General features: G+C 73.4%; 101 protein-coding genes, 1 pseudogene and 3 riboswitches (1 of these 105 cut by a window edge). Of the genes and pseudogenes, 41 read left to right on the top strand and 61 right to left on the bottom strand.

Going from position 1 to position 113,377, the window contains the following annotated elements:
• From ABD340_RS31895 to ABD340_RS31870, 6 genes are all read left to right on the top strand, one after another.
• On the top strand, positions 1-196 hold the end of the coding sequence (locus ABD340_RS31895; RefSeq protein WP_344594027.1) for a GNAT family N-acetyltransferase. It extends 323 nt beyond the left edge of the window; the window shows 196 of its 519 coding nt (coding positions 324-519); its start codon lies off the left edge, out of view; the stop codon is at positions 194-196.
• Between the two features lie 84 nt (positions 197-280).
• Positions 281-991, top strand: a complete 711-nt coding sequence (locus tag ABD340_RS31890) for a spermine/spermidine synthase domain-containing protein (protein WP_344594026.1) — start codon at positions 281-283, stop codon at positions 989-991.
• A 120-nt stretch (positions 992-1,111) separates the two neighbouring features.
• Complete coding sequence (locus ABD340_RS31885) at positions 1,112-1,705, top strand: biotin transporter BioY (RefSeq protein ID WP_344594024.1); 594 nt, start codon at positions 1,112-1,114, stop codon at positions 1,703-1,705.
• Positions 1,706-1,920: 215 nt separating this feature from the next.
• The gene (locus ABD340_RS31880) at positions 1,921-3,156 is read left to right on the top strand and encodes an isochorismate synthase (RefSeq protein ID WP_344594023.1); all 1,236 of its coding nucleotides are present in this window, start codon (positions 1,921-1,923) and stop codon (positions 3,154-3,156) included.
• A gap of 219 nt (positions 3,157-3,375) precedes the next feature.
• Positions 3,376-3,858 (top strand): cation:proton antiporter regulatory subunit, encoded by a 483-nt coding sequence (locus tag ABD340_RS31875; protein WP_344594022.1) that lies wholly within the window; start codon positions 3,376-3,378, stop codon positions 3,856-3,858.
• 62 nt (positions 3,859-3,920) lie between these two features.
• Complete coding sequence (locus ABD340_RS31870) at positions 3,921-5,156, top strand: cation:proton antiporter (protein WP_344594020.1); 1,236 nt, start codon at positions 3,921-3,923, stop codon at positions 5,154-5,156.
• A gap of 6 nt (positions 5,157-5,162) precedes the next feature.
• Here ABD340_RS31870 and ABD340_RS31865 read toward each other — a convergent pair whose 3' ends face one another.
• Both ABD340_RS31865 and ABD340_RS31860 read right to left on the bottom strand, forming a co-directional pair.
• On the bottom strand, positions 5,163-5,978 hold the full coding sequence (locus tag ABD340_RS31865; protein ID WP_344594019.1) for an Fpg/Nei family DNA glycosylase: 816 nt from the start codon (positions 5,976-5,978) through the stop codon (positions 5,163-5,165).
• A gap of 20 nt (positions 5,979-5,998) precedes the next feature.
• Positions 5,999-7,030, bottom strand: coding sequence for a fatty acid desaturase family protein (locus tag ABD340_RS31860; protein ID WP_344594018.1), 1,032 nt, complete (start codon positions 7,028-7,030; stop codon positions 5,999-6,001).
• 274 nt (positions 7,031-7,304) lie between these two features.
• Between ABD340_RS31860 and ABD340_RS31855 the strand changes: the two genes are divergently transcribed.
• Positions 7,305-8,123: a tyrosine-protein phosphatase gene (locus tag ABD340_RS31855; RefSeq protein WP_344594016.1), complete on the top strand. Its 819-nt coding sequence runs from the start codon at positions 7,305-7,307 to the stop codon at positions 8,121-8,123.
• A gap of 292 nt (positions 8,124-8,415) precedes the next feature.
• Here the strand turns inward: ABD340_RS31855 and ABD340_RS31850 are convergent, their stop codons facing one another.
• Both ABD340_RS31850 and ABD340_RS31845 read right to left on the bottom strand, forming a co-directional pair.
• Positions 8,416-9,153: an SDR family NAD(P)-dependent oxidoreductase gene (locus ABD340_RS31850; RefSeq protein ID WP_344594015.1), complete on the bottom strand. Its 738-nt coding sequence runs from the start codon at positions 9,151-9,153 to the stop codon at positions 8,416-8,418.
• Between the two features lie 47 nt (positions 9,154-9,200).
• Entirely contained in the window at positions 9,201-10,382 is a 1,182-nt protein-coding gene (locus ABD340_RS31845; protein WP_344594013.1) for an MFS transporter, read from the bottom strand.
• Between the two features lie 81 nt (positions 10,383-10,463).
• On the opposite strand from ABD340_RS31845, the gene ABD340_RS31840 reads away from it, so the two are divergent.
• A complete protein-coding gene (locus tag ABD340_RS31840) occupies positions 10,464-10,904 on the top strand; it encodes a MarR family winged helix-turn-helix transcriptional regulator (protein WP_344594011.1) in 441 nt (146 codons plus the stop codon).
• A 7-nt stretch (positions 10,905-10,911) separates the two neighbouring features.
• On the opposite strand, the gene ABD340_RS31835 is transcribed toward ABD340_RS31840, so the two are convergent.
• Complete coding sequence (locus tag ABD340_RS31835; protein ID WP_344594010.1) at positions 10,912-12,255, bottom strand: APC family permease; 1,344 nt, start codon at positions 12,253-12,255, stop codon at positions 10,912-10,914.
• Positions 12,256-12,308: 53 nt separating this feature from the next.
• Between ABD340_RS31835 and ABD340_RS31830 the strand changes: the two genes are divergently transcribed.
• From ABD340_RS31830 to ABD340_RS31805, 5 genes are all read left to right on the top strand, one after another.
• Positions 12,309-13,082 (top strand): arsenate reductase/protein-tyrosine-phosphatase family protein, encoded by a 774-nt coding sequence (locus ABD340_RS31830; RefSeq protein ID WP_344594009.1) that lies wholly within the window; start codon positions 12,309-12,311, stop codon positions 13,080-13,082.
• Positions 13,079-13,477: a VOC family protein gene (locus tag ABD340_RS31825; RefSeq protein ID WP_344594008.1), complete on the top strand. Its 399-nt coding sequence runs from the start codon at positions 13,079-13,081 to the stop codon at positions 13,475-13,477. The genes ABD340_RS31830 and ABD340_RS31825 overlap by 4 nt, the downstream gene beginning before the upstream one ends.
• 210 nt (positions 13,478-13,687) lie before the next feature.
• The gene (locus ABD340_RS31815; RefSeq protein ID WP_344594006.1) at positions 13,688-14,797 is read left to right on the top strand and encodes a TetR/AcrR family transcriptional regulator; all 1,110 of its coding nucleotides are present in this window, start codon (positions 13,688-13,690) and stop codon (positions 14,795-14,797) included.
• Entirely contained in the window at positions 14,794-15,420 is a 627-nt protein-coding gene (locus tag ABD340_RS31810; RefSeq protein WP_344594004.1) for a transcriptional regulator, read from the top strand. The genes ABD340_RS31815 and ABD340_RS31810 overlap by 4 nt, the downstream gene beginning before the upstream one ends.
• A complete protein-coding gene (locus ABD340_RS31805; RefSeq protein WP_344594003.1) occupies positions 15,417-17,048 on the top strand; it encodes a pyruvate, phosphate dikinase in 1,632 nt (543 codons plus the stop codon). Before ABD340_RS31810 ends, ABD340_RS31805 begins: the two co-directional genes overlap by 4 nt.
• Before the next feature lie 313 nt (positions 17,049-17,361).
• On the opposite strand, the gene ABD340_RS31800 is transcribed toward ABD340_RS31805, so the two are convergent.
• Positions 17,362-17,961, bottom strand: a complete 600-nt coding sequence (locus tag ABD340_RS31800; protein ID WP_344594002.1) for an NADPH-dependent FMN reductase — start codon at positions 17,959-17,961, stop codon at positions 17,362-17,364.
• 96 nt (positions 17,962-18,057) lie between these two features.
• On the opposite strand from ABD340_RS31800, the gene ABD340_RS31795 reads away from it, so the two are divergent.
• Positions 18,058-18,732: a TetR/AcrR family transcriptional regulator gene (locus ABD340_RS31795; protein ID WP_344594000.1), complete on the top strand. Its 675-nt coding sequence runs from the start codon at positions 18,058-18,060 to the stop codon at positions 18,730-18,732.
• Positions 18,733-18,756: 24 nt separating this feature from the next.
• Here ABD340_RS31795 and ABD340_RS31790 read toward each other — a convergent pair whose 3' ends face one another.
• The 4 genes from ABD340_RS31790 to ABD340_RS31775 all read right to left on the bottom strand — a co-directional run bounded on the left by ABD340_RS31790 (position 18,757) and on the right by ABD340_RS31775 (position 23,660).
• Entirely contained in the window at positions 18,757-19,629 is an 873-nt protein-coding gene (locus ABD340_RS31790) for a nitroreductase/quinone reductase family protein (RefSeq protein WP_344593999.1), read from the bottom strand.
• 449 nt (positions 19,630-20,078) lie between these two features.
• A complete protein-coding gene (gene menD / locus ABD340_RS31785; protein WP_344593998.1) occupies positions 20,079-21,749 on the bottom strand; it encodes a 2-succinyl-5-enolpyruvyl-6-hydroxy-3-cyclohexene-1-carboxylic-acid synthase in 1,671 nt (556 codons plus the stop codon).
• Positions 21,746-22,702, bottom strand: a complete 957-nt coding sequence (locus ABD340_RS31780; RefSeq protein WP_344593997.1) for an o-succinylbenzoate synthase — start codon at positions 22,700-22,702, stop codon at positions 21,746-21,748. Before ABD340_RS31780 ends, menD begins: the two co-directional genes overlap by 4 nt.
• Positions 22,703-22,760: 58 nt before the next feature.
• On the bottom strand, positions 22,761-23,660 hold the full coding sequence (locus ABD340_RS31775; RefSeq protein ID WP_344593995.1) for a 1,4-dihydroxy-2-naphthoyl-CoA synthase: 900 nt from the start codon (positions 23,658-23,660) through the stop codon (positions 22,761-22,763).
• A 111-nt stretch (positions 23,661-23,771) separates the two neighbouring features.
• Here ABD340_RS31775 and ABD340_RS31770 point away from each other — a divergent pair, with 111 nt between their 5' ends.
• From ABD340_RS31770 to ABD340_RS31755, 4 genes are all read left to right on the top strand, one after another.
• Positions 23,772-24,932: a class I adenylate-forming enzyme family protein gene (locus ABD340_RS31770; RefSeq protein ID WP_344593994.1), complete on the top strand. Its 1,161-nt coding sequence runs from the start codon at positions 23,772-23,774 to the stop codon at positions 24,930-24,932.
• Between the two features lie 37 nt (positions 24,933-24,969).
• Complete coding sequence (locus ABD340_RS31765) at positions 24,970-25,962, top strand: cation diffusion facilitator family transporter (protein ID WP_344593993.1); 993 nt, start codon at positions 24,970-24,972, stop codon at positions 25,960-25,962.
• 189 nt (positions 25,963-26,151) lie between these two features.
• Positions 26,152-27,549 (top strand): RNA polymerase sigma factor, encoded by a 1,398-nt coding sequence (locus ABD340_RS31760; RefSeq protein WP_425547483.1) that lies wholly within the window; start codon positions 26,152-26,154, stop codon positions 27,547-27,549.
• A gap of 856 nt (positions 27,550-28,405) precedes the next feature.
• A complete protein-coding gene (locus ABD340_RS31755) occupies positions 28,406-29,560 on the top strand; it encodes a hypothetical protein (RefSeq protein ID WP_344593991.1) in 1,155 nt (384 codons plus the stop codon).
• A gap of 29 nt (positions 29,561-29,589) precedes the next feature.
• Here ABD340_RS31755 and ABD340_RS31750 read toward each other — a convergent pair whose 3' ends face one another.
• The 7 genes from ABD340_RS31750 to ABD340_RS31720 form a co-directional block, all read right to left on the bottom strand.
• Positions 29,590-30,372 (bottom strand): VOC family protein, encoded by a 783-nt coding sequence (locus tag ABD340_RS31750; protein ID WP_344593989.1) that lies wholly within the window; start codon positions 30,370-30,372, stop codon positions 29,590-29,592.
• A gap of 125 nt (positions 30,373-30,497) precedes the next feature.
• Positions 30,498-31,235, bottom strand: a complete 738-nt coding sequence (locus tag ABD340_RS31745; RefSeq protein WP_344593987.1) for a sirohydrochlorin chelatase — start codon at positions 31,233-31,235, stop codon at positions 30,498-30,500.
• Positions 31,228-32,418, bottom strand: coding sequence for a uroporphyrinogen-III synthase (locus ABD340_RS31740; RefSeq protein ID WP_344593986.1), 1,191 nt, complete (start codon positions 32,416-32,418; stop codon positions 31,228-31,230). Before ABD340_RS31740 ends, ABD340_RS31745 begins: the two co-directional genes overlap by 8 nt.
• Positions 32,402-32,848, bottom strand: a complete 447-nt coding sequence (nirD, locus tag ABD340_RS31735; protein ID WP_344593984.1) for a nitrite reductase small subunit NirD — start codon at positions 32,846-32,848, stop codon at positions 32,402-32,404. Before nirD ends, ABD340_RS31740 begins: the two co-directional genes overlap by 17 nt.
• Positions 32,845-35,394: a nitrite reductase large subunit NirB gene (gene nirB / locus ABD340_RS31730; protein WP_344593983.1), complete on the bottom strand. Its 2,550-nt coding sequence runs from the start codon at positions 35,392-35,394 to the stop codon at positions 32,845-32,847. Before nirB ends, nirD begins: the two co-directional genes overlap by 4 nt.
• Before the next feature lie 209 nt (positions 35,395-35,603).
• Positions 35,604-37,109: an FAD-dependent oxidoreductase gene (locus ABD340_RS31725; RefSeq protein WP_344593982.1), complete on the bottom strand. Its 1,506-nt coding sequence runs from the start codon at positions 37,107-37,109 to the stop codon at positions 35,604-35,606.
• On the bottom strand, positions 37,106-39,232 hold the full coding sequence (locus tag ABD340_RS31720; RefSeq protein ID WP_344593981.1) for a molybdopterin oxidoreductase family protein: 2,127 nt from the start codon (positions 39,230-39,232) through the stop codon (positions 37,106-37,108). The genes ABD340_RS31725 and ABD340_RS31720 overlap by 4 nt, the downstream gene beginning before the upstream one ends.
• A 314-nt stretch (positions 39,233-39,546) precedes the next feature.
• Between ABD340_RS31720 and ABD340_RS31715 the strand changes: the two genes are divergently transcribed.
• The 3 genes from ABD340_RS31715 to ABD340_RS31705 all read left to right on the top strand — a co-directional run bounded on the left by ABD340_RS31715 (position 39,547) and on the right by ABD340_RS31705 (position 41,870).
• Positions 39,547-40,077, top strand: coding sequence for an NUDIX domain-containing protein (locus tag ABD340_RS31715; RefSeq protein ID WP_344593980.1), 531 nt, complete (start codon positions 39,547-39,549; stop codon positions 40,075-40,077).
• A 45-nt stretch (positions 40,078-40,122) separates the two neighbouring features.
• Complete coding sequence (locus ABD340_RS31710; RefSeq protein WP_344593979.1) at positions 40,123-40,365, top strand: hypothetical protein; 243 nt, start codon at positions 40,123-40,125, stop codon at positions 40,363-40,365.
• 122 nt (positions 40,366-40,487) lie between these two features.
• Complete coding sequence (locus ABD340_RS31705; RefSeq protein WP_344593978.1) at positions 40,488-41,870, top strand: nitrate/nitrite transporter; 1,383 nt, start codon at positions 40,488-40,490, stop codon at positions 41,868-41,870.
• Between the two features lie 137 nt (positions 41,871-42,007).
• Here the strand turns inward: ABD340_RS31705 and ABD340_RS31700 are convergent, their stop codons facing one another.
• Together ABD340_RS31700 and ABD340_RS31695 are read right to left on the bottom strand one after the other, a co-directional pair.
• The gene (locus ABD340_RS31700; RefSeq protein WP_344593976.1) at positions 42,008-42,634 is read right to left on the bottom strand and encodes a maleylpyruvate isomerase N-terminal domain-containing protein; all 627 of its coding nucleotides are present in this window, start codon (positions 42,632-42,634) and stop codon (positions 42,008-42,010) included.
• A 173-nt stretch (positions 42,635-42,807) separates the two neighbouring features.
• Positions 42,808-43,224: a plectin gene (locus ABD340_RS31695; protein ID WP_344593975.1), complete on the bottom strand. Its 417-nt coding sequence runs from the start codon at positions 43,222-43,224 to the stop codon at positions 42,808-42,810.
• A gap of 169 nt (positions 43,225-43,393) precedes the next feature.
• Between ABD340_RS31695 and ABD340_RS31690 the strand changes: the two genes are divergently transcribed.
• Positions 43,394-43,999, top strand: a complete 606-nt coding sequence (locus ABD340_RS31690) for a TetR/AcrR family transcriptional regulator (protein ID WP_344593974.1) — start codon at positions 43,394-43,396, stop codon at positions 43,997-43,999.
• Positions 44,000-44,025: 26 nt separating this feature from the next.
• On the opposite strand, the gene ABD340_RS31685 is transcribed toward ABD340_RS31690, so the two are convergent.
• The 3 genes from ABD340_RS31685 to ABD340_RS31675 are packed head-to-tail and all read right to left on the bottom strand — an operon-like array spanning position 44,026 to position 46,900.
• Positions 44,026-44,667 (bottom strand): LutC/YkgG family protein, encoded by a 642-nt coding sequence (locus ABD340_RS31685; protein WP_344593972.1) that lies wholly within the window; start codon positions 44,665-44,667, stop codon positions 44,026-44,028.
• Entirely contained in the window at positions 44,667-46,175 is a 1,509-nt protein-coding gene (locus tag ABD340_RS31680) for a lactate utilization protein B (protein ID WP_344593970.1), read from the bottom strand. The genes ABD340_RS31685 and ABD340_RS31680 overlap by 1 nt, the downstream gene beginning before the upstream one ends.
• Complete coding sequence (locus ABD340_RS31675; RefSeq protein WP_344593969.1) at positions 46,172-46,900, bottom strand: (Fe-S)-binding protein; 729 nt, start codon at positions 46,898-46,900, stop codon at positions 46,172-46,174. Before ABD340_RS31675 ends, ABD340_RS31680 begins: the two co-directional genes overlap by 4 nt.
• A gap of 311 nt (positions 46,901-47,211) precedes the next feature.
• Here ABD340_RS31675 and ABD340_RS31670 point away from each other — a divergent pair, with 311 nt between their 5' ends.
• A complete protein-coding gene (locus ABD340_RS31670) occupies positions 47,212-47,415 on the top strand; it encodes a DUF5999 family protein (RefSeq protein ID WP_344593968.1) in 204 nt (67 codons plus the stop codon).
• 209 nt (positions 47,416-47,624) lie between these two features.
• On the opposite strand, the gene ABD340_RS31665 is transcribed toward ABD340_RS31670, so the two are convergent.
• Positions 47,625-48,245 (bottom strand): alpha/beta hydrolase family protein, encoded by a 621-nt coding sequence (locus tag ABD340_RS31665; protein ID WP_344593967.1) that lies wholly within the window; start codon positions 48,243-48,245, stop codon positions 47,625-47,627.
• A 93-nt stretch (positions 48,246-48,338) separates the two neighbouring features.
• Between ABD340_RS31665 and ABD340_RS31660 the strand changes: the two genes are divergently transcribed.
• The gene (locus tag ABD340_RS31660; protein ID WP_344593966.1) at positions 48,339-48,764 is read left to right on the top strand and encodes a PPOX class F420-dependent oxidoreductase; all 426 of its coding nucleotides are present in this window, start codon (positions 48,339-48,341) and stop codon (positions 48,762-48,764) included.
• A gap of 18 nt (positions 48,765-48,782) precedes the next feature.
• Here ABD340_RS31660 and ABD340_RS31655 read toward each other — a convergent pair whose 3' ends face one another.
• Together ABD340_RS31655 and gcvP are read right to left on the bottom strand one after the other, a co-directional pair.
• Entirely contained in the window at positions 48,783-49,994 is a 1,212-nt protein-coding gene (locus tag ABD340_RS31655) for a tetratricopeptide repeat protein (RefSeq protein WP_344593964.1), read from the bottom strand.
• Positions 49,995-50,120: 126 nt separating this feature from the next.
• Positions 50,121-53,033, bottom strand: coding sequence for an aminomethyl-transferring glycine dehydrogenase (gene gcvP / locus ABD340_RS31650; protein ID WP_344593962.1), 2,913 nt, complete (start codon positions 53,031-53,033; stop codon positions 50,121-50,123).
• Positions 53,034-53,107: 74 nt separating this feature from the next.
• Positions 53,108-53,217: riboswitch (glycine riboswitch) on the bottom strand.
• Positions 53,218-53,313: riboswitch (glycine riboswitch) on the bottom strand.
• A 396-nt stretch (positions 53,314-53,709) separates the two neighbouring features.
• Between gcvP and ABD340_RS31645 the strand changes: the two genes are divergently transcribed.
• On the top strand, positions 53,710-56,196 hold the full coding sequence (locus ABD340_RS31645) for a flippase-like domain-containing protein (protein ID WP_344593961.1): 2,487 nt from the start codon (positions 53,710-53,712) through the stop codon (positions 56,194-56,196).
• Between the two features lie 9 nt (positions 56,197-56,205).
• On the opposite strand, the gene ABD340_RS31640 is transcribed toward ABD340_RS31645, so the two are convergent.
• The 9 genes from ABD340_RS31640 to clsA all read right to left on the bottom strand — a co-directional run bounded on the left by ABD340_RS31640 (position 56,206) and on the right by clsA (position 64,896).
• Entirely contained in the window at positions 56,206-56,814 is a 609-nt protein-coding gene (locus tag ABD340_RS31640) for a MerR family transcriptional regulator (protein WP_344593959.1), read from the bottom strand.
• Between the two features lie 509 nt (positions 56,815-57,323).
• Positions 57,324-57,794 carry a bifunctional nuclease family protein gene (locus tag ABD340_RS31635; RefSeq protein ID WP_344593958.1) on the bottom strand — a complete coding sequence of 157 codons (471 nt, stop codon included), beginning with the start codon at positions 57,792-57,794 and terminating at the stop codon, positions 57,324-57,326.
• A 138-nt stretch (positions 57,795-57,932) separates the two neighbouring features.
• The gene (gene ftsR / locus ABD340_RS31630; protein WP_344593957.1) at positions 57,933-58,697 is read right to left on the bottom strand and encodes a transcriptional regulator FtsR; all 765 of its coding nucleotides are present in this window, start codon (positions 58,695-58,697) and stop codon (positions 57,933-57,935) included.
• A 13-nt stretch (positions 58,698-58,710) separates the two neighbouring features.
• Positions 58,711-59,247, bottom strand: coding sequence for a double zinc ribbon and FHA domain-containing protein (locus ABD340_RS31625; protein WP_344593955.1), 537 nt, complete (start codon positions 59,245-59,247; stop codon positions 58,711-58,713).
• A gap of 370 nt (positions 59,248-59,617) precedes the next feature.
• Complete coding sequence (locus ABD340_RS31620) at positions 59,618-60,349, bottom strand: DUF881 domain-containing protein (RefSeq protein WP_344593954.1); 732 nt, start codon at positions 60,347-60,349, stop codon at positions 59,618-59,620.
• Positions 60,346-60,678 carry a small basic family protein gene (locus ABD340_RS31615; RefSeq protein ID WP_344593953.1) on the bottom strand — a complete coding sequence of 111 codons (333 nt, stop codon included), beginning with the start codon at positions 60,676-60,678 and terminating at the stop codon, positions 60,346-60,348. Before ABD340_RS31615 ends, ABD340_RS31620 begins: the two co-directional genes overlap by 4 nt.
• Before the next feature lie 28 nt (positions 60,679-60,706).
• Positions 60,707-61,630, bottom strand: a complete 924-nt coding sequence (locus ABD340_RS31610; protein ID WP_344593952.1) for a DUF881 domain-containing protein — start codon at positions 61,628-61,630, stop codon at positions 60,707-60,709.
• Positions 61,631-61,738: 108 nt separating this feature from the next.
• Positions 61,739-64,237 (bottom strand): sugar phosphate nucleotidyltransferase, encoded by a 2,499-nt coding sequence (locus tag ABD340_RS31605; protein WP_344593950.1) that lies wholly within the window; start codon positions 64,235-64,237, stop codon positions 61,739-61,741.
• Positions 64,234-64,896, bottom strand: a complete 663-nt coding sequence (gene clsA, locus ABD340_RS31600) for a cardiolipin synthase ClsA (protein ID WP_344594335.1) — start codon at positions 64,894-64,896, stop codon at positions 64,234-64,236. Before clsA ends, ABD340_RS31605 begins: the two co-directional genes overlap by 4 nt.
• Positions 64,897-65,117: 221 nt before the next feature.
• Between clsA and ABD340_RS31595 the strand changes: the two genes are divergently transcribed.
• From ABD340_RS31595 to ABD340_RS31565, 7 genes are all read left to right on the top strand, one after another.
• The gene (locus tag ABD340_RS31595) at positions 65,118-65,639 is read left to right on the top strand and encodes an NUDIX hydrolase (RefSeq protein ID WP_344593949.1); all 522 of its coding nucleotides are present in this window, start codon (positions 65,118-65,120) and stop codon (positions 65,637-65,639) included.
• A 150-nt stretch (positions 65,640-65,789) separates the two neighbouring features.
• A riboswitch (TPP riboswitch) is annotated at positions 65,790-65,901 on the top strand.
• Positions 65,896-67,641, top strand: coding sequence for a phosphomethylpyrimidine synthase ThiC (thiC, locus tag ABD340_RS31590; protein WP_344593947.1), 1,746 nt, complete (start codon positions 65,896-65,898; stop codon positions 67,639-67,641). Its footprint overlaps the riboswitch before it by 6 nt.
• 149 nt (positions 67,642-67,790) lie before the next feature.
• Positions 67,791-68,360 carry an RNA polymerase sigma factor gene (locus ABD340_RS31585; protein WP_344593945.1) on the top strand — a complete coding sequence of 190 codons (570 nt, stop codon included), beginning with the start codon at positions 67,791-67,793 and terminating at the stop codon, positions 68,358-68,360.
• A gap of 58 nt (positions 68,361-68,418) precedes the next feature.
• The gene (locus tag ABD340_RS31580) at positions 68,419-69,417 is read left to right on the top strand and encodes a maleylpyruvate isomerase family mycothiol-dependent enzyme (protein ID WP_344593944.1); all 999 of its coding nucleotides are present in this window, start codon (positions 68,419-68,421) and stop codon (positions 69,415-69,417) included.
• Positions 69,418-69,555: 138 nt separating this feature from the next.
• On the top strand, positions 69,556-71,064 hold the full coding sequence (locus tag ABD340_RS31575) for a DUF4331 family protein (RefSeq protein WP_344593943.1): 1,509 nt from the start codon (positions 69,556-69,558) through the stop codon (positions 71,062-71,064).
• Positions 71,065-71,164: 100 nt separating this feature from the next.
• Positions 71,165-72,517 carry a tetratricopeptide repeat protein gene (locus ABD340_RS31570; RefSeq protein ID WP_344593942.1) on the top strand — a complete coding sequence of 451 codons (1,353 nt, stop codon included), beginning with the start codon at positions 71,165-71,167 and terminating at the stop codon, positions 72,515-72,517.
• Positions 72,514-73,878 (top strand): nickel/cobalt transporter, encoded by a 1,365-nt coding sequence (locus ABD340_RS31565; RefSeq protein WP_344593941.1) that lies wholly within the window; start codon positions 72,514-72,516, stop codon positions 73,876-73,878. The genes ABD340_RS31570 and ABD340_RS31565 overlap by 4 nt, the downstream gene beginning before the upstream one ends.
• Before the next feature lie 40 nt (positions 73,879-73,918).
• On the opposite strand, the gene ABD340_RS31560 is transcribed toward ABD340_RS31565, so the two are convergent.
• A complete protein-coding gene (locus ABD340_RS31560; protein WP_344593940.1) occupies positions 73,919-75,268 on the bottom strand; it encodes a hypothetical protein in 1,350 nt (449 codons plus the stop codon).
• A 353-nt stretch (positions 75,269-75,621) separates the two neighbouring features.
• On the opposite strand from ABD340_RS31560, the gene ABD340_RS31555 reads away from it, so the two are divergent.
• Both ABD340_RS31555 and ABD340_RS31550 read left to right on the top strand, forming a co-directional pair.
• Positions 75,622-75,879, top strand: a complete 258-nt coding sequence (locus ABD340_RS31555) for an EF-hand domain-containing protein (protein ID WP_344593939.1) — start codon at positions 75,622-75,624, stop codon at positions 75,877-75,879.
• Positions 75,880-75,924: 45 nt separating this feature from the next.
• On the top strand, positions 75,925-76,776 hold the full coding sequence (locus tag ABD340_RS31550) for an SAM-dependent methyltransferase (protein WP_344593938.1): 852 nt from the start codon (positions 75,925-75,927) through the stop codon (positions 76,774-76,776).
• A 24-nt stretch (positions 76,777-76,800) separates the two neighbouring features.
• Here ABD340_RS31550 and ABD340_RS31545 read toward each other — a convergent pair whose 3' ends face one another.
• From ABD340_RS31545 to pgi, 12 genes are all read right to left on the bottom strand, one after another.
• Positions 76,801-77,622 carry a carbon-nitrogen hydrolase family protein gene (locus ABD340_RS31545; protein ID WP_344593937.1) on the bottom strand — a complete coding sequence of 274 codons (822 nt, stop codon included), beginning with the start codon at positions 77,620-77,622 and terminating at the stop codon, positions 76,801-76,803.
• Between the two features lie 52 nt (positions 77,623-77,674).
• Positions 77,675-78,682: an LLM class flavin-dependent oxidoreductase gene (locus tag ABD340_RS31540; RefSeq protein ID WP_344593935.1), complete on the bottom strand. Its 1,008-nt coding sequence runs from the start codon at positions 78,680-78,682 to the stop codon at positions 77,675-77,677.
• On the bottom strand, positions 78,679-80,109 hold the full coding sequence (gene hydA, locus ABD340_RS31535) for a dihydropyrimidinase (RefSeq protein WP_344593933.1): 1,431 nt from the start codon (positions 80,107-80,109) through the stop codon (positions 78,679-78,681). Before hydA ends, ABD340_RS31540 begins: the two co-directional genes overlap by 4 nt.
• A 2-nt stretch (positions 80,110-80,111) precedes the next feature.
• Entirely contained in the window at positions 80,112-81,473 is a 1,362-nt protein-coding gene (locus tag ABD340_RS31530) for an aminotransferase class III-fold pyridoxal phosphate-dependent enzyme (RefSeq protein ID WP_344593931.1), read from the bottom strand.
• An 8-nt stretch (positions 81,474-81,481) separates the two neighbouring features.
• Positions 81,482-82,057: an amino acid synthesis family protein gene (locus ABD340_RS31525; protein WP_344593929.1), complete on the bottom strand. Its 576-nt coding sequence runs from the start codon at positions 82,055-82,057 to the stop codon at positions 81,482-81,484.
• Between the two features lie 82 nt (positions 82,058-82,139).
• Complete coding sequence (locus tag ABD340_RS31520) at positions 82,140-82,985, bottom strand: nitrilase-related carbon-nitrogen hydrolase (RefSeq protein ID WP_344593928.1); 846 nt, start codon at positions 82,983-82,985, stop codon at positions 82,140-82,142.
• 37 nt (positions 82,986-83,022) lie between these two features.
• Positions 83,023-83,793: an IclR family transcriptional regulator gene (locus ABD340_RS31515; protein WP_344593927.1), complete on the bottom strand. Its 771-nt coding sequence runs from the start codon at positions 83,791-83,793 to the stop codon at positions 83,023-83,025.
• A 48-nt stretch (positions 83,794-83,841) separates the two neighbouring features.
• Complete coding sequence (locus ABD340_RS31510; protein ID WP_344593925.1) at positions 83,842-84,987, bottom strand: ABC transporter substrate-binding protein; 1,146 nt, start codon at positions 84,985-84,987, stop codon at positions 83,842-83,844.
• Positions 84,988-85,011: 24 nt separating this feature from the next.
• Positions 85,012-85,824, bottom strand: coding sequence for an ABC transporter permease (locus tag ABD340_RS31505; RefSeq protein WP_344593923.1), 813 nt, complete (start codon positions 85,822-85,824; stop codon positions 85,012-85,014).
• A complete protein-coding gene (locus ABD340_RS31500; protein WP_344593921.1) occupies positions 85,821-86,600 on the bottom strand; it encodes an ABC transporter ATP-binding protein in 780 nt (259 codons plus the stop codon). Before ABD340_RS31500 ends, ABD340_RS31505 begins: the two co-directional genes overlap by 4 nt.
• Positions 86,601-86,614: 14 nt before the next feature.
• Positions 86,615-87,529: an ABC transporter permease gene (locus ABD340_RS31495; RefSeq protein ID WP_344593920.1), complete on the bottom strand. Its 915-nt coding sequence runs from the start codon at positions 87,527-87,529 to the stop codon at positions 86,615-86,617.
• A 266-nt stretch (positions 87,530-87,795) separates the two neighbouring features.
• Complete coding sequence (pgi, locus tag ABD340_RS31490) at positions 87,796-89,439, bottom strand: glucose-6-phosphate isomerase (protein WP_344593918.1); 1,644 nt, start codon at positions 89,437-89,439, stop codon at positions 87,796-87,798.
• 149 nt (positions 89,440-89,588) lie between these two features.
• Between pgi and ABD340_RS31485 the strand changes: the two genes are divergently transcribed.
• Positions 89,589-90,965, top strand: a complete 1,377-nt coding sequence (locus tag ABD340_RS31485) for an NADP-dependent succinic semialdehyde dehydrogenase (protein ID WP_344593916.1) — start codon at positions 89,589-89,591, stop codon at positions 90,963-90,965.
• 4 nt (positions 90,966-90,969) lie between these two features.
• Here ABD340_RS31485 and ABD340_RS31480 read toward each other — a convergent pair whose 3' ends face one another.
• Positions 90,970-91,953 (bottom strand): aldo/keto reductase, encoded by a 984-nt coding sequence (locus ABD340_RS31480; RefSeq protein ID WP_344593914.1) that lies wholly within the window; start codon positions 91,951-91,953, stop codon positions 90,970-90,972.
• A 128-nt stretch (positions 91,954-92,081) separates the two neighbouring features.
• Here ABD340_RS31480 and ABD340_RS31475 point away from each other — a divergent pair, with 128 nt between their 5' ends.
• A complete protein-coding gene (locus ABD340_RS31475; protein WP_344593912.1) occupies positions 92,082-92,921 on the top strand; it encodes a helix-turn-helix transcriptional regulator in 840 nt (279 codons plus the stop codon).
• A gap of 37 nt (positions 92,922-92,958) precedes the next feature.
• Here the strand turns inward: ABD340_RS31475 and ABD340_RS31470 are convergent, their stop codons facing one another.
• The 9 genes from ABD340_RS31470 to ABD340_RS31430 all read right to left on the bottom strand — a co-directional run bounded on the left by ABD340_RS31470 (position 92,959) and on the right by ABD340_RS31430 (position 105,438).
• Complete coding sequence (locus tag ABD340_RS31470; protein WP_344593910.1) at positions 92,959-94,377, bottom strand: aldehyde dehydrogenase (NADP(+)); 1,419 nt, start codon at positions 94,375-94,377, stop codon at positions 92,959-92,961.
• A 48-nt stretch (positions 94,378-94,425) separates the two neighbouring features.
• Positions 94,426-95,427: a proline racemase family protein gene (locus ABD340_RS31465; protein ID WP_344593909.1), complete on the bottom strand. Its 1,002-nt coding sequence runs from the start codon at positions 95,425-95,427 to the stop codon at positions 94,426-94,428.
• Positions 95,427-96,353, bottom strand: a complete 927-nt coding sequence (locus tag ABD340_RS31460) for a dihydrodipicolinate synthase family protein (protein ID WP_344593907.1) — start codon at positions 96,351-96,353, stop codon at positions 95,427-95,429. The genes ABD340_RS31465 and ABD340_RS31460 overlap by 1 nt, the downstream gene beginning before the upstream one ends.
• Positions 96,350-97,732 (bottom strand): FAD/NAD(P)-dependent oxidoreductase, encoded by a 1,383-nt coding sequence (locus ABD340_RS31455; RefSeq protein ID WP_344593906.1) that lies wholly within the window; start codon positions 97,730-97,732, stop codon positions 96,350-96,352. Before ABD340_RS31455 ends, ABD340_RS31460 begins: the two co-directional genes overlap by 4 nt.
• Positions 97,729-98,016, bottom strand: a complete 288-nt coding sequence (locus ABD340_RS31450; RefSeq protein WP_344593904.1) for a (2Fe-2S)-binding protein — start codon at positions 98,014-98,016, stop codon at positions 97,729-97,731. Before ABD340_RS31450 ends, ABD340_RS31455 begins: the two co-directional genes overlap by 4 nt.
• A complete protein-coding gene (locus ABD340_RS31445) occupies positions 98,013-99,182 on the bottom strand; it encodes an NAD(P)/FAD-dependent oxidoreductase (RefSeq protein WP_344593903.1) in 1,170 nt (389 codons plus the stop codon). The genes ABD340_RS31450 and ABD340_RS31445 overlap by 4 nt, the downstream gene beginning before the upstream one ends.
• Positions 99,183-101,219, bottom strand: coding sequence for a phenylacetic acid degradation bifunctional protein PaaZ (paaZ, locus tag ABD340_RS31440; RefSeq protein ID WP_344593902.1), 2,037 nt, complete (start codon positions 101,217-101,219; stop codon positions 99,183-99,185).
• A 147-nt stretch (positions 101,220-101,366) separates the two neighbouring features.
• Entirely contained in the window at positions 101,367-104,837 is a 3,471-nt protein-coding gene (locus tag ABD340_RS31435) for a hypothetical protein (protein ID WP_344593901.1), read from the bottom strand.
• 31 nt (positions 104,838-104,868) lie between these two features.
• A complete protein-coding gene (locus tag ABD340_RS31430; RefSeq protein WP_344593900.1) occupies positions 104,869-105,438 on the bottom strand; it encodes a winged helix-turn-helix transcriptional regulator in 570 nt (189 codons plus the stop codon).
• A 92-nt stretch (positions 105,439-105,530) separates the two neighbouring features.
• Here ABD340_RS31430 and ABD340_RS31425 point away from each other — a divergent pair, with 92 nt between their 5' ends.
• From ABD340_RS31425 to ABD340_RS31415, 3 genes are read left to right on the top strand one after another with little or no spacing between them, the layout of a single operon-like run.
• Positions 105,531-106,010: a nuclear transport factor 2 family protein gene (locus ABD340_RS31425; RefSeq protein ID WP_344593899.1), complete on the top strand. Its 480-nt coding sequence runs from the start codon at positions 105,531-105,533 to the stop codon at positions 106,008-106,010.
• Between the two features lie 26 nt (positions 106,011-106,036).
• Positions 106,037-106,480, top strand: a complete 444-nt coding sequence (locus ABD340_RS31420; protein ID WP_344593897.1) for a YbhB/YbcL family Raf kinase inhibitor-like protein — start codon at positions 106,037-106,039, stop codon at positions 106,478-106,480.
• A gap of 15 nt (positions 106,481-106,495) precedes the next feature.
• The gene (locus ABD340_RS31415; RefSeq protein ID WP_344593895.1) at positions 106,496-106,747 is read left to right on the top strand and encodes a DUF6343 family protein; all 252 of its coding nucleotides are present in this window, start codon (positions 106,496-106,498) and stop codon (positions 106,745-106,747) included.
• A 15-nt stretch (positions 106,748-106,762) separates the two neighbouring features.
• Here ABD340_RS31415 and ABD340_RS31410 read toward each other — a convergent pair whose 3' ends face one another.
• Positions 106,763-108,619, bottom strand: coding sequence for a transketolase (locus tag ABD340_RS31410; RefSeq protein WP_344593893.1), 1,857 nt, complete (start codon positions 108,617-108,619; stop codon positions 106,763-106,765).
• 39 nt (positions 108,620-108,658) lie between these two features.
• Complete coding sequence (locus tag ABD340_RS31405) at positions 108,659-109,573, bottom strand: helix-turn-helix transcriptional regulator (RefSeq protein ID WP_344593892.1); 915 nt, start codon at positions 109,571-109,573, stop codon at positions 108,659-108,661.
• 101 nt (positions 109,574-109,674) lie between these two features.
• On the opposite strand from ABD340_RS31405, the gene ABD340_RS31400 reads away from it, so the two are divergent.
• On the top strand, positions 109,675-111,090 hold the full coding sequence (locus ABD340_RS31400) for an MFS transporter (RefSeq protein ID WP_344593890.1): 1,416 nt from the start codon (positions 109,675-109,677) through the stop codon (positions 111,088-111,090).
• 79 nt (positions 111,091-111,169) lie between these two features.
• On the opposite strand, the gene ABD340_RS31395 is transcribed toward ABD340_RS31400, so the two are convergent.
• Complete coding sequence (locus ABD340_RS31395) at positions 111,170-112,012, bottom strand: trypsin-like serine peptidase (RefSeq protein WP_344593888.1); 843 nt, start codon at positions 112,010-112,012, stop codon at positions 111,170-111,172.
• Positions 112,013-112,175: 163 nt separating this feature from the next.
• On the opposite strand from ABD340_RS31395, the gene ABD340_RS31390 reads away from it, so the two are divergent.
• Positions 112,176-113,153 carry a Gfo/Idh/MocA family protein gene (locus tag ABD340_RS31390; RefSeq protein ID WP_344593886.1) on the top strand — a complete coding sequence of 326 codons (978 nt, stop codon included), beginning with the start codon at positions 112,176-112,178 and terminating at the stop codon, positions 113,151-113,153.
• Between the two features lie 7 nt (positions 113,154-113,160).
• On the opposite strand, the pseudogene ABD340_RS31385 reads toward ABD340_RS31390, so the two are convergent.
• Positions 113,161-113,377: pseudogene (locus tag ABD340_RS31385) on the bottom strand (glycerol kinase); the annotation flags it as partial.

Raw genomic sequence — 113,377 nt, 5'->3', positions numbered from 1 at the left:
GGCCCGATACCTGTTCGACCACACCACGGCGCACCGGCTCGAGGCCGACACCGAGACCGGCAACGTGGCCGAGCAGCGGGCGCTGGAGAAGGCGGGGTTCGTCCGGGAGGGGATCATGCGCGGGTGCGCGTGGCGGGACGGGGCGTGGCGGGACGGGGTCATCTACAGCCTGTTGCGCACCGACCCCCGCCCCTGACCCCCGGGATCGGCCCGGAGGTCCGGGCGCGGGGCTCGGCGTTCCGGGCCCGCCGGGCGGGTAGAGATCGTTAGGGTCGGAGGCATGGTGATTCCCGGGCAGGCGTCCCCGCAGCCGGTGGTGCTCGAGCGCGCCGAGGGGCGCGGCGGAGAGCTGGTGCTGCGCCGGGCGCCCGGCGGCCACCACGAGATCATCAGCAACGGGGTGTTCCTGATGGACACCCGCAACGGCGAGTCCGAGCGGCTGCTGGTGCGGGCCGCGGCCGCCGGGCTGGACGGTCCGGTGCGGGTCCTGATCGGCGGCCTGGGCGTGGGCTTCTCGCTGGCCGAGGCGGTGCGGCTGCCGGGCGTGGTCGAGGTGGTCGTGGTGGAGCGCGAACCGGCCGTGATCGCCTGGCATCGCGGCCCGCTGGCGGCGTGGTCGGGCGGTGCGCTGGAGGATCCGCGGGTGCGGGTGGTGTGCGGCGACCTGGTCGACTGGCTGTCCCCCGGCACGACGGCCGTGGAGGGCGGCGGCGCCCGGTTCGACATGGTGTGCCTGGACATCGACAACGGCCCCGAATGGACGGTCACGCCCGGCAACGCCCGCCTGTACGGGCCGGGCGGGTTGGAGTCGCTGCGCACCCGGCTGACCCGGCGCGGCGTCCTGGCGGTGTGGAGCGCGGGCGCCGCACCCGCGTTCGAGACGCTCCTGCGGGAGCGGTTCGCGCACGTGGAGGTCGTGCCGGTACCGGTCCCGCGCGGCGAGCCCGACGTGGTCTTCCTCGCCCGCGACCGGCCCGGGCCGAGCGCGTAGGCGCGAGCACTCCGAAGGGGGCCGACAAAGCCGGAGCCGCCGGTTCTGTAGACCCGCACATGTCCGGGAAACGACCGGTTCGCTAGGTTTCGGCCAGGAACAAACTCCTTGGAGGGACTTGTGGCTACCGTCCACGCAGCCCGGCGGCGCGATACCGTCCTGGGCGACCTGCTGCCCGGATCCCTGGCCCGCGACACCTCGCTGGTGGCGGGCTCGGCCCTGCTCGTGGGCCTGGCCGCCCAGATCGCCGTGCCGCTGCCGGGCACCCCCGTCCCGGTGACCGGGCAGACCTTCGCCGTGCTCCTGGCCGGCGCCGCCCTCGGCTGGGGCCGCGCCGCGCTGGGCATGGCCCTCTACCTGGCGGCCGGGATGGCGGGCGTGCCCTGGTTCGTCGACGGCCAGTCCGGCACCGGCATCCCGACCCTGGGGTATGTGATCGGGTTCGTGGTGGCCGCCGCGGTGGTGGGCCGCCTGGCCGAGCGCGGCGGGGACCGCACCCCGGTCCGCACGGTCGGCACGATGCTGCTGGGCACCGCGATCATGTACGCGGCGGGCGTGCCGTACCTGATGGCCTCGCTGGGCGTCGACCTGGGCAGGGCCCTGGAACTGGGCGTCACACCGTTCCTGGCCGGTGACGCGCTGAAGGTGCTGCTGGCCGCCGGCCTGCTGCCCGCCGCCTGGGCGCTGGTCGGCCGCCGCGCCCGCACCGACTGACCACCCGAAGCCCGCGACGGGCACGGCGGAACGCGGCGCGCGCCGGCAGGGCGCGCGCCGCGCCCTCGCCGCGCCCTCGCCGCGCCCTCGCCGCGCCCTCGCCGCGCCCTCGCCGCGCCGACCACGAGCGGGATGGCCGGATGTGGCACATACCTCACGGGGACCGCCCGGCACGCCTGTTTGAACAGGTTCAACTCTGTCGTAGAGTGGCACCCGTGAACCTGGCCGTGAGCGCACCCGACCGCTTGGTCGTACGCACCGTCCACATCCCCGACCCCGGCGACCTCATCGCCCGCCTCCCCCACCCCGCCGCACTGGCCTGGATCCGGCACGGCGAAGGGATCGTGGGCTGGGGCGAGGCCGCGCGCCTGGAACCGCCCGGCGGCCCCGACCGCTTCGCCGTCGCCGCGCGGTGGCTCCGCGAGGTCTTCGGCACCGCCTCCATCGACGACCCCCTCCGGCTGCCGGGCACCGGCCCCGTCGCCTTCGGCGGCTTCGGATTCGACCCCAAGTCGCCCGACTCGGTCCTCATCGTCCCCCGCTGGATCCTGGGCCGCCGCGACGGCCACGCCTGGCTCACCACCGTCGGCACCGACGGCGACCCCCTCGCACTCCTCCACCCGCCCCACCCCACCACCCGGCTGACCTGGAGCGACGGCGCCCTCACCGCACCCGGCTGGGAACGCGCCGTCGCCGCCGCCGTCGACCGCATCCGGGACGGCCGGCTCGGCAAGGTCGTCCTCGCCCGCGACCTGCACGCGCACGCCGACGAACCCATCGACGCCCGCGTCCTGCTGCGCCGCCTCGCCGCCGCCTACCCCGGCTGCTACACCTTCTCCTGCGCCGGGCTCGTCGGCGCCACCCCCGAACTGCTCATCCGCCGCACCGGCGGCACCCTCGACTCCCTCGTCCTGGCCGGCACCACCGCACGCGGCACCGGCCCCGCCGACGACGCCGCCCGCGCCGCCCGCCTCTTCGCCTCCGCCAAGGACCGCCAGGAACACGCCTACGCCGCCGAGATGGTCCGCGACGCACTCGCCCCGCTGTGCGCCGAACTCACCGTCCCCGACGAACCCGAGCTGCTCACCCTCGCCAACGTCATGCACCTGGCCTCGGCCGTCCACGGCCGCCTCGACACCGACCGCTCCGTCCTGGACGTCCTGGCCGCCCTGCACCCCACCCCCGCCGTCTGCGGCACCCCCACCGACACCGCACTCCAGCTCATCCGCGAACTGGAAGGCATGGACCGCGGCCGCTACGCCGGCCCCGTCGGCTGGGTCGACTCCCGCGGCGACGGCGAATGGGGCATCGCACTGCGCTGCGCCCAGATCGAAGGCACCCGCGCCCGCCTGTTCGCCGGCTGCGGCATCGTCGCCGACTCCGCCCCCGCCGCCGAACTCGCCGAGGCGCAGAGCAAGTTCCGCGTGATGCAGTACGCCCTCGAAGGCTGACCCCGCCCCGCTCGCCTCACACGGACCCCTTTTCCGCCGGAACGTCACCGACCGCCCGAATTGGGAAAGATGCCGCCCATCTGCGATCATGGCCGACGGTGACCACGGGACGGCCCGGCAGCGAACCCGGGGCCACACGCGCACCCGGCCGTCCCACGACGCGGCACCCGCGCGCGACACACCCGCGCGCCAGACGCACGCCAACGAAAGAGAAGGAACGTGGACGTCGAACGGACCGCGCTGCCCGGCATCGGCCTGCAGCATGTCCTCACCACCGGCCGCGGCCGCCAGATCGGGGTCGTCTCCCACCGCACCGGACGCAAGGACCTGGTCATCTACGACAAAGACGACCCCGACAGCTGCGTCGTCACCGTCAAACTCAGCACCGAAGAGGCCAACGCCATCGCCGAACTGCTGGGCACCGGACGCGTCGTGGAACGCCTCGCCGACCTGCACCGCCAGGTCGAAGGCCTCATCACCGAACAGATCCCCATCGCCCCCGGCTCCCCCTACGCCGGACGCCCCCTCGCCGACGCCCGCGTCCGCACCCGCACCGGCGCCTCCATCGTCGCCATCGTCCGCGACGGCCACGTCAAGGCCAGCCCCCGCCCCGACGCCCCCATCGAAGCCGGCGACATCGTCGTCGTCGTAGGCACCGACGAAGGCGTCGCCGCCGTCACCGCCATCTTCGACCAGGGATGACCCCCGGCCCCACCCCCCGGGCCGGGCCGACCGCCGACGACCACGCCGACGGATAGAGAACCATGCACACCGCCGTACAACTGATCGAGCTCGGCGCGATCATCCTCGCCCTCGGACTCCTGGGCGCGATCTCCACCCGCTTCTCGATCTCCCCCATCCCGCTCTACCTCCTGGCCGGACTCGCCTTCGGCTCCGGCGGCATCCTCCCCCTCGGCGCCAGCGAGGACTTCGTCGCCATCGGCGCCGAAGTCGGAGTCATCCTCCTGCTGTTCACCCTCGGCCTGGAGTACACCGCCGGCGAACTCGTCGGCACCCTCCGCACCTCCGCCCCGGTCGGCCTCCTCGACCTGGCCCTCAACGCCGCCCCAGGCGTCATCGCCGCCCTCCTCCTCGGCTGGGGACCCGTCGCCGCCGTCGCGATGGGCGGCATCACCTACGTCACCTCCTCCGGCATCACCGCCAAAGTCATCGGCGACCTCGGCTGGCTCGGCAACCGCGAAACACCCGCGGTCCTGTCCGTACTGGTCTTCGAAGACCTCGCCATGGCCGCCTACCTCCCCATCCTCACCGCCCTCCTCGCCGGCGCCGGACTCATCGGCGGCGCCACCGCCCTCGGCATCTCCGCCGTCACCATCGCGATCATCCTCTACGTCGCACTCCGCCACGGAAACCTCGTCGAACGCTTCGTCGCCAGCCCCAGCGAAGAAGTCCTCCTGCTCAAGGTCCTCGGCCTCACCCTCCTGGTCGCCGGCATCGCCCAGCAACTCCAGGTCTCCGCGGCCGTCGGCGCCTTCCTCGTCGGCATCGCCCTGTCCGGCCCCCTCGCACACACCGCCCAGAAGATCCTCTCCCCTCTGCGCGACCTGTTCGCGGCCGTATTCTTCGTCTTCTTCGGCCTGCACACCGACCCCGGCGACCTGCCCCCCGTCCTGGGCATCGCCGCTCTCCTCGCGCTCGCCGGCATCGCCACCAAACTCGGCACCGGCTGGATGGCCGCACGCCGCGCCGGCGTCGCCCTCACCGGACGACTCCGCGCCGGCGCCGCCCTCACACCCCGCGGCGAATTCAACATCGTCATCGCCGGACTGGCCGTCTCCGCCGGCACCAACGCCCAGCTCGGCCCGCTGGCCGCCGCCTACGTCCTCATCCTCGCCGTCGCCGGCCCTCTCCTGGCCCGCACCGCCGAACCCCTCGCCCACGCCATCCGCGGCAGACGCGCCCCACACCCCCGCCACGACGACGACCCCGACGAGATCCCCGCCCCGGAGGCCGAGGCCAAGGCCGAAGCCAACCGATAGAAACGGCTACACCGCCTGGCACACAGGGCACCAGAACAGGTTCCGCCCCGCCACCACCTCGGTACGCACCTCAGAACCGCACACCAGACACGGCAACCCCGCACGCCGGTACACGTACACCTCACCGCCGTGCTCATCCACCCGCGGCGGACGGCCCATGGCCTCCGGCGTGTGCTCGGGACGCACCGTGTCGATCCGCTCCGCCCGGACCCCGTCGGCCATCAGCACCACCAGGTCGTCCCAGATCGCCGACCACTGCCCACGGCCCAGCGCACTCCCCTGCACCAGCGGGTGAACCCCCTGCCGGAACAGCACCTCGGCCCGGTAGATGTTCCCCGGACCCGCCACCACCGACTGATCCATCAACAACACCGCGACACTCGTCCGCGACCGCGCGATCCGCCGCCAGGCCAGCTCCGGATCGGCATCGGCCCGCAACGGATCGGCCCCCAGCCGATCCCGCAGCACCTTCACCTCGCCGCGATCCAGCACCTCACACGCATTCGGCCCACGCAGGTCCGCGTACCCCGCCGCACCCGTCAACCGCAACCGCACCGCACCCACCGGCGCCGGAGCAGGCCCCGTCCCGAACGTGTACTTGCCATAGATCCCCAGATGCACGTGCAGCACCCGGTCCCCGTCCTCACCGAACCCCACGAGCAGATGCTTCCCATGCGCGTCGGCGTCCCGCAGCATCAGACCGTCCAGCAGACGCGCACCCTCGGCGAACCGCCCCTGCGGACTCGACGCGCACACACGCAGGCCGCCGAACATCCGCAGATGCTCGGCGGCCAGACGGTGAATCGTGTGACCTTCAGGCATGACCGATCAGCATAGGCGCCTCACGACCGCAGCGGCTCCCCAACGTCGTGCATGTGCCGCAGCGCCTGCCCGTAGGAGTCCAGCAGCCCCGTCTCCGCGTACGCCAGCCCCACCCGCTCACAGTGCTCGCGCACCAGCGGCTGCAACTTCCGCAGGTTCGGCCGCGCCACGCTCGGGAACAGGTGATGCTCGATCTGGTAGTTCAACCCGCCAAGCAGGTAGTCGTTCACCGCACCACCGCGCACGTTCCGCGACGTCAGCACCTGCCGCCGCAGATGATCCCACCGCTCGTCCGGCCCCGGCATCGCCATCCCCTTGTGATTGGGCGCGAACGCACTCCCCAGATGCACCCCGAACAGCCCCTGGTGCAGCAGCATCAAAGCCACCGCCTTACCCGGCGACAGCAATGCGAACGCCAGCCCCACATACCCCGCAGTGTGCGCGGCCATCAACGACCCCTCCAGCACCCGGTCACGCACCGGGAGCCGCTTGAGATCCAGCGCACTGCTCACCTTCAGGTTCAGCCCCTCCAGCAGCAGCAACGGAAAGAACAACCACGCCTGCCGGCGCGTCATCCACTCCGCCAGCCCGCTGCGCCGCGCCGCCGCCTGCTCCCGCGTCCACACGAACACGCCCTCGCCCACATCGGGATCCTTATCGACATGGTTGGGATTGGCGTGATGCCGGTTGTGCTTGTCGTTCCACCACCCGTACCCCATGCCCAGCATCAGGTTCCCCAGCAGGTACCCCAGCCACCGGTTCGCCCGATGCGACTTGGCGATCTGCCGATGGCCCGCGTCATGCCCCAAGAACCCGGTCCGCGCCGACAGCACCGCCAGCGGAACCCCCAGCAGCACCACCCACCACGACGCCCCCCACCACCCGACGGCGGCCCACGTCCCCGCCGTGGCCGCCACGTTCGCGCCGATCGCCCACGCGTAGTAACCGCGCCGCCGCTCCAGCAACCCGGCCTCACGCACCTGCCGCGCCAGCGGGCCGAAGTCGCTGGCACCGGAACGACGGCCCGGCCGGGCCTCAAGGCTGACGGTCATGCGGGGCCTCCCTTTCACGGGGGGTCGGCAGGCGGAAGCGCTCGGACGAACGCGACCGAGGGAAACAGCACTCCGAAGGCTAGAGGGCCCAAGATCAGTGGGTCACCCCGCCGCAGAGCCATCTCCACCCTGGCTCGCAGGTCTCATCTCCCACCCGCCCGACTCACGCCGCAAGGGGGGTGCCGTCCACGTTCCCTACGCCACGCGGCGACGTCCCGCCGCCCCACAGACCGGGTGACAATCCCCGCAGACCCGGCATATAGGCTCAGAGGTCATGAACGCGCGCTCACGGTGGATCGATCTGGACGGGGCTGTCAACGTCCGCGACCTCGGCGGACTCCCCACGGCCGACGGCCGGACGACACGGCGCGGCCGGGTGCTGCGCTCCGACAACCTGCAAGGGCTGACCGTCTCCGACCTACGGGTCCTGCTCGACGACTACGAACTCAAGAACGTCATCGACCTGCGCAGCACCGCCGAGGTACGCCTGGAAGGCCCCGGCCCGCTGACCCGGACCCCCTCGATCACCGTGCACCACCTGTCGCTGTTCCCCGAGGGCGGCCGGCACACGGACGTGGCCGCCGACACCCCCGCGTCCGGCAACGGCGAAGTCGACATCGACAAGGTACTGCCTTGGCAGAACCGCAACGAAGACGCCGCCGAGAGCGACCGCTCGATCGGCCACTACCTCGGCTACATCCGCGACCGCGCCGACTCCATCGTCGCGGCGCTGCGCGTGATGACCCGTTCCGACGGCGCGGCCCTGGTGCACTGCGCGGCGGGCAAGGACCGCACGGGCGTGGTCTGCGCGATGGCGCTGGAGATCGCCGGCGTGACCCGGGAGGCGATCGTCGCCGACTACGCCCAGAGCGGCGAACGCATCGAGGCGATCCTGACCCGGCTGCGCGCCAGCGACACCTACGCGGCCGACCTGGACTCCCGTCCCGCCGACAGCCACGTCCCACGCCCGGTGAGCATGGAGAAGTTCCTGGCCAAGGTGGACGAGGAGCACGGCGGCACCCTGACGTGGCTGGCCGACCATGGCTGGTCCCCCGAGGACACCGAATCACTCCGGGGCCGTCTTCTCAATTGAGGTTCGTGGTAGGGGGCTTCGCGAATAAATTCACGAAGCCCCCTACCTTTACGCTGTAAGTTTCAAGCATCCGCACCGTTCGGGTCCCAGTAGGCCTGACCTGCGGAGGCGTTCTTTGCAGCGAGCCAGGGGCGGACGGTGCGGCCAGGTACCGGATAACCGCGCCTCATCCGAGGCCGACGGCCGACCTGACCAGCGCTCATGCCTATTTCGCCCCTGGTGTGGCGATCCTTGACGGCCCTGGTGACACCCTCTCGAGCGCGGGATCGTCAAGACCCCCCACCCTCCGAGATCACGACAGGTAGCCGCCGTCGATGTCGAGGACGGCGCCTGTGATGAAGGAGGCGTTCGGACCGGCCAGGAAGGCGATGCCCGCCGCGATCTCCTCCGGGGTGCCGAAGCGCCCCATCGCGTTGGCGGCGCGCTGGACGTCCGCGAAGGCACCGTTTGCCGGATTCATGTCGGTGGCCACCGAACCGGGTTGGACGACGTTGACGGTGATGCCGCGAGGCCCCAGGTCGCGGGCGGCGCCTTTGCTGTAGCCGACGATGCCGGCTTTGGTGGCGACGTAATCGGCCACGCCCGGGTATCCAGTGCGAGTGGCCTGCATGGAACCGACACTGATGATGCGTCCGCCGTCCTGCAGGACGAGGGCGGCGGCTCGGATGGCGGCGGTGACACCGCCGAGGTTGACGGCCAGTTGCCGGTCGAGCGTGGCCGGGTCGGCCTCGGCGTCGTCGACCTGGCCGGTGGCGAACACCGCGGCGTTGTTGATCAAAATGTCGAGCCGTCCGAATTCGGCGGCCACGCGATTCACCAGTTCGGCGACCTGGCGCGGGTCGCCCTGGTCGGCTCGGAGGGCGACGGCGCGCCCGCCCATGCCTTCGAGCGCGCTCACCACTTCGCCGGCTCTTCCTGCGGATTCGCTGTAGCTGATCGCCACCGCGGCGCCGTCCGACGCCAGCGCGTGGGCGGTCGCCGCGCCGATGCCTCGCGAACCACCGGTGACCAGGGCGGCCTTGCCGCTCAACGGTCGATCCGTCATACCCATGGGTGATCTGTCTCCTTGCGTGGTCGTCAGTGGTGGGCGGCCGGTTCCTTGGGGGCGGGCGTGGCGGCGGGACGGCGGTCGCGCCGCAGCGAGTAGAGCGCGATGAGCAGGCCCGCGACGGTGAGGACGGCGGCGACCGGGTAGATCGAACGCGGCCCCGGACCGTCGATGAGCCGTCCGCCGAGCCACCCGGCGAACGCGGCGGCGAGCTGGAAGCCGGAGGCGTTGACGGCGACGGCCAGGGTGGGGGCGGCCTGGGCGGTGGTCATCACCCGGGTCTGCATGCCCGGAATGACCGCGAACGCCAGGACGCCGAGCACGAACCACAGCACGCCGGCGGGTGCCTGGTGGCCGCTCGCCGGCCAGCCCATCGCGAGCACGCCTGCCAGCACGGCCAGCAGACCGGCGAGCGAGGGCATGAGTGCCTTGTCGGCCAACCAGCCGCCCAAGAAGTTGCCGATCACGGCGCCGGCTCCGTATACCAGCAGCAGCACCGGCACCGCCCCGGCGGAGAACCCGCTGACGTCGACGGCCAACGGGGCCAGGAAGCTGAAGGCGGTGACGACCCCCAGGTTCCCCGCCGCGGTCAGGACGATGGCGAGCACGACGTCCCGGCGTGTGAACACGCGCAGTTCGCCGAGCAGCGAGCCGACGCTCGGTGCGGGCCGGTCGGGGACGGACCGCAGCACCGGCACCAGGGCGGCGGCGCTGAACGCGGCGATCGCGGCGAAGGTCGCCCGCCAGCCGAGGTTCTGGCCGATGACGGTGCCCAGCGGAGTCCCGGCGATCATCCCCAGGTTCATCCCGAGCGTCAGCCTCGCCACTGTGGAGGCCTGCCTGCCCGGAGGGGCGGTGGAGACGGCGGTGGCGATCGCCACGGCGAAGAAGGTGGCCACCACCAGACCTGCGGCGAAGCGCGCGGCCAGCAGGATCGGGTAGGTGGGGGCGAGGGCCGACGCGCCGTTCCCGGCGATGGAGGTGACGACGAGCCCGGCGATGAGCGGGCGGCGGGGCAGCCGCGCGGTCAGTGTCGTGATCAGCGGCCCTCCGACGATCATGCCGAGGGCGTACGCGCTGACCAGCAGTCCCGCCGACGGGATCGACACCGACAGATCGCGCGCCACGTCCGGCAGGATCCCCGCGATGACGAACTCCCCGGTGGTCAGGCCGAAGACCACGAGCATGAGCGAGAAGACCAGAAGCGGCATGCCGCCCCTCCATATACTTCGAGTTCAAATGATGCGAGTCATAACTATCATGACTCGAAGCAGCCCCGCTACACTCAAGGCATGGCTGAACGGCCCGATACGGTGGCGGACCCGGCGATGGCGGGGCAGATCGACCGGGAGGTGTGCAACCTGGCCCACCGGTTCGTCCAGAAGCTGGACGCCCACGTGCGCCGTGTCGCCGACGAACTCGGCCTGACCCCCACCCAGGTGGTGGCGCTGCGAGAGCTCTCGGATCCGATCACCGCACGGGAACTGGCCAACAGGATGGCCTGCGAGGCCTCCAACGCCACGTTCGTCCTCGACCGGCTGGAACAGCAGGGCCTGGTCGAACGGCGACCTCACCCAACCGACCGGCGCGCCAAGCAGATCGTGCTCACGCCCGCGGGTGAACGCCGCAGGGCCGATGTCCTGGAACGGCTGGACGCCTACTCGCCGCTGGCCGCCCTCAGCCGGACGCAGCAGACATCCCTGCGCGACCTGCTCCGAGCCCTCGTCACCTGAACACGCCCTAACCCGTGTTGCCTGGCTTCGTCCCGCCGGCCGCGCGTCGCCGCAGGATCAGCCACCGACCGGCCAGCCCCAGGGCGAACATGATCGCGCCGGTGAGGACGGATTGCCACGGCAGGGTGGCGACCAGGGCCAGGCACCCGGCCGCGCCGAGCAGGTTGAGCCCGCGCGGCCAGCGGCGGTCGGAGGCGGGCTGGGTGAACGCCGAGGCATTGGCGATGGCGTAGTAGACCAGGACGCCGAAGGAGGAGAAGCCGATCACACCGCGCAGGTCGACGGTGGCCACCAGGGCGCAGACCACGACCGCCAAGGCGATCTCGGCGCGGTGCGGGACCCGGTGGCGGGGGTGGACGGCGGCGAGCCACCCGGGCAGGTCGCGCCTGCGGGCCATGGCCAGACCGGTGCGGCCGATGCCGGCGATCAGCGCCAGCAGCGCGCCCAGCGCCGCCAGCGCGCCGCCCACCCGCACCACCGGGGCCAGACCGGCGGCGCCCGCCGCCTCGACCGCGGTGGTCAGTGGCGCGGTCGAGGCCGCGAGCCGGTGCGGCCCGGCGGCCAGCAGCGCCGCGACCCCGACCACCAGGTAGACGGCCACGGTGACCAGCAGCGCGATCGGGATCGCGCGGGGAATGGTGCGGCGCGGGTCGCGGACCTCCTCCCCCATGGTGGCGACGCGGGCATAGCCGGCAAAGGCGAAGAACAGCAGCCCCGCCGCCTGCAGGATGCCGTAGGCGCCGCCGGCACCCGCGGCCGACCAGCCGCCCAGGTGCGCGGTGCCGGCGTGGCCGCCGGCCGCGATGCCCACGACCACGACGGCCAAGGCGGTCAGGCTGGTGGCGACGAGCACCCGGGTGAGCAGGGCGGTCTTGGTCACGCCGCGGTAGTTGAGCGCGGCCAGCGCCAGCACGCCCGCGATCGCGGCGGCGCGTTGCGTCCACCAGGGACCGGGCACCGCGTAGGAGGCGAACGTGAGCGCCATGGCGGCGCACGAGGCGGTCTTGCCCACCACGAAGCCCCACCCCGCCGTGAACCCCCACCAGTCCCCGAGGCGCTCACGGCCGTAGACGTAGGTGCCGCCGGAGGTCGGGTAGGCCGCCGCGAGCTGGGCTGAGGCGACCGCGTTGCAGTAGGCGATCACCGCGGCGATCAGCAGCCCGATCAGCAGGCCCGTGCCCGCGGCACGGGCGGCGGGGCCGAACGCGGCGAACACACCCGCCCCGATCATCGACCCCAGTCCGATCACCACGGCGTCCCCGGTGCCCAACCGGCGCGCGAGACGGCCGCCATCGGGCGACGGAGGAGCCGCTTCGGGCACGTCGCGGCGCTGCGGACCGGACGCCACCATGCACCTCCCTCGCCGCCATATCCATCAAATCGGTTTGATGTATCGTCCGAGATATGGCGTCATCGAGTCAAGCCACCCCGGCGTTCGTGCGCCTGGCCGGCCACCCGCTGCGCTGGCGGCTGTTGACCGAACTCGCCGTCGGCGACCTGCGCGTCCGCGAGCTCATGGCACTGGTGCAAGCACCGCAGAACCTGGTGTCCTACCACCTGCGGCTGCTGCGCAAGGGCGGCCTGGTCACCGCCACACGCAGCAGCTTCGACGGCCGCGACAGCTACTACCGGCTGGACCTGGACCACTGCGCGCAGGCCCTCGCCGCCACCGGAGCCGCCCTGCATCCGGCCCTGCGCTCCGTCACCGCACCACCGGACGCCCGGCAGCGATGGCCCCGCCTGGCGGTTCTGTTCGTCTGCACGGGCAACAGCGCCCGCTCACCGATCGCCGAAGCCCTGCTGCGCCACCACACCGTCGGCCGCGTGAGCGTGACCAGCGCCGGCAGCCGCCCCAAACCCAGCCTGCACCCGCACGCGATACAGGTACTGCGCGAGCAGTACGGCATCGACATCACCGACCAGCGGCCCCGCCATCTGGACACCTTGCGCGGCCGCCGATTCGATCACGTGATCACCCTGTGCGACAAGGCCCGCGAAGTCTGCCCGGAATTCGGCGGCCGCTCCCGACGGATCCACTGGAGCATCCCCGACCCGGCCACGACGGGCCACCCCCAGCACACCGACTGCTCCGCATTCGCCCGCGCGGCCGCCGACATCGACACACGCATCCGCTACCTGCTGCCCGTCCTCGCCCAGACACCGGAGGCTCACCCATGACGGCACCCGGCCAATACGCCAGCGTCCGCTACCTCGTGGACGACGTCCAAGCAGCGATCGACTTCTACACCGCCCACCTCGGCTTCACCCTCAACAGCAGCGCAGCACCCGCCTTCGCCGACGTGGTACGCGGGCCGCTGCGGCTGCTGCTGTCCGGGCCCACCAGTTCCGGCGCCCGCGCCACACCCGCCGACGCCGTCCACCCGGGCCGCAACCGCATCCACCTGACCGTCGACGACCTGGACGCCGAGATCGCCCGCCTGCAGGCCGCGGGCCTGCCGTTCCGCAGCGACCTGGTCACCGGCCCCGGCGGGCGCCAGATCCTGCTGGCCGACCCTGCCGGCAACCTGATCGAACTGTTCCAGCCCGCCAAACAACCCAGCACGTCCCGCTAGGCGAGGAGCCTGCCGATCATGACCAGGTTCGCCAGCCCGGTCAGCTCCTCGTCCACGCTGGTGTGCTGGCCCGACAGCGCGATCCGCCGGCGGACCTGTCGCTCACCGTCACCATCCCTCGTCTCGCCATCCAGGTGTTCATTCCAGATGTTCCTAACATCTGGATTTTGTGCGTATCCTAATGTCTCGGGTTCTAGGGAAGGAGCTGTGATGGTCCGGCTGACTCGGGTGCAGCAGCAAGAACGCACTCGGACGTCCGTGCTGGCCGCGGCGAGGGAGGAGTTCACCGAGCGCGGCTACGCCTCGGCCAAGGTCGATCGGATCGCCGAGCGGGCCGAGCTGACCCGCGGGGCGGTGTACTCGAATTTCCCGAGCAAGCGCGCGCTGTATCTGGCGGTGCTGATCGACATGGTCGGCGACACCACCGGCGGCGGGCCTCCGACGTCGCCGATGCCGCTCGCCGACGCGCTGGGCGTGTTCGCCCGGGCCTGGCTCGAACGGCTGCCCTTGGTCGACGACACGGCTTCGGGAGGGCGCCTGCAACTGCGCTCGCTGGTCGGCGTCCTCGATGACGAGCACGGGCGCACGGTGCTGGCGCAGGCCGCCCGGCTGGAGGCGTTGCTGCTCGCCATCGCGCTGGAGTCGTGCGAACCGGTACATGCGGTGCCGGTGCGGCGCGTACGGCTGGCCGAGCTGGTGCTCACGCTCCTGGACGGTTCGGGTCACCTCGCTGAGACCGCACCGGGATTCGGTGACCCTTTCGACCTGGCGCGTGCGTGTGAGCATCTGGCCGGGATCGACCTCGCCGACACCTGGGCGCCGCCGCACCTGCCCTACGTCGCCAAGGCGCAACCGTGTCGGGACACTTGGGATCCGCCGACGGGACTCACGGATCAGATCGGCGGGGATCGGGTCGACCTCGGAGCCGACGGCCTGATCGCGGTGCTGGGGACCGGCCGTCTTGCCGCCGCCGAGGAAGCCGCCCGTTGCGCTCGGCCCGGCGAGCAGGTGACGGTGGTCGTCGTCACGAATGATCCCGCCGAGACCGGCCGCCTCGTACGGCTCAGAATCTCCGACCTCACCGCCTGCCTGCGGCGGGTGTTCGCTCCCGAGGTCTGGCACCGCGTCCGGCTGGTTCTCGATGATCAAGCGCTGACGGCGTCGGCGATCGGCCTGACCGGCCCCGACGACGAGGCGGAGGCCGCCGTGCGCGTCCAGGACGGCATGATCGTCGCCCGCGCCCGCGGGCGAGGCGCCCCCTATGCGGCATCGATCGCCGACGCTTCGAAGGGCGCACGGCCGCGGGGAACCAGGACATGACCCGGCCCGGGCATCCCGCGACCGACACCGACCTGCTGGTACTCCACGCCCTGCGCTGCGGCGGCCACGCCGGCCTCGCCCGCGTGGCCGCGGCCACGGGTCTCGGTGAGTCCGACGTCGAGTCCGAGCTGATCGATCTCGCGGTCGCCGGACTCGTCACGCACATGGCCGGCGACTTCGGCGGGTGGGGCCTGACGGATACCGGCCGTGCCCTCGATGCCGAGCGGATCACCGGCGAGCTGGAATCAGCCGGTGCCCGCACCGCCGTGACGGCGGCGTACGACGTCTTTCTCGTGCTCAACCCGGAACTTCTCGACCTCTGCACGGCATGGCAACTCCGGTCCGGCGACGGTGTCATGACCGCCAACGACCACAGCGATCGGTCCTACGACGCCCGCGTCCTCCACCGGTTCGCCGAGTTCGACCGGCGTGCCGCCGTCGTCTGCGCCGAACTGTCCGCGGCATTGCCTCGATTCGGCCGCTACCGGGCCCGCCTCACCGAAGCCCTCGATCGCACCGCCTCGGGCGAGTTGGAGTACTTGGCCGACAACACCGCGTCGTACCACGCCGTGTGGTTCGAGCTCCACGAAGACCTGCTCGCCACACTCGGGATCCCCCGATGAGATGGATTCGCCCGCTCTCCGCGCAGGTCGAGGAGACAGCGGAGACGCTGGGCGGCAAGGCGCACGGGCTCGTGGTCCTTCACCGTCTCGGGCTGCGGGTGCCCGCCGGGTTCGTCGTTACCACGGAGGCATGTCGGGAGTTCCTGCGCGAGGGGCGGCTTCCGGACGGCCTCGACGACGAGCTCGCGACGGCCGTCACCGACCTCGAAGCCTCCACCGGACGCCACTTCGGGGGATCGCGGGTGCCGTTGGCGGTGTCCGTCCGCTCGGGGGCCGGCGTCTCGATGCCCGGCATGATGAACACGGTCCTCAACCTCGGCCTCACGACCGGAGCCACAGCCGGGCTGGCGGCGGAGACGGGCGACTCGCGATTCGCGCTGAATTCGCGGCTGCGGTTCTTGTCCAGTTTCGCCTCTGCGATCACAGGCCTGGACGCGGACGGCGCGGGAGCCGTCCTCGGCAGAGCCCCTGGGCGAGGAGCCGGCGATGAGGAAGCCCACCTCACCCGCGGGATCGAAGCGGTCGAGAACCTCATCCGGCAGCGATGCGGTCGGCCGTTGCCGGACGACGCGACCCAGCAGTTGGAGCTGGCGGTCAAGACCGTGCTCTCGTCATGGGACACACCGCGCGCACGGACCTACCGCGAACTGCACGACGTCCCGCACGACCTCGGCACGGCCGCGATCGTGCAGGCGATGGTGTTCGGGAACCGCGATGACCACAGCGGCACCGGAGTCGCATTCAGCCGCGACCCCAACACCGGTGAGAACGTCCCGTTCGGCGAAGTCCTGTTCGGACACCAAGGCGAAGACGTCGTCTCGGGCAGAGCGCTGACCCGGCCCCTGCGCGAACTCGCCGACCGAGAGCCTGCCGTGTGGACCGGCCTCCTCGATGCCCTGAGCCGGATCGAGGGGCACTACCGCGACGCGTGCTACGTCGAGTTCACCTTCCAGACCGGCGAGCTGTGGATACTGCAGGTCCGGCCCGGCCGGTTCGTCGGAGGTGCCGCCGTCCGCGTGGCGACCGACCTCGCCGACGAGCGCGTGATCGGACATCACGAAGCGCTGCTCAGAGTCTCACCGCGGCACCTCCAACACGTCCGCACACCCCGAATGGCGACGACCGAGAAGACCGACATCCTGGCCCGCGGGCTGGGCGCCTGTCCCGGTGTCGCGGTCGGCAAAGTGGCGACCACGGCCGACGCGGCAGCGCGCATGGCCATGGACGGCCCGGTCATCTTGGTACGTCCAGAGACCTCCCCGCACGACATGCGCGGCCTGGCCGCCGCCACCGGCATCGTCACCGCCCGTGGCGGGCCGGCCAGCCACGCCGCGGTCGTCGCACGCGCGATGGGCAAACCCGCTGTCGTGGGGATCGCCGACCTCGCCGTCGACGTCGCCGGCGCCTCGGTGAGTGCCCGTGGACGCACCATCGGCGAAGGCACCCTCGTCACCATCGACGGGACCAGCGGCGAAGTCGCCCTCGGCAGCCCCCGCATCGTCACGGCCACAGCCGACGCCCACCTGCACCGGCTACTCCAGTGGGCCGACGACGTATCGGGCGACCACTCCGACCGCGATGAAGCCCAACGCCTCATCGCCGCCCATGCCGTGCTCCGCCACGACTGAACCGCTCCGGTCTTGCACAGCGACGGCGTGTGACGACCGCGTTGATCATCTGCCGGTCGCGTCACCGGCCGCATCGCCGTCCAGGCGGCCAATGGGGAGAAATTCCCGGACATCCACCTGGCACGGCTGACCCCAGGACGCCAGTTCTGCTTCTGCAGGGGCGACATCCAGCCGTACCCCGCCGAGTGGCTGCGCGGCGTACCGTCTTCGCTCCAGGCCGGGACCGTGACCTGGGGGGCCACGGCCTGGGACTAGCGCCGGGCCGTCTCCATCGGCCACGGACAGCCCGCCGTGCACGGACATCAGCTGGTGATCAGGCCGCCGCCTTCTCGCGCAGGGGCTTCAGCGCCTTGGACCAGGCGATGACCTCGTCCAGCAGCTCGACCAGGGCGGGCTCCTGGTAGGCGCCCGGGACGATCACGCCGGGCTCGGCCGGGTCGGTGGTCTCGAAGTCCGCGAACGCCGACAGCGCAACCTGGGTGCGCACGTTGGCCACCTGGACCTCGGTCATGACCTGGCGCAGGTGTTCGACGGCGCGCACGCCCCCGTGCACGCCGTGGCTGACGAAACCGGCCGCCTTGTTGTTCCACTCGCCGAACAGGAAGTCGATCGCGTTCTTCAGCGCGGCCGGGGCGGAATGGTTGTACTCCGGGGTGACGAACACGAAGCCGTCGAAGGAGGCGATGGTCTCGGCCCAGCGGTTGGTGTGGGGGTGGCGGTACTCGCCGAACAGGGCCGGCTTGTGCTCGTCCAGCACCGACAGGGCGTACTCGGCCAGATCGACGACCTCGAAGGCCGCCTCACCGGCCGCGACGGCCGGGTGGCGGGAGGCGATCCCGGCCACCCAGCCGGCCGCGACGGCGGTCCGGCGGCGGGGGCGGGTACTGCCGATGACGATGGCAATCCTGATCATTGTCGTCTCCTCATGTCTCCGTGGAACCTGAGGTAAAGTACAACGTGCATGGCAATAAGTAAAACGCTCAATGCAAATACATCGGAGAGACAGCAGATGACCAGGGAAGACAAGCGCAGAGCGATCCTGGCCGGCGCCCTGACGGTTTTCGCCCGCGACGGCTACACCCGCGCGAGCATCGACGTGATCGCCCGCACGGCGGAGGTGTCGACACGCACCATCTACAACCACTTCGCCGACAAGGCCGACCTGTTCCAGACCGTCATCCAGGAGAGCGCCACCCGGGCCGCCGACGCGCAGATCGCCATCATCGACCGCCACCTGCGGAAGGTCACCGACCTGGAGGCCGACCTCATCGAGTTCGGCCACGCCATCACCGCGCCGGCCGTGGCCGGGCAGTCCGAGCACTTCGCGCTGGTCCGGCAGGTCAACGCCGAGGCCGTCCACGTCCCGCGAGCCGCGATCGACGCCTGGCAGGAGACCGGACCGCTACGGGTCCGCCGTGAACTCGCCGGGCATCTGCGGCGGTGGACCGAGCAGGGGCTGCTGCACGCCGAGGACCCGGACCGGGCCGCCGTCCACCTCCTGCTGCTGATCTCGGTCGGCGATCCGTCCTACCCGGGCGACGTCCTCACGGACGAGGAGATCGGCCGGACCGTCACCTCCGGCGTCCGCGCGTTCCTGCACGGTTATCTCCAGGAGCCCGAAGGGGCGGTCCTCAGCAGCGCGGAGCAGCATCTGCCGAGGACCGCATCGCCTCCGACGGAATGAGGCGCCCGAATCGGCGGGTCGGGTTCAGGTCATCTTCGGCCAGGGGACCTCGGCGAGCGTGTTCAAGAGCGGGACGAGTTCCGCCTCCTCCCGGTCCAGGTGGGATTCCAGCACATCGCCGAGCCGATCCACCTCCGCACGGACCCTGGCGGGATCGGCGGATCCGGCCTCGCCGAGCAGGCCCGCGAGTTCCTCCCGGAGTCCGGCCACCTTGGCGTGCTCGGCGCGCAGCGACTCCAGCACCGGAGCCAGTTCGGGGAAGCGGTCCAGCAACACCTGGAACATCACCAGGTCTTCACCGGTGTGGTGCCGCTCCAACGACTCGCAGAACCACAGGCAGTGCTCGCGGAGCCCTACCGCGGGCACCGCCTCCCCGCCGAGGGCGGACCTGATCGAGGCGAGCTCGTGCCGGAAGGCGTTGTGCAACTCGACCAGCTCGTCTCCGGCCGCCCGCAACCGCGAGCCTTGCGCCGACGGGTCCACCGGGTGCAGCACGACCACCGGCAGCGTCCGCGACGTCCGCTCCTGGTAGCCGGCGTAGCCGGACGCCTCCTCCAGGACGCGGGCGAACAGCCGATCGCGCTCGTCCCCCTCGGCGGGCACGGCCAGCACGGTGATCGTGCGGATCCGCTCGCCGTCCCCGATCTCCAGGGTGGCCCGGGGCTCGGCCACCAGGTTGTGGTACCAGCCGGGATGCCGCGGGGCTCCCCCGGCCGAGGCGACCACCAGGTACAGCCCGTCCTCGAGGACGAAGCCGACCGGGGAGGTGCGGCGCGCCCCCGTCCGGGCGCCCGTCGTGGTCAGCAGCGCCAGGACGGCCCCTTCGAAGGGGCCGCCGACCTTTCCGCCGTTGGCGCGGAACTCCTGGATGATCTGCTTGTTGAAATCAAAGGGCATGCTCTGCCGCTCTCCTTGCATGAGTGAAAAAGGGCGAGAAAGCGCACGGCGGCCCACGTCGAGCGGCGGGGATCAGCGCAGGCCCGCAGGCCTGGCGGAGAACTCAGAAGAAGTGCGGTGTGTGACACCGCCACGCGTGGGGACGACGCGCGAGCGCTGTGATCAGGCGCGGTCCGTGACGTTAATGTCCACGACATCATCCCCTTGCGGTCAGGGTGTCGGCCTGATCGCCCCGAGAAACCGGCAGCGCCACGCGAAACACCGCCGCCCATTACAGCGGGTGCTTTTGAAGCTGTCAATCAGTGCAGGCGGTGCTGTGAGGGCGGTCACACCGGCACACGCCTTTACATTGTACGTTAAGGTCTGAGTTCGACTTTTCTCATTCGTTCACGAACGCGTTTCGCCCGGCTCGGTGGCCTTCCGGCCCGGGGGCGCGGCCATCCAGGCGGTCAGGCGGAGAGGAACTCGCGGACCGCATGGTGGGCGGCGTTGCGCAGGTCGGCGTGCAGGGCCGCGTTGGCCTCCCGGTCGGTGCGCGCCTCGATGATCCGCAGCCCCTCCCCCGCGATCGCCTTGGGCAGGTCGGCGGCCGCGTCCAGCACGCGGTGCGGGACGCCGTGCGCCGCCGCGACCGCGGCCAGGTCGACCTGGTGGGGGGTGCCGAAGACGCGCTCGAACGGGTCCCGCAGCGCCGCCTGCGGCAGCAGCGAGAAGATCCCGCCGCCCCGGTTGTTGACCACCACCAGGGCCAGGTCGGGGCGGCGGTCGCCGGGACCGATGATCAGCCCGTTCTGGTCGTGCAGGAACGCCAGGTCGCCCAGCAGGGCGTAGGAGCGGCCGCTGTGCGCCAGGGCGGCGCCGATCGCGGTGGAGACCAGCCCGTCGATGCCGCTGGCGCCGCGGCTGGCCATGATCCGGATGCCGCGCCGCGGCCGCATCACCTGGTCCAGGTCGCGGATCGGCATGCTGGCCGCGGAGAACAGCAGCGACCCGCCGGGCAGCCCGGCGACCAGGTCGCGGGCCAGCCGCGGCTCGGTGACCTCGGGGACGGCGTCCAGCACCCGGTCGACGGCCGCGGCGGCGGCCAGGTCGGCGGCGCGCCAGGACTTCAGCCAGGCGTCGTCGCCGGACACCACGGGGATCTCCACGTCCTGGGCGACCTGGGTGGCCGAGCGGACCGGGTCCGGCCAGCGGGCCAGGGCCGGGGACAGCACGATGTGCTCCTCCGCGCGCCTGAGAAGCGACAGCAGCGGCCGGGACAGGCCGGGCTTGCCCAGGGTCACCACCACCTCTGGACGGTGCCGCTCGACGAACTCCGGGACGCCCAGCAGGAAGTGGTGGGACGAGAGGGCGTGGTCGCCGTAGCGGGCGTTGCCGTTGGGCTCGGCCAGCACCGGCCAGCCCGCCATCGAGGCGGCGGCCACGTACCGCTTGACGTTGCTGGCGCCGTCGCCGACGACCAGCACGCCGCGCCGCGTCGGCGGGACGTGCAGCACCGACCCCGGCGTCGCCGCGCGGATCTTGGTCCAGGCGCCGGTGGCGTCGCCGTCCAGCGGCTCGCACCAGGTCTCGTCGCCGTCGGGCACCAGCGGTTCGCGGAAGGCGGCGTTCAGGTGCACCGGGCCGGGCTCGGGCGCCTGCGCCAGCCCCCACGTCCGGCTGATCAGCGACCGCCAGTAGGCGACCATGCCGGGCCGGTTCTCCGGCACCCCGATCTCGCAGCTCCAGCGGACCGCCGTCCCGTACAGCTTGACCTGGTCGATGGTCTGGTTGGCGCCGGTTTCGCGCAGTTCGGGCGGCCGGTCGGCGGTGAGCAGGATCAGCGGCACACCGGACTCGTGCGCCTCGATCACGGCCGGGTGGAAGTTGGCGGCCGCGGTGCCGGAGGTGCACACCAGCGCGACCGGGCGGCCGGACCGCTTGGCCATGCCCAGGGCCAGGAACGAGGCCGACCGCTCGTCGATCCGCACGTGCATCCGGACCCGTCCGGACTGCTCGGCGGCGTGCAGCGCCAGGGCCAGCGGCGCCGAGCGGGAGCCGGGGGCCAGCACCACCTCGGTCATGCCGCAGCGCAGCAGCTCGTCGACCAGCACGGTGGCCAGCGCGGTGGCGGGGTTCATCGGCCGCTTCCGGCCGGGACGCCGTCCAGGGCCTCGGCGGCGCCGGCGGTCCTGCGGCGCCAGCCCGCGGCCGTGTCCGGACCGGGCTCCACGCGGCGCAGCGCGTCCTGGTCGACCTCGGGCCGGCGCACCGGGATCGCGCCGTCCTCGGGACGCAGCGGGTCGCGGACGACGTCGTCCTCCAGCAGCGACAGCGTGGCCAGCCCGCAGGCGAACGGCAGCTCGGGCAGCGCGGCGGCCAGGGCCAGCCCGGCGGCCAGGCCGACCGAGGTCTCCACGGCGCTCGACACCACCACCGGCAGCCCGCAGGACTCGGCGACCCGCAGCGCGGCGCGCACCCCGCCCAGCGGCTGCACCTTCAGCACCGCGATGTCGGCGGCCCCGGCCGCGCGCACCTTGAGGGGGTCCTCGGCGCGGCGGATCGACTCGTCGGCGGCGACCGGGACGTCCACCCGCAGCCGCACCCGGGCCAGTTCCTCCAGCGTCGCGCAGGGCTGCTCGACGTACTCCAGGTCGAACCGGTCCAGGGCGCGGATCATCCGGGCCGCGGTGTCGACGTCCCAGCCGCCGTTGACGTCGACGCGGACCTTGCCGGCGGGGCCGAGCGCGGCGCGCACCGCCTCGACCCGGGCCAGGTCGTCGGCCTCGTCCTGGCCGCGCTCGGCGACCTTGACCTTGGCGGTGCGGCACCCGGACGCGGCGGTCAGCGCGTGCGCCTGGTCCGGGCCGACCGCCGGGACGGTCACGTTCACCGGGATCCGGTCGCGCAGCGGCGCCGGCCACCCGTCGAAGGCGGCCTCCCGGGCGGCGGCGAGCCAGCGGGCGCACTCGGCCGGGCCGTACTCGGCGAACGGGGAGAACTCCCCCCACCCGGCCGGGCCGTGGAGCAGCACGCCCTCCCGCTGCGTGATGCCCCGGAACCGCGTCCGCATCGGGATGGAGTAGACCCGCACCCGCTGACCCCCTGCCGTCCCGCCTGGAACAGTGACTCGAACAATGAGTGGTACCCGGTTAGTAATACCAGGGGAAACGCGACCAATCAGGGTCGCGCTTCTCAAGGAACGAATCCCGGCCCTCGGCGGCCTCGTCGGTGCCGTAGGCGAGCCGGGTGGCCTCGCCGGCGAACACCTGCTGCCCGACCAGGCCGTCGTCGACGGCGTTGAAGGCGAACTTGAGCATCCGCTGGGCCGTGGGGCTCTTGCCGTTGATCTTGCGGGCCCACTCCAGCGCGGTGCGCTCCAGCTCGGCGTGCGGGACGACCGCGTTGACCATGCCCATCCGGTGCGCGGCCTCGGCGTCGTAGTCGTCGCCCAGGAAGAAGATCTCGCGGGCGAACTTCTGGCCGACCTGGCGGGCCAGGTAGGCCGAGCCGAAGCCGCCGTCGAAGCTGGCCACGTCGGCGTCGGTCTGCTTGAAGCGGGCGTGCTCGCGGCTGGCCAGCGTCAGGTCGCACACCACGTGCAGGCTGTGCCCGCCCCCGGCGGCCCAGCCGGGCACCACGCAGATCACCGGCTTGCCCATGAACCGGATGAGCCGCTGCACCTCCAGGATGTGCAGCCGGCCCGCGCGGGCCGGGTCGATGGTGTCGGAGGTCTCGCCCTCGGCGTACTTGTAGCCGTCCTTGCCGCGGATGCGCTGGTCGCCGCCCGAGCAGAAGGCCCAGCCGCCGTCCCTGGGCGAGGGGCCGTTGCCGGTCAGCAGCACGCAGCCGACGTCGCTGGACATCCGCGCGTGGTCCAGGGCCCGGTAGAGCTCGTCGACGGTGTGCGGCCGGAACGCGTTGCGGACCTCGGGCCGGTCGAACGCGATGCGCACCGTGCCCTGGTCGACGGCCCTGTGGTAGGTGATGTCGGTGAAGCCGAAGCCCTCGACTTCCTTCCAGGCTCCGCTGTCGAACAACTCCGAGACCATCTCGTGGCGTTCCTCTCCGTTGGGGATCCGATTCGATTCGGCCGCCGGGGCCATTCAACCGCCTCCCGGATTCGAACGCGTTCAGCGGGGTCGTCTACGCTGTCCCCCGTCATGTCCCAGCCTCCGCACGCGAACGTGCTGCCCCCAGGTCCCCGGCTGTTCGAGGCCCTCGCCGCCGCGTTGGACGGGACCGGTCCCGCCCTGTGCCCCCTCGCCCCCGGCATGCCCGGCGCCGCGCTGGAGGGGGTGCTGGAGGCCCTGGCGCCGGGCGCCGTGGAGACCGCCGACGGCGTCCGGGCCCGGCACGGGGGCGTCCCGGTGACCGAGGGCACCGCGGTGCTGATCGCCACCTCCGGCTCCACCGGCACCCCCAAGATCGTGGAGCTGCCGGCGGCGGCGCTGCGCCACTCGGCCGCCGCGACCCTGGCCCGGGTCGGCGCCGAGCCCGGCGAACGGTGGCTGTGCTGCCTGCCCACCAGCCACATCTCCGGCATCCAGGTGCTGGTGCGGGCGCTGGTCGGCGGCACCGAGCCGGTGATCCAGCCGCGGTTCGACCCCACCGCCGTGGCCGACGCGGACGCCGCGCACCTGGCGTGCGTCCCGACGCAGCTCCGGCGGCTCCTGGACGCGGGGGTGGACCTGGGCAAGTTCCGCTCGATCGTGCTGGGCGGCGCGGCCGCTCCCCCGGACCTGCTGGCCGAGGCCGGGCGGCGCGGCGCGCGGGTGTTCACCGCCTACGGGATGAGCGAGACCTGCGGCGGCTGCGTCTACGACGGCCTGCCGCTGGACGGCGTGCGGGCCGCGGTCGGTGAGGACGGCCGGATCCGCCTGGCCGGGCCGGTGCTGTTCTCCGGCTACCGGCTGCGCCCCGAGACGACCGCCGCCGTCCGCGAGGGTGAGTGGTTCGTCACATCGGACCTGGGCGCCTTCGACGCCGAGGGGCGGCTGCGGGTGCGCGGCCGGGTCGACGATGTGATCAACACCGGCGGGGAGAAGGTCGTGGCGGGCGAGGTGGCCGACGCGCTGTCCCGCCATCCGGGCGTGCGGGACGCGGTGGTGGTCGGCCGGCCCGACGCCGAATGGGGGGAGCGGGTCACGGCGGTCGTCGTCCCGGAGGCCCGGACCGCCCTGGGCCTGGACGAGCTGCGCGCCTGGGTCCGCGAGACGCTACCGTCCTACGCGGCGCCGCGCGAGCTGGAGCTGGTCACGGCCATCCCGCTGCTGCCGTCCGGCAAGCCCGACCGGGAACTCCTGCGCCGCCCCGCCCGCTGATCCGCGCACGTGGCAGGCTTGTTCCCCGGGGGCTTCCATGGCTGAAGGGCAGCAGGAGAGCGCGCGGACGGTGCTGCTGGCGCTCGCCGCCAACCTCGGGATCGCCGTCGCCAAGATCATCGCGGCGGTGCTCACCGGATCGGCGTCGATGGCGGCCGAGGCCGCGCACTCGGTCGCCGACACCTTCAACGAGGTGCTGCTCTGGGTCGGGCTGCGCCGCAGCGGGCGACCCGCGGACCGGCGGCATCCGCTCGGGCACGGCAAGGAGCGCTACATCTGGACGCTCCTGGTCGCCGTGGCGATCTTCGGGATGGGCGCGCTGTTCGCGTTCTACCAGGGCGTGGAGACGCTGCTGGGCCACCACGACGGCGAGGCCGACCCGCTGGCCGGGTACATCGTGCTGGCGATCTCGTTCGTGCTGGAGGCGGTCTCCTGGCGGCAGGCGGTGCGGCAGGTCCGCGCCGCCGCCCGGGAGGAGGGCCTGCCGGTGCTCGCCTACATCCGCGGCACCGACGAGCCGACCTCGATCAGCGTGCTGCTTGAGGACTCGGCCGCCCTCCTCGGGCTGCTGCTGGCCTTCTGCGGGCTGGGCCTGCACCAGCTCACCGGGTCGTCGGCGTGGGACGGGGCCGGTTCGGTCCTGATCGGGGTGCTGCTGACGGCCGTCGCGCTGGTCCTGGGGCGGATCAACCTCAACCTGCTGGTGGGACGGCAGGCCGATCCGCGGCTGGTCCGCGACATCCGGCGCCGGCTCGCGGCGGCCGAGGAGGTCGAGTGGGTGGCCGACATCGTGACGGTGACCTTCGGCACCGACCGGGTGCTGGTGTGCGCCAGGCTGGACTTCCGGGACGCGCTGACGGCCGGGGACGTGGAGCGGGCGTGCGTGCGGATGGACCGCGAGCTGCGGGAGGCGCACCCGGAGGTGGACGAGGTCTTCCTCGAGCCGGTCCCGCGCGACGATCCCGAGTTGCGCGCCCGGGTGGTCGGGCGGTACGGCCGGATCGCCCCGCCACCGCCGGAAGCATCGTGAATTACTTCACAGGCCGCCCGAGAATACCCCAGCTTGGGGTCCTATGACCGACTCCATGGAGTGCTGTGGGACGCTTGATACCGGCCACTGGGAACAGTACCCGGCCGCGCGGCGTTCCGAATAGTGCGCGCGAAACCACCGCACACAAACCCGCGCCGCACCACACCACCGAAGGGAGGGGGTGTCCTCATGCCGCGAACCGCCATGCCAATTAGCGCCGAGACCCCGCCGACGGAGGGCACGAGCCCGGCGCTCGACGCCCTCCTGGAGCGTGGCCGTGACCGCGGGCGCCTCTCGCTCGCCGAGGTGCGCCGGGCCTTCGAGGCCGCAGGGATCAGCCCGTCGCAGGGCCGTTCCATCCTGCGCGAGCTCTCCGAGGCCGGCATCAGGCTGGCCAGCGAGGACGAGGCGGCCCACCGCTCCACCGCCAAGACGGACCAGCCGCAGGCCGCCCCCGCACCCGCGTCCGGGCGGGCCGCCGGGCGCAAGCGCCCCGCCGCACAGGCCGCCGACCAGCCGGCCGCCGCGCGGCCGGGCGGCAGGACCCCTGCGAAGTCCACCGCCAAGACCGTGCGGCGTCCCGCCGCCAAGACAGAGGCCGCCCCGGCCGAGGACGGCTCGTTCGAGGTGACCGAGGTGGAGGCCGAGGAGGCCGCCGCCGACCTCGACGACCAGTCCACCACCATGGGCGACTCGGTCCACACCTACCTCAAGGCCATCGGCCGCCGCCAGCTGCTCACCGCCGAGCAGGAGGTCGACCTCGCCAAGCGCATCGAGGTCGGGCTGTACGCCGAGCACAAGCTGGAGAACGAGAAGCTCACCCCCGAGCTGCGCGCCGACCTGGAGTGGGTCGCAGCCGACGGGCGCCGCGCCAAGTCCCACATGCTGGAGGCCAACCTCCGGCTGGTGGTCTCGGTCGCCAAGAAGTACTCCGACCGCGGCCTGTCGCTGCTGGACGTCGTCCAGGAGGGCAACCTGGGCCTGATCCGCGCGGTTGAGAAGTTCGACTACTCCAAGGGCTACAAGTTCTCCACCTACGCGATGTGGTGGATCCGGCAGGCGATCCAGCGCGGGTTCGCCGACTCGGCCCGCACCATCCGGCTGCCCGTCCACGTGCTGGAGATGCTGAGCAAGCTCAGCCGCGTGGAACGGGACATGCACCAGCGGCTGGGCCGCGAGCCCACGCCCGAGGAGCTGGCCGCCGAGCTGGACAAGAGCCCCGAGCAGGTCCGCGAGCTGCTGCGCACCAGCCGGCAGCCGATCAGCCTGGACTCCACCATCGGCGAGGACGGCGAGACCCGGATCGGCGACCTGATCGAGGACACCGACAGCCCGGAGGCCTCCGAGCTGGTGGACCGCCAGCTGATGGCCGACCAGCTCCGCCGGACCCTGGACATCCTGTCCCCGCGCGAGGCCAAGATCATGGCGATGCGGTTCGGGCTGTTCGACGGCACGCCCCGGACCCTGGACGAGATCGGCAGGGCGCTCGGGCTGACCCGCGAGCGGATCCGCCAGCTGGAGAAGGAGTCGCTGTCCAAGCTGCGGCACCCCAGCAACGCGCGGCCGCTGCTGGACTTCGCGGTCTGAGGCCCGCAAAGGGCCGCGCAAGCCCGCGCGGCCCCCGGAGTCCTCTCCCACAAAGGTGTGCGGAAGGAAGGCCCGCCGGACCCGGCGGGCCTTCCGCCGTCCGGCGGGAGCGTCATTCGCCGCGGCGGAACTCCAGCACCGCCACGCCCATCAGCCCCAGCCCCATGACCAGCACCAGCGCGATCTCCAGCGCATCCTGCGACATGGCAACCACCCCAGCCATGACTTTGAGTGATGAATTGGATGCAGAATGCTAAAGTTGTGGGTGTGAAGATTGTGGTGCAGGCGAAGCTGCTGCCCACCGTCGAGCAGGCGGCGGCTCTGGAGGCGGCCGGGTATGGCTGAGCCCGGAAGGCCGCTTGGGACGATCGACGCGCCGTTCGATGCGCCGTTCGTGGTGCCCGGGCCGTCTGGTGTGGCGATACGTGACCGGCTCAAGGAGCTCACCGCTGAGGACGAGAAGGTTCTCCACGCCGTAGGCGAGCTTCTGGGGCGTCTGGCCTCTGGTGACCTCAAGGCGCGGTGTGCGGACGGAAACAGCCACTGCACCAACAGGTGGGCGGTCCGGAAGCGGGATCTGACGGCGGAGTCGTCGTCGCGGTGGGCCGGGTCGATCACCAAGGCCACCCATGATCAGTGGGCGTTGGCCCGCCGATGCCAGCTCGCCCACATCCACAATCTTCAGGCAGGTGTCCGCATGCTGCGGCACCGTTTGTCGCAGCCCATCGGGGAGCCCGGTACCAAGCGCGCGCCGGGCGGGTACCGCTCGGCGCACGAGTGGTTCCACAAGCCCCGTCGCCTGCACACCCTCCAGGCCCGGCTGGAGCAGGAGCGAGCCGACCACCAGGCCGGGATCGTGCATGTGGTGCGCGGCGGCAAACGCCTGCTGAACCAGCGCCACCACCTCGAAAAGGCACAGCTCACCGAGGCGGAGTGGCGCCAGCGGTGGGAGGCCGAGCGGTGGTTCCTCGCCGCTGACGGCGAGTCGGGCAAGCGGTACGGCAACGAGACGATCCGCCTCACGCCCGATGGCCAGATCGCCATCAAGCTGCCCGCGCCGCTTGCGCACCTGGCAAACGCAGCGCACGGCCGGTATGTCCTCACCAGCCGCGTCGCCTTCAAACACCGGGGGACCGGGTGGCGCGACCGCGTCTGCGCGAACCGGGCCGTCGCCTACCGCATCCATCTCGACGCGGCCCGTGGGCGCTGGTACCTCACCGCGTCCTGGCAGCGGCCAGCGGTCGAAACGATCCCCCTTCAGGCCGCACGCGCCCAGGGCATGATCGGTGTGGACACCAACGCCGACCACTTCGCCGCCTGGCAAATCGACCGGCACGGCAACCCGGTCGGCGACCCGCACCGGTTCTTCTACGATCTGTCGGGTACAGCCGGTCATCGGGACGCGCAGCTCCGGCACGCCCTCACCCGCCTTCTGTATTGGGCCCAGCGGTGCGGAGTCGCCGCCATCGCGATCGAAGACCTGGACTTCGCGCAGGAGAAGACCCGCGAGAAGCACGGCCGCAGGAAGCGGTTCCGGCAGCTCGTCTCCGGCATCCCGGCCGGCAGGCTCAAGGCCCGTCTGGTGTCGATGGCCGCCGAGTTCGGCCTGGCGATCGTGGCCGTCGATCCGGCCTACACCTCCCGGTGGGGCGCGCAGCACTGGCACAAGCCCATGGCTGCACCCCGCCGTCGTACGACCCGACACGATGCCGCGAGCATCGCGATCGGCAGACGCGCCCTCGGACACCCGATCCGGCGACGGACGACACCGCCCCCGCACCACCAGAGCGATGGTGCTGGGCATCGGACCGTCCAGGCCGACCGTGGTCTCCGGGGACGTGACGAAACCCGCCGCCCCGTCACGGACCGTGCACACGATGCACGCGCCCGGACAGGGAACACACCCCGGACAGGGGACACACAAAGAACGCGGGCGAACCAGTGCATCCAAAACCGTTCGGGATGCGCGCAGTGCCGGGCAGCGGGTCCAAGCCCCACTCCTGACCACTGATTAGGAACGGTGCAGAGCATGTTGATGCGTCAGCCGGTCAGGTGGATGACCGAGAAAGGCCCGCCCTGAGGGTCGCTCAGCACCGCGAAACGGCCGATCGGCAGGTCGGTCGGCGGCACGTGCACCGTCCCGCCCAGCTCGCCGGCCAGCGCCGCCGCCGCATCGCAGTCGGCCACCGCGAAGTACACCATCCAGTGCGGCGGGACCTCCCGCGGCCACTCCTCGCCCATCGGGATCATCCCCCCGACGGGCGGACCGCCCGGATTGCGCCACTCGGTGTAGGCGATGCCGCCGTCGGAGCGGGTCTCGCCCTCCCAGCCGAACACCGCCCCGTAGAACGCCTTGGCCGCCTCGGGGTCGCGGCACGCCAGCTCGCTCCAGCAGTAGGTGCCCGGCTCGTTCACCACGCCCGCGCCCTGGAACCCCTGCGGCTGCCAGGCGCCCAGCACGGCACCGACCGCGTCGGCGAAGATGGCGATCCGGCCCTGGTCGAGGATGTCCATCGGCTCCATGAGCACCTGGCCGCCCGCCCGGCGCACCGCCTCGGTGACCGCGTCCAGGTCGGTGACGCTCACGTAGGTGCACCAGGCCACCGGCTGGCCCTCGACCGTCTGCGGCATCAGCGCGGCCACCGGCCTGGCGTCCCCGGGGCCGGGGGTCATCATCGTGTAGCCACCGGTCACCGGATCGACCGGCTCCTGGGCGTGCCATCCGAACAGGCGGCCGTAGAACTCCTTGGAGGACGCGAAGTCCGGGGTGCCCAGATCCACCCAGCACGGCGTGCCCGGCTCGTATGAGGTTCTCTCCGGCATGGGCCGACTCCGTCCTCACCTTCGGCTGCGCCGCTCACCTGAAGCCTAGATCGCGCCCGGTAAAGCCTCAGGCCGCGTCCGGACAGCGCGGCCCCAAGTAGGCGGCGCGGAGCCCGCGCGGCCCCTCAGGCCACGGGGACGGCGGCGGCCGCGTGGATCCGGGCCTCGTCGAAACGGCGCAGCACCAGCCGGGCCAGCGCGTCATGCGCGCCGATGGGCGCGCTGACGTGATCGGCGCCCGACGCGGCCATCCGGCCGTGGAAGAACCCCGGCGCGATCAGATGGGAGGCCACCAGCACCCGTTCCGCGCCGCGCGCCCGCTGCTCGGCGACCACCTCCGCCAGCGGCGGGCCGCCCGCCGCCACGAACCCGTACGGCACCGGACGCCGCAGCCGCCGCGACAGCAGCCGCGCCGCCGTCCGCACGTCCGCCATGCCGGCCGGATCCGACGACCCCGCGGCACCCAGCACCACCGCGTCCGAGGCACGCGGCCGCACGCCCTCGGCGAGCCGCCCGGCCGTCGCCGCCGCCAGCAGCATGTGCGGCCCCAGCGGACCGGCCGTCACCACCCGCGGGCACAGCCGCTCCACCCGGCCGGGAATGTCGATCAGCGCGTGATACCCGCGCGCCAGCATCATCGGGACCGCCACCACCGGGCCCTCGATCCGCCGCGCGGCCGCCTCCAGCGACGGTTCGGCCAGCTCGGCGTACGCCTCGGCGACCGGCAGCCACGGACGGTGCGCCCGCACCCGCTCCAGCAGCGCCCGCACCACCGCGGGCCCGCCCGGATCCCTGGTGCCGTGCGCGACCGCCAGCAGCGTCGGAACACCCTGCGCGCCGGCCATCGAACCCGCGTCAGCCACTGAACTCCGCTCGGACCGGCTCCACCGGCCGCGGGTCGCACGCCAGCCGGTACCCGCGCTTGACCACCGTCTCCACGATCCCCGACCGGCCCAGCCCGCGCCGCAGCCGGGCCACCGCCATCTCCACCGCGTGCTCGTCGGCCTGCGGACGGCCCTCCCGCGACCACGGCGAACCGCCCACGATCAGCCGGCTCGGCAGCACCCCGCACAGCTCCGCGCGCGACACCACATGCCCCGGACGCCGCGCCAGCGCCCGCAGGATCGCCATCGGCGCCGGCGCGATCGGCCGCAGCTGCCCGTCCAGCACCACCGCGTGCCCGCGCAGCTCCAGCGACACCCCCCGCACCCGCAGCATCCGCGACCGGCGGCGCGGCAGGTCCGACACCAGCGCCCGCACCAGCGCCCCGATCCGCGCCCGCTCCGGCTGGACGGTCGGCACGCCCCGCTCGACCAGCGGCTGCGCCGTCACCGGGCCCACGCAGGCCGCCACCACATGGGTGCGCAGCGCCTCCAGCAGCGGCTCCTCCAGCCCGTCCTCGGCCGCCACCGCCAGCGTCGCGGCCACCGCGGGCGAGGAGGTGAAGGTGATCGCGTCGACCGTGCCCGCCACCGCCTGCCCCACCAGCCGGCGCAGCGGCGTCGGGTCGTCGGTCCGCGACCACCGGTACACCGGGATCTCGACCACCTCGGCGCCCGCGGCGCGCAGCGCGCCGGTGAACTCCGGAAGCTGCTCGCCGTACAGCTGCACCGCGATCCGGGCGCCGCCGACGTCCTTCTCCAGCAGGTGCTTGAGCACCTCCGCGCAGCTCTCCGACTCCGGCGACCAGCGCTCCTGCAGCCCGGCCTGGCGGATCGCGCCGCGCGCCTTGGGCCCGCGCGCCAGGATGTCCACCCCCGCCAGCCGCTCGATCAGGCCGTCGCGCAGCCCCCACCCGTCGGCCGTCTCCAGCCAGGCCCGGAACCCGATCCCGGTGGTGACCACCACGTGGTCCAGCGGCCGCTCGATGCACTCCCGCGTGGCGTGCAGCAGCTCGGCGTCGTCCGACAGCGGGATGAGCCGGATCGCGGGAGCGTTGACGACCCGGGCGCCGCGCCGCTCCAGCAGCGTGGCCAGTTCCTCGTGGCGGCGGGCCGCGGTCACCCCCACCGCGAATCCGGCGAGGGGCTCACTCTCGGTGCTCATCAGGGCCGAACACCTCCCCGGACGTCCCCGGTACCGCCTGGGGCGCCCGCAGGGCCACCTCCACGCGATCCCCGGCGGCGACGCGGCGGATCGCGAAGGTGGGCAGCGCCACCTCCGGATCGTCCAGGCAGGATCCGGTGCGCAGATCGAAGACCTGCTTGAACATGGGCGAGGCGACGGTGGGCGCGCCGCCGCGGGTGCCCAGGATCCCGCGCGAGACCACGTAGGCGCCGCTGAAGGGGTCGAGGTTGGACAGCGCGAACAGCTCGCCCTCGAAGGTGCGGAAGACCGCCACCTGGACGTCCCGCACCATCGCGCAGGCGCCCCGTTCGGGGACCAGGTCGGCGTAGCGGCAGATGTCGTGCCAGCCGGCGGCGGTCAGGGGCTCGGCGGGCCCGCGGGCGGGGGCGAGGTCGGGCGTCGTGGTCATCGTGCGGCCACCTCCAGCCGTGGGCCGGTCACCAGGACCGGCTTCATCTGGTCGCGCTCGGGTTCGAAGGCGATGCTCGGGTCGGGCGTGTCGGGTGCGTTGACGAAGGAGACGAAGCGGCTCAGCTTGGCCGGGTCCTCGAGGGTGTCGCGCCACTCGTCGGAGTAGGAGCCGACGTGCCGGTCCATGGCGGCGTCCAGCTCGGCGCAGATGCCCAGCCGGTCGTCGACGACCACCTCGCGGAGGTAGTCCAGCCCGCCCTCCAGGCCCTCCAGCCAGGTCGCGGTGCGCTGCAGCCGGTCGGCGGTGCGGATGTAGAACATCAGGAAGCGGTCGATGTAGCGGACCAGGGTCGCGTCGTCCAGGTCGGTGGCGAACAGGTCCGCGTGGCGCGGGCGCATGCCGCCGTTGCCGGCGACGTAGAGGTTCCAGCCCTTCTCGGTCGCGATGATCCCGAAGTCCTTGCCCTGCGCCTCGGCGCACTCGCGGGCGCAGCCCGACACCGCCGACTTCAGCTTGTGCGGGGCGCGCAGCCCCCGGTACCGCAGCTCCAGCTTGATCGCCATGGCGACCGAGTCCTGGACGCCGTACCGGCACCAGGTCGACCCCACGCACGACTTCACCGTGCGCAGCGCCTTGCCGTAGGCGTGCCCGGACTCGAACCCGGCCTCGACCAGCCGCTTCCAGATCCGCGGCAGCTGCTCCACCCGGGCGCCGAACAGGTCCAGCCGCTGCGCTCCGGTGATCTTGAGGTAGAGGCCGAACTCCCGCGCCACCTCGCCGATCACGATCAGCTTCTCGGGCGTGATCTCACCGCCGGGCACCCGCGGCACCACCGAGTAGGTGCCGTTCTTCTGCAGGTTGGCCAGGAAGTGGTCGTTGGTGTCCTGCAGCGCCGCCTGCTCGCCCTCCAGGATGTGCCCGTTGCCCAGGCTGGCCAGGATCGAGGCCACCGCCGGCTTGCAGATGTCGCAGCCGCGGCCCCGGCCGTGCTGCTCGATCAGCTCGGTGAACGTGCGGATCCCGCGCACCCGCACGATGTCGAACAGCTCGGCGCGGCTGTGCTCGAAGTGCTCGCACAGCGCCCGGCTGACCTCGATCCCGGCGGCGGTCAGCTCCGCGTCCAGGATCTTCTTGGCCAGCGGCACGCAGCTGCCGCAGGTGCTGCCGGCCTTGGTGCAGGACTTGATGCCGGGGACGTCGGTCAGGCCCTCGTCGCGGATCGCGCACCGGATCGTCTCGGCGCTGACGTTGTTGCAGCTGCAGATCACGGTGGCGCCCGGCATATCGCCGCCGGCGGACTCGGTTCCGCCGAACAGCGCCTGCTCCGGCGAGCCGGGCAGCTGCCCGCCGACATAGGCGCGCAGCGTCGGGTACGACTCGGCGTCGCCGACCAGCACCCCGCCCAGCAGCGTCCTGGCGTCGTCGCTGACGATCAGCTTCTTGTAGATGCCGGCGACCGGGTCGGTGTAGGTGACGTCCAGGGCGCCCTGGTCGGGGCCGGCGAACGGGTCGCCGAAGCTGGCCACGTCCACGCCCATCAGCTTGAGCTTGGTGGACAGGTCGGCGCCCTCGAACCGGGCCTGGCCGGCACCGCCGGCGGAAAGCGCCAGCAGCCCGTCGGCCACCACCTCGGCCATGCTGAAGCAGGGCGCGACCAGGCCGTACACCTGGCCGCCGACCAGCGCGCACTCCCCGATCGCGTAGATCGCCGGGTCCTCGGTGCGGCAGGCCGCGTCGACCACGATCCCGCCGCGCTCCCCCACCGGCAGGCCGCACTCGCGGGCCAGCGCGTCGCGCGGGCGGATCCCGGCCGAGAAGACCACCACCCCGGCCTCGATCGCCGAGCCGTCCGACAGCGCGACCCGCGCCACCGAACCGTCCGCCCCGGCCTCCAGGCCGGCGATCGGCGTACCGGCGTGCACCTTCATGTCCAGCGCCTCGATGTGGCGGCGCAGCATGGCGCCGCCGCCCTCGTCGAGCTGGCGCGGCATCAGCCAGGGCGCCACTTCGACGACGTTCGTGGCCACGCCCAGGCCCTGAAGCGCCCTGGCGGCCTCCAGCCCGAGCAGGCCGCCGCCCACGACGACGCCACCGGCCCGAGCGCTTGACGTTGTAAGGTTCGCGCAGTGCGTGCGGAGCGCGTCCAGATCGTCGATGGTGCGGTAGACGAACACCCCGGGAAGATCATGGCCCGGCACCGGCGGCACGAACGGCGCCGACCCCGTCGCCAGCACCAGCGCGTCGTAGCAGACCTCGCGGCCCGACGCGGTCCGCACCTGGCGGGCCGCGCGGTCGACCGCCACCACGGGGTCTCCCGTCAGCAGTTCCACGCCCTCGTCATGCGGCGGGCACGCCAGATCGGCGTCCTCGGTCAGGTACGAGGTCAGCGCGACCCGGTCGTAGGCCGGGCGGGTCTCCTCACCGATCACCGTGACGCGCCAGGAACGGGCCGTGTCGCGCTCGCGCAGCGCCTCGACGAGCCGGTGGCCGGTCGGACCGTGGCCTACGACGACCAGCTCCATGGGTTCGTCTCCGTCGTTCATGGGCCCGATCCTCAGCAGAGGCCGTTTCGCGGTTGCGTCCCCTTTGTCACCGGCGTGTTAAAAGACGCTCACCTCGAAATCGAATCGTGGTCATCCCGCAATCAACGGCGCGGAATTTCCCAGCAACTTTCCGAAAAGGCGAAAACCCGACGCGGCACACCGGACTTCTCGACCGGTGCCGCGACGGGTCCTCCCCCAACGCCGCTCGTTCAGCCCGCGGGCACGGACTCCTGCTCTCCCAGCCAGCCCACGATGCCCTCGACGGCGTCCCGGCAGCCGCCGCACCCGGTCGTCGCACGGGTCCGCGCCGCCACCTCGTCCGCCGTGCGCGCGCCCTTCTCCCAGCACGCCCGGATCTGCCCCTTGGTGACGTTGTTGCAGTGGCAGACCGTCGCCGCGTCCGGCATCCGCACCGGCGAATCGGCCGGCTGGGCTCCGCCCAGGCCGGGGAAGAACAGACTGAGCCGGTCGGCCGGCAGCGGCGCCGCCCGGTCGTACAGCTGCGTCAGCGTCCCCGCCGTGCTCGTCTCCCCCAGCAGGATCGCGCCGATCACCCGGTCCTCGCGGATCGTCACCTTCTTGTACGTCCCGCGGCTGGCGTCGGCGAACCGGATGACCTCCACGTCGGGATCGTCGTCGCCGTGATGGGTCTCCCCCATCGACACCAGGTCCACGCTGGCCGCCTTCAGCCGGGTGATCTGCCGCGCCCCGGTGAACCGGGCCCGCGCGTCCGCGCCCGTCAGCAGGTCGGCCAGCACCGTCGCCTGCTCCCACGCCGGCGCCACCAGCCCGTAGACCGTGTCGCCGTACTGGGAGCACTCGCCGATCGCCCGGACCGCCGGATCCGACACCGACCGCAGCTCCTCGTCCACCACGATCCCGCGGTCGACCTCCAGCCCGGCCGCACACGCCAGGCCCACCTCCGGCCGCACGCCGCAGGCGAGCACGACCAGGTCCGCGCCCAGGAACTCCGCCCCGTCCGCCCCCTCGGCGCCGCCGCACCCGGCCAGTTCGACGCCGGTCACGCGCGGCGCGCCCGCGTCGAGGACGACGCGCAGCGCGCTGACACTGACGTCGACGCGGGCCCGGATGCCCAGGCGGCCCAGCGTCCGGGCCAGCACCTTCCCGGCCCCGGGGTCGAGCTGGCGCTCCATCAGATGGCCGGCCAGATGCACGACGGTGACCTCGAGCCCGCGGCCGACCAGGCCGCGGGCGGCCTCGATGCCCAGCAGCCCGCCGCCGACCACCACCGCGCGCCGCGCGCCGTCCGCGGCGTCGATGATCGCGCTGCAGTCGTCCAGCGTCCGGAACGCCACCGCCCCGGCGGGCAGCCCGTCCCGGGTGCCCGGGATCGGCGGCACGAACGAGCTGCTCCCGGTCGCCAGCACCAGCGTGCGGTACGGCACCGCGCTGCCGTCCGAGCCGTGCACGACCCGGGCCTCGCGGTCGATCCGGACCACTTCCACGCCGAGCCGCGCGTCCACCCGGTTCGCCCCGTACCAGGCGGGGTCGACCAGCCCGATCTGGTCCGGGCCGGTCGCCCCGGCCAGCACGTTGGACAGCAGCACCCGGTTGTAGGGCTGCCATGCCTCCGCCCCGAACACCGTCAACGGTACGTGCGGGTCCCGCGCGCGGATCTCCGACACCAGCCTGGCCCCCGCCATGCCGTTGCCCACGACCACGATCCCGCCCGGCTCGCTTGCTTCTCTCGTCACGAAGTGGCTCCTTCGTCGATCGGGGTGGGAACGGGCTCGAGGCGGACGGCGCAGACTTTGAACTCCGGCATCCGCGACATCGGGTCCAGCGCCGGGTTGGTCAGCAGGTTCGCCCGGCCTTCGCCCGCCCAGTGGAAGGGGATGAAGACGGTGTCGTGGCGGATCGCGTCGGTCAGCCGCGCCCGCACCGTCGCGGCGCCGCGGCGGCTGGCCACCCGGACGGCCGCGCCCTCGGCGATGCCCAGCCGGTCGGCCAGGTCGGGATGCAGTTCCACGAACGCCTCCGGCGCCGCGTCCGCCAGCGGCCGCACCCGCCGGGTCTGCGCGCCGCTCTGGTACTGGGCCAGGACCCGGCCCGTGGTCAGGTAGACCGGGTAGTCGCCGTCGACGTCCTCGGCCGGGCCGCCGTGCTCGACCGGCGTCATCCGGGCGCGGCCGTCGGGCGTGGCGAACCGGTCGAGGAACGGGCGCGGCGTGCCGGGATGGTCCTCCGACGGGCACGGCCAGAAGACCCCGCCCTCCTTCTCGATCCGGGCGTAGGTGATCCCCGAGTAGTCGGCCAGGCCGCCCGCGCTGGCCTCGCGCAGCTCCTCGAACACCTCGGCGGGCTCCGCGCTCCAGGTTCCCGGAGCGTGCAGCCGGTCGGCGAGCACGGCCAGGATCTCCAGGTCGGTCCGGACGCCGCCGGGGGGCCGCACCGCCCGGTTGCGGCGCAGGACCCGGCCCTCCAGGTTGGTCATCGTGCCCGACTCCTCCGCCCACTGGGCGGTGGGCAGCACGACATCGGCGCGGCGCGCGGTCTCCGAGGGGACGAAGTCGGCGACGGCGAGGAAGTCCAGCGCGTCCAGCCGCTCCTCCACCGCCGACGCGCGCGGCGCCGACACCACGGGGTTGGAGCCGAACAGCAGCATCGCCCTGGGGCCCCCGGCGGTGCCCAGCGCCGACAGCAGCTCGTACGCCGACCGTCCCGGCCCCGGCAGGTCGCCCGGGTCCACGCCCCACACCGCCGCCACGTGCGCCCGCGCCGCCGGGTCGTCGATCTTGCGGTAACCGGGCAGCTGGTCGGCCTTCTGCCCGTGCTCCCGGCCGCCCTGGCCGTTGCCCTGCCCGGTCAGGCAGCCGTACCCGGCCCCCTCGCGGCCCGGCAGGCCCAGCCCCAGCGCCAGGTTGATGAACGCGGTCACCATGTCGGTGCCGCGCGCGTGCTGCTCGGTGCCCCGCGCGGTCAGGATGTAGGACCGCGCCCCGCGCGCCAGCAGCCGCACGGCCTCGCGCATGTACGGCACCGGCACCCCGGTGATCCGCTCCACGCGCTCGGGCATGTAGGCGTTCACGACCGTGCGGACCGCCTCGAACCCCGACGTGCGCGCCTTCAGGTACGCCTCGTCCAGCAGCCCGTCCACGATCGCCAGGTGCAGCAGGCCGTTGGCCAGCGCCAGGTCGGTGCCCGGCGTCGGCTGCAGGTGCAGGTTGGCCTGCCGCGCCGTGGCGGTGCGGCGCGGATCGACCACGATCAGCGCCCCGCCCGCCTTCTGCATATCGGTGAGGTGGCGCATGAACGGCGGCATCGTCTCGGCCACGTTCCCGCCCACCAGCAGGACGGCGTCGGCCCGGCCCAGGTCGGTGATCGGGCCCGGCAGCCCGCGGTCCATCCCGAACGCCCGCCCGGACGCCGCCGCGGCCGACGACATGCAGAACCGGCCGTTGTAGTCGATCTGCGAGGTGCGCAGCGCCACCCGGGCGAACTTCCCGAGCTGGTAGGCCTTCTCGTTGGTCAGCCCGCCGCCGCCGAAGACCGCCACCGAGTCCGGGCCGTACGCCCCCTGCGACCGGGTGATCTCCGACACGATCCGGTCCAGCGCCTCGTCCCAGCCGCACGGCTCGAGCGGCGCGTCCCGCGAGGCGCGCATCAGCGGCGTGGCCAGCCGGTCCGGGACGGCGAGCAGCTCGGTGGACGTCCAGCCCTTCTGGCACAGCCCGCCGCGGTTGGCCGGCACGTCCTCGCGCGGCACCACCCGAAGCGGCAGGCCGCGCCCGCCGGGCGCCTCCTCCGCTCCGTCGCCGCCCAGCGACATACCGCACTGCAACGCGCAGTAGGGGCAGTGCGTCGGGGTATCGGTCATGGTCCCGAGCGTGTGCGGACGCCGTTTCACGGTTGGGTCCCCTATGTGACCCCGGTGTTAAAAGCCGCTCACGCGACCCCGTTCACCAAGGTCAATACCGGTCCGCCGGGACGGCCCCCGGGAGCCCCCCGCCGCACGGCGCGGCGCGTTGACGATCACGTGTCAAGTGTTGTCGAACGCTGTCAATGCCCTTTCGGCGCTCCCCCGCCGGTTACCGAACGGATCGGCGGCGGCCCGCCGGACCGGCGCGCGAACCGGCCCCGCCCGCCGCCGCCCGCCCGTACGGGCGGGCCCGCGCGGCCTAACCTCGACTCATGCCCGACGTTGCTTATTACGCCTCGCTGCCGCGCACCCGCGGCGCCGCCGCGGCCCTGCTCCTCGATGATCTCGGGCGGGTGCTGCTGGTCAAGCCCACCTACAAGGAGGGCTGGTTCCTGCCCGGCGGGGTCATCGAGGAGGGCGAGTCCCCGCTCGCCGCGTGCGTGCGCGAGTGCGAGGAGGAGCTCGGCCTGGTGCCCCGCCTGGACGGGCTGGTGTGCGTGGACTGGGGGCCGCCGCGCGACGGCGTCGACGCGGTGAACGTCTTCGTCTTCGCCGGCGCCATCACCGCCGCGCAGATCGGCGCGATCCGGCTGCCGCCCGACGAGCTGTCCGACCACGTGCTGGTCTCCCCGGAGAAGGTCGCCGAGCTGGCCCCGCCGCACATCGCCCGGCGGATGCCGCCGAGCCTGCGGGCGATGGCCGAGGGCCGCGCCGTCTACCTGGAGGACGGCCGCGTCCCCGCGCTCGGGGCGGCCGCGACCCCACAGCCGACCGGCCTGGATAGCCGCGCCGCCAACGGGTAGGGCGGTGGCGAGAGGACGACCGACGATCCAGGGGGAGGACCGTCCATGGCTGCCTGCGAGGTCTGCGGCAACGACTACGCGATGAGCTTCGAGGTGCACGCGCAGGGCGCCGTGCACACCTTCGACTCGTTCGAGTGCGCGATCACCCGGATGGCGCCGATCTGCGAGCACTGCCAGTGCCGCATCGTCGGCCACGGCATCGACGTCGAAGGGCACTGGTACTGCTGCGCGCACTGCGCCCGCGAGGCCCGGCCGAGCGCCGCCGAACTGGTCTCCGACCACGCCTGACCTCACATCACGCGTCGGCGGGCGGTGCAGTGGAATTATCACTGCCGCATTACGCGTCACACACCTGCGAAATCCGGGACTCCTAGCGTTCGTGGCGGCATATCGACCACGAGGAGTCCCCGATGACCGTCACCACCGACGTCAAACCGAGAGGCCGCGGCCGTCCGCTGACCCGCCTCAAGGGCCACTGGATCGATGACTGGCGGCCCGAGGAGCCCGAGTTCTGGCAGAACGGCGGCGCCAAGGTCGCCCGGCGCAACCTGATCTTCTCGATCTTCTCCGAGCACATCGGCTTCTCGGTCTGGACGCTGTGGTCGGTGCTGGTGCTGTTCCTGGGCCCCGCCTACGGCGTCGACCCGGCGGGCAAGTTCCTGCTCACCGCCGTCCCGGCGCTGATCGGGGCGGTGCTGCGCATCCCCTACACCTTCGCCGTCGCCCGGTTCGGCGGGCGCAACTGGACGATCTTCAGCGCCGCGCTGCTGCTGGTGCCGTCGGTGCTGGCCGCCGTCCTCATCGAGCCCGGCGTCTCCTACTCCACGCTGCTGATCCTGGCGGCCGTCGCCGGCGTAGGCGGCGGCAACTTCGCCTCCTCGATGGCCAACATCAACGCCTTCTACCCGCAGCGCCTCAAGGGCTGGGCGCTGGGCATCAACGCCGGCGGCGGCAACCTCGGCGTCGCCGTCGTCCAGCTGGTCGGGCTGCTGGTCCTGGCCACCGCGGGCAACGGCAGCCCCGGCCTGGTCGCGGGCGTCTACATCCCGCTCATCGTGCTGGCCGCGCTCGGCTCCGCGCTCTACATGGACAACCTGTCGCAGGCCCGAAACGACAAGGGGGCGATGCGGGAGGTCTGCAAGGACGCCCACACCTGGATCATGTCGGTGCTCTACATCGGCACCTTCGGCTCGTTCATCGGGTTCGGCTTCGCCTTCGGCCAGGTCCTCCAGGTCCAGTTCAAGGCCGACTTCGACACCCCGATCAAGGCCGCCTACCTGACCTTCCTCGGCCCGCTGCTGGGCTCGCTGATCCGTCCGGTCGGCGGCTGGCTGGCCGACCGGATCGGCGGGGCCAAGGTCACGTTCTGGAACTTCGTGGCGATGGCCGCCGCGGCGGGGGTGGTGCTGCTGGCCTCCGCGCAGGCGTCGCTGCCGCTGTTCCTGACCGGGTTCATCCTGCTGTTCGTGTTCAGCGGGATCGGCAACGGGTCGACCTACAAGATGATCCCCGCGATCTTCCGCGCCAAAGCCGAGCTCGGCGTCGCCAACGGCGGCGCCCCGGAGGCCGCCGAGCACGAGGCGCGGAGGCTGGCCGGGGCGCTGATCGGGATCGCCGGCGCGATCGGCGCGTTCGGCGGTGTGCTGGTCAACGTCGCCTTCCGGCAGTCGTTCCTGACCTACAAGACCGGGGACGGCGCCTACATCGCGTTCATCGCCTTCTACGCGCTGTGCTTCGCCCTCACCTGGCTGGTCTACCTGCGCACCCACCCGAGGAAGCTGGCCGGAGTCTGACCCCGCCCCCTGTCGACGACGCACCGGCCCGGCATCGGCCCGGCCCGCTCGCCGAGGGCGCCTTCCCGCCGCCGTGGAAGGCGCCCTCGGTCTTTTGCGCCCTCGGTCTTTCCCGCGCACGGCCTCCGGTCGGCGGCTCAGGAGAGGGCCGGCCAGGACGGCGAGCGGCCCGAAGACCGCAGCACCGACTCCCACGCGTCACCCGCCGCCAGCGGCAGGTGCGGGACGCCCCAGTGCCACGCCGACACCAGCAGCTCCGGGTCGGCCGGGCGGTAGTCGACGCCGATGGCGCGGGCAAGGTCCCAGGCGTGCAGGTGCCACTCGACGCACGCCGCGCCCGCGTGGTCGCCCACCGTGTACTTGGTGCCCCGGTAGATCAGGTGGGTGCGGTCCCACATGTCGGGCATCAGGTCGGCGTACGCGCCCGCCGACACGGTGAACGCCATGATCCGCTCGGGCCCCGGCTCGGGCGGCAGCACCGCCAGCTCGGCGGCGTTCTGCCGGGCCTGCTGGCGGACCAGCACGGCCGCCGCGGCGTCCCTGGCGAACAGCTTGGCCAGCCGGCTGTCGGGCGAGTCCTGCAGATACTCCAGGAAGTTCTCCGCCACGCAGCGCAGATGCCCGGCCAGGTCGACCGCCAGCCAGTCGGCGCAGGGGGTCGGCGCCTCCCAGTCCGGGACGCGCGCCGCCAGCGCACGGATGGCCCGCACCCCGTCCTCGTACGACTCGAGGACGCGATGCCGGTCAGGCGGCGTGCGCTCCACAGTTTCCCCCCGCGTTCGAAGCACCGTCCTGCGAAGGCCGGTAGGGGACGGCCCCGTGCCGTCCGTGCGACCCTGCCCGGTGGGCCTCCCCGCTCCCCCGGGTGGGTAGATTCTCAGAGTTCGGCGGCCGGTGCCACTCGGTGACGCCGTGTCACCCCCCGCCCGGCGCGGGCTCAGCCGGCCACGGCGGGAACGTCCCGGAAGCTCAGCCGGTGCGCCTCGCGGACGGTGCGCAGCCGGTCGACCTCGTCGGTCCACGGCTGGACGGCCGGCCTGGCCTTGGCCCGGCGGAAGGCGATCTCGGCGGCGCGGCGCGTCCCGGCGTCGGCGGCGGCGGGCGCGTACACCTTCGGCCCGGCGGCCACCCGCTCGGCGGCCAGGGCGGCCTCCAGCGCCGCGGTCAGCGCCCGGTCGAACGCGACCGCCTCGGCGCGCCCGCCGGCGTCGGTGGAGTCCGCCTCCTGGACGGCGCGCAGCGCGGCCTCGGCCGCGGTGGCCTCCCCCAGACGGTCGCGGTAGTTCTCGGCGAGCACCCGGTCGGCCTCGAGCGCTTCCGCGACGTCCTTGCTCATCCGGCGGCCAAGCGGCATTGCGGTGCTCCTCACGATCCTGCGGCCGGCGGTCGCGGCCGATGATCCCGTGACCATCGGGAGATGGCCCGGTACCTTCCAATCCGATGGGTGTCAGCGTACGCTCGGGCCCGGCGTGTTGCGCGGGGGGACACCCAACTCGCGCCCTTTACGCAGTAAGGTTGCGGCTATGGTCCGGCAACCGGCGATCAACGCCAAGCATCGAACCCCGCTGTCCACCGAACGCATCATCGAGGCGGCCCTCCAGATCATCGACGCCCAGGGGCTGAGCCGCCTCACCATGCGCAGGCTCGGCGACGCGCTCGAGGTCGAGGCCATGGCGATCTACCACCACCTCCCCCGCGGCAAGGAGCAGCTGCTGGACGGCCTGGTCGTGCACGTCGCGGCCGTCCCGGCGGCCGTCCCCGCGCCCGGGCGCGGCGCCACCCGGTGGCGGGGCGCGCTGCGCGACTGGGCCCGCGGGTACCGCGAACGCCTCCTCACGCACGCCGGGGTCCTGCCGCTGCTGGTCACCCGCCGCAACCCGGCCGCGCTCGCAGGCACCACCGCCTCGCTGCGGGAGATCCTCCGCCAGGGCGGGATCGCCGAGGCCACCGCCGCCGTCGCCGCGCACACGCTGCTGTCCTACGTCATCGGGCACGCGGCGATGGAGGTGCGAGGCACCGCCGCCGGCGGGGAGCCTGCGGCCACGGCCGCCGAGCCCGAGGGCCCGGTCGACTGGGACGCCCGCTTCCTGGCCGGACTCGACCTCCTCCTGGCCGGCCTCAACCCCTGACCCGGCCGCCCTGCCCGGCCGGACGGTCAGTCGTCGACGACGAACACGTCCAGGACGTGCGGGCCGTGCAGGCCCGCGGTGCGCTCCAGCTCGATGTCGGCGGTGGTCGGCGGGCCGCTGATCCAGGTCAGCGGCCGGGCCGGATCGAGCCGCGCCACCGCCTCGGGCACCGTGCCCACGATCTGGTCGGCGTGCACCACGCACAGGTGGTACGGGGGGACGAGGGTGAGCGCCCGGCGGCCCTGCGCGCGGCCGCCGTCCAGCACGATCGTGCCGGTCTGCGCGATCGCGACCGCGCAGCCGGTCACCACGCCGTCCAGGCCGTCCAGCGTCCCGGCGTCGACCGGCGGCGCGTCGGCCTGCGCCTGCACGCCCTCCAGCCCGGCCAGCCAGCCGAACGGCAGATCGGCGGGCGCGACGATGCGCTTGGCCTCGCGCCCCCACAGCGCGGCCGCGATCGCCGTGGGCAGCTCGTCGGCGCCCACGTGCCGCACCGACGCGCGCGCCTCCGCGACCCGCTCGGTGAACAGCGCGACCACGTCGGCGCGGGTGGGCGCCTCCCGCCCGGTCAGCCGGCGCCGGTAGCCGCGCGGGACCGGGACCTGCGTGCCGCGCGCCGGCCCCAGCGCCTCGCGGACGCGGCCCAGGACCGTCTCGCGCGACCCCATCACCGCTCCCCCGGGACGTCCGGGCGGGACCGCCACCAGGAGCGGAAGCTCTGCGCCGGCGGCGCCGGGACGTCGCGCGCGTCGGTCCACTTCCCGAGCAGGCCCGGCAGGCGGCGGATCCGGCCGCCGCGCGACAGCAGCCGCGCCCAGCGGGTGCCGCGGCGCAGCGCCGCCTCGTAGCGGCGGTCCTCGCCCATCGTCCAGGCCAGCGCGCGCATCATGGCCAGCTCCGGCGTCGGCACCGGGCGCCGCCGGCGCGACTCGACCACCCGGCCGCGCAGCCGCACCAGCAGATCCGGGATGTCGATCTTGACCGGGCAGACGTCGGAGCAGGCCCCGCAGAGCGTGGAGGCGTACGGGAGCGAGGCGTTGGCGGCGCTCTCCACACCGCCCATGTACGGCGTCAGCACCGCCCCGATCGGGCCCTGGTGGACCGCCCCGTACGGGTGGCCGCCGGTCCGCTCGTACACCGGGCACACGTCCAGGCAGGCCGAGCAGCGGATGCAGCGCAGCGCGGCCCGGCCCGCCTCGTCGGCCAGGACGGAGGTTCGGCCGTTGTCCAGCAGCACCAGGTGGAACGCGCCCGGCCCGTCGCCGGGCGCGACGCCCGACCAGGTGGAGGTCGCGGCGTTCATCCGCTCCCCCGCGGCCGAGCGCGGCAGCAGCTGCAGGAAGACCTCCAGGTCGGCCCAGGCCGGCACGACCTTCTCGATGCCCGCGACGGTGATCAGGGTGTCCGGCAGCGTCAGGCACATCCGGCCGTTGCCCTCCGACTCCACCAGCACCGCCGTGCCGGTCTCCGCGACCAGGAAGCTGGCGCCCGTGATCGCGACCTTGGCCGGCAGCATCCGGCCGCGCAGCCGGACGCGGGCGGTGTCGGCCAGCGCCGCCGGGTCGGCGGGCAGGTCGGCCGGCGCGCCCGGCAGCCCGCGGGCGAACAGCTCGCGCACCTCGGCCCGGTTGCGGTGCAGGGCCGGGAACAGCGGGTGCGAAGGGCGGTCGTCCTCGGCCAGGTCCACGATCAGCTCGCCGAGGCCGGTCTCGTGGACGGTGACGTCCGCCCGCTCCAGCGCGTCGTCCAGGCGGATCTCGCGCAGCACCGACGAGCGGACCTTGAGCACCTCGCTCTCGCCGGTGCCGCGCACCAGCCGGGTCACCAGCCGCCGGGCCTCGGCGGCGTCGGCGGCCCAGTGCACCACGCCGCCCGCCTCGGTGACCGCCCGTTCCAGCTCCTCCAGGTAGGAGTCGAGGTTGAGCAGGGTCTGGTCCTTGATCGCGCGGCCGGCCTCGCGCAGGTCGTCCCAGTCGTCGAGCTCGGCGGTGGCCGCGGCGCGGCGGGCCCGCAGCGCCGCGGTGGCGCCGGCCAGATTGGCGCGCAGCCGGGTGTCGGCCAGCGCGGTACGGGCCGCCGCGGCGAACTTCGGCTGCTGCCGCCGCGAGGGACCGTCGCCGGGACCGGAGGAGGTGCCCGTCGTCCTTCCGGATGAGTCCTCGGAGGACAGGATCATGTGTCCTCCGCGCCGGCGAGTATCTCCGCCAGGTGCATGACGCGCACCCGCCCGCGCAGCCGCGACAGCGCCCCGCCGATATGGGCCAGGCACGAGTTGTCGACGGCGCAGACCACGTCGGCGAAGGTGTCCTGGATGTGCCGCACCTTGTCGGCGACCATCGCGACCGACACGTCGGCGTTCTTCATCGCGAACGCGCCGCCGAACCCGCAGCACTCCTCCGCCGCCGGCAGCTCCACCAGCTCCAGGCCCTTGACCTCGCGCAGCAGCCGCAGCGGACGGTCGTCCAGCCCGAGCGCGCGCAGCGAGTGGCAGGTCGGGTGGTAGGCGACCCGGTGCGGGAACGACGCCCCCACTTCGGTGACGCCCAGCACGTCGACCAGGAACTCGGTCAGCTCGTACACGGCCAGGTCCTCGACGGCCCGCGCCAGCCCCGCGTCGCCGGCGTCCCTGGCCAGCCGCGGGTAGGCGTGCCGGACCGTCGCGGCGCAGGACGCCGAGGGCGTCACGATCACGTCGCCGCCGCCGAACGCCGCGGCGAACCCGCGCGCCAGGCCGGCGGCCTCGCGGTGGTAGCCGGTGCTCCAGTGCGCCTGACCGCAGCAGGTCTGGCCGGACGGGAACGTCACCTCGTGCCCGAGCCGTTCGAGCAGATCGGCGACCGCACGCCCGGTGCCGGGGAACATCGCGTCGTTGAAGCAGGCGACGAACAGAGCGACACGCATCACAGCCCTCCTCCCCCTGACCCGTCCCCGTGGGTCATCGTAGGGCCGCGGGCCGCGCCGACCGGCCGTCACCTCGATTCTGGGGGAAAAGGTTTCCCGATCGGTCGGCGTGTCGGCCTTCAGCCGTTATCCCGCGCGGGGCACGCTATGCCTGGCACCGCAGGGTGAGACGGGTCACAGACGCACGGTACTTCGGTACCACGGGACAACCGTCCCAACGGGCTATGGCCCGGGGAAGATGAACCGCATCACACTGAAGTGCGTCAGAACAGACGTCCGCAACCGAGTTACACGAGACCGGAGGCACGCCGATGTGCCCGCACCAGCCGCCCTGTCCCACGGCCGACGGCCCCAGCCGCGAGGCCGCACGCACCCTGGCCGCCCACCCCGAGCAGGGGTGGAGCCTGCTGTGCAACGGCGTCGTGCTCTTCGAGGACACCGGTGAGCTGCTGCCCGACGGGGGAATCATCGCACCGCACCGGCCGACGGACCTTCCGGAGCCGTCCGCCGCCTGACCAGGGGACCGTCCCGGGCTCCGCCGGGACTAGTCCAACGGGGTGATCTTCCTCGGGGGCCAGCTCGCCCGCCCAGCGCCTCTGGGCCCGTCCAGGGCCCGGAGGAGGCACGACCCTCTCCCTCCCATTCCCACGGCCCGACCCCACAGCCCACTCCCGCGACCGGCTTCCCAGCCCGCCGGCGCAGGCCGGCGGCGGCGCCCGCCTCTTCACCCGGTGGAGCGGGTCCAGCGACGCAGCCACGGACCGACCGCGGCGCCCACCGCCGCGGGATTCTTCGCCAGTTCGTGACGCTCGCCCGGCAGCACCGCGACCTCGGCGGCGTCCGCCGGATCCGGGATCCCGAAGGGGTCCCGGTCCCCGTTCACCACCAGCACCTCCACACCCGCGTCCCGCGCCTCGCGCAGTTCCCCGGCGCGCGACCGGTCCGGACGGCCCGGCGGACGCAACGGGAACGCCAGCGCGACCACGCCGGCCGCCCCGGCCGCCCCGGCCGTGCGGCAGGCCACCCGCGCCCCGTTGCTGCGGCCGCCCTGGACCAGCGGCAGGTCCCCGTACCGGTCCCGCAGCACCTTGATCACCTGCTGCCAGTCCTCGTCCTGCCGGACCGCCGAGCCGGGCGCCCGCCGCCCCGCCGCCCGGAACGGCTGCAGCACCCGCGCCACCGCGCCGCCGAGGCCCAGCGCGACCTCGCGCACGGCCAGCAGATCGGGGGCGTCCACGCCGCCGTTCGAGCCGTGCGTCAGGACCAGCAGGAACGCCGCGCCGCCCGCCCCCCGCGGGTCGTCCAGCGTCACCTCGGCCGGGCCCCGCGCCGTCACGATCTCCATGTCACTCACGGTAGCCGGTGCGGCCCGCCGGGCGGCGCGCGGACCCCGGCGGCGAAGATCCGGTAGGGCGGATCCGTACGGCAGACTGTGCCCATGGTGAAGATTACCGACAGCCAGTGGCGCGACTTCGTGTCCGAGGGCACCCGGACCGGGAAGATCGCGGTGGTCCGCGCCGACGGCAGCCCGCACGTGACCCCGATCTGGTTCGTGCTCGACGGCGACGACCTGCTGTTCACCACGCACGAGTCGGGGCTGAAGGGCAAGGCGGTGCGGCGCGACCCGCGGGTCTCGATCGCCGTGGACGACCAGACACCGCCCTACTCCTTCGTGACGATCACGGGCGAGGCGGGCGTCTCCGAGGACATGGCCGAACTGCGCCGCTGGGCCACGGCCATCGGCGGCCGGTACATGGGTCCCGACCGCGCGGAGGAGTTCGGGGCGCGCAACGCCGTCCCGGGCGAGTACCTGGTCCGGGTGCGGATCACCAAGGTCGTCGCCGAGCGCGACGTCGCCGGATAGCCGTCCCGGGCGGACGGGTCAGGTCTCGGCGACGGGTTCGGCGTCGGGCCAGCCCGGCGGCGGCGACGAGTCGGGCCCGCCCATGGCCGCCCGCAGCCGCTCGGCGAAGCTCTCGTGCAGCAGCGGGCCCCACGCGTAACCGCTGGGCACCCGGACGGCCTGCCCCATGGCCTGGTCCGCCTCCCTGGCCGCGTCCGACCGCGGATCGCCGGAGCCGGAGCCCGGCGGCGCGGGCTCCCCCTCGGCGTTCCGGGCGTACCGGACGGCCAGCAGCGCGTACATGTGGTCGAGCGCGCCGAACGCCTCACCGGCCAGCGCGGGCAGCGTGCCCTCCGCCACCGCGTGCTCGACCACCGGCTCCCACCACAGGTCGGCGGGTTCGGTGCCCGCCGCGTCCTCGTCGTCGGCGGCGAAGTCGCGGCGCAGCCGCGCCCGCACCTGGCCGGCGACGCCGGAGTCGGCCAGCCCTCGCCCCCACACCTCGCGCGCCTCGGCGCCGCGGCCGCGCAGCGGAAGCGTGCGCGCCAGCAGCTCGACGGCCAGCGGGCCCACGTCGGCGTCGGCGGCCGCGCCGGGCTCGCCGAGGGCCGCGCCGAACGCGCCGATCGCCTGGTCGAGGTAGGCGATGCCCAGCGTGACGGCCAGCCGCGCGTAGGCGTACGGCGCGGCCTCCCGGTCGACCAGCTTGAGCCCGGCGGTGAGGATCCGCAGGGCGCGCGCGGGCTCGCCGCGTTCCAGCAGCCGCTGGGCCAGGTCGTGCGCGGCGACCGGGCCGTACTCGGCGTCGCCGGTCCCGACCGCGTCCTCCCAGTGGCCGCGGGCGGTCTCGAAGTCGTCCTCGTCGTCGGCGAGGCGGGCCAGCGCCAGCAGTGCCGGCGGCAGATAGGCCGGGTTGCCGAAGTCGACCACGACCCGCCACGCCGGCCCGGCCAGCACGTGCTCGCCCGCGCGCTCGTGGGTGAGCGCCAGGTGGTAGGCGGCGCGCGGCCCGTACTCCGGGTCGCCGGTGGCGATGGCGTCCCGGTCGGCCTCCCGGGCGGCCTCGACGTCGCCGCGGTCGTCGAGGACGACGGCGAGCCCGAGGGCCGCCTGGGCCCGGTGCGGGGTGCCGCCCAGGTCGAGCACCTTCTGGAACAGGGCGGCGGCCCGCTCGGGCTCGCCCGTCTCGGCCAGCCGCCTGGCCTCCTCGCAAAGCCGCGCGGGGTCGGCCGGATCCGGGGTCTCGCTCATGCTCGCCTCTGGGGGTCGGGTCGGTGAGCCGAGCCTACCGACGGCGGCCGCGCCCGCGCCGGGGCGACACCCGGATCCGCCGGCATGATCCACGAAATCCCCGCAGAAGCCCCCGGGCCGGACGGCTCAGTCCTCGAAGGCCTCCGGGGGCGGGCAGGAGCAGACCAGGTTGCGGTCGCCGTAGGCCTGGTCGATCCGGCGCACCGGCGGCCAGTACTTGCCGTCCCGCAGCGCGGGCAGCGGGTACGCGGCCTCCTCCCTGGTGTAGGGGTGCTTCCAGTCCTCGGCGAGCAGGCATTCGGCGGTGTGCGGGGCGTTCTTGAGCGGGTTGTCGCCGCGGTCGTGGGAGCCGTCGGCGACCCGCTGGATCTCCCGCCGGATCTCGATCATGGCGTCGCAGAACCGGTCGAGCTCGGCCAGGTCCTCGCTCTCGGTGGGCTCGATCATCAGCGTGCCGGCCACCGGGAACGACAGCGTGGGCGCGTGGAAGCCGTAGTCGATCAGCCGCTTGGCGACGTCCTCGGCGGTGATCCCGGTCTCCTTGGTGATCTTGCGGAGGTCGGCGATGCACTCGTGCGCGACCAGGCCGTTGCGCCCGGTGTAGAGGATCGGGTAGTGCGGGGCCAGCCGGGCGGCCAGGTAGTTCGCGGCGATGATCGCGCTCTCGGTGGCGGCGCGCAGCCCGTCCGGGCCCATCATCGCGACGTAGGCCCAGGAGATCGGCAGGATGCCCGCCGAGCCCCACGGCGCCGCCGAGATCGGCCCCACCCCCGTGTCCTGCGGGCCGGCCTCCGCGCGCAGCGGGTGGCTGGGCAGGAACGGCGCCAGGTGCCCGCGCACGCCGATCGGGCCGACGCCCGGCCCGCCGCCGCCGTGCGGGATGCAGAACGTCTTGTGCAGGTTGAGGTGGGAGACGTCGGAGCCGAACTCGCCGGGACGGGCCAGCCCGACCAGCGCGTTGAGGTTGGCGCCGTCGACGTACACCTGGCCGCCGGCCGCGTGCACGGCCGCGCACACCTCGGTGATCGTCTCCTCGAACACGCCGTGCGTGGACGGGTAGGTCACCATGATCGCCGACAGGGCCGCGCCATGCTGGGCGAGCTTGCCGTGCAGGTCGTCGAGGTCGATGTTGCCGCCGTCGTCGCACTTGACGACCACGACCCGCATTCCGGCCATGACCGCGCTGGCGGCGTTGGTGCCGTGCGCCGACGACGGGATCAGGCAGATGTTCCGGTGCCCCTCGCCGCGCGCGGCGTGGTAGCCGCGGATGGCCAGCAGCCCGGCCAGCTCGCCCTGCGAACCGGCGTTGGGCTGCACCGACACCTTGGCGTACCCGGTGATCTCCGCCAGCCGGTCCTCCAGCTCGCCGATCAGCTCCAGGTAGCCGCGGGCCTGCTCGACCGGCGCGAACGGGTGGATGTCCGCGAACTCCGGCCAGGTGACGGGCTCCATCTCGGCGGTGGCGTTCAGCTTCATCGTGCAGGAGCCGAGCGGGATCATCGACCGGTCCAGCGCGATGTCCTTGTCCTGCAGCCTGCGCAGGTAGCGCAGCATGGCGGTCTCGGACCGGTGCCGGTGGAAGACCGGGTGGGTGAGGTAGGGGCTCTCGCGGCGCAGCTCGCCGAAGGCGTCCCCCTGAACACCATCCGGCAGAGCACCGTCCGGCAGGGCGCCGGCCGGTGGGGCGCCGTCCAGGCCGAACGCGCGCCCGACCGCGCCGATGTGCTCGTCGGTGGTGGTCTCGTCGCAGGCGATGGCGACGTGGTCGGCGTCCACCGGGCGCAGGTTGACCCCGCCCAGCCGGGCCTTCTCCACGATCTCGGCCGCGCGGCCCGGGACCCGGGCGAGCACGGTGTCGAAGAAGCGGTCGTGCACGACCTCGACGCCGGGCGCCTCGCGCAGCCCGGCGGCCAGGCCGCGGGCGTGCCGGTGGACGCGCTGGGCGATCGCGGCCAGCCCCTCCGGCCCGTGGTAGACGGCGTACATGCTCGCCATCACCGCCAGCAGCACCTGCGCCGTGCAGATGTTGCTGGTGGCCTTCTCGCGGCGGATGTGCTGCTCGCGGGTCTGCAGCGCCAGCCGGTAGGCGGCCGCGCCGTCGGCGTCGACCGAGACGCCGACCAGGCGTCCGGGCAGCTGCCGCTGGATGCCCTCGCGCACCGCCATGTAGCCGGCGTGCGGGCCGCCGTAGCCGTACGGGACGCCGAACCGCTGCGCCGACCCGACCACGATGTCGGCGCCGGACTCGCCCGGCGGCCGCAGCAGGGTCAGGGCGAGCAGGTCGGCCGCGACCACGACCTGGGCGCCGCGCTCGTGCGCCTGCGCGGCCACCGGCTCCAGGTCGCGCACCGCCCCCGAGGCCCCCGGGTACTGCAGTAGCACGCCGAAGAAGTCGCCGTCGGGCAGCCCCCCGCCCAGGTCGGCGGTGGCGACCTCGATGCCCAGCGGGACGGCGCGGGTGCGGATGACCTCGATCGTCTGCGGGAGCGCGTCGGCGTCCACCAGGAACGTGCCCGGCTCCTTGCGCCTGGACGCGCGGTGCGCCAGCGCCATGGCCTCGGCGGCGGCGGTGCCCTCGTCCAGCATGGAGGCGTTGGCGACCGGCAGCCCGGTCAGGTCGCTCACCACGGTCTGGAAGTTCAGCAGCGCCTCGAGCCGGCCCTGCGAGATCTCCGGCTGGTACGGGGTGTAAGCGGTGTACCAGCCCGGGTTCTCCAGGACGTTGCGCAGGATCACGCCGGGAGTGATCGTGCCGTGGTAGCCGAGGCCGATCATCGAGGTCAGCACGGTGTTGCGGGACGCCAGTTCGCGCAGCCGCTCCAGCGCGGCGGTCTCGCTCAGCGCGGGCGGCAGGTCGAGCGGCCGGTCGGTGCGGATCGCGGCGGGCACCGCGTCGTCGATCAGGGCCTCGGCGCCGGAGTAGCCGATGGCCGCCAGCATCCGGTCCTGGTCGGCCGGCGCGGGCCCGATGTGCCGGTCCGCGAACGCGGACCGGGGGTGCTGCGGCGAGGCCACGGGGGCGAAGTACTGGGCGGTCATGCTGGGGAGCCTCCTGGGCTTTCGCGGTCGCTCAGGCGCCACCGGTACCGCGATGCGCACCGCGGCCGGCGGCCGTCTCCCCCTCTGTCATCGGCACCTGAGAGATTCGCCCGCGTCCCGGGCTTTCCCCTTCGGTGAGACCCCGTTCCCCCACCGGGGAACGGCGCCTGCTCTCCAGAGGTGCCTCGCCCGCGCGGTCCTTTTGCCTGAGAGGTTCCGGGGAGGGTTGCCCCTTCGGCGCCCCACACTGGTTGCGTGGGATCTCTCCCGCACAGGGTCGACGGCGTTCTCCATGAAACTCTATCCAACCCGCCGCCGGAACGATCGCGACGGGGCGGGGGCACGGGCGGCGGGCGTGCCGGAAAGCGGTCGGCCACCGGCCCCGGGCCGTTGATCCCGGGGGGCTACGGACCAGTACGATACCCACATCTCACGGGGACGGGACCCGACCGTGCAAGCGCTTGTGCGAACGCTCGGCCGGGCGGCGGGTCACGGCGCGGGCGGCGCCGGTTCTCGGCGGGGCCCGGCGACGGCCCCGGAAAATGGGGGCCGCGGGGGCCAGGAGGGTACGAATCACCTTGAACGTGAGAGCGGACGGACCGGGCACCGTGCTCGACCGCACGACGCCGGTCCGGGGACGCCGATCGCAGTGACAGGTCCGGACGGCGGTGTGGGCGTGACACAGACCCACCGGGAAGAGCACAAGGACGAGTCGGTTCGGCCCGGCCCGGCCGCCGCCACGGCCGTGCCCGTCGACGAGCCGCCGCGCCCGGACCGCATCCGGCGGCCCTCCGACGCGATCCGGTTCGCCGCCTCGGTGGCGGGGCTGGTGGCGGTGATGCTGCTGGTCTTGTTCGCCTTCGCCCAGCAGACCACGCACGGCCTGCAGACCGACATCACCCAGGGCACCGCGCACGCGCCGCGCTTCCTGCTGACGCTGGCCACGCTGGTGTCCAGCTTCGGGGTGCTGGCGGTGCCGGTGGCGTTCGCGGTGGAGCGCCTGTTCCACAAGGACGGGGTGCGGGTCGCGATCGGGCTGCTGGCCGCGGTGATCGCGTTCGCCGTGACCGTCCTGCTGGACGACCTGGTGATCTCCTCCGCGCCCGGCGGGGTGCTGGACTCGCTGATCTGGGGCGGCACCGAGACCGCGCCGGTGCACACCGACATCGCCCCGGTGATCGCGTTCGTCACCGCGGTCGGGATGGCCGGCCGCGCCCGCTGGCAGGCCGTCACCTGGACGATGATCGGGCTGGCCGCGCTGACCGGGCTCACCGCCGCCTACGCCTCGGTCGCCGCGCTGGCCGCCACCTACTTCCTGGGCCGCGCCATCGGCCACGGCACGCTCTACGCCGTCGGCACGCCGAACCCGCGGCCGCCGGGCCTGGCGGTCGTCGCCGCGCTGGAGCGCCTGGGGCTGCGCACCCTGCGGGCGCGGCGGCTGTCGGACGACGAGGACGAGGTCCGCCGCTACGGGGTCCGGATCGCGCACTCGCCCGACGCCGTCCCGACCGACGGCTCCGGCGTCGCGCTGCCCCGCGGCGACTGGCAGCTGGAGGTCAGCGTCCTGGACCGCGACCAGCAGACCGCCGGGGTGCTGTACCGGGTGTGGCGGCTGGTCCGGCTGCGCGAGGCGGCGCCCCGGCGCCCGGTGCGCTCGCTGCGCCGCTCGCTGGAGCAGGAGTCGCTGATGGCCTACGCCGTCGACGCGGCGGGCGCCCGCACCCCCCGGCTGGTCGGCACCAGCGAGGTCGGCACCGAGGCCGCGCTGGTGGCCTACGAGTACGTGCCCGGCCGGCGGCTCGACGACGTCCCCGACGAGGACCTCACCGACGCGGTGCTCACTGACGTCTGGGGGCAGCTGAAGCGGCTGCAGTCGGCCCGGCTGGCGCACCGGCGGCTGGAGGGCGGCGCGTTCCTGATCTCCGAACGGGGCCGGGCGTACCTGATCGACCTGCGCTCGGGCGAGATCGCCGCCGGGGATCTGACGCTCCGGCTGGACCTGGCGCAGTTGCTGACCACGCTGGCGCTGCGGGTGGGGCCCGAGCGCGCGGTCCACACGGCCGCGCGGGTCCTGGGCGAGAAGGCGCTGGCCGCCGCGGTGCCGCTGCTGCAGCGGGTCGCGCTGTCCCGCGACACCCGGGCCGCGCTGCGGCACGACCGCGAGCTGCTCACCCGCATCCGCGAGCAGATCGTCCGGCTGGGGCCCGAGGGCGAGGCCCCGCCGATCCGGCTGGAGCGGTTCCGGCCGCGCACCATCTTCAGCATCGTGGCGCTGACCGTCGCCGCCTACATCGTCGTCCCGCAGCTGAGCAGCGTCGACCCGGTCCAGCTGGTGGCCGGCGCCAAGTGGTGGTGGATGGGGGTGGCGCTGGGCGCCGCCGCGCTCACCTACCTCGCCGCCGCGTTCATGCTGATGGGCTTCGTCCCCGAGAAGCTGCCGCTCGGCCGGACCGTGCTCGTGCAGGTGGCCGCGTCGTTCGTGAAGCTGGTGGCGCCCGCGGCGGTGAGCGGTGTCGCGCTCAACACCCGCTACCTGCAGCGCTCGGGGGTGCGGCCCGGCCCGGCGGTGGCCAGCGTCGGCGCGTCCCAGCTCATGGGCATGGCGATGCACATCCTGCTGCTGATCCTGTTCGGGTTCATCACCGGCTCCACCGGCAACGCCACCCGCGATCTGGCGCCGTCCCGCACGATCGTCATCGTGCTGCTGGCGCTGGCGGTGCTGACCGCGATCACGCTGACCATCCCGCGGGTGCGGCGGTTCGCGACCAGGCGGCTCAAGAGCATGTTCTCGGGCGTCGTGCCGCGGCTGGTCGACGTCCTGCAGTCACCGAAGAAGATCATCACCGGGCTGGGCGGGTCGCTGCTGCTGACCGTCGCTTTCGTGGTGTGCCTGGACGCCTCGGTCCGCGCGTTCGGCGAGTCGCTGCCGTGGACGGCGGTGGTGGTGGTCTTCCTGACCGCGAACGCGGTGGGTTCGGCCGCGCCGACCCCGGGCGGGCTGGGCGCCGTCGAGACGGCCCTCACGGTGGCGCTGACGATCTCCGGCCTGACCGCCGAGGCGGCGACCTCGGCGGTGCTGCTGTTCCGGCTGCTGACGCTGTGGCTGCCCGTGCTGCCGGGGTGGGCGGCGTTCGCCTACCTCCAGCGCAAGGAAGCGATCTAACCGGGGGGGTCAGCCCGTCCTGCGGGCGCGGCGCCGGTGCGCGAGCTCGTCGTGGGGGTGCTCGCCGGAGTCTTCCGGGTCGTCGGTGGCGGCGCGTTCGGCGGGGAGCTCGGCCAGGCTCCCCTCCACCTCCTGCCAGACGCGGCCGAGCGCGATGCCGAAGACCCCCTGGCCGCCCTGAAGGAGATCCACGACCTCGTCGGCCGAGGTGCACTCGTAGACGCTCACGCCGTCGCTCATCAGCGTGATCTGCGCCAGATCCCGGACGCCCCGGTCGCGCAGATGCGTCACGGCCGTCCGGATCTGCTGCAACGAGACCCCGGTGTCCAGCAGCCGCTTGACGACCTTCAGGACGAGGATGTCGCGGAAGCTGTAGAGCCGCTGGCTGCCCGACCCGTGCGCGGCCCGCACGCTGGGCTCGACCAGCGCGGTGCGCGCCCAGTAGTCCAGCTGCCGGTAGGTGATCCCGGCGGCGGCGCAGGCCGTGGGCCCGCGGTAGCCCACGTCCTCGGGCGGCGCGGACACCTCGGTGTCGAAGAGCAGGCCCTGCTCTCCGGCGCGCCGAGACGCCATCTGCCTGTCGGGGGTCGCCTTGCCCTCGCCGCTGCTCACCGCCACGCGGACCTCCGGCTTCTATCAGCCCGCGGGGCTTCGTCAAGGGGGTTTGACGAATTGACACCACGGGTGTTCCACCAGCACGGTAGGTGCCGGTCAGGGTGTGGTCAACGTTCGCCGTCGGCGCGTCGCATGCCCGGATGAACCGGCTTCACGTGGGCAAACTGCGCACCTGCGGTCCCACCGGGACTCCTACCCCGTTCACCCACGGCTGGAACCGGACCGCGCAAGACCACCCGCACCCGAGCATGAACTCGCAGAGCAGACGGCCCTCCAGGCCCAGAACCGGCCGCGACCATCGACCGGCCGATTCCACGATATTCGACCCCCCGAACTCCCTACCGGTTCCCCCGATTCGCAGTTTCTAACTAGGGCTCTGTCTAACCGGGGGCTGCGCCTATCTGGGGGCCGGCCCTCACCGGAGTGGACGGACCCTGGAGGGAGCGCCAGCGACCGGAAGGGGCCGTTCGCCCCGTCCCGGGTGGTGTGGAGGGTCGCCCCTCCGCAATGAATCAGCCCGCGCGGCCGAAGTCCTCCGGCGAGATCGTGTCGAGGAACTCGCGGAACTTCTCGACCTCGTCCTCCTGCTCGTCGGGGATGGCCACGCCGGCCTCCTCCAGGACGTCGTCGCTGGCGAAGATGGTGGCTCCGGTGCGCAGCGCGAGCGCTATCGAGTCGGACGGGCGCGCGCTGACCTCGACGCCGTTGGAGAAGACCAGGTCGGCGAAAAAGATGCCCTCGCGCAGCGCGGTGATGTTGACCGTGCGCAGCTGCACGCTGAGGGCCTCCAGCACGTCGCGGAACAGGTCATGGGTGAGTGGACGGGCGGGCAGCACCCCCTGCTGGGCGAAGGCGATCGCGGTCGCCTCGACCGCCCCGATCCAGATCGGGAGGTAGCGGTCGCCCTCCGTCTCCTTCAACAGGACAATCGGCTGATTGGAGGGCATCTCGACCCGGACGCCGACGACCTCCATCTGCTTCACTGCGGCTCCCTGCTGGTCCTCGCTGTCTCGATCACCGTGCCCGGACCGATCCCTGACCGAACCCTCTAGCCAACGTACACCCAGGGTCGGACCAGACGTCCCGCCGACCGCCGGGGAAAATCCTGCGAAATATTCCGATCAAGGGTCGAGACTCTCCCGGAGCCCCGTGGAGACCAGGGCCGCGTGCAACCGTACCGCGAGCGCGGCGATCTCCCGGGCGGTCTGGGTCGCCTGCTCGTGGGCGCCCGGACTGCGGCGGCGCAGCTGGGGCGCGACGACCTGGTCGATCAGGCCGACCTGGCGGTCGGCGGCGGCCTTGAGGGCGCGCAGGTGCCGGACCTCGAAGCCGAACTCGCCGAGGGCGGCGGCGGTGCGGGCGACGGTGAGGGCCTCGCCCCCGTAGTGGCCGGCGGCGCGGCGGACGAGGCCGTACTCCTCCAGCCGGGTCAGCAGGTCCGCGTCGATCCCGGCGCCGTCGAGCAGCTGGCGGCGGGTGAGCCGGACGGGCGCGGGCTCCTCGGCGGTGGTGTCGGCGGCCACGAGCGTGCGGGGCCGCCGCGCGCCGTCGTCGTGGGGCCGCGCCAGGCCGGCGGGCTGCGCGGCGTCCGGCGCCGTCCTGGGGGCCGGGAGCGGCACCGGCTCGCCGCGGTCGCGGGCCTCCAGGTGCTGCCGGATGACCCGCAGCGGCAGGTAGTGGTCGCGCTGGGCGCCCAGGATGTACCGGAGCCGCTCGACGTCGGCGTCGCCGAACTTGCGGTAGCCGGAGGGGCTGCGCTGCGGCTCGATCAGCCCCTCCGCCTCCAGGAAACGGATCTTGGAGATCGTGACGTCGGGGAACTCGGGCCGCAGCCGGCCCAGTACGTCCCCGATCGTCATCAGGGCCCGCGCCGGCTGCGCGCTCATGGTCCCCTCCCGGTCAGCCGTGCTGCGGGTTGGTCAGGAAGACCATCCGGAACTTGCCGATCTGGACCTCGTCGCCGCCGGACAGGCCGGCCTGGTCGATCCGCTGCCGGTTGACGTAGGTGCCGTTGAGGCTGCCCACGTCGCGGACGAAGAACGCGCCGCCCTCGCGGGCGAACTCGGCGTGCCGGCGGGACACCGTCACATCGTCGAGGAAGATCTCGCTCTCCGGATGCCGGCCGGCCGAGGTGCGGTCCTTGTCGAGCAGGAACCGGCTGCCGGCGTTGGGGCCGCGCCTGACCACCAGCAGGGCGGTGCCGGGCGGCAGCGCCTCCACCGCGATCTGGTCGGGCCCGACCGGCTCCTCGGCGCCCTGGTCGGTGTCCAGCGCCTCCAGGCCGCCGATGGAGATGGTGGAGGTGGATTCCCCCGGCGACTCCTTGTACGGCGTGGGCGAGGGGGCGCTCCGCGTCAGCGGGGAGCCGCAGTTCGAGCAGAAGCGGGCATCATCCGGGTTGGCGTGACCGCACTGCGTGCAGTAGACGCTCGGCATCGATCGGCTCGGCCTCCTACCATCGGCGTGCCGCCGGCCGGTGCCCGCTTCCGCGGTGCTCCGCCCTGCGCCACGCGCATCCTGTACCAACCCACGCCGGGAGACCGTTCCCCCGACCACGGTCCTGCCCGCCGCCCACCAACACGACGGTTGCCGCAACTTACGCGGGTAGGGCCCAAGGGGTCAACTGGAACGGTGAGCCGGCTGCCCCCCAAGCTACCGCCGTCAATGATCGCAGGTCTACGGCGCCGCGCGGACGCGATCCGATCGTACGGGCCGGGCGGCGGCGGTGCCCGGACCGGCGCGCGGCGGCCCGGTGGCCCGCCGACCTGCGACGCCATGATCGGCCGCGGCCGGACGGGACCGCGGCTCAGCCCGGCCGGGTGGCGCGGATCTCCACCGTGGCCCGGGGCGTGACGGCGACCGTGGCGCCGGCGCTGCGCAGGGTCCGCACGACGCCGCCGGGGATGTTGAGGGCGGTGGTCATGGTGTGCGCGTCCCCGATCACCAGGAACCGGTACGGCGCCGCCAGCGGCGCGCCGTCGGCCCGGATCCCGCCGCCGGGCGCGTCGAGGAAGTAGGTGGCGGCACCGGCCCGGACCTGGTTGATCTGGACGACCTCGGCGCCGGCGTCGCGCAGTTCCTGGAGGGCGTCCAGCAGGTCGACGGCCCGCACCTTGCGGGCCGGGTCGCCGATGAGCAGTTCGATGCCGGGCCCCTCGGCGGGGAGGGTGCCGGCGAGGAGGCCGTAGGTGGTGGCCCGTTCGCGGGCCTCGCGCAGCGCCGTCTCGCCCTGCGCGTCGCGTTCCAGGCCCGCCTTGGTCTCCTCCAGCTCGCGCAGGTCGCCGCGTAGCCGTTCGGAGCGCTGCGACAGGTCCGACAGGATCCCGACGAGCTCGTCCTGGCGGGCGGTGGCGAACGTGGTGTCCCGCTGGTTGGAGCGGACCTGGGCGACCGCCGCGAAGCCCACCAGGAGGCACAGGAGGCCGCCGACGAGCTGCCCCCAGGTCCGGCGCGGGCGCAGCAGCTCCAGCAGCCCCGGGCTCCCGTCTCGGGACCTCCGCGCCTCGCCCGCGTCGTCCTCGCCGATGTCCCCGCTCATGCGCCGAACAGCTTCCGGCGGATCGCGGCCACGTTGGAGAAGATCCGGATGCCCAGCACCACCACGACGCCGGTGGACAGCTGGGACCCGACCCCGAGCTGGTCGCCCAGGAAGACGATCAGCGCGGCGATCACGGTGTTGGCGGCGAAGGAGACCACGAAGACCTTCTCGTCGAAGATCCCCTCCAGCCGGGCGCGGACCCCGCCGAACATCGCGTCCAGCGCGGCCACGATCGCGATCGGCAGGTACGGCTGCAGCCACAGCGGCACGTCGGGCTGCAACACCAGCCCCAGCGCGATCCCGATCACCAGCCCGAGCAGGGCGATCACAGTCGGTTCCCCTCTCCCCCGTCGCGGGTCACGGGCCCGCTCCCCTCCGGGGCTCGGGCGCCCGCGCGTACCGCAGCCGCAGCGCGCCCGCGCCGGGCAGGCGCGCGCGGTCGCGGACGCGGGTCTCGACCCGGATCCCGTAGCGCTCCCGCAGCAGCTCGGCGCGCCGGCCGGCCGCCGAGGCCAGGAACTCCCGCTCCAGGGCCGCCGGGCCGCCCGCGGCGCCGCCGAGCGCGGTCACCTCGTACGGGGCGCTCAGCGGCCGGTAGTCGACCAGGACGGCCTCCCCGGCGGTGCGGATCGCCGTCGTGGGGGTCAGCCGCTGCCCGTTGATGCCGATGGCGGTGGCCCCGGCCGCCCAGAGCCCGTTCACCAGGATCTGGAGATCCTGATCATAGACCCGTCCCTCGTCGGGACGGCCCCGCCGCTCCGCGCCGCCCTCGCGCGGGGCGTCGTCGAGGATGAGGACCAGGGCGGGGCCGGAGACCGCGGTGGCGGCCGCGGCGTCCCCGGCCGCCGCCACGTCCTCGCGGGCGCGCTGCCCGGCGGCGCTGCGCTCGAGGGCGGCGGCGCGCTGCCGCTGGGTCTGCTCGCGGAGGGCGTCCAGGCGGCGCTGGAGGCCGTCGGTGCGGGCGGTCCGGTCCCGGATCTCGGCGATCAGCCGGGAGCGCTGCGCGGCCGCCACGGGCTCGCTGCGGCGCACCTCGGCGCCCGCGACGGCCACCAGCATGCCGATGCCGATCAAGACGGCGGGGACGCCGGCCCGCAGGAGCCGCCCGTGCCCGGGCGCGCGGTCCCGCCCGGCGGCCCGGCGGCGCGCGGCGGCCTCGGCGTAGCCGGGGTCGAGGACCTTGCCCGCGAACAGGTCCGCCAGCAGGGACATGGAGGCGTCGGGACGCCGCCATCCGCGCGGCTCCCGCCCTCGTCCCGGATCCTCCGTTCGCCGTTCCACCGCCCCATCATGGCAAGCGGCGCCAAATCGAGGCGCAGGTCAGCGCGGTGGTTCGGGCGCGGATTCGGATTCGGCGGGGGCCGGGCGGGGCGACCCGGAACACCGCCCTCACGACCCGGCGCGCTCGACGACGCCCGCCCACTCCTCCAGCGTCTCCTGCGCCGCGTCGGCGTCCGGCCCCTCCGCCCACAGGTGCGTCACGGCCTCCGACGGGTCGGGCAGGACCAGCACCCACCGCCCGTCCTCCTCCACCACCCGCACGCCGTCGGTCGTGTCGATCGTCCGGCCGCCCGCCGCCTCGACCACGTGCCGCATCACGCCGCCCTTGGCCGCCCACGGCGTCGGCACCGAACGGCGCAGCAGATGCGCCGCCGGAATGCGCCGGTCGATCTGCGACAGCGTCAGCCGGGTGCGCGCGACCAGGCCGACCAGCCGGACGAACGCCGCGATCCCGTCCACCGTCGTGCTGAACTCCGGCATCAGGAACCCGCCCCGCCCGTCCCCGGCGAACACCACCTCCGGCCGCGCGGCGGCCTTGGTCAGCACGTCCTGGGAGGTGGAGGTCCACTCCACCTGCACCCCGTGGAACCGGCAGACCTGCTCGGCCACCCGGGTCGTGGTCACCGGCAGCGCCACCCGGCCGCCGCGCCGCTCGGCCGCGACCAGATCCAGCATGACCAGCAGCGCCCGGTCGTCGCCGACCAGCTCGCCGCCCTCGTTCACCAGCGAGATCCGCTCCCCCACCGGGTCGAACCGCACCCCGAACGCGGCCCGCGAGGACGACACCAGCTCGCCCAGCCGCTGCAGGTCGCGCATCCGCTCGGGGAGCGTCTCGGTCGGGTTGGCCTCGTCCAGCCGGTTGTTGCGGGTGAGCACCTCCACCCCGACCTCGCCCAGCAGCGTCGGCAGCACCAGCGAGGCGGTGCCGCCCGCGCAATCCAGCACGATCTTCAGCCCGGCCTCCCGGACCCCGCTCATGTCGACGCGGCGCAGCAGGTCGCGGGTGTAGGTCTCGACGGTCCGCGCCGGGTAGGCCAGTTCGGCGATCTCGCCCGGGAACGCCCGCCGGTACTCCTGCCGTCCGAAGACCCGCTCCAGCTTGCGCTGCGCGGCCTGCGACAGGTCGGCGCCGTCCGGGTCGAGGAACATGATGTCGACGCCCTGCGGGTCGCCCGGCGTGGTGCGGATGTAGAGCCCGCCGGCGCAGTCCTCCCGGGCGGTCTCGAACCGCGCCACCGGCAGCGCGCACGCCTGCAGGTCCCGCACGTCGATCGCGCCGGACGTCAGCGCGCTGATCATCGCCCGTTTCAGGGTGCGGGCCGCGCGCGAGGCGTCCCGGCCCGCCACCACCGCCGTGCCCTTCTTCAGCGTGGTCGCGTACGCGCTGGCCAGCCGCACCGCCAGCTCCGGGGTGATCTCCACGTTGATCAGCCCGGACACCCCGCGCGGGCCGAACAGGCTGCGCTGCCCCCGGGACTCCCAGATCACGCTGGTGTTGACGACCGCGCCCGCCTCGATCGTCTTGAACGGGTACACCTTGACCTGGCTGGAGACGTAGGCCTCGGCCTCGATCACGCACTCGTCCCCGACGATCGCGCCCTCCTCCACCCGGGCGCCGGACATGATGTCGGTGTTCTTGCCGATCACGCAGCCGCGCAGATTGGTGGACGGCGCGATGAACACGTTGTCGTGCACGACGGCGCGGTGCAGGAACGCGCCCTCCTTCACCACCACGTTGCTGCCGAGCACGGTGAACTCCCGCAGCTCCACGCCCGCCTCGACCTTGGCGTAGTCGCCGACGTACAGCGGGCCCTTCAGCACCGCCTCGGCGTCGACCTCGGCGCCCTCCCCGATCCACACCCCCGGGGACAGCTCGAAGCCGTCCAGATCGACGTCGACCAGCCCGGACAGCATGTCGGCCTGCGCCTTCATGTAGCTGGCATGGGTGCCGACGTCCTCCCAGTAGCAGTCGGCGACGTACCCGTAAAGCGGCGCGCCCTCGGCCAGCAGCTTGGGGAACACGTCGCCGGACCAGTCGACGGGCGTGCCGTCCGCCACCTGGTCGAGCACCTCCGGCTCCATGACGTAGATGCCGGTGTTGACGGTGTCGGAGAACACCTGCCCCCAGGTCGGCTTCTCCAGGAAGCGCTGGACGCGGCCCTCGTCGTCCACGATGATGATGCCGAACTCCAGCGGGTTGGGGACCCGCTTGAGCCCGATGGTGACCAGCGCCCCGTTCTCGCGGTGGAAGCGCACCATGTCGGTCAGGTCGATGTCGGTGAGCGCGTCCCCGGAGATCACCAGGAAGCGGTCGTCGCGCAGCGCCTCCGCCGCGTTCTTGACGCTGCCCGCCGTGCCGAGCGGCATCTCCTCGGTGGCGTAGCTCAGCCTCATGCCGAGCTCCTCGCCGTCGCCGAAGTAGTTGCGGATCAGCGCGGCCAGGAACTGCACGGTCACCACCGTCTCGGTGAACCCGTGCCGCTTGAGCAGCCGGAGCACATGCTCCATGATCGGCCGGTTGACGAGCGGGAGCAGGGGCTTGGGCTGGTTGGCGGTCATCGGACGCAGCCGCGTCCCCTCGCCGCCCGCCATCACAACGGCCTTCATCGCGGTGTCCGCGCTCCCTTCGCGTCGCCGGCCGGAGGGCCCGGATCGGGAGCGCCCGGCGGGCCCGGCGGCGGGCCCGGGGGGTCGGCGCGGCCGGCCAGCACCAGTCGCCGCGTCTGCTCCCAGTAGAGGAGGGCCGCCCACCAGTACAGGGCCGTCCCCCAGATCGCGAACGACCATCCGATGACCTTCGCCGCGGTGGCCCACCACCCGGCGTGGTCGCCGAGCAGCAGCAGCGGGAAGGCGTACAGCAGGCACAGCGTCGCCGCCTTGCCCGCGAAGTGCACCGGAAGCGTCCCCATGTACCCCAGCCGCCGGACGATCGGCGGGATCGGGACGATCGCCGCCTCCCGCGCCACCAGCAGCAGCACCAGCCAGAGCGGGATGATGTCGCGCACGGTCAGCCCGGCCAGCGTCGCCAGGATGTAGAGCCGGTCGGCGGCCGGGTCCAGCACGGCGCCCAGCCTGCTGGTCTGGTCCAGCGCGCGGGCCAGCTTGCCGTCCAGCCAGTCCGACAGGCCGGCGAACACCAGCACGCCCAGCGCCCACCAGTCGGCCTCGGCCAGCACCAGCCACAGGAACAGCGGCACGCCCAGCAGCCGGGCGAAGCTCAGCGCGTTCGGCACCGTCCAGATCCGGCCCGACACGACCTCCGTCATCGCGCCCGACACCGCGTCCGCCACGGAGCCGGTCGCGGAGTCCGCCGCGGAGTCCGTCGTGAAGTCCGTCGTGAAGTCCGCTGTGAAGTCCGGGGCCGGGTCGCGGCCCGGCTCCGGCGGCCTGTCGACATCAGGGCTCACTGATGCGCTCGCCTCCCCTATCCCCCAGTGCCTTCGACCTTATCGTCAGGGCCGGTGAGGGCTCCGATACCCTTCCGGGCATGCGATGGACGCTGCACGGGGAGAAGTTCGTCTACCGCAGTCCGTGGCTGAACCTCTGCCTCGCCGACGTGGAACTGCCCGACGGCCGCCGGTTCGACCACCATCTGGTGCGGGTCCGCGACGCCGCGGGCGTCGTCGCGGTCGACGACCGCGACCGCGCGCTGCTGATCTGGCGGCACCGCTTCATCACCGACCAGTGGGGGTGGGAGATCCCCGGCGGGCGGGTCGAGGACGGCGAGGACCCGGCCGGCGCCGCCGCCCGCGAACTGCTGGAGGAGACCGGCTGGCGGGCCGGACCGATGCGCCGCCTGTTCGACGTCCCGGCCTCCCCCGGCCTGCACGACGGCGTCCACCACCTGTTCCGCGCCGACGGTGCGGAGCGGGTCGGTGAGCCGACCGACGTGGAGGCCGAGCGGATCGAGTGGGTGCCGCTGGCCTCGATTCCGGAGCTGGCGGCGCGCGGCGAGATCGGCTCCTCGTCCAGCCTGGCGGCGCTGCTCTACCTGACGTCGGCGCGCTGACCGGCGTCCGGAACCCGCCGTGGCCGGGACCGGCCGCGAGCGTCCCGCCGACGCCGCGGCGCCGTCCGGTCGTCCCGAAGCCGTCCGCGCTCGGCCCGGCCGGCACCGCCCCCGGTGGACGTCGCCGCGGGCGAGGGGTTAACGTCGTGCCCGACAGATCGCGGGGGCCCGGCGAACCGGGCTGAGATCGCGGCTGAGACGGCCGCCGACCGCTGGAACCTGACCGGGTAATGCCGGCGTAGGGAGAGATCCAGTCATGACCGAACACGGCTCGGTTCAGCCTGCCCGAAAGACGTACCTGACCGGCTCGCGGGCCGATCTGCGGGTGCCGATGCGGGAGGTCCCGTTGAGCAACGGGGACTCGGTGGTGCTCTACGACACCTCCGGCCCGTACACCGATCCCGCCCACCGGGCCGATGTGCGGCGCGGGCTGCCCCCGCTGCGCGAGGCGTGGATCGCCGAGCGCGGCGACACCGCCGAGTACGCGGGGCGGGCGGTCCGTCCCGAGGACGACGGGCGCCGCTCGGACGACCCGCTCCGCGACGGGGCGGCCTTCCGGCCGAGGCGGCCGCGCAGGGCCGCCGGCGGGCCGGTGACGCAGCGCGCCTACGCACGGCGCGGCGAGATCACCCCGGAGATGGAGTTCGTGGCGCTGCGCGAGGGGGTCGCACCGGAGCTGGTCCGGGACGAGCTGGCGGCCGGGCGGGCGGTGCTGCCCGCCAACGTCAACCATCCCGAGATCGAGCCGATGATCATCGGGCGGGCCTTCAAGGTCAAGGTCAACGCGAACATCGGCAACTCGGCCGTGGCGTCCTCGATCGAGGACGAGGTGGAGAAGATGACCTGGGCGACCCGCTGGGGCGCCGACACGATCATGGATCTGTCCACCGGGCGGGACATCCACTCCACCCGGGAGTGGATCCTGCGCAACTCGCCGGTGCCGGTCGGGACGGTGCCGCTGTACCAGGCGGTGGAGAAGGTCGGCGGCGACCCCGCCGAGCTGACCTACGAGGTCTTCCGGGACACCGTGATCGAGCAGGCCGAGCAGGGCGTGGACTACATGACCGTGCACGCCGGGGTGCTGCTGCGGTACGTGCCGCTGACGGCGCGCCGCAAGACCGGGATCGTGTCCCGGGGCGGCTCGATCATGGCGGCCTGGTGCCTGGCCCACCACGAGGAGAACTTCCTCTACACCCGCTTCCGGGAGCTGTGCGAGATCTTCGCGGCCTACGACATCACCTGGTCGCTGGGCGACGGGCTGCGGCCGGGGTCGATCGCCGACGCCAACGACGAGGCGCAGTTCGCCGAGCTGCGCACGCAGGGCGAGCTGACCCGGATCGCGGCGGGGTTCGGCAACCAGGTGATGAACGAGGGGCCCGGCCACGTCCCGATGCACAAGATCAAGGAGAACGTGGACCGGCAGCAGGAGTGGTGCGACGGCGCGCCCTTCTACACCCTCGGCCCGCTGACCACCGACATCGCGCCCGGCCACGACCACATCACCTCGGCGATCGGCGCCGCGATGATCGGCTGGCACGGCACCGCGATGCTCTGCTACGTCACGCCCAAGGAGCATCTGGGGCTGCCGGACCGCGAGGACGTGAAGGCGGGCATGATCGCCTACAGGATCGCCGCGCACGCGGCGGATCTGGCCAAGGGGCACCCGGGGGCGCAGGCGTGGGACGACGCGCTGTCGGACGCCCGGTTCGAGTTCCGCTGGGAGGACCAGTTCAACCTGGCGCTCGACCCGGACACGGCGCGCTCGTTCCATGACGAGACGCTCCCGGCCGCCCCGGCCAAGACGGCGCACTTCTGCTCGATGTGCGGCCCGCACTTCTGTGCGATGAAGATCACACAGGATGTGCGCCGGTACGCCGGCGAGCGCGGGCTGGCCGAGCACGAGGCCCTGAAGGCCGGGATGCGCGACAAGGCCGCGGAGTTCGCCGCCTCCGGCAACCGCGTCTACCTCCCGATCGCGGACCGGTCGCCCGAAGACCGTTGATCGTCCGAACGCCGCCGGATCCGCTCGCATCTGATAGGTCACGCCCGAAAAGCGCGCTACGCGAAACGGGCGAGATCGCGAGAAGATGAAGCCGCGCCGTCCGGTGCGGCGCGCGGACCGGTGGTCGGTCAGGACGGGTGGTGGTGCCGGTGGACGCGCCTGAACCTGCGGCGGCGCGCGACCAGGAGCTGCGCGCGCGGCTCGCCGCGGGTGACGAGGACGCGCTGGCCGAGGTGTACGACCTGTTCTCGCCCCTGGTGTACGGGCTGGCCAGGCGGGTGACGGCGGACGCCGAGGCGGCCGGCGACGTGACCCAGGAGGTCTTCGTCGGGTTGTGGGAGCGGCCGCTGGCGTTCGACCCGGCGAAGGGGTCGCTGCGCACCTGGCTGGCGACGCTGGCGCACCGCCGGGCGGTCGACTGGGTGCGCCGGGAGAGCCGCCACCGGCGGCCACCTCCGGTCATCGACCGGGAGGGCAACGGCCATCACGGGGTGGAGGAGGAGGTCCTCGAGGGCGAGCTGGCGCGGGGGGTGCGGCGCGGGCTGACGGGCCTGCCGCCCAACCTGCGGGAGGTGCTGGAGCTGGCCTACTACCGGGGCCTGACCTACCGCGAGGTGGCGGTGGCGCTGGGGATACCGGAGGGGACGGCCAAGTCCCGGATCCGGAGCGCGCTGGCGCGCCTGGCACGCGACCTGGAACGCGAGGGACTGACCTCGTGAGCGGCGCGACCACTGGTGGATCCGGCGGTCGGCGCGTACCTTCGGAAGGAGGCCAGGCTTGAGCGAGGAAGGACATCCTGACGTGGACGGGGCTCTCGCCGCCTGGGCACTCGACTCCTGCCCTTCCGAAGAGGCCGCGCGGATCGCCGAGCATGTGGCCTCCTGCGGCGGCTGCGCGGCCGAGGGCGCGCGGCTGCACGAGACGGCGGGCCTGCTGGCGTCCGTCACCGAGACCGCCCCTCCGCGCGCGCTGCGGGGCGCGGTGCTGTCGGCGGCCCGGCGGCGGAGGCGGCCAGGCGTGCATGTGGGCCTCTCAGACCGGCTCACCGAGGCGTACGCGCGGCAGGTGGCGCGGATGGACGCGCTGCTGTCCTCGCTGACCGCCGACGACTGGCGCGCCCCGGTCGCCCGCTACGACTCGGTCCGGCACCTGGTCGGCCATCTGGCCGGCAACGACGCGGCGTTCGCGGGCGGCCTCGGGCTGGTGCCCGCGCATGCGCCCAGCCCTCAAGCACCGGGCGACCCGCGCGGGGTGTGGCGCGCGCAGGCCGACGCGGTCGTGCGGGGTGTCACCGCCGACGCGGCCCTGCTGGAGCGGGAGGCTCCGCTGGCCGGGCCGCGGCCCGCCAGCGCCCCGGCCCGCACCGGCCTGGTGCAGCGGACGTTCGAGACCTGGACGCACGCCGACGACATCCGCGCCGTCGTGGGCCGTCCCGTGGACCCTCCGCCGGGCGGGCATCTGCGCCTCATCGTGGAGATGGCGGTCCCGATGCTGCCGCACGCGCTGCGCGCCACGGGCCGTGCGCATCCCGGCCGCACCGCACGGCTGCGGCTGACAGGGCCGGGCGGGGGCGAGTGGCTCGTCCCGCTGGCACCTGGAACGCCCGCTCCGAGCCACGGCGGTCCGGTCGGGGTGACCGTCACCGCGAGCGCCGAGGAATTCTGCCGGCAGGTGGCCAACCGCCGCCGCCCGGAGGCGTTCCCGCACGTCGCGGACGGTGACGCCGCGCTGGCGTCCGATCTGCTGCACGCGGCCGCCACGCTCGGCTGCGACTGAGACGCCCGTTCCGCGGGCGGGGTTGGGATGTGGCCCCATCCGGCCATCCGGACATCCGGGGCGGCCGCCTGGGCCGAAAGGCGGGTCGGATGCGGTGCCGCGCAGGGCACCGCCGGACCCGCGCAAAGGACCGCAGCGATGTCACGACCCCTTCCGTCCCGGTTCCGTACCGCCGCGTTGCTGGCCGCGGGAGCGGCCCTCGCGGCGAGCGGTCTCACGGGCCTGCCGCCCGGCGCGGCCACGGCCTCCAGCCATCGTGAGGCGCCGCTGATCTCCGGTCAGCCGCAGTACGACAACACCGACGTGTACGCCTTCGTCAGCCCGGACCGTCCCGACACCACCACCCTGGTCGCCAACTTCCTGCCGTTCGAGGAGCCCGCGGGCGGGCCGAACTTCTACAAGTTCGCCCAGGACGCCCGGTACGAGATCAACGTCGACAACGACGGGGACTCGCTGCCGGAGTACACCTACCGGTTCACGTTCAAGGACGCCTTCCGGAACGGCGACACCTTCCTGTACAACACCGGGCCCGTGCGGAGCCTGGACGACCCCAACCTCAACTTCCGGCAGACCTACGACCTGACGCTGATCCAGCGGCAGGGCGGCACCGTGCAGAGCACCCGCACGCTCGCCTCCGGGGTGCCGGTGGCGCCGTCCAACGTGGGCCGCGCCTCCATGCCCGACTACCGGACGCTGCGGCAGCAGGCGATCAGGACGCTTCCCAGCGGCGCGAAGGTCTTCGCGGGGCAGGCCGACGACCCGTTCTTCCTGGACCTGCGGGTCTTCGACCTGCTGTACGGGGGGAACCTCAAGGAGGTCGGCAACGACACGCTGCGCGGCTACAACGTGCAGACCGTGGCGCTGCAGTTGCCGACGCAGGCGCTGGTCAAGCCGGGCCAGCCCGTCATCGGCGTGTACTCGGCGGTGCAGAAGCGCACCGCCGCGGGCGGGTACACGCAGGTGTCCCGGCTGGGGATGCCGCTGGCGAACGAGGTCGTCTTCCCCGTCAAGGAGAAGGACAAGTTCAACGCCTCGGTGCCGTGGAACGACGGGCAGTTCGCGCGGTACGTCACCGATCCCGAGCTGCCGAAGCTGATCCAGCAGATCTACAAGATCCCGGCCCCGGCGACGCCCCGCAACGATCTGGTGCAGGTGTTCCTGACCGGGGTGCCCAAGCTCAACCAGCCGCCGGGGGTGCGGCCGGCGGAGCTGATGCGGCTCAACACCTCCGTCCCGCCCACGCAGAGCCCAAAGCGGCTGGGCGTGCTGGACGGAGACAACGCCGGCTACCCGAACGGGCGGCGGCTGACCGACGACACCGTGGACATCTCGCTGCAGGTCGTCGAGGGCGAGCTGCTCGGCAAGAAGAACGACCTGGGCGACGCGGTCAACGGCAACGACGTGCCGCTGGAGAAGGGCTTCCCCTACGTCGCGCTGCCCGCCTCCGGGTCGACGGTGAAGGGCAAGGTCACGGGCGCGAGCACGCGGCGCGGCGACGGGATGGGCATGCTCAACGGCGGTCCGGTCTCCAACAACGAGTCCACCGGCGGGTCCCCCGCGATCCCGCTGCTGGCGATCGGCGCCGGCGCGGCGTTCCTCACCGGCGGCGGCCTGCTGTGGATGCGCCGCCGCGGCGGCGCGGGCTGAGGCGACTCGGCCCCGTCGGAACCGGGCGGGCCGCACACCACCGTGCGGCCCGCTGCCCGCAGCCCTTCACTTCTCGGACCGCTTGCGCGGAAGGACTCTGATGACTCGTCTCGTTCCAGTCGTCCTGGTGCGCGTGCTGACGGGCGGCCTCATCCTGGCGATGGTGGTCGGCCTGACGCTCGCCGCCACCATCAAGCCCCAGGGGGAGAACGCCGCGCCCGCGTCTTCGGCGGTCGCGGTGGCCGTGGACCAGGCGTCGGCGTCGACGTTGAACGCGAGCATCGACAGGCTCCAGCGCCATCTGCGGGAGCAGCCGCGCGACGGCCGTGGCTGGGCCGCGCTCGGCCTGGCCTACGTGGAGCGGGGGCGGCTCACGGCCGATGCCTCGTACTACCCCAAGGCGGACGGCGCTTTCCAGCGGTCATTGCAGGTGACCCCTGAGGACAACGACACCGCTTATGCCGGTCTGGCGGCACTGGCCGCGGCGCGGCACGACTTCACCAAGGCCCTGGCCCATGCCGCCAGGGCGCTGGGCATCAACGCCTACGGGGCGCGCGCCCTGTCGTCGCGCATCGACGCGCTGACCGAGCTGGGACGCTACGGCGAGGCGATGGCGGCGGCGAAGAAGGCGGACTCGATCGCGCCGGGCGTCCCGGTGTTCACCCGGCTGGCGTACGCGCACGAGTTGCACGGCCGTACCGGAGAGGCGCGGCGGATCCTGAAGCTGGCCGCCTCGACCGCGACCGACCGCGGCGACATCGCCTACGTGCGGACGCGGCTCGGCGAGCTGGCCTGGTCGGAGGGCGACCACGAGACGGCGGGCCGGGAGTTCGCGGCGGCGCTGGGGGCCGACCCGTCCGACCTGGCCGCGCAGGCCGGACGCGCCAAAGTGCTGGCCGCGCGCGGGGATCTTCCCGGCGCGGTACGCGTCCAGGAGGCCATCGTCGCGCGCGCCCCGCTGCCCGGGCACATCACCGCGCTCGGCGAGCTGTACGAGGCGCGGGGACAGGCCGCCAAGGCGCGGCAACAGTACGCCGTGGCCGGAACGTGGGCGACGCTGGCACAGGCCAACGGCGTCACACCCGATCTCGAAACGGCGATGTACGCGGCCGACCACGGCGACAAGGCCACCGCGCTGCGCGCCGCGCGGGCCGAGTGGTCACGGCGCCGCGGCGTGCACGTCGCCGACGCGCTCGCCTGGGCGCTGCACGTCAACGGCAAGGACGAGGAAGCCCTCGGCTACGCGCGCCTGGCGCTCCGGCACGGCTACCGCGACGCGACCTTCCGCTACCACCTCGGCATGATCGAGAAGTCGCTCGGGCGCCGTGCGGACGCGCGCCGCGACCTGGCCGCGGCGCTGCGCCTCAATCCCGGCTTCTCGGTGCACCACGCGCCGCGGGCGCGCGAGGCCCTGGCCGGACTCGGCGGCGACGGGAGCGGGGGCGGCCGATGATCGGCACGATCGCGGCGGCCGGGGCCGCCGCGGGGGCGCTCGCCCTCGGGCATCCGCTGGACAACTTCACCGTCAGCCGGTACGACGGCCTGGTCGCGGCGCCGCACGAGCTGCGGATCGACCACGTCCAGGACGTCGCCGAGATCCCGGCGGCGCAGGTGCTCCGGGGCACCTCCGACCTTGCGCGGTGGGCGTCGGGCGAGTGCGCGAAGGCCGCCGCGTCGTTCCGGATGACGGTGGACGGGCGGCAGGTCGCCGCGGCCGTCCGCACGTCGTCGGCGGGTCGGCGGCCAGGGCAGGCCGGGCTGCCGACGCTGCGGCTCGAATGCGGGATCGCGGTCCCGTACGGGGCCGGCGCGCACCGGGTCGCCTTCCAGGACACCGGGTCGACGGGCGGGCCCGGCTGGCACGAGGTCACGGCCGTCGCCGACCGAATGACGCTGACCTCGTCCGACGTGCCCCGCGCCTCGCGGAGCGCGCGCCTGACCCGCTACCCGCAGGATCTCCTCGACTCGCCGCCGGACCAGCGCGGCGCCGTCCTGACCGTGCGGGAGGGCGGCCCCGCCCTGGGCTCGCCGGCGGGGACGGGCGGCGACCGGCTCCTGCCCCGCGACGCCTACTTCACGGACCTGGTGAGCCGGCACGCGCTCACGCCCGGGTTCGCGTTCCTGGCCCTGCTCGTGGCGCTGGCGCTGGGCGCGCTGCACGCGCTGGCGCCCGGCCACGGCAAGACGATCATGGCCGCGCAGGCGGCCGGGCAGGGGACCCGTTCGAAGCGGGACGCGCTCGCGCTCGGGCTGACGGTCACGGCGACGCACACCGCCGGGGTGCTCGCGCTGGGCCTGCTCGTCGCCGGCGGTTCGGCGCTCGCCTCCCCCGCGCTGTTCCCCTGGCTGGGCGCGGTCTGCGGGACGATCGTCGCCCTGGCCGGGCTCACCCTGCTGCGCCGCGCCCTCCGAAACGGACACGGTCACAGGCATGGGCACGGACACGGTCATGGACATGGGCACCACCACCATCACGCTCCGGCCGACCGGCGCCGGAACGTGCTGCTCATGGGCTTCGCGGGCGGGCTGATGCCGAGCCCGTCGGCCGTCGTCGTGCTGCTGGGGGCGAGCGCACTCGGGCACGCCTGGTTCGGGGTGCTGCTCGTCCTGGCCTACGGTGCGGGCCTGGCGGCCACCCTGGTGACGATCGGCATGCTCGTGACCGGTACCGGCCGCCTGCTGGCCCGCCGCCTGCCCGCGCTTGCGGAGCGGGTCCGCGCGACGCCCGCGCTGCTGCCCGCCGGGACGGCCACGATGGTCATCCTGCTCGGCCTCGGCCTGGCCGCCCGCAGCCTCGCGACCCTCACGGCATGACGTTCACCGGTGTGCCCGTCCGCGGTGCGCGAGCCCGCCCCTACTTGCTGTTCGGCACGTAGAGCCGGACGTCGTCCACCTGGGCCTTGCCCTCGTAGAAGTTCATGTGCGGGTCACCGATCATGAACTGGTCGGGGTAGGCCGACCCGGCGGGCCAGGTGTCGCGGTCGACGAGGGTGCCGCCGGGGCCGTTCCACGTCCAGTCGGCGTTGAAGCGCCCGTCGTACTCCTCGGGCTTCTGGTTGTAGTGCCAGATCGGCTCGCCGTCCTGGACGAACGCGCGCGTGTACCGGTAGGTCGCCCGCCCGACGTGCGCGAACACCCCCGACATCTCCATCGTGTACGCGCCGCCGCGGCGTTCGATGGCGAACTTGTAGCTCTCCTTGGGCAGCAGTTCGGGACGCAGGTCCACTTGGGAGACGATGGCTCCGCCCTTGGCGACGCCGCACTCGCTGTGCATCAGGTACTCGGTGCCGGGCTGCGTCGCGTAGCGCCGGTCGTCGGTCATGAAGATGGCGTTGACGCCGTTGCCCGTACCCGACGGGTAGGGCTCGTACTGCTTGGTGGACGGGTTGCAGTAGCGCAGCCCCGTCCCGGTGTACTTGTAGCGGTTGTAGGAGTCCATCGCCACCTTGCGGCGGGTGTGGATGAAGACGTTGTTGTGGGGCGCGACCCGGTCGTAGTCCATGATGCCCAGGTAGTAGAACCCGTTGGAGTCGGTGCGGACGTCGGCCCATGAGCATTCGGGCCGGGAGAAGTCGCCGCCCGGCGCCCAGGGGAAGTTCGTCTTGCAGCCTTTGGGCGAGTATCCGTTGACGCGTCCGTCCGGGTAGTCCCATGAGCCGTTGCGCTGGCCGCCGAAGTCGAGGCCGCGCAGGGTCATCTCCACCCGGTACTCGGACGGCAGCGCGTTCGTGGAGCGGATGACCACGCCGCCCTGGTGGCTCGGCTCGTCAAGGTTCGCGACGCCCTTGCGGCTGGTCAGGGTGGGCGGCGCGTCGGGCTTGCCGTCCTTGTCGGCGTCGCGCGCGGCGAGCTCGGCGGTGAGCCAGCCCTTCGCGCCGAACCGGAACGACTTGCGGTAGGTGGCGAACGTCCCCAGCTGCTGCCGGAACGCCGGGCCGCCCATCGTCTCGAAGAACGCCCCGTCGTTGTCGTACTCGTCCACGTTGTACGGGCTGGACGGGCCGTCGTCGTCACGGGTCCACGGCGTCCCGGCGTCGTCCAGGGAGCGGTCGAAGGTCTCGGCGTCGACCAGCCGCCAGTTGCCCGGCGCGGTCGGCGCGTGCGCCCACGCCGTGGCGGGCGCCGCCGCCAGCGCCGCCGGGAGGACCAGTGCCGCCGCTCCCCTGGCCCATCGCGCTCCCCTGGCCCGTGCCCGTCCGCTCATATCGCGTCTCCGTCCCGCGCGCCGCTGTCGATCGGGAGCGAGATTAGACCGATCCAACCTGGTGCGCCAGGGCAAACCTGCACAAGACTGGTATTGACCACTCAGGCCATTCAGAAAATCACCCCTTGCACATGGGGCCGACGTGCTTTCGCCGGCACGACTTACCTTCAAGAGGTATTTACCAGTTGCCCCGATCCGGACCCCGGGACCGGCACGCCCCGGTTTCGGCGGCCCGAATGGGTATATCTGGTGAAAGGTCGGGAACCAGCGCCCGCACGGCGGCGTTTCTCAGCCTGACAGGCCCCACCCATATGACATGATGCGGGGCACATCAGACCAATACGAGGAGTGATATGACCACGAAACCGACCGGGGACGACCTCCACGCCGTGTTCGCGCGGTCGGACCTCGGCGGTGATGACAGGCTCGATCTGATGGAGTTCGGGATGGTGCTCGACAGCCTCGGGCTGTCGTGGACCCGCGCCGAGGTCCAGGACAGGTTCGAGCGGGCCGACACCAACCGCGACGGCTTCATCTCCCTCGCCGAGCTGCGCAGCCTGCTCGAGACCCAGGGATGGTCCGAGGCCGGCGTCCGCTCGGCGCGCGGCTGACCCTGCCCGCACGACCACCAGGCGATCCACCAGACAAGGGCCCCCATGACCGGTGACGGGCCGACCGGCCCGCCCCCCATTCCGCACGACGTGCCGACCTCCGCACGCGCGTACGGGTGGATGCTCGGCGGCAAGGACAATTACGAGGTCGACCGGCGGTTCCTGATGACGACGCTGCCGGCGTTCCCCGAGTGCGTGGACATCGCCCGGCAGAACCGCGCCTTCCTCTACCGCGCCGTGCGGCACCTGGTGCGGGAGGAAGGCGTCCGGCAGTTCGTCGACATGGGCTGCGGGCTGCCGACCGACTCCAATGTTCACCAGGTCGCGCAGGCGTTCGCGCCCGACTCGGTGGTGGTGTACGTCGACATCGACCCGATCGTCCTGGCGCACGGCCGGGCGCTGCTGGCCGACGACGCGACCACGACCGTGCTCCAGGCCGACATGCGGGACCAGAAGAAGATCCTCGAGCATCCGGACGTGCGCCGGCTGATCGACTTCGACCGGCCGGTGGCGGTGCTGTTCCTGTCGGTGGTGCACCATCTGCTCGACGGCGACGAGCCCCGCCAGGTGCTCCGCACGATCATCGACCAGGCCGCGCCGGGCAGCTTCCTGGGCCTGTCCCAGGTGGTGGCCGACGACACGGCCAAGGGCGCGGAGATGAGCGAGCTGATCTCCGGGCAGGGCATCCCCTGGCGGACCCGCACCCCGGCCGAGGTCGACGCGTTCCTGGACGGCCTGGAGCCGGTCGATCCCGGCATGGTCGACCTGGCCGACTGGCGCCCCGACCCCGGGCAGCCCCCGCTGGCGCCGGTGGACGGGCCGCTGCTGCCCTACGCCGGGGCGACCAGGCTCAGCCGGCGCGTCTACGAATACGGCGGCCTCCTGCGCAAGCCCTAGCCCCCGCCGGTCACGCCGGCGGGATCAGCCGGGTTGGGCGAGGCGCGGGTAGAGATCGGGGCGGCGGTCCCGGAAGAACGGCCGGCTCTCCCGCCGCGCCGTCACCCGGGCCAGGTCGATGTCGGCGGCGACGACCTCGTCGCCGGTGTCGGCGGCCTGGGCGATGATCTCCCCGTCGGGCCCGTAGACGGCGCTCGTCCCGAAGTAGTCCTTGGGGCCCTCGCGGCCGATCCGGTTGGCGCAGACCACGAAGAGGTTGTTGAAGATGCCGTGCGCCCGCAGCTCCAACTGGAACACCTCGCGCATCGGCGCGCTGGCGGACGCGACCGGCACCGTCAGCACCGCCGCGCCCTTCAGCGCGACGATCCGGCTGAGCTCGGGGAAGTGCCGCTCGTAGCAGATGATCGTGCCGATGGCGGCGGCGCCGATGTCGACGACCTCCGGCTCGGCCTGGCCGGGCCGGAAGTAGAACTTCTCGGGGAAGCCGTTGGAGAACGGCAGGTGGGACTTGCGGTAGACCGAGCGCAGCTCGCCGCCCACATAGGTGCAGGCGGTGTTGTGGTACACGCCCGGGGTCGCCGACGCCTCGAACACCGAGGAGACGACGGTGATCCCGTGCCGGCGGGAGCGCTCGGCGGCCATCACGTTCGACGGGCCGTCCAGCGGCTCGGCCAGCCGGAAGTACTCCGGGTCCGGGTCGGGCTGGACGAACGGGACGGCGAACAGCTCGGGCAGCAGGACGAGTCCGGCGCCGTCGGCGGCGGCCTCGTCGATGAGCCGGGCGGTGCGGTCCAACGCGTCCGGGTGCCCGCCGGCGGTGTCCAGCTGGATCGCGGCTACTCTCACGGTTCTCCTGTCTTGGGTCGGTCGCGCGCCTCGGGGCGGCCGCGCTCGGGGGTCAGTCGCGCGCGGCGTTGGAAAGGGCGGTGAGGGTCTGCTCCTTGTCGCCCAGAGTGGAGATGATCGGGCAGCGGACGCCGGCCTCGTGGTAGGCGAGCAGCTTGTCGAAGGCGTCCGCGGTGGTGCCGCAGGCCGTGACGTTCTGGACCAGGCTGTTCGGCACCAGGTGCATGGCCCGCTTGATGTCGTCGGGGGTGGCGGGCCAGCCGGCGACCTCCTGGATGCGGCCGACCAGTTCGCGGTCGACCCCGCAGTGCTCGGCGATGTGCGGCTGCTGCATGAGGTACATCGTGAGGAACGCCTTGCACGCGTCGATCGCGTCCTGCGGATCGCGGTCGTCCACGCTGCAGGCGACGATCTGGGTGACGTCGATGCCGGCCCTGCCGTCGGCGCGCTTGGCCACGCCGCCGTCGATGGCGGCGAGCGCGCCCTTCAGGTAGGAGACGGGCAGCAGGAAGTCCAGATGGACCCCGTCGCTGATCTCGCCGGCGAGCTCCAGCATCTTCGGCCCGACCGCCCCGATGTAGATCGGGACGTCCACCGGGCGGTTCTCCCGGTACATGCTGTCGAACCGGACGCCGCGCATGGTCACGAAGTCGCCTTCGAAGTCCACCACCTCGTTGCGGAAGAACCGCTGCAGGACGGTGATGTATTCGCGCATCGAGGCCAGCGGCCGGACCAGCGGCTCGCCCACCTTGCTCGCGAGCGGCTCCCACCAGGCGCCGATGCCGAGGATCGCGCGGCCGGGCGCGACCTCGTCGAGCGTCTTGAAGGTGACCGCCATCAGCGCGGCGTTGCGGCTCTTGTTGTTGACCACCCCGGTGCCGATCCTCACCCGCCGGGTCCGGGCGGCGATGATCGCGGCGGGCACGATTCCGTCGCGGGCGAGCCGCCCCTCGGCGACCCACACCGACTCGAACCCGCCGGCGTCGGCGAGCTCGGCCTGCCAGAGCGTCTGCTCCAGGCTGAGCCGCTCGCCCACGTGGATTCCGAGAGGCAGCTTCATGTGAGGTCTCCGTTCAGGATCGGGGCGGTGCGGGCCAGATGGCGGCCGCGGCCGGCGGCGGCGCGCAGGGTGCCGCCGTCCACGATCAGGTCTCCGCGGGAGAACACCTGGGCGGGGCGGCCGCTGACCCGCATGCCCTCGTACAGGTTGTAGTCGGTGCGCATGTGCGAGGTGGCCGCCGAGATGACGTGGTCGGCCTCGGGGTCCCAGACCACCAGGTCGGCGTCGGAACCGGCGGCGACGACGCCCTTGCGCGGGTAGAGGCCGAACAGCTTGGCCGGGCGCGTGGCGACCAGGTCCACGAAGCGCGACAGCCCGAAGCGGCCGCCTGCCACCCCGGCCTCGTACATGACCATGAGACGGTCCTCGATGCCGGGGACCCCGTTGGGCACCTTGGGGAAGAAGCCCTTGCTCCGCCCCTTCTGCGGCGGCAGGTCGGCGGGCTGGCCGAGGCAGAACGAGGCGTGGTCGGTGCCGATCGTCGACAGTGCGCCGGTGGCGAGCGCCCGCCACAGGTGCTCCTGGTTGGAGCGTTCCCGGATCGGCGGCGAGCAGACGTAGGCCGCGGCGTCCGCGCCCTTGCCCGCGTAGTCCTCGAAGGCGGTCACCAGGTACTGCGGGCACGTCTCCGCCCACACCTGGAGTCCGCGCGCCCGCGCCGCCGCGATCTCGGCGGCCGCCATGCGGCTGGAGACGTGCACCACGAACAGCGGGGCCCCGACGGTCTCGGCGATGGCCACCGCGCGGTGCACCGCCTCGCCCTCGGAGATGTGGCTGTGGGCGTCGTGGTGGTGGTGCTCGGCGACGGCGCCGGAGTCCACCAGCCGCCGGGTGGCGTCGGCGACGATGTGCCCGTTCTCGGCGTGCACCATCGGGAGGACGCCGTGCTCGCGCGCCAGCCGCATGCCCTCGATGAGCGTGGCGTCGTCGACCATCTGGGTGCCCGGGTAGGCCATGAAGAACTTCCAGCTGGTCACCCCCTCGGCGGCGAGGCGCACCAGGTCGTCGAACGCGTCCGGCTGCTGCTCGGGCGGCGGGACGATCGCGTGGAAGGCGTGGTCGACGACGCACCGGGCCGCGGCCGCCTCGGCACGGCGCAGGTAGGAGTCGCGGATCGAGTGCGCGGGCTCCTTCTTGACGAAGTCCACGATCGTGGTGGTGCCGCCGAACGCCGCCGCGACGGTCCCGGTGTGGAAGTCGTCGGACGTGCGCGTGGTGAACCCGTCGATCGGGTACTCCAGGTGGGTGTGCGTGTCGACCCCGCCCGGCAGGACGTACCTCCCCCGGGCGTCCACCACCCGGTCGGCCGCCCAGTCCCGCCCGTCACCGACGGCCGCGATGCGCTCGCCCTCGATGAGGACGTCGGCCTCGTACCGGTCGGACGCGGTGACGACGGTGCCGCCGCGGATCACGGTCCTGCCGGCCATTCTCAGCTCCCCTCGTAGTACTCGTCGGCGATGCCCAGCACGTCGTCGAGGATCTCCACGGCCAGCCCGATCTCCTCGGCGTCGATGACCAGCGGCGGGGTCAGCCGGAGCACGTTGAAGTTGGCGCTGAGGTACAGGCCGCGCCGCATCGCCTCCTTGACGATCCGGCTCACCGGCTCGGCCGCCGCGCCCTTGCCGTTGAACGGGACGAGCGGCTCCCGGGTCGCGCGGTCGGTCACCAGCTCGACGCCGTAGAACAGGCCCCGCCCGCGGACGTCGCCGATGCTGGGATGCCGCTCGGCCAGTTCGGCGAGGCGGGACCCGAGCAGCTCGCCCTGCCGGCGGGCGTTGCCGACCACGTCCTCGTCCTTCATGATCTTCAGGGAGGCGACGCCGGACGCGCAGGCCAGCGGGTGTCCGGCATAGGTGAGCCCGCCCCAGAAGTGGTTGTCGCGCAGCCAGTCGCCGATGGCCGCCGACACCGTCATCGCGCCGAGCGGGACGTAACCGGAGTTCAGGCCCTTGGCGGTGGTGAGGATGTCGGGGACGACGCCCCAGTGGTCGCAGGCGAACCACTCACCGGTGCGCCCGAAGCCGGCCATCACCTCATCGAAGATCAGCAGGATGCCGTACCGGTCGCAGACCTCGCGGAGCGAGCGCAGGTAGCCGTCCGGCGGGTAGATCAGCCCGTTGGTGCCGGTCACCGTCTCCACGACGACGGCCGCGACCCGGCCGGGATCCTCGTAACGGAGGATCTCCTCCAGGTGCGGTCCGCCGGTGCAGACGGGGCAGGGGTCGGGGTGCCCGGCCGGGCACCGGTAGGTGTACGGGTCGAACATGCGCACCACGCCGGGCAGGCCCGGCTCGGCCGCCCAGCGGCGCGGGTCGCCGGTGAGCGACATCGCCCCGGCGGTGGCGCCGTGGTACGAGCGGTAACGCGCGATGACCTTGTCGCGGTCGGTCACGTGCCGGGCCAGCCGGATGGCGTTCTCGTTGGCCGCGGCGCCGCCGGTGGTGAAGAACGACATGGTCAGGTCGCCCGGCGTCAGGTGCGCCAGTGCCTCGGCCAGTTCGGCGCGGGACCGCTCGGCGAAGCCCGGGCCGATGTAGCACAGCCGGGCGGCCTGCTCCTGGATCGCCGCGACCAGGCGCGGGTGCTGGTGGCCGAGGTTGAGGTTGACCAGTTGCGACTGGAAGTCCAGGTAGCGGTTGCCGTCGTGGTCCCAGAACCATGCGCCCGAGCCGCCGGCCACCGGCAGCGCGTTCACCGCGCCCTGCCGCGACCAGGAATGGATCACGTAGTCGCGGTCGGCCGCGCGGATCCGGTCGGCGGTCCACACGTCGTCCTGCTCGATGGTCGTCATGGCGCGCCTCAGCTCGCGACTTCGGCGCCGAAGGCGGCCAGCCGCGCCAGCGGGCGTCCGGCGTTCGCGGCCGCGCAGATGACGACGATCTCCCGGGGCAGCGGGGCGCCCGGCACCTGGAAGGTGACCGTCTGGTGGTGCGAGCGGGTCTTGGCGTCCAGCTTGTGCTTGAGCGGGATGTCGATGGGGGCGCCGGCGGCGCCGACCTTCTCGGCGGCGGGCAGGAGCTCGGTGCCCTTGGCCGCGTCGCGGAACACGTTGCCGAAGCGCAGGTTGTGGATCAGCGCCGATCCGTGCTCGACCTCGCCGTCCAGGCCGACCAGCGCCGCCTTGCCGAACGCCTCGACCTCCTCGCCGAGCAGTTCCACGCAGCGCGGCCCGACCAGCGCGCCGACCCGCTCGCCGACCGCGTCCGCGAGCGTGACCAGGTCCTGGACGTACTCGGCCGGGTAGGGATTGGCGATCACGGCGCCGACGATCGCGACCCGGTGCGGCCGGTCGAGCGGGCGCCCGTGCTCGGTCCGCGTCTCCTCGACGTATTCGACGATCTTGCGGACCTGGATCTCGGGGTGGGCGGAAGCCATGGACTCGGACTCCTTGATCACTGAGTGAAGCGTTCGGTTCATTGACGGGCGGGACAGGGGCGGTGTGCGATCGGGGGGCGGATCATCGATAGACCTCCGGACGCCGGTCCCGCAGCGGCTGGTTGAACGGGTTGCCGGCCCGCACGGCGCGGGAGCCGATCGGGTCGAGGCGGGCGTGGACGATCTGTTCGGGCGCGGCTCCCGCCGGGTCGGCGGCGGCGGGCTCGGCGGCCGGCCAGCCGGTGTGGTCGACGATGACGCTGCCGCCGATGAACGGGCGCCCGCGTTCCACGCCCGTCCGCGACGCCGCGGCCACGGCGACCTGGTTGCTGTGGGCGCCCGTCACGCACATCAGGTGCGCCATCGGCGGCAGGCCCGCGGGCTGCCCGGGCACCGGAACCCAGTTGGACGGCGCGCACACCAGGTCGGCCCCGGCAAGGGCGCAGGCCCGCAGGCTCTCGGGGAACCACAGGTCGTAGCAGATCACCAGCCCGATCCGGCCGATCGGGGTGTCGAACACCGGGAAGCCGAGGTCTCCGGGCGAGTAGATCCGCTTCTCGTCGTTCCAGAGATGGACTTTGCGGTAGACGCCTGCCAGACCGCCCGGACCGATGAGCACGGCGCCGTTGTAGACGCGGTCGCCGGCCAGCTCGGTCAGCCCGGCCGCCACCCACACGCGGTGTTCGGCGCAGAAGCGCGCCCACGCCCGGCAGGCGGCCCCGCCGGGAACGGGCTCGGCATGGCGCAGCGCCTCGGCGCGGTCGGCGAAGACGTACCCGGCGACGGACGCCTCGGGCAGCACGATGAGCCGCGCCCCGGCCGCCACCGCCTCGCCCATGAGCTCGGCCGAGCGGGCCAGGTTGGACGCGCTGTCGCCGAACACCGGAGAGGTCTGCACGGCGGCGACCGGCAGCGGTTCCGCGATCATTCGCGCGTCCCGCCGTCCCGGACCGGCTTCGCCGGGGTCAGTGCCGGAAGACCACGCCGCTGATGTTGAGGATCTCCTCCAGGCTGCGGGCCGCGGCGCGCACGGCCTCGGCCAGTTCGGGGATGCGCTCCTGGGTGATGCGGAACGTGGGCCCGCCGATCCACACGCCGTACGGCGCGGAATGCCGGACCGGGACGATCGCCGCCACCGAGGCCGCACCCTTCTCCAGCTCGTCGAAGGCGTAGGCGTAGCCCTGTTCGCGCGCCGGGACGAGGCCGTCCAGGAAGGCGTCCAGCGTCGTCGCCCCCTCGGGCGGGTCGGCCGCGAAGTCCTCGGCGAAGTCGCGCAGCACCTCGGCGCGGCCCATGTGCGACAGCAGGGCCTTGCCCGTGGCGGTCCGCCAGACCGGCTGGGTGCGCGGCACGGGCCGCATCGCCTGGCCGATCAGCCGCGGCCCCGGCACCTGCGCCACCACCATCACGTGCGGGGTGAGCAGCACGTCCAGGCCGGCCGTCTCCTGGGTCTGCTCGGCCAGCTCGGTGAGGATCTGCCGCATGCCGGCGTAGGCGCCGTCGGTGTCCAGCAGCCCGCCGACCACCGACAGCAGCCCGAGCGACACCCGGTACCGCTTGGTATGCGAGTCCAGCAGCAGCCACCGCTCCTGTTCCAGCACGCTCAGGACCCGGTAGCAGGTCGCCTTCGGGATGCCGGAGGCGCGGGCGACCTCGCTGAGCCCCATCCCGTCGGGGCGCGACGCGACGGCCCGCAGGATCCAGATGGTCCGCTGGACCAGTCCCGCCTCGCTCATGATCGTGCGCTTTCGTCGCCGGAGAGTTGTTGATCATTCCACACCGCCCTACTTCCCGCCAGGAGTCACGGTGACCCGACGCGGCTCGTAGGAGGCGCCCGTGACGTCGACGCCCTCGGCCTTCAGCCCGCTCATCGCGCGCTCGCTGAGATCGGTCCGGTAGGCGCCCGCGCCGGGGTCGGCCTTGAGCACGCCGCCCCCGCGGGCGATGTCGAGCGTCTGCTTCCACGCCTTGGGATCGAGGTGGCCGAGGCCCTGCGGGGACGGCCAGATCAGCTTGTTGACCTCGTTCAGCGACCAGGTCATGTGGCCCTTGCCGAGGGCGGCGCCATTGTTCAGGACGACGTCGACGCAGTCGTCGAACCGGTCGCGGCAGTACACCCAGCCGCGCATCGTCGCCTTGAGGAAGCGGACCGCCACGTCCTGGGCGGCCTTGTCCTTGAGCGTGCCGCCGCGCGCGTAGATCCCGTCCTCCAGGCTGGTGAACCCGGCGTCCTGGAGGTTGATGACGCTGAAGTCGGACGGCTGGTAGAGCTCGCCCGTCCTGGGGTTCGTCGTTTCGAGCAGCTGCGCGTACTCGTTGTAGGTCTTGGCCTGCGCGGCGTCGATCTCCCGCTTCAGCAGCAGCGACATGTCGAACGGCTGCTGGACCACCTTGGCGTCGCGGTCGAGGGCCACCCCGGACGCGGCCGATGCCGCCCGGAGCACCAGGTCGTTGCCGAAGCCCCAGCTTCCGACGCGCTTTCCCTTGAGGTCCTGCAGGCGGGCGATGCCGGTGTCCTTCCAGCTCACCTGGAGGTAGGCGCCCCGCTGGAAGATCTGGGAGATGTTGACCAGGTCCGCGCCCTGGGCGCGGGAGGCCATCGTCTTGGTGACGTGGCTGACCGCGAAGTCGGCGTTCCCGGAGGCCAGGACCTGCTGCGGCACCACGTTGACGCCGCCCTCCTGGATGGTGACCTGCAGGCACTCCTTGCCGTAGAAGCCCCTGTCCTTGGCGGCGTAGTAGCCGGCGAACTGGGACTGGGCGACCCACTGCAGCACCACCTTGACCTTGGTGGTCTTGGTGCAGCTCGGGTCGACGGTGTTGGGGCCGCCGGCGGTCAGGTCCACGTTCGGCCCGGAGCAGGCGGCGAGAGCCGCCCCCGCGGCGAGGGCCGTGAGCACCCCGCCGAGACGGCGCAGCCGTGCGTTCATGTGCGCTTTCCTTCCGGTCGCCGGTCAGTCGGAGCGGAGCGAGACGTGCCAGGGCATGACGAGCCGTTCGAGCACGTTGACCAGCCCGAAGAGGATCAACCCGAGGCAGCCGGAGACGAGGATCCCGGCCCATGCCTCGGCGTAGCGGGGAAGCGCCGCCATCTGGGCGATGTAGACGCCCAGAGTGTCGACCGACCCGCCGAAGTACTCGCTGACGATGACGCCGATGACGCTCAGCGTCGCGCCCAGCTTGACCGCGCTCAGCAGGTGCGGCAGCGCGCCCGGCAGCCGCACCAGCAGCGTCACCTGCCGGGGCGTGGCCGCCATCGCGTCCAGCACCTCCAGGTGCAGCGGCGCCACCTCCAGCAGCCCGCGGGTGGTGTTCACCAGCACCGGGAAGAACACCATGATCGCCGCGACCGCCACCTTCGACCACAAGGAGGTGACGCCGAACCAGTTGTTGAAGATCGGGGCCAGCGCGATGATCGGCGCGCAGTTCAGCACCACGGCCGCGGTCAGCACCGGGCCCGCCGCGCCGCGCAGCCGCGCCGTGACCAGGGCCGCGAGCACACCGAGGACCGTCCCGGCGACGAGCCCCAGCAGCACCGAGCGGACGGTGACGGCCGCCGCGGGCAGGATCGCGCCGAACCCTTCGGCGAGCGCGCCGGCGATGTCGCTCGGCGCGGGCAGAATGAACGCCTGGACGTCGAGCCCGCGCACCAGCGCCTGCCACGCGCCGACCACGACCAGCCCGGCGACCAGGGCCGGCACGATCAGCCGCAGGCGCTGTCCCACCCCGGCACGAGCTGCGCTCATGCCCTCGCTCCGCTCGGTCATGCCGCCTCCAACACGCCGTGCAGCATCGTGCGGACCTTGGTGACCTGTTCGAAGAACTCCGGCGTGTTCCGGGTGGCGGCCGTGCGCCGTCCGGGCAGGTCGACGTCGACGGTGCCGGCCACCCGGCCCGGACGCGGAGACATCACGACGACCCTGGTCGAGAGGAACACGGCCTCGGCGATGCTGTGCGTCACCATGACCACGGTCGTGCCGGTGTCGGACCAGATCCGCAGCAGCTCGCCCTGCAGGTGCTCGCGGTTCATCTCGTCGAGGGCGCTGAGCGGTTCGTCCATGAGGAGGATGCGCGGCTCGGGCGCCAGGGCGCGGGCGATGGCCGCCCGCTGCTGCATGCCGCCCGACAGCTGCCAGGGGAACCGGCGCTGCGAGTCGGGCAGCCGCACCAGGTCGAGCATGGCCCGTGCCCGCTCCCGGCGCTCCGCCTTCGCGACCCCCATGACCTGCAGAGGCAGTTCGACGTTGCGGGCCACCGTGCGCCAGTCCAGCAGGCCGGGCTGCTGGAACACCATGCCGTAGTCACGGTCCCGCCGCGCCGCCGCCGCCGGTTTGCCGTTGACGCGCACGGAGCCGGCGGTCGGCTCGGTCAGGTCGGCCATGATCCGCAGCAGCGTGCTCTTGCCGCAGCCGCTCGGGCCCAGCAGGGAGACGAAGTCGCCCTCGCCGACGGTCAGGTCGATGCCCCGCAGCGCCTGGACGCCGTCCTTGCCGGGGAAGGTCTTGTCGACGCCCTCAACGGAGATGACGGGTTGGTCGTTCATTGTGATGCCTCTCTTCAGCGCTGCCGGTTGCGCAGGGTGAAGGACTCGAGCAGGCCGATCGCCTGGACGAAGACGATCCCCGCCAGTGACGCCACCAGGACGGCGGCGAAAAGCTTCTCGGGGCCGGTGGAGTAGTAGTAGGTGAAGTTGAGGATGCCGCGGCCGATCCCGTTGCCGGTGCCCGCCGACACCTCGCCGACGATGGCGCCGATGACGCTCGCGGTGGCCGCCAGCCGCAGCCCGGAGAACAGGTGCGGCAGCGCGGCGGGCAGCCGCAGGTACCACAGGGTCGCCGCGGGCGGCGCCGCGATCGAGCGCATGAACTCCACCTGTGCCGGGGCGGGCGACTGCAGGCCCCGCAGCGTGTTGATGGTGACCGGGAAGAACGCCAGGTAGGCGGCGATGGCAGCGACCGCGACGGAACCGGGCAGGCCGGCCTTGCCGCTCCAGATGACGATCATCGGCGCGATGGCGACCAGCGGCACCGTCTGGGACGCCACCACCCACGGCATGAACCCGCGCCGCAGCAGGCCGGCCTGGAGGAAGATCATCGCCAGCGCGACACCGGCCAGGGCTCCGATGAGCAGCCCCGCGAGCGACTCCTGCAGGGTGACCATCGCCTGCTGGACGAGGTAGGAGCCCAGCGTCATGCCCACCCCGGTGCGGACCGGCTCGAAGAGCGACCCCAGGATGTCGGCGACGTGCGGCATCGCCAAGTCGTCGGTGGCGACGGGGAGCGGTACCGAGGTGCCGGGGATCCGGCCGCCGGCGGCCTGGCCGAGCGCCTTGTAGCACTCCCAGACCGCGATCGCGGCGGCGAGCAGGCCCACCAGAACGGCGGCGGGCCGGGTCTGGCGCAGCACCTGCGCGGTAGGCGAGGTTCTCAGCCGCGGGGGGCCGTCCAAGGGCCGTGCCGGGGTCGCGGCCATGCCGTACCTCCTTGGGGGGACGAGGGCGGCGTCCTCATGAGCGGACCATCGGTTCACTCAGCAAACCGGACAACCGATGGCGAGACGCTAACACCCACGTAAAAGAGTCGGCAAGATGTCTGATCCGACTTTCTTCAGTCAGTCGGACCCGGTTTTCGGATGTGTTCTCAGTGGGTTTCTGCCGTGTTTCTTATGGCGGGTAGTGAACGTGAAAGTGGGGCCGTCGCATGGCGACGGCCCCACTGGCGAGCGGTACTCCCTGGCGTTCAGACGGTGCGGCCGCGCATGCGCCGGTACGTGCGGACGAGCGCCGCGGTGGACGGGTCGGGCGCCGTGTCGGGCGGCTCCGCCGAGGTGAGCGCGGGCGTGAGGTCCTGCGCCATCACCTTGCCCAGCTCGACGCCCCACTGGTCGAAGGAGTCGATCCCCCAGATCGTCCCCTCGACGAACACGATGTGCTCGTACAGCGCGACGAGCTGGCCGAGCGTGGAGGGCGTCAGCTTGGGCGCCAGGATGGTGCTGGTGGGCCGGTTGCCCGGCATCACCTTGTGCGGGACGAGCCCGGCGGGGGTGCCCTCCGCGGCGATCTCCTCGGCGGTCTTGCCGAAGGCCAGCGCGGAGGTCTGCGCGAGCATGTTGGCGATGAGCAGGTCGTGCATGCCGCCGCCGTCGGCCTGGACGTCCTCGAACGGCTCGGCGAACCCGATGAAGTCGGCCGGGACGAGCCGGGTGCCCTGGTGGAGCAGCTGGTAGAAGGCGTGCTGGCCGTTGGTGCCGGGCTCGCCCCAGAAGATCTCGCCGGTCTGAGCGACCACGGGCGCGCCGTCGGCCCGCACCGACTTGCCGTTGGACTCCATGGTCAGCTGCTGCAGGTAGGCGGGGAAGCGCGACAGCCGCTGGCTGTAGGGCAGCACGGCGCGGGTCTGGGCGCCGAAGAAGTCGGTGTACCAGATGCCGAGCAGCGCCATCAGGACGGGCAGGTTGGCCTCGAACGGGGCGGTCCGGAAGTGCTCGTCGATCGTGTGGAAGCCGGCGAGCATCTCGCGGAACCCCTCGGGCCCGATCGCGATCATCACCGACAGCCCGATGGCGGCGTCCATGGAGTAGCGGCCGCCGACCCAGTCCCAGAAGCCGAACATGTTGTCGGTGTCGATGCCGAACGCGGCGACCCGCTCGGCGTTGGTGGAGACCGCGACGAAGTGCCGGGACACCGCCTTCTCGTCGCCGAGCCGCTCGACCAGCCAGGCGCGCGCGGCGCGGGCGTTGGTCAGCGTCTCCAGCGTGCCGAAGGTCTTGGACGCGACGATGAACAGGGTCTGCTCGGGGTCGAGGCCGGCCAGGGTGCCGGTGATGTCGGCCGGGTCGACGTTGGAGACGAACCGGCAGGCGATCCCGGCGCGGGCGTGGTCGCGCAGCGCCTCGTAGGCCATGGCGGGGCCGAGGTCGGAACCGCCGATGCCGATGTTGACGACGGTGCGGATGGGCTTGCCGGTGAACCCCGTCCACTCCCCCGACCGGACCCGGTCGGCGAAGCCCGACATCTTGTCCAGGACGGCGTGCACGTCGGCGGCGACGTCCTGGCCGTCGACGCGCAGCCCGGCGTCGCGCGGCAGGCGCAGCGCGGTGTGCAGGACGGCGCGGTCCTCGCTGACGTTGATGTGCTCGCCGGAGAACATCGCGGCGATCCGCTCCCGCAGCCCGGCCCGCTCGGCCAGCGCGACCAGCAGCCGCAGCGTCTCGCCGGTCACCCGGTGCTTGGAGTAGTCCAGATGGAGGTCGCCCGCGGTCGCGGTCATCCGTTCGGCCCGCCCCGGGTCCTCGGCGAACAGCTCGCGCAGGTGCCGCGCGGCCAGCGCCGCCTGGTGACCGGCCAGCGCCGTCCACTCGGAGGATTCGGTTATGTCGGCCATTCGCCCCTCATCTCTTCGCGCGCCGGCGGGATTCCCCGTCGTTCTTGCCCGCGCCGCCGGTCCCACACCACAGGCGATCATAGGTCGGCGGCCCGTCCCGTCGCGGCGGGTCCCGGTTTTCCCAGGACCGCACCGGGCACGACCCCGGCATGGGCATCGCAACGACCAACCCGGCGACCGGCGAGGTCGAGCGGACGTTCGACGCGCTGGCCGAGAAGGAGATCGACGAGCGGCTGGAGCGCGCCCGGGAGGCGTTCGAGCGGCACCGGGCCGTCCCGGTGGCCGAGCGCGCGGCCCGCATGGAGGCCGCCGCGGACGTCCTGGAGCGCGAGGCCGACCGGATCGCGGCCGTGATGACCACCGAGATGGGCAAGACGATCAAGGCGGCCCGGGCCGAGGCGCACAAGTGCGCCAAGGCGTGCCGGTTCTACGCCCGCAACGGCGAGCGCTTCATGGCCGACCGTCCCGCCGACGCCGCCGCAGTGGACGCCGACCGCGCCTGGATCCGCTACCTGCCGCTGGGCCCCGTCCTGGCGGTGATGCCGTGGAACTTCCCGCTCTGGCAAGTGATCAGGTTCGCCGCGCCGGCCCTGGTGGCCGGCAACGCGGGGCTGCTCAAGCACGCCTCGAACGTGCCGCAGACCGCGCTGTTCCTGGAGGAGCTGTTCCGCCGCGCGGGCTTCGTCGAGGACGCCTTCCAGACCCTGCTGATCGGCTCGGACCAGGTCGAGCGGGTCGTCCGGGACCCGCGGGTGCGGGCCGCCACGCTCACCGGCAGCGAGCCCGCCGGGCGGGCGGTGGGCGGCGCGGCCGGCGCCGAGATCAAACCCAGCGTGCTGGAACTGGGCGGCAGCGACCCGTTCGTGGTCATGCCGTCGGCCGACATCGCCCGCGCCGCCGAGGTCGCCGCCACGTCCCGGTGCCTCAACAACGGGCAGAGCTGCATCTCGGCCAAGCGGTTCATCGTCCACGCCGACGTCTACGACGAGTTCGAGGGGCGTTTCGTGGAGCGGATGCGCGCGCAGCGCGTCGGCGACCCGATGGAGGAGTCCACCGATATCGGCCCGCTGGCCAGCGAGCGGGGCCGCGCGGACGTCGAGTCGCAGGTCGCCGACGCGCTCGGGGCGGGCGCCACCGCCCTCTGCGGCGGGGAGCGCCCCGGCGGCCCCGGCTGGTTCTACCCGCCGACGGTGATCATCGGTGTGACGCCCGGCATGCGGATGTTCCACGAGGAGGTCTTCGGGCCGGTGGCCTCGCTCTTCCGCGTGTCCGGGATCGCCGAGGCGATCGAGCTGGCCAACGCCACCGGGTTCGGCCTGGGCGCCAACGCCTGGACCCGGGACCCGGACGAGCGCGAGCGCTTCGCGAACGATCTGGACGCGGGCCAGGTGTTCGTCAACGGGATGGTCACCTCCTACCCCGAGCTGCCGTTCGGCGGCGTCAAGCGCTCCGGGTACGGCCGCGAACTGTCCGAGCACGGCATGCACTCGTTCTGCAACACCAAGACCATCTGGACCGGCGCCTGAACCGTCAGGTCTCGATGTTGTTCAGGTACGCCGCGTCGCCTTGGGCGCCCGCGGCGGCGCCCGGCGGAACGAGCTCTTCCAGCCGTTCGAAGACCGGCGCGTCGAACTTCAGGTCGGCCGCCGCGGCGTTGTCGCGCGCGTTGGCGGCCTTGCGGGTGCCGGGGATCGGGAACGTGCCGCGGTCGATCAGCCAGGCCAGGACGAGCTGCGCCGTCGTGACGCCGTGACCTGCGGCCAGCTCGGCGATGGCGTCCGCGATGGAGACGTTGCGGGCCAGGTTCTCGCCCTGGAAGCGGGGGTTGCCCAGCCGCCAGTCGGCCTCCCCGAGATCGGCCGCGCCGCGGACCTGGCCGCCCAGGATCCCCCGGCCGAGCGGGCTGTAGGCGACGAAGGCGATGCCCAGTTCCTCGCACACCGGCAGCAGCTCCTCCTCGGGGCCGCGCTGGAACGGCGAGTACTCGGTCTGCAACGCCCGCACAGGGTGGACGGCGTGGGCCTTGCGGACGGTGCTCGCGGAGACCTCCGACAGGCCGTACCCGCCGATCTTGCCCTCCCGGACCAGCTCGGCCAGGACGCCGGCGGTGTCCTCGATGGGGGTCGTGGGGTCGAGCCGGTGCAGGTAGTACAGGTCGACGTGGTCGGTCCGGAGCCGGGTCAGGCTGGCCTCGAGCGCGCGGCGAACGTACTCGGGCCGGCCCAGACCGGGGATGAGAATGCCGTTCTCATCCTGGTCGCCGCCGAACTTGGTGGCCAGGACGATCTCGTCCCGCCGCCCGCCGAGCACGCGCCCGATCAGGCTCTCGCTGACTCCGGCGCCGTAGATGTCGGCGGTGTCGACGAACGTGACGCCCGCGTCCACGGCGGCCAGGAGGGTGGCGGCGGCGTCGCCGTCCCGGACGTCGCCGTAGATCCCGGGCGCCAGGGTCATCGCGCCGAATCCCAGGACCGACGCCTGCGGCCCGCTCTCTCCAAGGGTGCGGTAGCGCACGAAAAGGTCACCCCTTCTGTGGTGGGTTCTCTGCTGTGCCTTCCACCCTGCCCGGGGCGGCGCGGGGCGACCAGGGGCCGCCGATGGCTAGGATCCGCAGGGCTAGGCTGTCGGGCAGACTGGACTCCATGGCGACGCGTGAACTGGCGAACTTCCTGCGGTCCCGGCGCGACCGGATCAAGCCCTCCGCCGTGGGCCTGCCCGCCGGCGGGCGCAGGCGGGCGCCGGGCCTGCGGCGGGCGGAGGTCGCGATGCTCGCCGGAATCAGCCCCGACTACTACATGCGGCTGGAGCAGGGCCGCGGTATCCGCCCCTCGCCCTCTGTCCTGGACGGGCTTTCCCGCGCCCTGGGCCTGAACACCGACGAGCGCGACCACCTTTACCGGCTCGCCCGTTCCGAGCCCTCGCCGCCGCACCTTCCGGCGGAGGGGCCCGTGGACGCGAACGTGCGGCGGCTGCTGGAGGCGATCGCCCCGGTCCCCGCCTACGTGATCAACGGCCGGCTGGACGTGCTGGCCTGGAACCGGACGGCGGCGGCGCTGATGTGCGAGCTGGCCGAGCAGCCGGAGCCTCGCCGCAACATGCTGCGGTACGCCTTCGGCGACCCGCGCGCCCGCGACTTCTACGTGGCGTGGGAGGAGGTGGCCCGGCACGGCGTGGCGCAGTTGCGCACGGCGACGGGCCGCGACCCCGGCGACCCGGCGAACGGGGCACTGATCCGGGAGCTGGCCGACGGCAGCCCGGAGTTCCGCGACTGGTGGCGGCGGCAGGACGTCAAGGGGCCGGGCATCGGCCGCAAGGAGTACCGGCACCCGGTGGTCGGGCGGCTGTCCCTGGACTACATCGGGATGGTCCTGCCGAACACCCTGGACCACCAGTTCGTGACGCTGACGGCGCCGGAGGGCAGCCCGTCCCAGGCGGCCCTGGAGAAACTCGCCGTCCAGCGTTACGAGGTCTCGGCCGGATGAGAGAGGGCGCCCCCGCTTGGAAGGGCGCCCTCAATCTTCAGTTGATCTGCTGCGGGACGTTCCAAGGGTTGGCGTCGCGGAGGGGTTGGGGCAGAAGGTCCTGGGGCCAGTTCTGGTAGGTGACGGGGCGCAGGAAGCGTTCGATCGCGGCGGTGCCGACCGAGGTGGTGGACGGGGTGGTGGTCGCCGGGAAGGGGCCGCCGTGCTGCATCGCGTGGGTGACCGAGACCCCGGTGGGCCACTGGTTCCACAGGACGCGGCCGCTGCGCTCGGCGAGGACGCCGGCCAGGGGGCCCAGTTCGCCGGTCTCGTCCGCCTCGGCGTGCAGGGACGTGGTGAGCTGGCCGGGGAGCTTGGCGATGACCTCGGCCACGTCGCGCAGGCTCTCGTAGGTGACGACCAGGCCCAGCGGGCCGAAGCACTCCTGCCCGGCGGCCTCGCTGTCGGCGGCGAACGCGGCCAGATCCATGGTCAGCAAGCGGGGCGCGGCCGCCTTGTCGTCCGGCCAGACCACCCGGTGCACGCCGGGACGGCCGGCCAGGCGGTCGGCGGCGTCGAGGAAGCCCGACTCGATCCGCTCGTTCAGCATCGGCGCCGCGCCGACGTCGCCGAGCAGCCCGGCGATCCGGTCGACGATGCCGTCGCCGGCCGGGACGAACAGCAGCCCCGGATTGGTGCAGAACTGGCCCGCGCCCTGGGTCACCGAACCGACATAGCCCTTGGCGATCTCCTCGCCGCGGTTCTTGGCCGCCCCGGCCGTGACCACGACCGGGTTGGTGCTGCCCAGCTCGCCGTAGAACGGGATCGGGGTGGGCCGCTCGGCGGCGATCCTGGCCAGCGCCAGCCCGCCGCGCTCGGAGCCGGTGAACGCCGCCGCGGCGATCCCCGGGTGGCGCAGAGCCTCGACGCCTTCTTGCTCGCCCTCGATGAGGGTGAACGTGCCGTCGGGCGCGCCGGCCTCCTTCAGCGCGGCAGCGACGATCTCGCCCGTGCGGCGGGAGAGCCGCGGGTGGCCCGGGTGGGCCTTCAGCACCACCGGGCAGCCCGCCGCCAGCGCCGAGGCCGTGTCGCCGCCCGCCACGCTGAACGCGAAGGGGAAGTTGCTCGCCGCGAACACCAGCACCGGGCCCGTTGCGGCGCGGTAGCGCCGCAGGTCGGGACGGGGTCCGGTGGGCCACTCGGGGTCGGGACGGTCGATCCGCGCGTCGTAGAAGCCGCCCTCCTCGACCTGCGAGGCGAACAGCCTGAGCTGGAAGGTGGTGCGGGACAGCTCGCCGTTCAACCGGGTGTCGCCCAAGTGGGCCTCGGAGTCGGCCAGCGGCACCAGTTCCGCGCGGGCCGCCTCCAGGGCGTCGGCGACCGCGTTCAGCGCCCGCGCCCTGGCCGCGGGTGCCGTCGCCGCCCAGTCGTCCGCTGCCGCGACTGCGCTGTTTACCGCCCGCTCTGTCTCACTCATATCGCCGCTCCCTGTCTAGTTTCATCGCGAAGGGCACGATACCCAGCTTCAGAGGACGAAGCCCTCGGGGAAGGGGTCGGCGGGATCGAGCAGGTAGGTCGCGGTGCCGGTGATCCAGGCGCTGCCGGTGAATTCCGGCACCACGGCGGGCAGCCCGCCGACCGTCGTGGTGCCGACCAACCTGCCGGTGAAGCGGGTGCCGATAAAGGACTCGTTCACGAACTCGGTGTGCAGCGGCAGCTCCCCGCGGGCGTGCAGCTGCGCCATCCGCGCGGACGTGCCGGTGCCGCAGGGCGAGCGGTCGAACCAGCCCGGGTGGATCGCCATCGCGTTGCGGGAGTGCCGGGCGTCCGATCCGGGCGCCAGGAACTGGACGTGCTTGCAGCCGCCGATCGCGGGGTCCTCGGGGTGGTGCGGCCGGTTCTGCTCGTTGATGGCGGCCATGATGTCCAGGCCCGCGCGCAGGATGTCGTCCTTGCGGGCGCGGTCGAAGGGCAGGCCAAGGGGCTCCAGGTGGGTGATGGCGTAGAAGTTGCCGCCGTAGGCCATGTCGTAGCGCACCTCGCCGAGACCGGGGACGGTCACGGCCGCGTCCTGTTCTACGGCGAACGAGGCGATGTTGCGGAGGGTGACGTTCTCGGCCACGCCGTCACGCACTGTTACGCGGGCCTCGACCGGGCCCGCCGGAGTGTCCAGCCGGACGACGGTCTCCGGCTCGCGGACCTCGACCATGCCGGTCTCCACCAGGACGGTCGCGACCCCGATCGTGCCGTGCCCGCACATCGGGAGGAAGCCGCTGACCTCGATGTAGACCACGCCCCAGTCGGCGTCCGGGCGGAGCGGCGGCTGCAGGATCGCGCCGCTCATCGCGCCGTGGCCGCGCGGCTCGTCGACCAGGAAGCGGCGCAGGCCGTCCAGGTGCTCCATCGCGTGCCGCCGCCGCTCGGCCATGGTGGTGCCGGGGATCGGCGCGACCCCTCCGGTGATCACGCGGGTCGGCATCCCCTCGGTGTGGGAGTCGACCGCGCTGACCGTGCGGGCCGACCGCATCAGCCTGCCCGCCGCTGGACGGCCTCGATGGCGCGGGCCATGTCGGCGGTGACGGCCGCGCGGTGCGCGTCGGTGAGCGGGCCGCGCGGCGGGCGGCAGGGTCCGCCGTACCGGCCGACCTGCTCCATGCCGAGCTTGATGGCCTGGACGAACTCGGTGCGCGAGTCCCAGCGGAAGGCGGCGACGAGCGGCTCGTACAGGGCGCGGGCCTCCTCCAACTTGCCCGCGACGCCCAGCTCGTACAGTTCGGCCGACTCGGCCGGGAAGACGTTGGGGAACCCGGCGAACCACCCGGTGGCGCCCATCAGCAGCGCTTCCAGGGTCACGTCGTCGGCGCCCGCCACGACCTCCAGGCCCGGCGCCTTCTCCCTGATCTCCAGGACGCGCCGCACGTCGCCGGAGAACTCTTTGACCGCGACGATGCCGTCGATCTGCGCGATCTCCGCGAGCAGGTCCGGGGTGAGGTCGACCTTGGTGTCGATCCGGTTGTTGTAGACCATCACCGGCAGCCCGGCCGAGGCGACCGCCTCGAAGTGGGCGATGACCTCGCCGCGGTTGGCCCGGTACATGGTGGGCGGCAGGCAGAGCACGCCGTCCGCGCCGTCCTCGGCGGCCAGTTCGGCCCAGTGCCGGGCCTGGTGGGAGCCGGGACCGTGCACGCCGACGACCACCACGCCGTCGGCGCCGACGGTCTCGATCGCCGTGCGGGCGACGCGGCGGCGCTCCTCGTCGGTCAGCGAGGAGTACTCGCCCAGGGAGCCGTTGGGGCCGACGCCGCGGCAGCCGTTGTCGACCAGCCACCGGCAGTGCTCGGCGTACCGGTCGTAGTCGACCGCGAGCCCGGCGGGGGCGGAGGTGTCCTCGCGGTACGGCAGGGCCGTGGCCACGATGACGCCGCCGAGCCGTCCGTCCTTGTCACCGCTCATTCCTGCTCCTTCTCGTCGGGGGCCGCCAGCTCGCCGAGCCGGATCGGCTGGGCGATGGGACGGTGGTGCGGGTTCGCGGGGCGGGCCAGCAGTTCGGCGACGGTGGGCCCGCAGATTCGCGCCTGGCAGGGGCCGAGCCCGGCGCGCGTGCCGAGCTTCACCACCCGGGGCGCGCCGCCGGCCGGGTCGTCCGCCGCGTCACGGAGGGCGCCGTAGGTGGTCTCCTCGCAGCGGCACACCACCGTCCCGGGACGCAGCCAGCCGGTCCAGGCCGCGCCGATCGGATGCGCGGCGGCGAGGCGTGCGGCGAAGGCCCGGCCCTGGTCGCGGCGCAGGCGCGCGCGGCGGCTCTCGGGCGCGGCGGGCGCGCCCCCGGCGGCCAACCACCCGGCCAGCAGGCCCTCGGCGCGGGCGGCGGGCGCGCCCGCGATACCGGTGATCTCCCCCGCCGCGTACACCCTGGGGACGCTGGTCAGCTGGTCGTCGTCGACCCGTACGAACCGGTCGCCCTCGGTCAGCGCGCAGCCGGCGGCGACCGGAAGCTCCAGCTGCGGGCTGAATCCGTGGGAGACGCATACCGCGTCGGCCGGGACGGTCCGCTCGCTGCCGGGCAGAACCGACCAGTCGGCGCGCAGCCGGGCGGTGACCGCCTCCTCGACGCGGCCGTCGCCCCTGGCCTCGACGACGGCCCGGCCCGTCCGGTACGGGACGCGGTGCCGGGCGAGCAGCGCGGCGTATCCGGCGAGCTCGGCCGCCTTGCCGCCCTGGGCGGCCAGCTCCCACGGGCGCCGCGCCCAGCCGCGCAGGACGGTCGCGGCCGGGTTGGCCTCCAGCACTTCCAGGACGCGCGAGCCCGCCTCCAGCAGCGAGGCGGCGACCGGCAGGAGGAACGGGCCGGATCCGGCGATCACGACGTCGTCGCCGACGGCCAGCCGCTCGCCTTTGGCCAGGGCCTGCGTGGCCCCGGCGGTGAAGACGCCGGGCAGCTCCCACCCGGGGAACGGCAGCACCCTGTCGTGCGCGCCCGACGCCAGGACGAGGGCGTCGGGCTCAAGGACGAACCGGTCGCGTCCGTCGCCGTCGGCAGGGCCGCGCAGGACGTGCACGCGGGGCGCCTCGCCGGGCTCGGCCCGTTCCAGCGTCCACACCGAGGTCTCGGCCCACCACGCGCAGCGCGGATGGCCGAGCACACGGTCGAAGTCGCGCCGGCCGTGCCGCGGGCGCGTCCGGAAGGCGTCCGGGGGCATCCGGTGGTATTGCCCGCCGGGCTGCTCGGCCGCGTCGACCAGGGTCACCTCCGCGCCCGCGCGCAGCGCCGCGGCAGCGGCGGCCAGCCCGGCGGGCCCGGCCCCGATCACGGCGACCCGCCGGGCCGTCACCCTTCCCCCCGGGACTGGGTGGTGATCTCGTCGCCGTCCCGCGCCCGGCGGCGGCAGGCGCGGACGTCGCGCAGCCCGTTAACGGTGACCAGGCAGTCGAAGCACACGCCGATCCCGCAGAACACCCCGCGCGGCGCGCCGGACGGGCCCTCCCGCCAGGCGAGACGGCCGGCCGCGAGCAGGACCCCGGCGATCGTCTGCCCCCGCACGCCCTGCAACGGCTGGCCGTCGACGGTGACGCGCAGCGGGGTGTCACCGTCGGCGCGGACCAGGCGTGGGCTCATCCGATCTCTCCCAGGACGGCGGGACGGTCGACGCGGAACGGCGCGGGCTCCACGGGCGGGTCGCGGCCCAGGAGCAGGTCGGCCAGCAGGCGTCCGGTGCCCACCGACAGGCCGATCCCCGCCCCCTCGTGGCCGGCGGCGTGCCACAGCCCGTCCAGCCGCGGATCGGGGCCGACGACGGGAAGGTGGTCGTCGACGTAGGGGCGGAAGCCGCCGTAGGCGCGCATCACCGGCGCCCCGGCCAGGCCCGGGAACAGCCGCAGCGCCTTGCGCGCGATCGCCGACAGCACCTCGGGGCGCAGCCGGTCGTCGAAGCCGGCGCGGCGGCGGGACGAGCCGAGCAGGATCGTCCCGGCGCGGGTGGCCTCCACGACGGCCGAGACCCGCAGGTCCCCGGCGCCGCTGCCGACCGCGCCCACGTAGCCGGCGTCGTAGACCTTGTGGAACACCGTCGGCGGCAGCGGCGCCGTGACCAGCGCCTCGCCGCGCCTGGGCCGGACGGCGACCGGCGCGCCCAGCCGGGCCGACAGCTCGCCCGCCCACGGGCCCGCCGCGTCGATGAACGCGTCGCCCTCGACCGGTCCCAGGGCGGTGCGCACCCCGGTGATGCGGCCGCCGCGCGCGACGCCGCCGAGGACCTCGCAGCCGGTGCGCAGCTCGGCGCCGGCCCGCAGCGCGTCGCCGAGCAGCAGGGTGGCGGCGCCGGCGGGCTGCACCTGGGCGTCCTCGGGGTAGGCGACGGCGGCGGTGACGTCGCGGGTGAGGTGGGGCTCGGCCGCGGCCAGCGCGGCGGCGTCGAGCGGCTCGGCCCGGACGCCCGCCGCGCGCTGGGAGGCGGCGAAACGCTCCAGCTCGGCGGCACCGTCGTCGGTGGTGGCGACGACGATGCCGCCCTTGGGGTCCCACTCGGCGGTCTGCTCGCGACCCGTGCGGCCGGCGAGCACCTCCGGCCAGAGGCGGCGCGACAGCCGCGCCAGTTCGAGCTCCGGGCCGGGGCCCTTGTCGGAGACCAGGACGTTGCCCTCGCCGTGCGCGGTGGTGGCCTCGGCGGGGGCGCCCCGGTCGACGACGGTGACGGCGCATCCGGCCAGCGCCAGCTCCCGCGCGCAGGCCGCGCCGACGATCCCGGCGCCCAGCACCACGACCCTCGCGCCCGAACCGCGCACCTACGCGGCGGGGCGCTTGGCCACCAGGGTCAGGACGTCGTACTTGGCGACCGACGCGCCGTCCTGGTTGGTCACGTCGGTGTCCCAGCGCACCTCGCCGTACGGGGCCCCGTCCCGAGGGGAGATCTGCTTGGCGGTGAGCGTGACCGTCAGCTCGTCCCCCGGATAGACGGGGGTGAGGAAGCGCAAGTTCTCCAGGCCGTAGTTGGCCAGGACGGGACCCTGGTCCGGGTCGACGAACAGGCCGGCCGCGAACGACACCACCAGGTAGCCGTGCGCGACGCGCCCGCCGAAGAACGGGTTGGCCTTGGCCGCCGCGTCGTCCATGTGGGCGTAGAAGGTGTCGCCGGTGAACTCGGCGAAGTGCTCCACGTCGTCGAGGGTGACCGTGCGGGGGCCGCCGACCGCGGTGTCGCCCACCCGCAGGTCCTCCAGGTGCTTGCGGAACGGGTGCACCTCGGTGACCGTCCGGTCGGTGCCCGGCACCCACCGTCCCGTCAGCTCGGTCATCATGGCCGGGCCGGACTGCACCGCGGTGCGCTGCATGTGGTGCACCACCGCGCGGATCCCGCCCAGCTCCTCGCCGCCGCCGGCGCGGCCGGGCCCGCCGTGGACGAGCGCGGGCAGCGCCGAGCCGTGCCCCGTCGACTCCTTGGCGTCCTCGCCGTTGAGCACCAGCAGCCGCCCGTGCCAGGGGGCCGCACCCAGCACGATCTCGCGCGCGAACACCGGGTCGGCCGTCACGACCGAACCGGCCAGGCTGCCCCGGCCCCGGGCGGCCAGCTCCACGGCGTGCGCGGTGTCGCGGTACGGCAGCAGCGTGCTGACCGGGCCGAACGCCTCCACCTCGTGCGGCTCGGCGCGGCCGGTGTCGTCGGCGCGCAGCAGGATCGGCGACAGGAACGCGCCGCGCTCGGCGTCGGCGTCCACGACCTGCACCGTCTCCGGGTCGCCGTAGACGGGGCGGGCCGCGTCCAGCAGCGCCTTGAGCGAGCGCCGCACCTCCTCGCGCTGGTCCAGGCTCACCAGCGCGCCCATCCGCACGTCCGGGCTGGCCGGATTCCCGACCGTGATCCTGGAGAGGCGCTCCCGCGCCGCCTCGGCCACCTCGTCCATGAGGTGCCCGGGGACGAGGGCGCGCCGGATGGCGGTGCACTTCTGCCCGGCCTTCACCGTCATCTCCGCGACGAGCTGCTTGACGTACAGGTCGAACTCCTCGGTGCCGGGCACCGCGTCCGGGCCGAGGATCGAGCAGTTCAGCGAGTCGGCCTCGGCGTTGAACCGCACCGACCGCCCGACCAGCGCGGGGTGGGTGCGCAGCCGCTGCGCCGTGCCCGCCGACCCGGTGAAGCCGACCACGTCCTGTTCGGTCACGTGGTCGAGCAGGTCGCCGGCGTCGCCGCACAGCAGCTGGACCGAGCCCTCGGGCAGCAGCCCGGACTCCACGATCAGCTCCACCAGCCGCGCGGTGATGTAGGCGGTCTGGCTCGCGGGCTTGATCAGGCTGGGCATCCCGGCCACGAAAGCGGGCGCCAGCTTCTCCAGCGGCCCCCAGACGGGGAAGTTGAACGCGTTGATCTGGATGGCGACCCCGCGCAGCGGCGTGCACAGGTGCTGCCCCACGAAGGTGCCGCCCTTGCCGAGCGGCTCCACCTCGCCTTCCACCAGGACGGTGTCGTTGGGGAGTTCCCGCTTGGCCTTGCTCGCGTAGCCGAGCAGGACGCCGATGCCGCCGTCGACGTCGAACTTGGCGTCGTTCAGCGTGGCGCCGGCGCGGGCGGACAGCGCGTACAGCTCCTCGCGGTGGTCGCGCAGGTGGGAGCCGAGCGCCTTGAGCAGCGCGGCCCGCTGGTGGAAGGTCAGACCCCGCAGCGCCGGACCGCCGACCGCGCGGCCGTGCTCCAGTGCCGCCGCCCGGTCGATGCCGGCGGTGGAGATCCGCGCCACCTCCTCGCCGGTCACCGCGTCCGCCACCGGCGTCCCCTCACCCTCGGGCACCCGCCAGGCACCCGCAACATAGCTCCGCAACACGGCCACCGGGACCTCCTCGTCCACGTCGGGCGGGCACGCCGCCTCTGGTTCTCCCCGCCCGCCCCCAACACCTTCCCGCCTCTTACCTTTCACCGATCAAGGCGGTTCACGCATCGCAGAGGTGACAGGTCCCGGCCGCGTTTCTTATGAAGATCAACCGGCGGCGCCGCCGGGGACCTCGATCGCCCATGCTCCGGCGGCGATGTCGACGTGCTCCGACCCGCGCAGCCGGTCGGCCAGTTCGCGCCAGCCGTCGGGCCAGCCCGCCTCGGGTCCCGCGACGTCGGCCAGGGTGACGGCCATGAGGCCGGCGGCGAGGTGGTCCTCCTCCAGGAGCCTGCGCGCGATCGGGAGCAGGAGGGCGGGCGGGACGAAGCAGTTCCGGTAACCGCTCAGGCGGCGCCGCAGATCCTTCTCGCACACCTGCGCGGCGAGCACGGGCCTTTCCCGGAGCCGCCCGGCCAGCGCCAGCAGCTCCCCCTCCAGCTCACCGGCGGAGCCGTGGGGCGCCGTCCCGCCGTTGCCCTTGGTCACCGGAAGATGATCCACGGCCAGCCGCGCCGCCTCCTCGAGGTACAGCGGGTGCGGCGCCAGCAGGTCGACGACCTGCCGGGCCAGGTCGCGGCGATGGCTCTGCGTCTGGAAGGCCGACAGCGCGCGCACGATCCTGGACACCCTGGCCCGGGCCTCGGGGCCCATCCCGGCGGCGAGGAGTCTCCCGAGGACCTCCACGACCTCGGTGCGGACCATGCCGGTGTTCATGAGCGTGACGAACACCGGCAGCTCCCGCCTCCCGGCGGGGTCCGCGGGGTCGCCGACGGCCGCGATGATCTCGCCGAAGCCGCCCTCGTACCAGGGCGCCCAGACGCCGAACGCCCGGGAGGCGCGGAATCGCACGCCCGGCCCCTCGGCGGCGTTCAGCAGGCGCCGGACGAGGGCGGCGTAGCGCGGCCGGTGCGCGGGTGCGTACCCCCAGGGCTGTGCCTGGAAGAGCGTGCGGTGCATTTCCTCGCCGGCGTACGGCCCGGCCGCGTCGCTCAGCGCTTCCAGGACGCCGGGGGTGCCGGGCATGTGGCGCAGCGCGGCCGCCACGGCGACGCGCACATCCTTGTGCAGGTCAGGGTTCTGCCAGGCGCGCAGCAGGATGTCGGCCGTGTGCGGGGGCCGGTGGCGCTCCAGCTGGCGCACCGCCTGCTTCCGCACGGTCACCTTGCTGTCCGGGCCGGTCACCGCCGCGTGCAGGAGGCGGCCCAGCCGGGCCGGACGGACCCGCGAGCAGCACCGTCCCATCGCCGCGACGGCCACCGGCGAGGCGAGCCCGCGGGCCTGGTCGAGCAGCAACCCCAGGGCCCCGGCCGGCTCGTCGCCGTGGGCCAGGGCCTCCAGCGCCGCGTCGGCGAGGACGCTGTCCTCCCGGCCCGCCCAGACCGCCAGGTCGCCGACCGTCCCGGGGACGCGGCCGAGCGAGCGCACGGCCGCCAGCCGGGACTCGACCGGCAGCGACTCGTCCCCCGCCCGGGCGCCGAGCAAGGCGTGGACGCGGTCGCGCTGGGCGGGCGTCCAGCGCCGCGGCAGATCGGCGACGACCTCGGGCACCCAGTCTCCGGGCGCGCCGTCCAGCGCCGGGACGAGCAGATCCGTGCGGCTCCCCGCCGCCACCCGCCACACCCGCGGGTGGACGATCGTCGCCGGGTCGGCGCGGAGCAGGTCGGCGGCGCGTTCCTCGCGGGAGCCCGGATGGGCGAGCCACAGGTGCGCGGCGTCGCGGGCCACGGACTCGGGGGCCTGGACGATGGCGGCGCGCAGATCGTCCTGGAGTTCGGCCAGACCGTGGGCACGGCGGCCGAGGGCGGCGGCCAGGCAGACCACCAGGGAGAAGTCGCCGCGGCCGCGCGCGGCCCGCAGGTGCGGGCGGAGCCGGTCCAGGAGGTCGCGCTCCTGCCCGCGGCGCAGCACGCGGTCCAGCCTGTGGTCGTCGGCCGCCGCACGCGGTCGCCGCCCGCGCCGCCTGCGCGGCTCGAGCTCCGGCTCGGCGGGAGCGAGGCCGTCCGCGCCATGCCGGGCCATGAGCCGCTCGTACACCCCCAGCGCCCAGTCGGTCAGCAGCGGCCCCTCGGCGTGCCGGAGCACGCGGGCGGCCAGCGCTCGCAGCACGCGCCGGGTGCCGGGCGAGGAGTCGCGGGCCTCGATGGCGGAAGCGGCCAGACGGCCGAGAGGCCCGGCCCACGCGTCGTCGTAATGGACAGGCCGGAGCGCGACCAGCGCACCCAGCAGCGAGGCCCGTACCGGATCCAGTTCGTTGACGCTGCGCAGCGCCAGCTTGGTGACGAGCTCCGTCACGACGGCCCGGTCCCCCGTGCGGGCCGCGCACTCCAGCAGCAGCGACCTGGCCAGGCTCCGCCGCTGCGCGTCCCCTGAGAGAGCGGCCTCGCCCAGCGGCCCCGCGGCCTCGTCGTAGGGCAGGTACGCCTTGATCTTGAGCGGCAGGTTCGGGTCGTCGGCACGGGAGCGCGAGGAGTGCCGCACCGAGCCGTGCCAATCCAGCATGCGCCGGGCCTCGGCCGCCGCGCGCGCAGACGGCAGCAGGTCCAGCAAGGGCAGCGCCCGCAGCTCGGTCAGGACGCCGCTGCCGCGCTTGACGACCGCGTCCAAGACGGCCTCGCGCCGGCCGGGCGGCAGCACCTCCAGGATCGTCCGCAACCCGGTCAACCTGGTCGGGACCCCCTGGAGAAGGTCCTCCAGGGGACAGGAGCGCACGAACGCGAGCAGGTTCGACCGCACGCCTGGGTGGAGCCACCAGACACCGCGCAGCAGCAGGCGCGCCGTACGAGCGGAGTCGGCCTTGAACAGCGCCCCGACGGCCGTAGGCGAAAAGGTGGCGACGCGCGGCAGCTGCCCGCGCCGATCGTGCTCCTCCATCAGGGCCAGGACGCGCCCGGGGACGCGCTCGGCGGCGGCCTGGACCCCGGCGCCGCGCCGGCGCCACCAGCCCCACAGCGAGGGCTGCACGGCGTTATCCCGTTCGGCGGTCTCTTCCACGGCGGCGTCCAGGACCAGGTCCGGGTGCCGCTTGCCCAGCGCCCGCCACGTGACGACGGCGTGCGCGAGCCCCGGAAGCGCCTCGGCCACGGCGGGGCCGCTGCACGCGGGCAGCAGGACGGCGGCCTCGCGGTCGCCCCAGCGTTCCCGCACCAGCGGGAGCAGCCGGTCGGCCAGCGCCCGGCGGCGGGCGTGCAGGAGCGTCCGGTACAGCGCGCGGCGCAGGACGCTGGGGGCGTCCTCGAGCACCGCCTCGGCGGCCTCGTCCGGCACGGGCAGGGTCCGCACGGCGCGCAGCGCGGCGCGCCGCAACTCCATGTCGGGCCCGGCCAGCGCGGCGGCGACGTGGCCGAGGTCGCGTGCCGCCATGGCCATGTGCAGGGCGGTGCGGCGCTCGTACCGGCCGCGCGCGAACAGTTCGGACAGGAGCGCGGCCAGCTCGGGGGTCCCGGCCAGGCGCCGGGCGTGCAGGGCCAGCTCGCGCATGCGGAGCGGGTACGGAAGAGGTTCGACGCCCGCCAGCAGCGCGTCGGCGGCTTCGGCGGGACCTTCAGCCGGTTCGCTGACCGGCCGGATGGGGCTCAACGGCCCGGGCGGTGACCGCCCTTCCTCGTGATCATGCGGACGATGATGGCGCATCCCGGGCCGATCGGGCAACCCCTTCCGGGCCGGACGGATCGCCGGGCGGGCCATCGGCCGACAGCCGGTCGACGAGCAGGAGGGTGCCGGTCCCGACGCGGGCTCCCGGGCCGGGCCGGACCGTGGTGTCGTCGGCGGTGAGCGGCTCCCGGCAATGCGAGCAGGTCATGACCGGGGTGGTGTCGTGACCGCAGGCGTCGTGCCGGACCAGCGCCGGAGGCCCGTCCTCGCCCGCGTACCAGCGGTCGCCCCAGTCGATCAGCGCCAGCAGCACCGCGGACAGCTCCTTGCCCTTGCGGGTCGGGACGTACTCCTCGCGGGGCGGCCGGTCCTGGTATCGGCGCCGCTCCAGCACGCCCTCGTCGACCAGCCGGGACAGCCGCGCGGCCAGCACCTTGCGGGAGATGCCCAGGTCGCGGGCCAGATCGTCGAACCGGCCGAGCCCGGCCATCACGTCCCGCATGATCAGCGCCGTCCAGGCGTCGCCGAACAGGTCGGTGGCGCGGGCGATCGAGCAGGCGACATCGGCCAGACGCACACGGGTCATGCCCGAGACCCTACCCGAGTTCCCCGAGGGAACCCGAGGATGCTAGGTTCCTTGAGGGAACTTGACCGGCCGGCAACGCACTGGGAGGCGACATGTACCGGATGATCACCGGCACCGTGATCCGGCGGGCCCTGGGCGACCTGGACCCGCGGGCGTACGAGAAGCTGCTGGCCCGCTTCGCGCCGCGGTTCGAGCACGAGTTCGCCGGCGACCACGCGATGGGCGGCCGGCGGACCGTCCTGGAGGCGCAGAAGGCGTGGTTCGAACGGGCGTTCCGGCTGCTGCCCGACTCGCGGATCACCATCCGCGACGTGGTCGTGGCGGGCTGGCCCTGGCGCACCCGGGTCGCCGCGTTCTGGGAGGTCAGCTCCCCCGCCGCGGGCGGCTACCACAACATCGTGATGCAGCACATGGAGATGCGCTGGGGCCGGATCACCCGGATCAGCACGCTGGAGGACAGCCAGTACCTCGCCCGCGCCCTGGCGCGCCGCGCCGACGAGGGCGTGCCGGAGGCGGCCGCACCGCCGATCAGCGACGATCCGTCCACCTGGGCCCGCATTCCCGCCACCTGAACGGGCACGGGGAGGGTATGCACGAGATGACGCTGCGTAGCCGGGCCTTCGGCGACCAGGACCCGATCCCGGCCGAGTACTCGCACGCGAACGGGGACACCTCGCCTCCGCTGGAATGGTCCGAGGCACCCGGTGAGGTCGTGGAGCTCGCCCTGGTGTGCGAGGACCCCGACGCGCCGAGCGGCACGTTCGTCCACTGGCTGCTGGCGGGCATCCCGCCGAAGACGACGGGCCTGGAACCGGGCGAGCGGCCGGCCGGAACGGTCACCGGGCGTAACGGCTACGGGACGCCGGGGTACGGCGGCCCGCATCCGCCGCCGGGCGACCGTCCGCACCGCTACTTCTTCCGGCTGTACGGGCTGGCGGAGCCGTCCGGGCTCACCGACGGGTTCACCACCGAGGACCTCCAGGCCGTCATCGAGGAGAAGGCCGTGGCCTCCGGCCCGCTCGTCGGCACGTACCGCAGGTAGGCCGCGGGTGGGATAGTGCCCGAGCCCGAGCCCGACCACCGGCGGCAGCCGCCCGGGGACGAGCCGCGGACGGCGCGCAGCCCGCTGCGGCTGCGCGCGGTCCTGTCGGCGATCGCGCTGTTCGCGGGGGCGGTGGCCGCGACGGTGTTCGCGATCGCGGCCGTGCGCGGCGACGGTCCCGGCGCCTGGACGGCGGCGGCGATCTGCGCCGTCGTCGCGCTGACCGCCGCGGCCGACCTGGTGGTGATCGCCCGCCGCGCCCGCTGAGCCGTAGCTCCGGCTCTAGGCTTGTGCGGCCGCGCCGACCAGTTCGCGGGCCGCGGCCACGATCGCGCCCGCGTCGATCCGCGCCGCCTCCAGCTGCTGCCGCGGGGTCGCCGACGCGGGCATGTTCCGGACGGCCAGCCGGCTCATCCGGGGCACCGGGCCGCCGTCGCAGAACGCCTCCGCGACGGCGTCGCCCAGGCCGCCCTCCGGCCAGTGGTCCTCGACGGTCACCAGCCGCCCGGTCGCGTCCGCCGCCTCCCGCAGCGTCCCGGCGTCCACCGGCTTCACCGAGTACAGGTCGATCACGCGGGCGGAGATCCCCGCGGCGTCCAGCCGGTCGGCCGCCTCCAGCGCCTCGTGCACCGTGACCCCGGCACCGATCAGCGTCACCTCGTCGCGGTCGCTCGCGCGCAGCACCCGGCTCCCGCCGATCGGGAACTCCTCGTCCGGCCCGTAGATCACCGGGGTCTCGCCGCGGCTGGTCCGCAGGTACCGGACGCCCCGGTCCGACCGGGTCGCCGCGGCCATCCCGGCGACCAGCCGCGCCGTCTGGTTGGCGTCGCACGGGTAGAGCACCGTGCTGCCGTGCACGGCGCGGAACGCCGCCAGGTCCTCCAGGCCCATCTGGGACGGCCCGTCCTTGCCGATCGCCACCCCGGCGTGCGACCCGACCAGGTTCAGGTCCGCGCGGCTGACGGCGGCCATCCGGATGAAGTCGTAGGCGCGGGTCAGGAAGGCGGCGAAGGTCGCGGCGAACGGCGTCCACCCGCGCGCCTGCATCCCCACCGCCGCCGCGACCAGCTGCTGCTCGGCGATGTAGAACTCGAAGAACCGCTCCGGATGCTCCTTGGCGAAGATCTTCGTCCTGGTGGAGTCGCTGACCTCGCCGTCCAGCGCGACCACGGCGCGGTACGCCGAGCCGACGGCGGCCAGCGCCTCCCCGTAGGCGTCGCGGGTGGCGACCTCGTCGCCCACCTCGTACCGGGGCAGGGTCACCGGGCCGTGGTCCAGCGGACGGGCGCAGTGCTCGGCGACCGGATGCCGGGTCTCCACCGTCAGGTCGCGGCGCCCGCCCAGCTCGGCGACCGCCTCCTCGGTGTCGGGCAGCGGCTTGCCGTGCATGCCCTCCTTGTCGGCCACCGCGGACACGCCGTGCCCCTTCTCGGTCCGGGCGATGATCGCCGTCGGCCGGCCGCGGGTGCCGAGCGCCTCGCGGTAGGCGGCGTCGATCGCGGCGACGTCATGGCCGTCGATCTCGATCGTGTGCCAGCCGAACGCGCCCAGCCGGCGGGCGTAGGCGCCGGTGTCCCAGCCGTGCCGGGTGGGCCCGCGCTGGCCCAGCCGGTTCACGTCGACGACGACGGTGAGGTTGTCCAGCCCTTCGAACCCGGCGTGCTCGGCGGCCTCCCAGATCGCCCCCTCGGCCATCTCGCTGTCGCCGCACAGCACGTACACGCGGTAGGGGAGCTGATCCAGCCGCTTGCCCGCCAGGGCCATGCCGATACCGACCGGCAGCCCCTGGCCCAGGGAGCCGGTGGCCACGTCCACCCACGGCAGGCGCGGGGTGGGATGGCCCTCCAGCCGGCTGCCGAGGGATCGGAACGTCAGCAGCTCCGCGTCGGAGATCGCCCCGGCCGCGGCGTACATGGCGTACAGCAGCGGGGACGCGTGGCCCTTGGAGAAGATCAGGTGGTCGTTGCAGGGGTTGGACGGCGCCTCGAAGTCGCAGCGCAGGTGGTGGGCCAGCAGGACCGCCATCAGGTCCGCCGCCGACATCGACGAGGTGGGGTGGCCCGACCCCGCCGCACCGGATGCGCGGACGGCGTCCACACGCAGCCTCTGCCCCAGTTCGCGTAGCTCGTGTTGGTCCATGCCGGGCCCCCTACCCGGCGTGGGGTAAGGAATTCGGGCTCAGTGGGCGTGGTCGGGGCGGGCCGCCTCCGGGTGGTCGCACAGCCAGGCGATCCGCTCGCGGCTCCGCTCGTCCACGGGCGTGTAGACCACGAGGCGCAGACCGGTCGAGCCCGTCACCTCCATGCTGGTGGTACGGGTGGCGATCTCGCCCACCCCCGGGTAGCGGAAGTGTTTTTCACACGGCCGCGGGTTGGCGACATCATGCCTGGCCCAGAGCCTGGCGAATTCGGGGCTGGCCTCCGACAGGCGACGGACGAAGTCATTGCACCCGGGCTCCCGCATCTGCCGGGTGTAGCGGTAGCGGAAGACGGCCACCTGCTCGGCGGCCTGCTCCTCCATGTTGGCGATCGGGTTGCAGCAGGGCGGGAGCGTGAAGGCCGTCCACAGGAAGTTGCGCTCGCCGGGCGGAGCGCCGACCACCGACGGGAACATGGCGGCGTAGACCGAATTCCATGCCAGGGCGTCGGAGCGGGCGTTGCCCAGAGCCGCCGGAAGCGGTTCCAGGGCGGTGAGGATGGCGCGGACGTCCTCCGGCACGTCGTCGTCGCTGGACGCCGGCGCGCGCGGCACCTCGGCGAGGAGGTAGAGGTACTCGCGCTCGGCCGCGTCCAGGCGCAGCGTGCGGGCGATCGCGTCCAGGACCTGCGAGCTGGCGTTGATCGGACGTCCCTGCTCCAGCCAGGTGTACCAGGTCACCCCGACCCCGGCGAGCTGGGCGACCTCCTCGCGGCGCAGGCCCGGCGTGCGGCGCCGGCGGCCGGGCGGCATGCCCACGTCGGCCGGAGTGATCCGCGCCCGGCGGCTGCGCAGGAACGCCGCCAGCTCGCGCCGCCGCAGCGTCCCGCCCTGCGTCGCAGTGCCGTTCTGCGTACCCGTGCCGGTCGCGGCGCTGGTACGGGTGTCGGTGCTCATGGGTCTACCCTCTCCCTGCGCGAGCCGCTGATCCAGGTGGCGCCAGTACCAGTATGAACCGGCTCTGTTACCGGTATCAGACGACATGCATGCTGATGGTCATGACAGAGGCAACCACCCGTCCGCGGAGCGCGCCCCGGGCGGAGCGGCGGGACGGTCCGGCCGGAGGCCGGATCATCGCGCTCCTCCTGCTCGGGCACTTCATGGCCATCCTGGACGTCAACATCGTCAACGTCGCCCTGCCGACGCTGCGCACCGACCTGCGCGCCTCCGGCTCCGGGCTGCAGCTGGTGGTCGCGGGCTACGTCATCGCGTTCGCGGTGCTGCTGATCACCGGGGCGCGGCTGGGGCGCCTGCACGGCCACCGCCGCGTGTTCCACCTCGGCCTGGCCGTCTTCACGCTGGCCTCGCTGGCCTGCGGGCTGGCCCCCACCACCTGGTCGCTGGTCGCCTTCCGGTTCCTGCAGGGCGCGGGCGCCGCCCTGATGTCGCCGCAGGTGATGAGCATTCTCCAGCAGACCTTCACCGGCGCCGCACGGGGGCGGGCGCTGGGCCTGTACTCCGCCGTGACCTCCGGCGGCGTCGTCGTCGGACAGATCGCCGGCGGGCTGCTGGTGAGCGCCGACCTGTTCGGCGCGGGCTGGCGCACCGTCTTCCTGGTCAACGTGCCGCTCGGCGTCCTGCTGCTGGCGGCCGGGCCGCGCGTGCTGCCCCGGGACGAGGGCCGCCGGGACGGCGGGCTCGACCTGCCCGGCCTGCTGGTGCTGACCCCGGCTGTGCTGCTGCTCACGGTCCCGCTGATCCTCGGCCACGAACTCGGCTGGCCGGTGTGGGGCTGGGTGTCGCTGGCCGCGGCCGGGGCGCTGCTGCCCGTCTTCGTGGCGGTGGAACGGGGCGTGGCGGCCCGGGGCGGACGCCCCCTGATCTCCGGCCGGGTGCTGCGCAGCCCCGGCCTCCCCCTCGCCCTGGCCGTCCTGGTGTGCGGGCCGGGCTCGTGGGGCTCGTTCCTGTTCACCACGACCCTGCATTTGCAGGGCGACCTGGAGATGACCCCGCTGCAGTCGGGGCTGGCATTCGTGCCCTGCGTGGCGGCGTTCGGGCTGGTGGGCCTGACCTGGCAGCGGATCCCCGCCGGCTGGCACCGCTGGACGGTCGCCGCCGGATTCCTGCTGGCCGCGGCGGGCTACGCCTTCGTGGGTCCGCTGGCGGGCGGCGGCGTGCCGTACGAGCTCCTGACCGCGGTGATCGGGCTCGGGCTGGGCGTGCTGCCGATCGTCATGACCGCGGCGCTGCGGCACGTCCCGGCGGACGCGGCCGCCGACGCCAGCGGCCTGATGCTGACGGTGATGCAGCTCGGCCAGGTGGTCGGCGTGGCCACCATCGGGACGCTGTTCCTGACGCTGGCCCGCGACGGCGGCTCCACCCGGCACGCCGAGTACGCCACCGGGTGGGCGCTGGCCGGCGCCGCCCTGGCCGGCGCGGCGTTCGCGGTCGTCCTGGCGCGCCGGACGCGGTAGGGCGCCCGGAAGGGACGGTGAACGCCCACCCGGCCCTAGGGCGGGCGTTCACCGTCTCAACGCCTCGTCCGGCAGCGCCTCATCTCGCGGCGGCGGGGCGGGGCAGGGCGCACGAGCCGCCCAGGACGACGTCGTTGCCGACCCCGAGGCAGCGGGCGAGCAGGTAGGTCTGCTGCCCGTAGTTGGTGCCCTTGCGGACGGTCACCTTGCCGTCCTTGCCGACCTCGCACGGGTTGTTGAGGGTGCAGCGCTCGCCGCTCTCGTTGCCGGTGTTGTTGACGCCGACGACCTGGCGGGAGCCCGCGTCCACGATCGGGGAGCCGGAGGTGCCGCCGATCGTCTCGCACTCGGGCGTGTAGCGGATGGCGTCCTTCCAGGTCCAGTCCGCCTCCCGCATCCGGTACACGAACCCGTCGATCTTGCAGGAGTAGATCTTCTTCCAGTAGCCGGACACCACCCGGATCTGCGTCCCGGCCCGCGGCCGGTCCAGGGACAGGCGCAGCGCGGAGATCCCGTACTTGCGGCGGATGTCGGCGTAGGTGCTGCTCAGCCGGTACACCGTGACGTCGGTGTCGGTCATGGTCGCGTACTCGATCCGGGTGGCGGCGAGCGTGCCCAGTTCCTTGCGGCCGGTGGGGTCGAGGAGCTTGAACGTCCGGGCCGACGGCCGGTCGATGATCACCTGGCGGGCGCCGGGCATGCCGGTCTCCAGGCAGTGCCCGTTGGTCAGCACCAGCGCCTTGTCGCCGTCCCGCGAGCGCGGGCCGCGCACCACCGAGCCCGAGCAGTTGCTGAGCGCGACCGTCCCGGCGAAGTCGACCTTCGCGGCGGGCGCGGCGGCGTGGGCGGGACCGGTCGCCGCGGTCAGCGCGGCGCCGCTCGCGGACACGGCGAGGGCCGCTCCGGCCAGACGTCTGATCATGGATGTCCTCTCTGGCGAGGGCGGCGCGCGGACACGGCCGCCGGGATGACGCTCGATCATGTCCGGCGGTTCCGGGGCTGGGCAAGGGCCATGGCCGTCATGCTCTCGATCGCCGTTGACCAGCCATGATCGACACGCGGGACGAACCCGTACGATGTGCGACATGGCCGACGAACCGATTCGCTGGGGCATCCTGGGCACGGGCGGGATCGCCGAGGTCTTCACCGCCGACCTGCTCCACCTGGACGGCCACGAGGTCGCCGCCGTCGGGTCCCGCTCCCCCGCCACCGCGGCCGCGTTCGCCCGCCGGCACGGGATCGGCCGGGCGCACGCCTCCTACGCCGCCCTGGCCGCCGACGAGGACGTCGACGTCGTCTACGTCGCCACCCCGCACCCGCTGCACTTCGAGCCCGCCCGGCTGTGCCTGGAGGCGGGCCGCGCGGTGCTGGTGGAGAAGCCGTTCACCACCTCCGCCGCCGACGCCGAGCGGCTGGCCGGGATCGCGCGGGCCACCGGCGGGTTCGCGATGGAGGCGATGTGGACGCGCTTCAGCCCGCTGGTCCGGCGGCTGCACGCGCTGGTCGGCGAGGGCGCGATCGGGGAGGTCTCGGCGGTGTACGCCGACTTCTCCATCGCCCCGCCGTTCGACCCCGAGCACCGGCTGTGGTCGGCGGAGCTGGCCGGGGGCTCGCTGCTCGACCTGGGCTGCTACGTCCTGTCGATCACCTGGCCGCTGCTCGGCCCGCCCGACACCGTGCAGGCCACCGCGGCCCCGGCGCCGACCGGTGTGGACGCCAACACCGGCGTCCTGCTCGGCTACCGCTCGGGCGCGGTGGCGCTACTGCACTGCGGTCTCATGGGCGAGTCGCCGCACACCGCCACCGTCGTGGGCACGAAGGGCCGCATCGAGCTGGCCTCGCCGTTCTACCGGCCCGAGGCCCTGACGCTGACCCGGGCGGGCGGCGCGCCGGAGACGTTCACGGTCGACCTGGCCGGGAACGGCTACACCCACCAGGCCGAGGAGGTGGCGCGCTGCCTGCGGCTCGGTCTCACCGAGTCGCCGCTGCTGCCGCTGGACGAGTCAGTGGCCGTGCTGCGCGTGATCGACGAGATCGCCGCCTCGTTCCAGGGGTCCTCCTAGCCTCCCGCTAGTCGACCTCGACCCACCCGAAGGTGCGCTCCACGGCCTTGCGCCAGCCCGCGTAGCCCTTCTCCCGCTGCTCCTCGTCCCACTCGGGCTCCCAGCGGCGGTCCTCGTTCCAGTGCTGCCGCAGTTCGTCGGGCGTGCGCCAGAACCCGACGGCCAGGCCGGCGGCGTAGGCGGCGCCCAGTGCGGTGGTCTCGGCGACCACGGGCTTGGAGACC

Source organism: Actinomadura vinacea (assembly GCF_039532545.1).
In the GTDB taxonomy this organism is placed as follows: domain Bacteria; phylum Actinomycetota; class Actinomycetes; order Streptosporangiales; family Streptosporangiaceae; genus Spirillospora; species Spirillospora vinacea.
Note: the sequence above shows the minus strand (reverse complement) of the source record. Positions and strands in the feature narration are given on the sequence as shown.

Bases quoted from the DNA above. Each gene is read 5' to 3' on its own strand.
- ABD340_RS31890 (WP_344594026.1), top strand. From the start codon at position 281: ATGGTGATTCCCGGGCAGGCGTCCCCGCAGCCGGTGGTGCTCGAGCGC.
- ABD340_RS31870 (WP_344594020.1), top strand. From the start codon at position 3,921: ATGCACACCGCCGTACAACTGATCGAGCTCGGCGCGATCATCCTCGCC.
- ABD340_RS31865 (WP_344594019.1), bottom strand. From the start codon at position 5,978: ATGCCTGAAGGTCACACGATTCACCGTCTGGCCGCCGAGCATCTGCGG.
- ABD340_RS31860 (WP_344594018.1), bottom strand. From the start codon at position 7,030: ATGACCGTCAGCCTTGAGGCCCGGCCGGGCCGTCGTTCCGGTGCCAGC.
- ABD340_RS31855 (WP_344594016.1), top strand. From the start codon at position 7,305: ATGAACGCGCGCTCACGGTGGATCGATCTGGACGGGGCTGTCAACGTC.
- ABD340_RS31845 (WP_344594013.1), bottom strand. From the start codon at position 10,382: ATGCCGCTTCTGGTCTTCTCGCTCATGCTCGTGGTCTTCGGCCTGACC.
- ABD340_RS31840 (WP_344594011.1), top strand. From the start codon at position 10,464: ATGGCTGAACGGCCCGATACGGTGGCGGACCCGGCGATGGCGGGGCAG.
- ABD340_RS31835 (WP_344594010.1), bottom strand. From the start codon at position 12,255: ATGGTGGCGTCCGGTCCGCAGCGCCGCGACGTGCCCGAAGCGGCTCCT.
- ABD340_RS31830 (WP_344594009.1), top strand. From the start codon at position 12,309: ATGGCGTCATCGAGTCAAGCCACCCCGGCGTTCGTGCGCCTGGCCGGC.
- ABD340_RS31825 (WP_344594008.1), top strand. From the start codon at position 13,079: ATGACGGCACCCGGCCAATACGCCAGCGTCCGCTACCTCGTGGACGAC.
- ABD340_RS31815 (WP_344594006.1), top strand. From the start codon at position 13,688: ATGGTCCGGCTGACTCGGGTGCAGCAGCAAGAACGCACTCGGACGTCC.
- ABD340_RS31810 (WP_344594004.1), top strand. From the start codon at position 14,794: ATGACCCGGCCCGGGCATCCCGCGACCGACACCGACCTGCTGGTACTC.
- ABD340_RS31805 (WP_344594003.1), top strand. From the start codon at position 15,417: ATGAGATGGATTCGCCCGCTCTCCGCGCAGGTCGAGGAGACAGCGGAG.
- ABD340_RS31800 (WP_344594002.1), bottom strand. From the start codon at position 17,961: ATGATCAGGATTGCCATCGTCATCGGCAGTACCCGCCCCCGCCGCCGG.
- ABD340_RS31795 (WP_344594000.1), top strand. From the start codon at position 18,058: ATGACCAGGGAAGACAAGCGCAGAGCGATCCTGGCCGGCGCCCTGACG.
- ABD340_RS31790 (WP_344593999.1), bottom strand. From the start codon at position 19,629: ATGCCCTTTGATTTCAACAAGCAGATCATCCAGGAGTTCCGCGCCAAC.
- menD (WP_344593998.1), bottom strand. From the start codon at position 21,749: ATGAACCCCGCCACCGCGCTGGCCACCGTGCTGGTCGACGAGCTGCTG.
- ABD340_RS31775 (WP_344593995.1), bottom strand. From the start codon at position 23,660: ATGGTCTCGGAGTTGTTCGACAGCGGAGCCTGGAAGGAAGTCGAGGGC.
- ABD340_RS31770 (WP_344593994.1), top strand. From the start codon at position 23,772: ATGTCCCAGCCTCCGCACGCGAACGTGCTGCCCCCAGGTCCCCGGCTG.
- ABD340_RS31765 (WP_344593993.1), top strand. From the start codon at position 24,970: ATGGCTGAAGGGCAGCAGGAGAGCGCGCGGACGGTGCTGCTGGCGCTC.
- ABD340_RS31760 (WP_425547483.1), top strand. From the start codon at position 26,152: ATGCCGCGAACCGCCATGCCAATTAGCGCCGAGACCCCGCCGACGGAG.
- ABD340_RS31750 (WP_344593989.1), bottom strand. From the start codon at position 30,372: ATGCCGGAGAGAACCTCATACGAGCCGGGCACGCCGTGCTGGGTGGAT.
- ABD340_RS31740 (WP_344593986.1), bottom strand. From the start codon at position 32,418: ATGAGCACCGAGAGTGAGCCCCTCGCCGGATTCGCGGTGGGGGTGACC.
- nirD (WP_344593984.1), bottom strand. From the start codon at position 32,848: ATGACCACGACGCCCGACCTCGCCCCCGCCCGCGGGCCCGCCGAGCCC.
- nirB (WP_344593983.1), bottom strand. From the start codon at position 35,394: ATGAACGACGGAGACGAACCCATGGAGCTGGTCGTCGTAGGCCACGGT.
- ABD340_RS31720 (WP_344593981.1), bottom strand. From the start codon at position 39,232: ATGACCGATACCCCGACGCACTGCCCCTACTGCGCGTTGCAGTGCGGT.
- ABD340_RS31715 (WP_344593980.1), top strand. From the start codon at position 39,547: ATGCCCGACGTTGCTTATTACGCCTCGCTGCCGCGCACCCGCGGCGCC.
- ABD340_RS31710 (WP_344593979.1), top strand. From the start codon at position 40,123: ATGGCTGCCTGCGAGGTCTGCGGCAACGACTACGCGATGAGCTTCGAG.
- ABD340_RS31705 (WP_344593978.1), top strand. From the start codon at position 40,488: ATGACCGTCACCACCGACGTCAAACCGAGAGGCCGCGGCCGTCCGCTG.
- ABD340_RS31695 (WP_344593975.1), bottom strand. From the start codon at position 43,224: ATGCCGCTTGGCCGCCGGATGAGCAAGGACGTCGCGGAAGCGCTCGAG.
- ABD340_RS31690 (WP_344593974.1), top strand. From the start codon at position 43,394: ATGGTCCGGCAACCGGCGATCAACGCCAAGCATCGAACCCCGCTGTCC.
- ABD340_RS31685 (WP_344593972.1), bottom strand. From the start codon at position 44,667: ATGGGGTCGCGCGAGACGGTCCTGGGCCGCGTCCGCGAGGCGCTGGGG.
- ABD340_RS31680 (WP_344593970.1), bottom strand. From the start codon at position 46,175: ATGATCCTGTCCTCCGAGGACTCATCCGGAAGGACGACGGGCACCTCC.
- ABD340_RS31675 (WP_344593969.1), bottom strand. From the start codon at position 46,900: ATGCGTGTCGCTCTGTTCGTCGCCTGCTTCAACGACGCGATGTTCCCC.
- ABD340_RS31670 (WP_344593968.1), top strand. From the start codon at position 47,212: ATGTGCCCGCACCAGCCGCCCTGTCCCACGGCCGACGGCCCCAGCCGC.
- ABD340_RS31665 (WP_344593967.1), bottom strand. From the start codon at position 48,245: ATGGAGATCGTGACGGCGCGGGGCCCGGCCGAGGTGACGCTGGACGAC.
- ABD340_RS31660 (WP_344593966.1), top strand. From the start codon at position 48,339: ATGGTGAAGATTACCGACAGCCAGTGGCGCGACTTCGTGTCCGAGGGC.
- ABD340_RS31655 (WP_344593964.1), bottom strand. From the start codon at position 49,994: ATGAGCGAGACCCCGGATCCGGCCGACCCCGCGCGGCTTTGCGAGGAG.
- gcvP (WP_344593962.1), bottom strand. From the start codon at position 53,033: ATGACCGCCCAGTACTTCGCCCCCGTGGCCTCGCCGCAGCACCCCCGG.
- ftsR (WP_344593957.1), bottom strand. From the start codon at position 58,697: ATGAGCGCGCAGCCGGCGCGGGCCCTGATGACGATCGGGGACGTACTG.
- ABD340_RS31625 (WP_344593955.1), bottom strand. From the start codon at position 59,247: ATGCCGAGCGTCTACTGCACGCAGTGCGGTCACGCCAACCCGGATGAT.
- ABD340_RS31620 (WP_344593954.1), bottom strand. From the start codon at position 60,349: ATGAGCGGGGACATCGGCGAGGACGACGCGGGCGAGGCGCGGAGGTCC.
- ABD340_RS31605 (WP_344593950.1), bottom strand. From the start codon at position 64,237: ATGAAGGCCGTTGTGATGGCGGGCGGCGAGGGGACGCGGCTGCGTCCG.
- clsA (WP_344594335.1), bottom strand. From the start codon at position 64,896: ATGACGGAGGTCGTGTCGGGCCGGATCTGGACGGTGCCGAACGCGCTG.
- ABD340_RS31595 (WP_344593949.1), top strand. From the start codon at position 65,118: ATGCGATGGACGCTGCACGGGGAGAAGTTCGTCTACCGCAGTCCGTGG.
- thiC (WP_344593947.1), top strand. From the start codon at position 65,896: ATGACCGAACACGGCTCGGTTCAGCCTGCCCGAAAGACGTACCTGACC.
- ABD340_RS31575 (WP_344593943.1), top strand. From the start codon at position 69,556: ATGTCACGACCCCTTCCGTCCCGGTTCCGTACCGCCGCGTTGCTGGCC.
- ABD340_RS31570 (WP_344593942.1), top strand. From the start codon at position 71,165: ATGACTCGTCTCGTTCCAGTCGTCCTGGTGCGCGTGCTGACGGGCGGC.
- ABD340_RS31565 (WP_344593941.1), top strand. From the start codon at position 72,514: ATGATCGGCACGATCGCGGCGGCCGGGGCCGCCGCGGGGGCGCTCGCC.
- ABD340_RS31560 (WP_344593940.1), bottom strand. From the start codon at position 75,268: ATGAGCGGACGGGCACGGGCCAGGGGAGCGCGATGGGCCAGGGGAGCG.
- ABD340_RS31555 (WP_344593939.1), top strand. From the start codon at position 75,622: ATGACCACGAAACCGACCGGGGACGACCTCCACGCCGTGTTCGCGCGG.
- ABD340_RS31550 (WP_344593938.1), top strand. From the start codon at position 75,925: ATGACCGGTGACGGGCCGACCGGCCCGCCCCCCATTCCGCACGACGTG.
- ABD340_RS31540 (WP_344593935.1), bottom strand. From the start codon at position 78,682: ATGAAGCTGCCTCTCGGAATCCACGTGGGCGAGCGGCTCAGCCTGGAG.
- hydA (WP_344593933.1), bottom strand. From the start codon at position 80,109: ATGGCCGGCAGGACCGTGATCCGCGGCGGCACCGTCGTCACCGCGTCC.
- ABD340_RS31530 (WP_344593931.1), bottom strand. From the start codon at position 81,473: ATGACGACCATCGAGCAGGACGACGTGTGGACCGCCGACCGGATCCGC.
- ABD340_RS31525 (WP_344593929.1), bottom strand. From the start codon at position 82,057: ATGGCTTCCGCCCACCCCGAGATCCAGGTCCGCAAGATCGTCGAATAC.
- ABD340_RS31520 (WP_344593928.1), bottom strand. From the start codon at position 82,985: ATGATCGCGGAACCGCTGCCGGTCGCCGCCGTGCAGACCTCTCCGGTG.
- ABD340_RS31515 (WP_344593927.1), bottom strand. From the start codon at position 83,793: ATGAGCGAGGCGGGACTGGTCCAGCGGACCATCTGGATCCTGCGGGCC.
- ABD340_RS31510 (WP_344593925.1), bottom strand. From the start codon at position 84,987: ATGAACGCACGGCTGCGCCGTCTCGGCGGGGTGCTCACGGCCCTCGCC.
- ABD340_RS31505 (WP_344593923.1), bottom strand. From the start codon at position 85,824: ATGACCGAGCGGAGCGAGGGCATGAGCGCAGCTCGTGCCGGGGTGGGA.
- ABD340_RS31500 (WP_344593921.1), bottom strand. From the start codon at position 86,600: ATGAACGACCAACCCGTCATCTCCGTTGAGGGCGTCGACAAGACCTTC.
- ABD340_RS31495 (WP_344593920.1), bottom strand. From the start codon at position 87,529: ATGGCCGCGACCCCGGCACGGCCCTTGGACGGCCCCCCGCGGCTGAGA.
- pgi (WP_344593918.1), bottom strand. From the start codon at position 89,439: ATGGCCGACATAACCGAATCCTCCGAGTGGACGGCGCTGGCCGGTCAC.
- ABD340_RS31485 (WP_344593916.1), top strand. From the start codon at position 89,589: ATGGGCATCGCAACGACCAACCCGGCGACCGGCGAGGTCGAGCGGACG.
- ABD340_RS31475 (WP_344593912.1), top strand. From the start codon at position 92,082: ATGGCGACGCGTGAACTGGCGAACTTCCTGCGGTCCCGGCGCGACCGG.
- ABD340_RS31470 (WP_344593910.1), bottom strand. From the start codon at position 94,377: ATGAGTGAGACAGAGCGGGCGGTAAACAGCGCAGTCGCGGCAGCGGAC.
- ABD340_RS31465 (WP_344593909.1), bottom strand. From the start codon at position 95,427: ATGCGGTCGGCCCGCACGGTCAGCGCGGTCGACTCCCACACCGAGGGG.
- ABD340_RS31460 (WP_344593907.1), bottom strand. From the start codon at position 96,353: ATGAGCGGTGACAAGGACGGACGGCTCGGCGGCGTCATCGTGGCCACG.
- ABD340_RS31450 (WP_344593904.1), bottom strand. From the start codon at position 98,016: ATGAGCCCACGCCTGGTCCGCGCCGACGGTGACACCCCGCTGCGCGTC.
- ABD340_RS31430 (WP_344593900.1), bottom strand. From the start codon at position 105,438: ATGACCCGTGTGCGTCTGGCCGATGTCGCCTGCTCGATCGCCCGCGCC.
- ABD340_RS31425 (WP_344593899.1), top strand. From the start codon at position 105,531: ATGTACCGGATGATCACCGGCACCGTGATCCGGCGGGCCCTGGGCGAC.
- ABD340_RS31420 (WP_344593897.1), top strand. From the start codon at position 106,037: ATGACGCTGCGTAGCCGGGCCTTCGGCGACCAGGACCCGATCCCGGCC.
- ABD340_RS31410 (WP_344593893.1), bottom strand. From the start codon at position 108,619: ATGGACCAACACGAGCTACGCGAACTGGGGCAGAGGCTGCGTGTGGAC.
- ABD340_RS31405 (WP_344593892.1), bottom strand. From the start codon at position 109,573: ATGAGCACCGACACCCGTACCAGCGCCGCGACCGGCACGGGTACGCAG.
- ABD340_RS31400 (WP_344593890.1), top strand. From the start codon at position 109,675: ATGACAGAGGCAACCACCCGTCCGCGGAGCGCGCCCCGGGCGGAGCGG.
- ABD340_RS31395 (WP_344593888.1), bottom strand. From the start codon at position 112,012: ATGATCAGACGTCTGGCCGGAGCGGCCCTCGCCGTGTCCGCGAGCGGC.
- ABD340_RS31390 (WP_344593886.1), top strand. From the start codon at position 112,176: ATGGCCGACGAACCGATTCGCTGGGGCATCCTGGGCACGGGCGGGATC.